The organism is Mesorhizobium loti CJ3sym (assembly GCF_000472785.1).
In the GTDB taxonomy this organism is placed as follows: domain Bacteria; phylum Pseudomonadota; class Alphaproteobacteria; order Rhizobiales; family Rhizobiaceae; genus Mesorhizobium; species Mesorhizobium loti_E.
Window position 1 is genome coordinate 1 of sequence record NZ_AXAL01000003.1, and the last position, 112,271, is coordinate 112,271.

The window sequence follows — 112,271 nt, forward strand, 5'->3', positions numbered from 1 at the left end:
TTGAGAATGACCAGCGGGATCAGTTTTTCGGGAAAATGATAGGGGCCGTAATTGTTCGAACAGTTGGAGAGCACCACCGGCAGGCCGTAGGTCTCGTGCCAGGCGCGCACCAGATGGTCCGAGGCCGCCTTAGAGGCGGAATAGGGCGAGGACGGTGCGTAAGGCGTTTCCTCGACGAACATGCCGCCGTCGAAAGGCAGGTCGCCGAACACCTCGTCGGTGGAGACATGATGGAAGCGGAAGCGGCTTTTCCTGTCGTCGGAAAGGCCGCGCCAATATTCGAGCGCCGCATTGAGGATGCGGTAGGTGCCGACGATGTTGGTCTCGATGAAAGCGCCGGGCCCGTCGATCGAGCGGTCGACATGACTCTCGGCGGCGAGGTTCATGACGATGTCGATGTCGTGGCGGCGCAGAAGATCCAGCACCGCCCTCTCGTCGCAGATATCAGCCTGGGCGAAGCTGTAATTATGCGCGTTCTCGATTTGCCGCAGCGAGGCAAGGTTGCCGGCATAGGTCAGCTTGTCGAGATTGGTCACACGGTAGGCCGGATTGGCGCACAGATGCCGGCATACCGCCGAGCCGATGAATCCAGCACCGCCCGTCACCAGAAAATTCATGCCGCTCTCCTCATGCCCATCAGGCAAACACTTCGGCATCGGCGAGAAATGGCGCCCTGAGATCCTTGTCCGAAAGCTGGAACCCGCCAGGCAGCGAAGGCCATTCAATGCCGATTGCGGGATCGTCGAAGCGGATCGACCGGTCGTGCTCTGGTGAATAAGTATCGGTCACCTTATACAAGACCTCTGTGTCGGGCACGAGCGTTACAAAGCCATGTGCAAAGCCCTTCGGCACCAGGATCTGGTTGCCCTTTTCGGCAGACACCTCAAGGGCAACCCATTTTCCAAAGGACTTCGAATTACGGCGAATGTCGATCGCGACGTCCAGGATGCTGCCATGAATGACCCGCAGCAATTTGTCCTGGGCCCGTGGCGCAAGCTGGTAGTGAAGCCCGCGCAAGACGCCGGCGGCAGCGGAATAGGAGTGGTTGTCCTGCACGAAAAGCAGGTCGATGCCCGCCTGTGCAAATCGCCCGGCATTGTAAGTTTCCATGAAGAAACCGCGAGCATCGCCATGCCGCTTCGGAACGATTTCCAGCACGCCTTCGAGGCCGAGGGACCTGATCTCCAACGCTCAGCCCTCCGACAGATCGGCGACGCGCCGCCGCAGATAGGCGGCATATTCATTCTTGCCCAACCGGGTTGCGCGTTGCAGCACTTGCTCGGCCGTCAACCAGCCCTGCTCGAACGCGATCTCCTCTGGGCAAGCGACCTTGATGCCCTGCCGATGTTCGATCGTGCGCACGAAGGAAGAGGCTTCGTGAAGGCTGTCATGTGTGCCGGTGTCGAGCCAGGCATAACCGCGGCCCAAACGGTGCACGTGCAGTTGGCCGCGCTGGAGGTAGACGTTGTTGACCGCCGTGATCTCTAGCTCGCCGCGCTCGGACGGCCGGATGGTCGGGGCTATGTCGACGACTTCATTATCGTAAAAGTAGAGACCCGTGACCGCCCAGTTGGACTTCGGCTTCTGCGGCTTTTCCTCGATCGTCAACGCCGTTCCGCTGCCCTTGTCGAAGGAGACCACGCCATAGCGTTGGGGATCCTCGACATGGTAGGCGAACACCGAAGCGCCCTTCTCTCGCGACGCCGCGTTGCGGCAAAGCTGCGACAACCCGTCGCCGAAATAGATATTATCACCCAGAATCATCGACACGCTGTCCTTGCCGATGAAATCGCGGCCGATGATAAAGGCTTCCGCAAGCCCGTTGGGCTGGGGTTGCTCGGCATACGACAGATCCAGTCCGAACTCCGATCCGTCGCCAAGCAACTGGTGAAAGATTGGCAGATCACGAGGCGTTGAAATGACCAGAATTTCTCGGATTCCCGCGAGCATCAACACGCTCAGCGGATAATAAATCATCGGCTTGTCGTATATCGGGAGGATTTGCTTAGAGACCGCTAATGTAAGTGGATAGAGACGCGTTCCACTGCCTCCAGCAAGGATAATTCCTTTCAAGAAGCTCTCCTTGACATGCCAAAGCCCCCCGGCCCTGAGTGCCTGTGCTTAGGTTCCATGCAATGGCTTGTCAATCGCGGCTCGGCAAACGAGTTGACGGCATCCAGCGAGGTCCGTCGACTGACCTCCTGCGCCCTGACCGAACCCGCTCGCCTCGCCGATACCCGAACAGGAACAAGCAGGTTGTCATCCTCGTGATGGCCGATCCTGGCCGACTCACCCTTTTGGCCAAGTCTATCAGCGAAACCGGTATGAAAGATAATAGCGTTCAGATAGGCGAACGTCATCGCAAGTGCCGCGGTTCGCAAGGGATAGTCGACAAGTGAATGAACGAGCAGAAACGACACCGAAAGAAAGGCGGCTTTCTGTAGCGGTTGCCCGCGAATCCTGACAGATGATGCCAAGAGCATTGCCATATAGGCGGCCATCAACAGAACAACTGCCACGCCACCCTCAAGTACAAGCTCCAGATAATCGTTGTGAGCGTGATTTACGTACGATTTGAAAATCATGCTGCCTTTTTCGTAAATCTGATAAACCTTCTGAAAACCGCCGAAGCCAACGCCAACTGCCCAATTCTGCTCGATCCCGTCGATCGTGGTGCGGGCAAATTCCGCTCTCCCGAAAGCCGGATCGACCACTTTCGCATCGATCTTTGTCCACGCGCCTATCGTATAGGCCGAAAGACCTATGAAGGCCGCGAGGATGCCATATCCGCCCACCCGGGAGCGTGCCGCCAGGAAGACAACGGATATCATGGTGATCGCCAGCCCGATCAGGATACCGGCACGCGAGCCTGCCGCGAGCAGCAGCAGCAGCACCGTCACCAGCCCAAGCGAACCGGAAAGGAGGTGCCCACGGAACAAGCTGTAATAGACCACGAAAGGGATGGAGACGAACAGCAAGGCCGAGAAATGGTTCTGATTGGCAAACAGGCCGGCATTAATCGTGAACGGCAGCAATCCCTCAATGGCAACGACATCGGAGAGCGAATACTGGATCGCCGCAGCCAAGCCGTTGCAGATGACACCCATGAAAAAGAACGGGAGAAGACCGTAAACCTGCTCTGCGCGCAGGCGCATGACGCCGAGGAAAAATGCCGCGGCAGCAATGAAATACAACAGACACTCGATCGTGCGTCCGACGCCGACACTGGCGAAGCGCAACCGGGTTTCGCCTTCCAGCCATGGATTTGCGAGCAGCACATCGGGTCGCAATCCGTCCAGCAGGGTCGCGGGCAGCGGGATGATTTGAAAACAGAACACGGCGAGGACGAGCGCAAGCAGCCACAGGACGGTGCGAGGAATTGCCTGTTCCGATGCACGCGAGAGAACGACCGCGGCCGAGACAATTGCCGCAATTTCAATCAGTGTCTCGGTGTAGAGGCCGCTTGCGGTGCCGCCACCGATGAGCAGGGAAAGAAAGAGGACCGACCCAAGCAGATATTTGTCCCACTCCGTGGGTCGCCGAGACCGCTCTCTCATGACGACACTCTTTCGATGCTCAATCTGTGCATGACCAACGTTCCGACGTATCGAAACCGCCAACTCTCGGCAATTGCGGCCGTTTCCAGCCTCAGCACCTGGAGCGGGCACGCAACCGGCCCGACCGTGAAGTCCAGGCTGAGGCTTCGCCGGTTGAACGTTCCTTCCGGAATGTTGAAGCGTGCTATTTCGCCTGAAGGGTCGGCGCACCTGAGGGACCAGAACAAATCCTTTGGCAGTTTGAGATTTGTCGCCGACGCGCTCAGGGAAATCCTGTAAGAGCCAGGAGGCAGCTCGATATATTGCTGAAGTGCCGCGTTCTTGATGGGTGTGTTCAGAAATCGGATCGTCGCCCCGCGGTCGCTTTCACCCGCCTCCTGCGATCCGGCGAAAGTGATCTCCAGACCCGACCGATCGTGTATCACCCAATCGAACGGCTTGCCGCTGTGGATCGGTTCGAAGCCGCCGTTGAAAATGTAACCGCCGAGTTTGCGTTCCTGATCGGACAGGCTGAAAAGAAACAGTCGATAGGCCGGACCATATTGCTTCTGCCTGACGTAGCCGTTGATCACAGCAGACAATTCGTTCGACGTCGGCGGCGTGGCTGATCCCGCAAGATCAAGCAGCAATTGGTTTGCAGCCGCCAAGCCTTGGGGATTCTGGCCAAGCGTCGAGAAAAGCTTGCCTCGCCATGGCGCTTCCGCCCGGACAGCGGCCAGCACGGCCCGATATCCGTCCGCATTGGAAAGGATGGCTGGCCAGCCGGCGGCAATGACTGAAAACTGATCAGGCCACCGGCGCAGCAAGATATCGATCTCGCCCACGGCCTTCACCAGGTCGCCCGTCTCGACGGAGCGATCAATGGATCTCTGCAACGCGTGTATCTCGGTCTTGGACAGCAATCGAGCCCGATCGAAGAGTTCGAACGCCTCGCCCTTCTCGCCCTGTCGGTACTTGATCTCGCCGATCAGGCTGTAGAGGCGCGCATCCGCGACATTGAAACGAAGCGCATTTCGAGCCTTGGCAGCCAACCCATCAAGATCGGCATCGTTCTTTGTTCCGTTCAGTTCGTCCGTGATCTCACCGATCAAGGCCTCGACGTTCAACGGATCGAGCGTGAGAGAGACGGCTGGCAGTCCACCTTCAAGAAGCCGACTTAGCCCAATCGACGAAGCCGTTAGCACCAGAGCGAAGGCGACGAACCAAACGCTTGAGCGCAGGAGATTTTGCATGCGCGGGCTGGCCTGCTCCGTCATCAACTTTGCCCTCGATTTTCGGGGTACTCGTGCCGTAGTCGTAGTACTGGTAGTTCATATATTTGTAGGCGTAGTTGTAGTCGAACTTGTTCACTGAGAACTTAGACATTGCCGCCCCAATCACGTTTGCCCCTGCCGCCCGCAGACGTTTCAACGCCGTCTTGGCAGATTTGCGCGTTACCTGGTTGGTGGAAATTACCATCAGCGTGCCTTCGGCAAGCCGGCTGAGGATGGGTGCATCCGAAAGGCCGACGACTGGCGGGGCATCGATGATGACCAGATCGAAGCGTTTGCCGAGATTGGTCAAGATCAGTGCCATCTTTGGCGAAGAGAGCAGGTCCGCCGGATTGGGCGGAATCGTCCCCGACGTCAAAACGGTGACATTGGGGCATTTCGTTGCTCTGAAGATGCCAGCCAGATCTTCCTTGCGAACGGTGTTTGTCAGGAGATTGCTCAATCCTATCGCGTTGTCGAGACCGAACAGCCGATGCAGATTCGGTTTGCGCAGGTCACCGTCAACAAGCAGAACCCTCGCGCCGAGAGCGGCAAAATCCTGACCAAGCTTGAACGAAGTGGTCGACTTGCCTTCGGAAGGCTCGGAACTGGTCACCAGCAGCGAACGCGGCGCCCCTTCCGCACCGGAGAATTGCAGCGAAGTCCGCAGCGAACGATAGGCCTCCGAAAGTCCGGATTTTTGATCGGCGATGCTGGCTATGAGTTCCCGGTCATCGACGAGCGGCAAGACGCCAAGCATGGCCAGCCCAAGCTCTTTCTCGACCTGCTCCGGGTTGGTGAAGGTGTTGTTCAGCAATTCGACGATGTAGATGATCAACGCGCTCATGGCCATGAAAAGCGCCAGTGCGATCGCGAGATTGATGGTAAGGCGAGGCGAATAAGGGCTCATGGGCTGTGTCGCGAAATCGACGATCGCAGCGGTTTGCGTCTTCAGCTCCGAACTCACACCGACTTCATTCAGTTTGGCAATGAGGCTGTCATATTGCGACCGGTTGGAATCGACCTCGCGCTTGAGGATGGTGTATTTGATGTTCTTGTCGTTGAAGAGAGCCTGTTGCTTTTCCAGTTCCGCGAGCTTGGCCTTGAGGTCGGCTTCCTTGTTCTGCGCTTCCTGGTACTTCAGCCGCAGCGAATCGGTGATCGCCAGCACGCCATTGTTGTAGACGCGCTGGAGTTCCTTGATCTGCGATTGCAGTTGCTGCATTTCCGGGAAACCAGGCTTCAGGATACCCAGCTTCTGCTGATACTGGCTGGTCAGATCCGCCAGCTTTTCACTGAGCTTCTGCAGGCCTACGCTCTCCAGGACCGGACCGAGACTGGCACCGCGTCCCTTGTCTATCTGGTCCACCACGCGGCCGGCATCGAGACGATCCTGGATAGCGGTTGCCAGCGCCGTGTTGATGGCTTCGATGTTGGATCCGATCAGCGATTTGTCGTCGCCGGTGACGGTGATGCCGGCATCTTTTGCATAGGTGACCAGCTCTTCCTCGGATTTCTGAAGCTTTTGCTTGACCTGCAAAACCTGCTCCTGGATGAACTGCCTCGCCAGATCGGACGTTTCGCTGGTCTGATCGAGACGTTGATCGATGAAGCTCTGCGCAACCTGATTGGCCACATCGCTCGCATATTTCGGCTTCTGGTCAACGAAGGTGATCGACAACAGGCTGGTGTTCGTCACCAGATTGACCGTCAGGTCGTCCAGAACTCGCTTGATGGCTATTGCCTCGCGCTCTTCGGGTGTTTTCTCCTCGATCGAGGGCGATTTGGAAATTCCGAATGCGCGGTAGAAGATGTTGCTGAGCGAAAAACTCGACGTGGGAAACAGGAAGTCCGGCTTGTCGGCAAGTCCCAGTTGAAACACCACGCGTTGCGCCAAGGCCCTGCTCTTCAGTTTCTCACGAGCGGTCAGGAAGGCACGGACGTCGCTGTTTTCGGACACCACTTCGATGTCCTGGAAGACCTTGGCCGAAGGGACCAGAACTTCCAGCTGCGTCGTCGCCTGATATTTCGGTGTCTGCATCATCGTCACGATGACGCCGGCGACGAGACCCGCCACCGCCATCATGACGATAAGCCAGCGGTATTGGACAACGTAGAAAAGCAGTTTGAGCGGATTGAAGCCCTCGTCCTTGGCAGCATAGTCTCGACCGTAAGGACTATAGTTCTGCGCCCCATCGTAATAAACGTCGGCGGACAGGGCCTGGCCGTATCCGGGGCCGGCGATTTGAGGCTGCCTGTTGCGATCGAGCATGACGCGAGGTGTTCCTGGGTTTGTCCGTAAGCAGACCGGCGAAGGCCTGCCCTACGGAATGACCGCAATGCGAGCCGCGCTCGAGGCGAGGCCCAGGGCATCCTTGAGGTTGTTCATCGCGATTTTCGACTTCGAAGCAAAAACGACGATCACATCGCCGCCGTAAATGCGCGGGTTGCGATTCTTGCCGGCGCGGATTTCCTCGACATTGTAGTTGGCCACCAGCTTGCTCTGGCCAAAATTGCGATAGACGAAGACCTTGCCGGCATCGCCGACGGGGTTGAACCCTCCGGCGAGCGCGATCGCATCGAGCAGCGATGCGCTGCTCGATACCGGGTAGATGCCGGCCCGGTTGACCTCGCCGTCGACGGTGATGCGCTGGCCGATCGATTCCTTGACGAAGATCGTCACATCCGGCGACTGCAGGTACTTGGCCCCATAGGCGGTCTCGATTTCCGTCTCGAGCTGGCGAACGGTCTTGCCGGCCGCGGTCATCGTGCCGATGAGCGGAAGCGATATCTGCCCGCTGGCGTCGATCTGAACGGTCCTGTTCAGATTGTCGACCTGGAAGACGCTGACTTCGAGCACGTCGTTGGCGGACAGCAACTGCTCGCTGCCATTTTGTGTGTTTTGCGGTGCCGGCAGATCTTTCACCACCTGCAATGCGCCGCCAGAAGTGGCTGTTGGAGAAGACGTTGGCTGCAGCGCGTCGACAGAACTCGTGGAGGATGTCGAAGAACTGCTTGCGCAACCAGAGAGCGCAAATAACGCAGCCAATAGCGGTATGGCTGCATTGTTTCTCGTCAGGTCGAAAATGCCCATCACAGAGACCCGCTCTTGAACAGCCGGCCCAATCCGCCGAAATGGCCAGCACTGCTGGCGCCCGATTTCTTCGCGCTCACCTTTCCAATGGGCGCGACGAGCTGATTCTGCAATATCGCACCGGGGCGTTTCACCGCCATATTGTAGGCTTCATCTTCCCCGCAACGGTTCGCGATGGCGACAACAGCCTGCGAAAGCCCCGGCCGGCGCCGGGTCGCGCCATGGGTATCGGAGGCGATGATATCCACCCTGCCCTCGTCGAGCAGCTTTTCCGAGTAGTAGAGGGCCGTGCGGCCAAACGCTCCTATGACTGAATCCGCCGTCAACTGGATTAGACAGCCCAGAGCATTCAATCGCTCAATGACGTCGTAGTTCGACTTGATCCAGGTCAACCGTTCGGGATGGGTCAGGATGGGAACGTAGCCGGCGTTTGTCAGACGGGAGGCGAGATCCTCAAGCCGTGGCGGCAAGATGTGATGCGGCGGCTCGAACAGGAAATAGCGCGATCGATTCAAGGTCGGCACCTTGCCAAGCTTCAACCGGTCGGGAAGATCGGGCGTGACGTGAACATCGGCGCCGACGTAAAGAGCCAGCGGTATGCCGGCGTGACGAAGCTCCTGCTCCAGGGCCTGAACCGCCTGCTCAATGCTTGCCGTGTCGTTTTGGTAGACGCCCGGCATGACGTGCGGCGTGCACACCATATGCGTCGTCCCGTCGGCCACCGCCAGCCGCGCCATCTCAAGCGATTCAGCCACACTGGAAGAACCATCGTCGAGGCCGGGCAGGATATGAGAATGCAGGTCGATCATCTGTGCTTCTGGCTGCGTGGAGGCCAACCGATTTTGCCCCGACAAAATACAGATGCGTCACCCGCATGATGGCGAATGACGCACCTCACAAGCTTACACAAAACAGCTGACGTCAGGCCCTCGACTAGCGGCTGACGGCGTCGTCATCATCCTGCAGGCCGATAATAAGTGCTGCAGCACCACCACCAACCGCGCCGGCGCCCAGCAGAACCGGCAAAACGCCGGGCTCGGAACTGGCGGGCACGACCACTGCCTGCGGCGTATCGAATGACACGCACATGCCACCTTGGACAGGATCGACCTTCACCGTCATATTTGCCGGAATGTCGAGCGCGCAATCGGCGCCGACAGCTAGCGAAGCCGACGCCTGCACCCCTGTCATGATACGTGCGCCCGGATAGACCGGCGCCTCCGCGCCCACTCCGGCGTAGCCGCCGGCCTGCGACATCTGAACATCACCCTGGACCCGCGTTAGTCGACCGACCGCCTGGCCGGATGCCGGCAGGGCCGCGAGGCAAGAACAGGCCTGCGTTTGCTGGGCGAAAGCACTCGATGCGGCAAACAAGGTGCCGCCAGCGGCGAATGTTACAAAAGCAAAAACCACCCCAACGCGATAACGAACCGCCATTTCCGCCCCTTCGAAATCAGCGATCCGCCGCCCAGAATCGCTCACGCACTATTTCAACCAGCAATAAGGCGATACGGTTAACGAACTTAGCACGCCCCCCACTCAGCCGTTACTCGCCTTCCGGCGGCAGGTCACCGCAGTTACCCACGCCGTCAGCGGCTGACGGCGTTGTCGTTGTCCTGTGTCGCGGCAAGCACGCCAGTCGCCAGAAGCGCGCCCGCGAAAAGTCTTTCCGGCGGACCGAACCCGCCGACAGCGCCGCCTGACGGCTGAATGGCCGCGGTCTGCTCCGAACCCACCAGCTTGAGGCAGATATTGCCTTCGATGCGCGAGACATCCAGGCTCGAATTCGCCGGCACATCCACATTGCAGCCGCCCACGGCCACGGACGCCGACCCCTTGGCGCCGACGACCACGCGACTGCCGAAATCAAGCGCATTTCCCGCTTTGGCCGGACCATAGCCAGCCGCCTGCGATACCATCACATCGCCATCGGCGGAACGAATGGACCCGATCGGATTTGCGGCACCGTGATAGGCGGTGGCGCAAATGCACGATGCATCCTGAGCAAAGGCTGAAACCGGACCTAAACTCACTGAAGCAACAAACCCGACCAAAGCGGTTCTGATGAAGAGATTCATCCGTCTCGCCCCTTTCCTTACCCCACCTTCCGACATGTCAAATCACAAGATGGCGACATTAGCGCCTAGCAGTTTTTGACCACAATTTCAACCCGTTTCGCACTGGCGAGAGGATTTTGACTTGCAATGCAGCCATCACGACACATTACTTTCGCAACCGCGCATGAGAAGTTCTGACAGGCAGCGCGAGTTTCTTGATTATCTAGAAAGAAATTGAGATTTCCTTGCGCCGTGATTGTAGCCGACCAAGCTTGATCGAGGCTGAACACCCCTTGAGCAACGACTCGCGATCGGCAATGCGGTCAAGACAAGCTTAGTATCTGATTGGACATGCCCTGATTGGCGGCGGCTCAAAGGTCCGGAGCGATCAAACTTAGGGACGGGAAATAGGTCCGGTATCGGGCAATGTCACGGGTGAGGAGCGGAATGCCAACGACCGCGGCATGAGCGCCGATGAAGAAGTCAGGCAATACGCCGGTCCTCGCCCCACCTGATCGGCGATATTGTGTAAATACCTTTCCAGCCAGAAAGAGGGCTGCTCTTGGCATCGCGACCATTTCAAGACCGGCAGCTTCTAGAAACGCGTCAAGGTCCTCGATACGGGCGTAGCGAGCAGCAAGCTCGGCATAGACCGCGTCGTTGATCAGCAACGGCCCGTTGAGACTCGCCGCCTCAAGCTGTGCAATCGACCAATCCGCCCAGTTCGGATCGTCCGTGACAAGGTCGAGCAGAACGTTGGCGTCGACGAACGTCACCCCTCGCCACGCGTCATCGCCATGATCGCGTCGGTCGTAAGGCCCTCGCCGGCATGACCACGCAACCTGGCAAAGCGGCTCACAGGCTGTTTTTTGTCGGCACGAGCCAGCACTACACTGCCATCGGCAACGCGTCGGAAATCGACCTTGCTCCCCGGGACGATCCCCAGAAGATCACGGACCGGTTTGGGGATGGTCACCTGTCCTTTTGCGGTAACGGTGGTACTCATCCTTCGCTCCTAGTAATACCATGATCATAGAAGGTATTACCTTGAAGACCGAATTTCAATCCCGAGCCGCCGAAAAACCAGGTTGACCCGATTTATCGCCTTGTTAGGGGAGCGAGTTTCTCTATCTGGCGCATGTATCTTTCAACGACGATCGTTTCCGAGAACTGCCGTTCGACCTTTTTCCTGCTCTCAATTCCCATCCTGTCCCTGGAAGCGCCGTTCATGGCAGCGAATTCGATCATGCTGCCGGCCAGATCATCGGCATCCCTGACCTTGCAAAGGAAGCCGTTGACGGCGTGATGCACCACTTCCTTGCAGCCGGGGACATTGGTCGAGATCAAGGGCCTGCCCATCGCGGCCGCCTCGAGCAGCGAACGCGGCGTTCCCTCCCTGTAGGAGGGCAGCACGACACAGTCGGCGGCGTCGAGGAAGGGGCGAACGTCGTCGGTGGTACCGAGATACTCGACCAATCCTTCTTCGACCCATTGCTCGACCTGCGCGCGACTGACCGCGGTGCGGTTTTCGACATCGAGAAAGCCAAGGAGCTGGAACCGCGCGGCGGGCACCTTGAGACGGACCAGGCGGGCCGCCTCGATGAACTCTCCAACCCCCTTGTCCCAGAGAAGCCGGGCCACAAGCAGAAAGACGATGGGGCCGGACCGCGGGCTCTTGCGCGACGATGGGGAAAAACGCACGAGATCGACGCCGGAGCCGGGCAGCAGCGCGGTCTGTTCCTTGCGCACCAGACGCCCGTCGACGAACAGCATCCTGTCGTCGTCGTTTTGAAAGAAGACCACCTTCGAACGCGCCAGCGCCAGCCGGTACAAGGCCTTGGCAATTCTCTGGAGCAGGCCGCCACGGACGAAAACAGTGCCGAGCCCCGAAATATTGTTAATGACCGGAATGCCGTTCAGGTTTGCCGCCAGCGACCCGAACACATTGGGCTTGATGGTGAAGCCGACGAACACCAGCGGCTTCGCGCGACGCAGGATGCGCCAGTAGCGCCACAGAAGTGCAAGGTCACGAACCGGCGAGGTACCGGAATTGTCCATCTCGATGTCGACGTAGCGGCAACCCATGTCCGTGATCGCGGATGAATACTCATCCCTGGGCGCGACGACGACGACATCATAACCGCGTGCCCGCAACGCCTCGATCAGGCCCTTGCGGAAATTGACGACATTCCAGGATGTATTGATCGAGATGACTATCTTTTTTTCTGCCTCAGACACCGTTCCCCACCCCGCCAGATACCGATCTGCTCACCGTCGCCTGCGCGATTGTGCCGTGTCAGGTACAAAAGCCTCGAACAGTCGTAAGATCTCCTCGTCACTGGCGACGGAAGAAATGCGCGCGAAGCATGCGTCTCTTGCAAGCCGCAGATCCTCGGGCCGAGCAACAAGCCCCGCGATTGCGCGTGCGATATCCTGCGGATCATCGGGATCGAAGTCGAAGGCGGGTCCCTCGGGCATATAGTGCCGCGTGCCGCTGTCGCGCGACATCAGCACGGCACACCCTGCCCAGGCAGCCTCGATGGGAGATACCGCTGCGGGCTCCGTGCGCGACGGCAATATCAGGAGATCATGACTGGCATAGACCGAGGTCATCCCGTCATGAGCTACATTGTTTTGAAACTGAAGCCTGTCCGCCAGTCCAAGCGCTTGAGCCTCGTGCCGCAAAGCCTGACAAAAAGCCGTGTCGGCCTTCGTTGCCTCCTCGCCGCAGAACGTCACGGAGAATGGGCTGGATGCTGAAATCGTTGCCAGGGCTCGCAGAAGCAAACTGTGCCCCTTTCGGTCCCGGTACTTTGCCACCATCAGAATTCGAGGTGGCCAATGCAATGGCCTGTCTTCCAGCTCTCCGATCTGAGCTGGCTCGAAAGGACTGCCAAATGGCAGGGGAATGGCGCTGCCTGCGCCGACCGGATCGAGGTTCGATGAGAGCCGTGACGTAAAGTGCGGAATCCCCAGCCGTTGAAAGACGGCTCTTCGAAGCCATGTGCCGCTCCATGCCGGAGGCCTGGCATCCTCCTGGTCGTAGATGACGAGCTGGCGCCCCTGCAGGATCGTGCACAAGGCGGCGATCCTGCAGAACCAGCGCGTCACCCCGCGGACGATCACCACGTCGGGATTCTCGGCCCGCAGACGCCTCCAGTAAAAGACGAGGCCGGGAAACGAAAAGGGCGCGTTCGGAACACCGCTCTGATATCGGCGCATGATTCTCCGCGACAGTGCGGACGGCGCCACGATATTGGGAGAAAGGAGAATATGGTTCTCCGTAGGCCCCGTTTCGACCACGTCGACTGAAACGTGATGCCCGGCCGAAGTCAGTATGCGCACCCAAGGCACGGCATTGGTATGATATCTCGGCAGGCAAAACAGGTATCTCAAACGATCAGCCCTAGATATTTTCGGCGGCGCGGATTCGTCTTTTCAGCAACAATTGCGAAACCACCATCATGGCGGTGTAGATCAGCGCCGCTACGATTAGGCCGGCCCAGGCAATGCCCAACATTCCGAGCCAGCCTGATAGAGCGAACGAAAGCGGCAGGTAGACGATGGTCGCCAACGCCATGATCTTGAGCAGCGGTTTTGCTCCGGCCACAACCTGGATCAGCGGATTGAAATGCGTTCCGGCCAGACCGAAGCACTCGGCCGCAAACAGAACCGCGAAGAGCAGCGAAGCATCGGCATAGGCCGAACCGGCAGCCAGAACAACGATGACTTTTTGCAGCAGGATCCCGACACCTGCCATGCCAGCAGCGGCACATGCCGAAACCACGGTGACGCGGGTGTTCAACCGGTATACGCGGGAAGGTGCTTCTTCGTTGGACAGTTTCGCGATTTCGGGAAAGATCACTTGGTTCAAGGGACCGGTCAGCCGGGACACCATCGTCGCCAGACGCGAGGCGACAGAATAGGAGCCCGCGGCAACCTCCCCCAAAAGACCGGCAACCAGGAACAAAGCGATATGCCGCCTCGCGCTCACCAGAGTCGAGAGCAAGCTGGTGCCGGTGGCCATGGCAAGGAACGTCCAAAAGAAACGCCGTTTGGAGCGGGAACGAAGCGGGTTGAACAATGTAATGTTCTCGCGCCCCGCATAGACCAGCAGGCGAACGAACAGCGTCAGATTGTAGAGGGCGCCGATCGCCGCCAAGACGATCACATAGGCGATCAGGGGCGCATCGACCGCCCAAAGGACGAGCGAGGCAACAACCACGGCAGCCCCCTGGGCGAGTTGATTGCCGACGATGACGTCGTATCGCCCATTCAGGCGAAGCACCCCCTTGGGCGTGCCCGAAAGGCTTGCCAGCAAGGTGACGCTGTAGATCATCGCCAGAAGACGATTCTGGTGCGATACACCGATCGCCTCTCCAAACAGCAGAATTCCGCCGATCGCCACGGCGGTGGCAAGCACGGCAGCCGAAACATCGAGCGCGATCCCGCAAGATGCCGCCGGCCCGAGGCGCGAGCGCGACCTGGCGGACAATCTGATGACAGGCTGCCAACTCTCAAACGTGCACAGGCCGGAGATGAACGTGACATAGGCCTGGATCACCGCGAGGGTGCCAAAATCTGCCGGGCCGAGCGAACGTGCGTTGAGCGCCAACGCAACGATCGAGCACAGCGCAGCCACCGCACTTGAGGATGTCGCCAGGGTAACGTCCCGAGCGACACGCCGTGCGCGCAACCAGCCAGAAGGTTTGGCGATCGCCGTCATGTCCTCAGCCATGGTCACGGCGCGGACCTCGCACCCCCTGAGGCCCCATTGCTATCGCGGGGACTTGCGGGAAGCATTTTCGATGGATGTAGACCACACCGAAGATGAAGAGCGACACAAGGATGACTCGCTTGGCGGAAATGAACGCGCCGAGAAGTTCCTTGCGCTGGATGTAGAAGGTGAGGTGGATGATTGCCACGATCAGGCCGGCCTTGAGGGCCGCGCTGCGAACATTGCGGATTACCGCTTCAATGGCGACGCAGGTGAGCGAAAGAATGAGGACAAGCAGCGGAAATCCGGCATATCCGAAATTTGCATAGAACTCGGCCCAGATGTTTGCCGCGACACCGCCACTGTAGCCGGGGAAGAGAAGCGGCTGGACCTGCTCATTGTAAGTGCAGCCATCCTTGCCAAAGACCGAATCCGAAAATGGAATGAAAGAAAGCGGCACCAGCCAGAGATTCGAGCAAGGCAAGGTGTAGCCGTATTTCACGATAAGATCCAAATGCGCCAATGTCACAAACTGCTCCAGCCCAACAAGGGTCGAATCCGACAACTGGTTAAACTGGATTTTCTGACCAACGACCTCGAAATTTCCCACCTTCACAGCCGAGTAGATTGACTTGTATATCGCCAAGAAAAAGAAGGCTGACACTCCGCCGATAATATATCTTTTTTTTATAACCAAAAGAGAGATATTTCTGTAACGTATGTATAGGAAAGATAAAATTGCTATTGCGACCGCAGATCTGTGACCAATATAAAGCGTCAGGATCAATCCTAGGCAGCTCAGGATTATAACGAGCCTGGATTTCCTCCAGCCTGACAGCGCCCCGAACACCACACCGACAATGCAGGTATTGTAAAATATATATTGGAAACGCCCGGTGGATGATAAGACGTCTGCCTTCGAAGCGGAAAATAGGGCCGGATTCGCAACCGAGATCCCTCCGAAAACAACGATCATCGCGATTATTATCAGGGACTCTCCCTGGCTATCACTAGCGACCTCGAAATTTTGATTCCTCGGCACAAAGACAAGCATCGCAGCGACAATGCAGGATATAACGAGAGCGATGGCATACCCTGTGCCTACATCATAGGTGAAATCATATTTTCGTCCGCCAATGTCGACATATTGAAATCCGCCGGCAACAAATGGCGCAAAATAAACCAGGCTTGAGACAAGCAAAAGCATTTGCGGGGTCAGCGCAAATGGTGAAGCCAGATAATCTCTCCTGAAGTTCTGCACTTTAAACCCATTGCCCTGCTAAAAATACCGCCTCTCCTGCCAGGCAGCGACGCATTCGGCGCTAGCCATTGAAGGATAATCTCTCCCATAGCGCGCCATACGACTTTGCCATCCGTTCAAGTGAAAAATCCGAAGCGACGCGATCGCGGCATGCCTGCTGTCTGGCCGTCCAGGATCGCTGGTCGCGGATTTCGCAAGCCATGATGGCGATAGAACGAGAAAGCTCGTCGGAATCCTGACTTGGAACGACAGACCCGGTGTCGGCGACAAGCATGCCGATATCTCCAACATCCGTTGCCACGCAGGGCGTGCCACACGCCATCGCCTCCGCGACTACATTCGGGAAGGCTTCACGACTGGAGGCAAGCACATGGATGTCAAACGCATTCATGAGCCCGGCAACATCGTCGCTTGGACCAAGCAGCATCACCTTGTCGCGAACCCCAAAGCGATCCAGCAATCCGGCAAGCTCGGCATTTTCAGCCGTGATTCCCGGGCCAACAAGAATACACCTGAAAGGAAGCTCGGCGCGAGCCGACAGTTTCGCCAAGGCAGCGACAAGATTCTTGTGATCCTTGTCGGGATGCCAGCGGGCGACGCTTCCTATGACGAACTGGCCGTCATCTATCGACCAGCTTTGGCGCAGCAGCGTGCGCGCCTTCTCGTCCGGTTCGAAGACGGCCAGGTCATAACCGTTCGGTATTATCGTCCAATTCGAGCTCGAATAGCCTGCAGCAATATGGCGCCGTGATGCTTGTTTCGAACAACTCACAATCTGGGCGGGGATCGCACGGGATAGGAGCGCGCAGAGCCTGTCCACCGCCCTTGTACCCAAGGGGGCGACACGGGGATCCAGTCCGGAATTGTGCATCCCCCACAGAACCGGCTTGATACCGGCAAACCATGCCAAAACGCCTCCAACCAGATTCGCGTGGTACATCCAGCACTGGACTACATCTGGCCGATAGGTCGAAAAGACTCGCCGAAACGCTGCGAGCCCGCTGAGGCTCAACCGCCCCCTGGGCATCGACAGACATGTGAGGGGTACCCCGGCCTCCCGAAGCAGCGGCCCATATTTTCCCTCGCCAGATAGCGAGACCACACAGTGCGAATGGGCGTGCTCGGCCGTGCAGAGGCGAAACAGAGCCGCCTCTGCACCGCCATTCTCAAGTCCGGTGATGACATGCAGGACCTTAATGCGATCGCTCCTTCCCCATCGCCCTCGTGCGGTCTGGCCGCATCGCAAGCAGGTATGCGTCAGCTACCTTTTCGACACTGAAATCCTGTGCCCGACGTCTGACATCCGGATGGCTGGCGTCATCGAGGCCGGCCGATATCGCGGCCGCGAAGCCTTGCACGTCGCCTACCGCCACAAGGCGCCCCCATTTGCCGTTCTCCAGAATTTCCGCCGGCCCGCTTTCGCAGTTCGTGCTCACCACCGCCGCCCCGCAAGCCATCGCTTCGATGATCGTGTTGGGAAACCCTTCCCGGCGCGAGGAATGAAGAAACAGCGCGGCACGCCGCATCCATGGATACGGGTTTTTCGAAAAGCCGATCAGGGCGACCGAAGAGCTCAGGTCGAGTTCGTCGATCATCGTCTGCAGCGATGCGCGTTGCGGGCCTTCTCCGACAATCGCCAGTTTGACGGGCCTTTTCGTTGCGACCTGCGAAAAGCTGCTTATGAGGGTGGCGTGGTCTTTTGCGAAATCGAGGCGACCGACGGCTACCAGCAGAAGCCTGCCATCCTCATCCGCGAATGGATGAACCAAGGGCTCGGTCGACTGCGCCTCGATGTATTCGATGTCCAACGGATTGTAGATCGTTTCGACGGAACTTCTGTCGAGCCCTATACTGCTGATCAAATCGTCTGCAACACCATGTGAGACGGTTATGATCCTGTCGGCATAGCCGTAAGTCATGCGCATGAGAAACGGCAAAAATCTCTCGCGGATCAGCTTGGTATCCGCAAGGGTCCTGGACAGGTTGCTTCTCTCGGATATGACCGTACGCACCCTTCGGCGCGACAGGAAGGACGAGACTATTCCCAGGATATTCGCATGAGGCAGGGCTGACAGCATCACCTCAGGCTGCTCCGTTCTAAGGTACCGGATCAAACCGAATAGCGAGAACAGCATGCGAGAGGCATGCAGGTCCACTATCCTTACGGTGGCGGGAACCAGGGAGAGATATTCGCCCGTTGCACGTCCAATCACGAGATCGGTGGTCAGCCCGCGTCGGTCGAATTCCCGGGCCAGAGTAAGCATTGCCCGCTCGGTGCCGCCCGCTCGAAGCGAGGGGATGAAAACGGCAATCCGGCCATTTGGGCCACTCGACGATTTTCTGTCCTGGCGCATGGTCTTCACCCGGTTCGCCGCCTGTTTGGTCTGGTCGCCGCGAGGGTCACTGTTTTCGCCGAAAGACATAGGCATAGGTCTCAGCCGCATCCTTGCCGAAAAAGAGAGCCGCGACGCCAAGCCAGATGCGCCAGGCGAGGAAGGCCGGCACGAAAGAATAAAAGTATGAGCTCCTCCAGAACAGGCGGCGCTGGACAAGCTCCAGGCCATTTTGCGCCGCGATCCTCTCCACCTCGCTAGGCAGGCATTTGTCATAGAAGGCCGGGAACCCGTCATGGCCCTTGCCCTTGTCAGGGTAGATCGCAAAAAGCAGGCGCTGCTTGACCCTCTCGGGCAAAATCCGGTTCAACCTGGCGAAGACGGCATTGCGCGACGGCGAGAAAATGGCAACAACGCCGCCGGGTTTGACGCAACTGGAAATGCCGCGAAATGCGCCCTCGCCGTCGCGCACGTGTTCCAGTGTGGCCTGGCATATCACCAGATCGGCATCTCCCTTGCCTCTGAACAAGGTCAAATCTGCCTCGATCTGCTCGTCATAGACCTCGCCTGGAGCCTTCGAAAGTTCCTCGGCATCGAGGTCCACCCCGACCACAACCAGCCCCAGGCGGCGCTTCTGCGCCAGGCTGACAAGCGGCCGTGCCCCACCGCCGAGATCATAGACCAATGCATTGGCTGTCAGCAGCGCCGGCGCGATTTCCGCAGCGAAAGTGTGGTTGCCATCCGCGCGCAGCCGTAGCGGCAAAACTCTGTCCAGGCACTCAGAGAGTGCCACGTTTGTGCGAACGAACCCTCGCAGCAAGGACACTAGCCCACCATCGATTTTGCGTGCAAAGACGTGCCCCCTACCCCCGCCCGAAATACGCCTGGTACCACTCCACAAACCTCCCTACCCCCTCGGTCACGGAAGTGCCGGGGCGGTAGCCGACCGCCGCTTGCAGGGCCGAGGTGTCGGCGAAGGTGTCGGGAACATCGCCGGCCTGCAAAGGCAACAGCTCGATGATGGCCTTGCGGCCAAGCGCGTTTTCCAGCGCCTCGACATAGGCGGTCAGCTTCACCGGGTTGTTGTTGCCGATGTTGAAGATGCGCCAGGGCGCACTGCTCGTGGCCGGATCCGGATGGCCGGAATCCCAGGCAGGGTTGCCGGCCGCGGGACTGTCGCTGGCGCGGATCACACCTTCGGCGATGTCTTCGACGAAGGTGAAGTCGCGGCTGTGGTTGCCGTTGTTGAACAGCTTGATCGGCTCGCCAGCCAGGATGCTCCTGGTGAATAGGAACAGCGCCATGTCGGGGCGCCCCCAGGGGCCGTACACGGTGAAGAAGCGCAAGCCCGTGGTCGGCAGCCTGAACAGATGGCTGTAACTGTGCGCCATCAGTTCGTTGGCGCGCTTGGTCGCGGCGTAGAACTGCAGCGGATGGTCGGCCGGACGATGCTCGGAAAATGGCATGTCGGTGTTGGCGCCGTAAACGCTCGACGTGCTGGCATAGGTCAGGTGCCCCACACGGCCGTTGCGGCAGGCCTCGAGCATGTTGGTGAAAGCGACGATGTTGCTTTCGACATAGGCGTGCGGATTTTCCAGGCTGTAGCGTACCCCGGCCTGGGCGGCGAGATGGATCACCCGGTCAAAGGCATGGCTGGCGAAGCAGCCGTCCACGACGCTTCTGTCGGCGAGATTGCCGTGGATGAAATGATAGCCGGCATTGGTGCTGCGGCTTGCCTCGGCGAGCAGCCCCAGCCGCGCCTGCTTGATCTTGGGATCGTAATAGTCGTTGATGCTGTCGATGCCGACAACCTCGTCGCCGCGCTCCAGCAGCCGCCGGGCGACGTGATAACCTATGAAGCCGGCGGCGCCGGTGACCAGAACCTTCATCAGAAACGCCCGTCCGTAACATGCCTGGGGAACAGGCCCTTTATGTCGTAGATGACGCCCGGGGCCTTGCAAAGCGCCTGCAGGCCGGCAACCCCCAGCGAGCGGAACTGCCTGTGTCCGACGGCAACGATGACGCCGTCATAGCGTGTGGCCGGAATATGTTTCACGCTCGGCACGCCGAAGGCGCGCGCGCATTCCTGCGTGTCGACCCAGGGGTCCCATATGTCGATTTCGGCATTGTACTCCCTCAATTGCGCGACGATGTCGGCGACCTTGGAATTTCTCAGGTCCGGACAGTTTTCCTTGAAGGCCGCGCCCATGATCAGGATCCGGCTGCCGACGACAGGGATGCCCTTGCGCATCATCAGGCGGGCCGTCTGATCCGCCGCATGCTGGCCCATGGCGTCATTGATGCGGCGCCCGGCAAGAATCACCTCGGGATGATAACCGAGTTCCTGAGCCTTGTGGGTGAGATAATAGGGATCGACGCCGATGCAGTGCCCCCCGACAAGGCCAGGCGTGAAGCGCAGGAAATTCCACTTCGTGCCGGCGGCCTCCAGCACTTCGGTCGTATCGATACCAAGCTTGCCGAAGATCAGTGACAACTCGTTCATCAGCGCAATGTTGAGGTCGCGCTGCGTGTTCTCGATGACCTTGGCCGCCTCGGCCACCGCAATGCTCGACGCGCGGTGCGTGCCCGCCGGCACGATCGAGGCATAGAGCGCGTCGATGGCCTCCGCCGCTTCCGGCGTCGAGCCGCTGGTGACCTTGATGATCGTCTGCAGCCTGTGTTCGCGATCACCCGGATTGATGCGTTCCGGGCTATAACCGAGGAAGAAACCCTCGTTGAAGCGCAGACCGGAATGCTTCTCGATCAGCGGTGCGCATACTTCTTCGGTACAGCCGGGATAGACGGTCGATTCAAAGATCACCACCGCGCCAGGGGATATGACCTCGCCGACCGTCGTCGACGCCATGATCAGCGGCCTCAGATCCGGCCGGTTGGCCTTGTCGATCGGCGTCGGGACCGTGACGATGAAGACCCCGCAATCGCGCAGGTCGGCCTTGTCGGTGGTGAAGGTCAGCCGCGAAGCGGCAGCGATTTCCTCCCTGCTGGCTTCGAGCGTGTGATCGTCACCACGCCGCAACGCTTCGACCCGCGACTGGCTGATGTCGAAGCCGACCACATCCCTGGCGGCCCCAAAGGCCACGGCTAGCGGCAGGCCGACATAGCCAAGCCCGATAACAGCAATCTTCCTGGAGGCGAGATCCATTGAGTTCCCGTATTTGCAATCGACATCGGGTCTCGGCGTCAGCTATCGCGCGCCAAACCCGGTAAGCATTGTTTTTATTGTTTTAAGAACAATCAATACGTCTAGCCAAGGCGAGAAGTTCTTAATGTAGTAAAAATCATAGTGTAACTTCTCCATGACATCGCCGACCGCCGCGACATGCCCCTGATTCACTTGCGCCCACCCGCTGACGCCCGGCCTGACGATGTGCCTGTAGCGATAAAACGGCAACTCGGTCTCATACCATTGCGACAGCACGACAGCCTCGGGCCGTGGTCCGATCCAGCTCATTTCGCCGCGCAAGATGTTGATGGCCTGTGGCAGCTCGTCGAGCCTGAATTTGCGCAGGACACGCCCGACACGGGTGATACGGTCGTCATCACGCTTGGTGATCGCCTTCTCCTTGTCGCTGCCGGCGCCAAGGTGCTCCCGCATCGAGCGAAACTTGTAGACCGTGTAGATATGGCCCCGGTAACCCATGCGTTGCTGCCGAAACAGCACGGGACCGTCCGAGTCGAGCCGGATCAGCAGTGCGATCAACGCCAGGGCCGGAGAAAAGACCATAACGAGGACGAGTGCAAAAACCCAATCAGCGGCCTGCTTGATCTTGAGATAGGCTTGGTTTGGATTGAGCGATCCGAGTGTGTTTTCAGACAGATGCTCAATTTCGACGCGACCGGTCAGCGATTCGCTGATCTGCTTGACATGGTAGACCGGTGTGCCTGACAGGGCACGGTCGGCGATGTATCTCTCCCATTCGTCGCCAAGATCGGCGCGCAGATCGGCAACCACGCCGTTTGCCTTTTCGATGATGGTGCTGGTCGAGTTGATCCAGAACCAGTGCACGCCCTGCAACGCCCTGAGACGCTGGACATCCCCGCCAGGGATGATGACGAGCCGGTACGGCTCGAGGCGACGCGTCATGAGGCTGAGGCCAAAATACCAGAGCGTGGACTGCGTGAAGCTCGCCGCGGCCTGAAAGCGACTGTACTCGAAACGGAAAAAGAAGATGGTCAGGAAAACCGCCCCGTAGGACAAGGCGAAAGTCGGCAAGATGTAGCTTGCAGCCGCCACACCGGGGAAATTTCCGATGCGACGATAGGCAAGAAAACCGGCCAGATGCGCCATCACTGCGGCAATTACCGTCACCTGAAGATTGGCCGTGTAGATAGCGTCGGGCTTGAAGGCAATCCGAGCGATGGCCGGGGCAAAAATCGCGAACGTCAGGCCGCCGAGCAGTTGAAAGCGAATTCTGAACAGGAAGTGCCTGCTGCTTCCTGCAATAGCCGATGCTGCGACATTCAACTTCTTGCCCCTTCCCCCGAAGTTGCCGTGTCGGTCGTCGCCATACAAAGATACACTTGGCTTGGCTGCTCGCTCGTGGAGCGTAGACAGGCCTCTCGCCGTCGGCTGCTCGACTCAGTCGAGAATCAAGGGCTACGCCAGTGCGGTTTCGCCAGCAAGCCTATAATTTTAGGTGCAATATTTGGGCAGCTTCGATCTAGACTAGATCACTGTTCATTGAAACGGTGAGATGGTCTGGATCTTTGTTCTGACGCAGTGCCTGCGGGAAAGCCGTTTCACACTTTTCCTGGAATTGCTCCAGCGTTGTTCTGCGCAACCGTGGAAAGCCGGGCCGGCTTTCCACTTATCGACGCAATGTCCCGGACTGTGGGCACAGATCCAATGCCTTCACCTTCGGTTCACGGGCTGCTGCCGCACCGGCCGACCAATCACGACCTTGGGCGCAGGCACCGATTTGGCATTGGCTGATCTTTATTGATGGCTGCACAGAATGTTCTGGACCAGCCTGTTTTCAAAGCCTCAGGCGCGCTTCAGCAGCGACCAGACGGCCGGCACGAGGCTTGCTGCCAGCGCCACCTTGATCAGATCGCCGACGATGAACGGCACGACGCCGAACTGCCAGGACTTTTCCGGGCCAATGAGCAGCGCCAGCCAGGCGAAGCCCATCGCCATCATCACCACTTCGGCAACCAGCATCGCATTGAAAAGCTTGATCGGATGGCGATCCCAGCCGCGATCGGCGGCCCAGCCGACAATTGCCGCCATGACCACGAAGCCAGCGAGGTAGCCGCCGGTCGAGCCGAGCATGTAGGCGATGCCGACGCCCTTTTCCGGTGTGCCCTGGAAGACCGGAAAGCCCATCGCACCTTCCGCCATGTAGAGCAGCAAGGTGGCGACGCCGAGACGCATGCCGAAGGCGGCGGCGATCAAGAGGACGGCGAGCGTCTGCATGGAGATATCGACGGGGCCTAGCACAACCTTGGTCTTGGCCGACAGGGTGAGCAGCAGCGTTCCGGCGATCGCTAGCAAAAGCTGCGTTGCCAGTCGCGCCGCGCCTTCTTGCGGCAAAGCCAGAGAAACAAGCGGGCGCATCGTCGTTGCAGTTGCCATGGTCTTCCCCAATCCGATCTGTCGCGATCCAATAGTCGTGGTCTCAGCGTTTTCCTATATTGGCTTGCGTGCTATGCGGCAATCGGTTTTGCCGTTCCGGTCACAATGTGCCTGCATTGTTCCCGGGAACAATGTGCCGATATGGTTCGAAAAGACATGGATCGAAAAGACATGGCTCTCAAATTCGATACCAGCTTCGATCCGAACTACGGCCGGGGCGTGACCGTGGCACCAGACGTGCAGCGCGTCACGGTCCGGAATCCAAGCCCCTTCACCTTCCATGGCACCAACAGCTATGTCGTTGGGCGCGACACGCTGGCGGTGATCGATCCCGGGCCGGAGGACGAGGCGCATCTTCAGACCCTGCTCGACGTGATCGCCGGCAGGCCGGTCAGCCACATCTTCGTCAGCCACACGCATCGCGACCATTCCCCGCTGGCGGCCCGGCTGAAGGAGCGCACGGGCGCCCCTGTGCTGGCGGAGGGGCCGCACCGGCCGGCGAGGCCGTTGCACATCGGCGAGACCAACGCGCTCGACGCCAGCGCCGACACCGCTTTCGTTCCCGACATCGCGCTGCCTGATGGTGAGATGGTCGCAGGCGATGGCTGGGCGATACGCACGGTTCTCACCCCCGGCCACACAGCCAATCATGCGGTGTTCGCGCTGGAAGGAACCGGCATCCTGTTTTCGGCCGATCATGTGATGGCGTGGGCGACGTCCATCGTGGCACCTCCCGATGGTGCGATGGCCGACTACATGGCATCGCTGGACCGACTGATCGAGCGCGACGACCACCTGCTGCTGCCTGGCCATGGCGGACCGGTGACGAAGCCGCGCGCGTTCATGCGCGGGTTGAAGACGCATCGCAAGATGCGCGAGCGGGCCATATTGGAGCGGGTCAGAGCCGGCGACCGGACCGTCCCCGAAATGGTCAAGGCGATCTACAGGGATACCGATCCCCGGCTGCATGGTGCAGCCGGGCTGTCGGTGCTTGCCCATCTCGAGGACCTGGTGACGCGCGGCATGGTGTCGACAGACGCCGCGCCCGCCATCGACGGCATTTTCACGCCGGCTGGCTAATCTAGAGCAGTTCACGGTTTCACGGAAACTGCGCAGCGCTCCAACTCTTTGTTTTGACGCAATTCCCAAGGGAAAGCGCTATGCGCTTTTCCCGGGAAAACCGTTTCACACTGGAATTGCTCTCAGACCTCGCCACGACCTTGCGCTGCCCTCCCTCAGAACCGGCTCGACCGCTCTTCCGGTTGAGGCGACTTCAAACCGTGGCAAGAGCATTCCGGATTGACCGGAAGTCGTGCCGCGGTCTCCAGCGCGACCCGCGAGGCTGTCATGGAGAGGCTCGGCAACACGTCCTCCTGCAGCAATTTCTGGCGATTGCGGTCCATATAGTCGTTAAAGCCGGCCGTGACGAACGCCAAGGGCACGAAGCATGCACCGATCTCGCGCGACAAAGTCGCCTCAGGGGCAATCGAGTGGTTGAGCACATCCGCTCCCATGCTTCGAAACGCCAGGGCTTCGGCTGGGCTTGTCAGTCGCGGCCCATAGCAGTGGCCAGCGACCAATTGCTGTTCGATGCCATGAACACGGCATTCGGCTGGCCAATGACGGCGGGCGGTTTCGACCAGAACCGCCGCACATCTTGGACATACGATCTGCTTGCCCGAGCAGTCGAAGCTCTGGCGGCCGGGAAGCAGTGAAAACGGGGTCTGCGTCAGTTCGATGATATCGGCGTTGACCACCATATCACCGGGCTGGATCGCCTTGTTGACGGCGCCGATGGTCGAGCAGGACAGCACTTGCCTTACACCCGCGTTCATCAAGACCCAGAACGCGCGGCGATGGCAGGAATGGTCGATATGGTCGCGGGGATTGCCGTGAGAATACATGCACAAGGCACGTTTCGTCTTGCCTTCCGCGGTAATCGACGCATCGAACTCGAGCAGCTTCCAGTTGTCGGTGCGACCGAAAGGCGTTTCAAAACTCATGTCGCGCTGCAAGGTGCGCACACCCTCGAATTCGACATCTTCCGGGAAGGCAAGCCCCCAGTTTGCCGAGCCGGTGATGATGGCCAACCCTACCTGAGGAATGTCGGTTGATTGATCCGCCGGAGCATCGGCTGCGTGATGATTTGTAGGCATGTTTCCAGTCTCTGTCAGGATTTTTGGCGAAGGGTCACAATCAGGACTACGGCCACGACGATGACGGTCCATAATGTCGAGATCGCCGCAATGGTCGGATCGATCTGATCGCGCAGCGACAGGAACATGAGCTTCGGCAACGTGCTGTTTTGACCGCTGGCGACGAAGATCGAAATGACGGACTCGTCGAGCGACGTCAGGAAGGCCATCAACGTGGCCGACAACAGACTGATCTGAAGCTGCGGGACAATTATGCCGCCAATGGCTCTCGCCCAGTTTGCGCCGAGGCTGCGCGCTGCCTGCACCTGGTTCCAGTCAAAGCGGGCCAGAGCGGGCAACAACACAATGCAGGCGACCGGAATGGCCAGCACCACATGCCCAACCAGCACGCCGAACAGCGTCCCGACCAGATGTTGCGCCGCCAGCACAAAGAAAAGGCCGATCGCCAGCAGGATGCCCGGCACGATGGACGGAGTGAGCAGAATACCCTGAATGGTTGCGGCGGCCTTTCCGCCGAGCCGATTTATCGAGATGCAGGCCAGCAGCCCCAGGGGCACTGCGACTATCGCGGTCAATGTGCCAAGGATCAAGCTCGTCCTGAGTGCGGCCATCCATGTCGCCGAGCCGAAGAAAGCCTCGTACCAGCGCAACGAGTATGCGCGCGGTGGGAACTCGAGAAGATTGGACGACGAAAAGGAGAGCGGGACGACGACCAGCGTCGGCAGCATCAAAAACGCCATTACGAGCGCGCAAAAGCTCCACAGAAAAATGCGGGCCGGCCTGTTGTCTGGATAGGCTTCAAGCATGGACTGTACCGACATTGTTGCGCGCCATCAGCCGTCGCGCCGCCAGGAACATCACGCCGATCAGCGCCATGAGAATGAGCAGCAGAATACCCAGGACGCTCGCCGACCCCCAATCCTGAAAGGTCGACAGCGTGCGCTCGATCCGGATGGAGAGAGGATTTACCTTGCCGCCGCCAAGCACCGCGGGCGTGATGAAAAACCCTATGGTGTAGATGAAGACGATGATCGAACCCGAGAAGATGCCACCGGCAGAAAGCGGCAGAATGACCGTGCGGATCGTTTGCCCGAGAGTGGCGCCCATGCTCGCCGACGCGCGGACGAGGTTTGCGTCGATATCGCGCATCGCGGCATAAACGGGCAGCAGGAAGAGCGGCAGCATGTAGTGAACCATGCCGATGAGCGTTCCGGTGAAGTTGTAGACCAGCGGCAATGGCTCCGTTGTAAGGCCTGAGCCGGTCAAAGCCGCGTTGATCAAGCCATCGCGCCGCAACAGCACGAGCCAGCCATAGGTGCGCACCAGAATGGAAGTCCACAACGGCAGCATGACGAAGGCCATCAGCAAATTGGCCACCCTTGGCCTGGCGCTGGCCAGAGCAAGGGCCAGCGGGGTGCCGAGAAGAATGCAGAACGCCAGCGTCCCAAAGGACAGCTCAACGGTTGTCACGAGTGCCGACCATGTCAGTCCGCTCGAAAGCACCTTCTCGTAGTTGCCGACAGTATACTGACCTCCTGTGGTCAGGAAGGATTGCCTGATAATCCAGAGGATGGGCAGTATCGCTGCCAGTCCAACGATGAAGAGCGCCGGGAGCGACAGCGCAAGGAAGAACCGCCGCTCGCTTCGCGCATCTGCCGCGAGCGCAGGATCGGCGGCGATGGTCACGCTATCGCTCCCGGTATGGCGTGAACCTTCGCTGCTGGTGCATATACGGTCACCCGCTGACCGGCGGCGAGCTCGGTGCAGCCGCCGGCAAGCGCCGCCGGAATACAGGCAAGAACCTCTTGCCCGCCGTCAAGCGCCAGCGTCAGAAGCCAGTTCTCACCGCGAAACGCCTTGGCGCTCAGTATTCCTTCGAGCGCCACCCCGTCTCGCCCGACGAGTTCCGTATCAAGATGGAGGCTTTCCGCGCGGATCATCAGAGCTTCGCGTGACTCATCGGCGCCGTCCATTCTGCGCACCGAGCCGGGGGCCACAATGTTGGCCTCACCCATGAACTCCGCGACGAAGCGGGTCGATGGGCGATCATAAATCCGCTGTGGCGTATCGATCTGCTGAATGCGGCCGGAATTCATCACCGCGACCCGGTCGGACATGGTCAGAGCTTCGCGCTGGTCATGCGTCACATAGATCGTGGTGATCCCCAGATCATCGTGCAGACGCCGGATCTCGTACTGCATGGTTTCGCGCAGGTTCTTGTCGAGCGCCGACAGCGGCTCGTCCATCAACATCACGCGTGGCTCGAAGACGATCGCCCGCGCCAAGGCTACCCGCTGGCGCTGTCCCCCGGACAATGCGGCAATGTTGCGCTCCGCCAGACCCTCCAGCTTCACACGGGCCAAGGTATCAAGCGCCCGCTGCCGGGCCTCCGCTTTCGGCACCTTGCGCAGCACCAACGGATACTCGACATTTGCCAGAACGTTCATGTGGGGAAACAGGGCGTAGTTCTGGAACACTATGCCGATGTCGCGCTTGTTGGGGGCCAGGCGGGTAATGTCGCGATCCCCCAGCAGGAGTTTACCTCGATCGGGCCGGACAAAACCGGCCAAAGCCATGAGCAGCGTGGTCTTGCCCGACCCGGACGGCCCCAGCAGCGTGAGGAATTCGCCAGCCTGAATGTCAAGCGAGACATCATCCAGCGCGACGTAAGACCCAAAGGTCTTGCGCACGCTGTCGATGGTGATCGGGAGCGACTTCATGATGGGCTCCAGCTTTAGAGCTGACGAATTCGAGACTCAGCGGTTCGTCATTTCATCGAAGGCCCTTTGAGCGGCCTCGCCGTTCTTGAGCCACCAGTCGGCATTCGAGAACACCGAAGTGCCAGCATTTTCAGGCGCGGTCGCCAGGGTCTTCAGGCGGTCCTGAGGAATAAGGCCACCCTCATAGCCGGCAGGATTGACCGGGCCATAGGCGATGAAGTCGGTCAGCTTCGCCACGCGCGCGGGCTGTGTCATCGCCGCGATGAGCTTCATGGCTGCTTCCTTGTTCGGCGCTCCCTTCGGCACCGCCAGGCAGTCCGTGCCGATGACCGAACCCTTAAACGTATAGTCAACCGTGCCGCCATCGGCTTTCACGGTCTGCGCCCGGCCATTCCAAGTCACGACCAGATCCGCCTCGCCGTCTTTCAGCAACTGCGCGGACTGCGCTCCCGAGGTCCACCAGACCGAGACATTCGGTTTGATCGCTTCGAGCCGCTTGATGGCGCGGGCCAGGCCTTCCGGTGTGCTGAGCACGGAATAGACGTCGGCCGGCGCCACGCCATCGGAGAGCAGCGCGATCTCGATCAAGTCTTGCGCGTTAGCGCGCAGGGCGCGACGGCCCGGGAATTTGGCGACGTCCCAGAACTCCGCCCAGGTCTTTGGCGGATTCTCACCATAGGTCTTGGTGTTCCACGACATGACAGTGCCATAGGAGTCGAACGGATAGCAGTAGTCCGACTTCGCGCCGGCCGGCACGGATTTTGGATCGATGATCTTGTAATCGAGCGGCTCCAGCAGCGACTGTGCGGCCGCCTGCGCGCCTTCGGGCGAGCCGAGATGGATGATGTCTGTCGAGACTGCGCCTGAGGTGACCTGCATCTTGAGAGCTGCCAGGCCGTCGCTTTGCGTCTCCTCGCGGACATCATAGCCGAGCTCTTTTGCAGCGGGGGCCCACATGGCCTCCTTTATGGCATTGCCATAGTCGCCGCCCGCGGTGGTGATGGTGACTGTCTGGGCATAGACGGGCAAAGCAACTGAGACGGCGATCGCTGCCAGGGAAATACGTAGTAAACGGGACATGGTTTCTCCTCCTCCGGATTCATCAAAATGCCAACAAAATCAGCTTTTTTGTTAATCGTAACGTTACGATTGCCGAAAACAGCCCGCGAGTCAAGCGGGTGCCAGGCAGGTTCGTTTGCTTCGACGAGCCTGGGTTTGACCCTCGGATCGAATCCGGTAACGTTGCGATGCCCAGCAAGATCAGCCGGCGCTTTCGCAAATGAAGTCGGGCGACATGGCCAATCTAAAACAGATCGCGGCGGAACTTTCCCTTTCGGTCACCACGGTGTCCCGCGCTCTGAAGGATGGGCCGGAAGTGCTGCCCTCCACCATAGCCCGCGTCAAGGAGGCGGCGAAGCGGCTCGGCTATGTCCCGAACCATCATGGTCGCGCGCTGAAAACCGGACGAACCCTGACGTTGACGGCAGTGCTGCCGATGGAGACACGCGACTACCTGTCCGATCTGGCGAAACTTCCCTTGATTGAAGGCATGACGCTGGCGGCGCGGCAAGCGGGTTATAGTCTGTCCATCTATTCAACCACGCCCGACGACGACCCGGTCGAAAGTGTGCAGCGCCTGCTTCAGGCGCATAGCGCGGACGGCCTGATCATCACGCGCATGGTCTCGGGCGATCCGCGCGTCAAGTTGCTGCTGGATCAGGGCATACCGTTCGTCGCGTTTGGAAGAACCGACCTGGACATCGCCTATCCCTATGTCGATATCGACAATGAACAGATCGCATATGAGGCGACCCGGCGGCTCATGGACAAGGGCTGTCGACGCATTGCTCTACAACTTCTCGTGCAGAAGGACCAGGCGAGCGCCACGCGTCTCGCCGGCTATAGAAGGGCGATGGCCGAGGCCGGTATCCGGATCGACCCATCGCTTATCGGTGACGGCACGTTCACAATGGAATCGAGCGCGACCTGGTTCGATCGCCTGCTGGCGTCGTCAGATCCTCCGACGGGCTTGGCATGCGCAAACGAACTGGGTCTTCTGGGCGCCTTGCACGCTCTCGGCAGACGGGGTCTGGTGCCGGGCCGCGACGTTCACATCGTCACCCGTGACAATACGCGTCTGGCGCGTTTCCTGCCGGCGAACATCGACGTTCATTCCGTGGACATGGCAGACGTCGGGCACAAACTCGTCGAGGTCCTCGAGAGCCGGATCGCCAATCCGCTTGGTCCGGTCGCGACAATCTTGCTGCAAGGCAGGTTCGAGCCGGCCGAATAGTCCGCTCGCAGGCTGAAGCCACATTTGTGCGGCACTGCGCAAATCCGCCTGGCTGCAAGATGTTCTGGGATTCACTCGGCCGGAGCCGCGCCGACCTGGCCGGCGACTTCCTGGTCCAGTTCGGCGAGAAACTCGGTGATGCGCGCGGCGTTGTCGCCGAGATCGAAGCGGCCGTATCGCGAAGCCGACCGCATATCGACGATGACGGCGTCGCCATTGTCCGTCACGCGGATCGCCACATCGGCGGGAAGGCCGAGCACAAAGCCCTTGGCGACAGCGGTGATGGTCACGTCGCTTTGCCCGGCGAGATCGGGATAAGGCTCGGAAAGATCCCAGCCGCGCCGGTCGAGCACGGTTTCGACGGCATTGACGATGGTCTCGAATGGCAGATCATAGCTGCGTGCGGTGACCAGCGGAAAGCTGTCGGCCTGAAGCCGCTGTTCGCCCGGCGTCGACACAGACAGCACATTCATATCCTTCGTCCGGTCACTCACGTCGAGCGCGGGCGGATTGTCGAAATCGGTCGTGATGTCCCTTAGCGGCGGATAGATTGTCGCCCAGTAGGCGGCAACGCCGTAGGGGACCAGCACCAGCAGTGCCAGCAAGGCGCCGACAGTCAGGTCGCGGCCACCGCGGTCGCCAAATTTCCAGAGCCTCGAAAAGGCAAAGGCGGCGAACAGCAGCGCCAGTGCCGCGAGCAGCGCAACAATGCCCAGCACCCAGAGGAAAACCGGTGTTTCGACGAGATCGAAATGATGACCGACAAAGACAGTCAGCAACAGCACCGCTGAAAATGCCGCCGTGCGCCGCGACCAGCCGGCGGCCTTCGACGTTTGCCGTTCGGGAATGCTAACCATTGTTCTCTGCGCTGCCCCAACCCGGACGGAGGTTTAGTGCCTTTTCGCGGCGGCTTGAAGCCGAAACACGCAACATCCTGTCAATCCGTCGGCAAGCGATAATCCTTGAACTGCTGGCGCAAGGTGATCTTCTGGATCTTGCCGGTGGCGGTATGCGGTATTTCGCCAACGAAAGTGACATCGTCGGGCATCCACCACTTGGCCACCTTGCCGTCCATGAAGTCGAGAATATCAGCCTTGGTCGGTTCCTTGCCCGGTTTGGCGACGATGACCAGCAAGGGCCGCTCGCCCCATTTCGAATGGTGGATGCCGATGGCTGCCGCCTCCGCGACATCGGGGTGGCCGACGGCCAGATTCTCGAGGTCGATGGTCGAAATCCATTCGCCACCGGACTTGATGACGTCCTTGGCCCGATCAGTAATCTGCATGTAGCCACCGGCGTCGATATGGGCGACGTCGCCGGTGTCGAACCAGCCGTCCTTATCGAATTGTTCCGCGCCGGCACCACCATAGTAGGCGCGGGCAACAGCGGGGCCGCGCACTTTCAGCCGGCCAAAAGTCTTGCCATCCCAGGGTTGCGCATTGTTCTCGTCATCGGTCACCTTCATTTCGACGCCGAACGGTGGATAGCCCTGCTTCTGCTTGACATCGAGGCGGGCCTCGCCCTGGAGATCGTCGTATTCGGGCTTCAAGGTGCACAGCGTGCCCAGCGGCGACATTTCGGTCATGCCCCAGGCATGGATGACCTGGACATCGTAATTGTCCTGGAATTTCGTCATGATCGCGCGCGGGCAGGACGAGCCGCCGATGACGACCTTGTTCAGATAGGGAAGTTTCTTGCCGGTCTCCTCCAGATATTGCAGCAGCATCATCCAGACGGTCGGCACGGCAGCGCTGAAGGTCACCTTCTCGGTGTCGAGCAATTCATAGATCGAGGCGCCATCCATCTTGCAGCCGGGCATGACCAGCTTGGCGCCGATCATCGGGCCGCTCTGGCCAAGGCCCCAGGCATTGGCGTGGAACATCGGAACCACCGGCAGGATGGTGTCGCGTGACGACAGGCCCATCGCGTCCGGCATGGCGGCGATCATGGCATGCAGCACGTTCGAGCGGTGGCTGTAGACGACGCCCTTGGGATCTCCTGTCGTGCCCGATGTGTAGCACATGCCGGCAGCGGTGCCTTCGTCGAAGGTCCTCCAGGCGAAATCGCCATCGACCTCGTCAAGCCAGTCCTCATAGGCGACGGCATTGGGCAAGGTCGTTTGCGGCATGTGCGCCTTGTCGGTCAGCACAATCACCTTTTTCAGCGATTTGACGGCACCGGCGATCTTTTCGAGCAGCGGCACGAAGGTCAGGTCGACTAAGACGGCCTTGTCCTCGGCATGGTTCATGATCCAGACGATCTGTTCGGGAAACAGGCGCGGGTTGAGCGTGTGATAGATCGCGCCGATGCCCATAATGCCGTACCAGGCCTCGATATGGCGCGCGGTGTTCCAGGCCAGCGTGGCGATGCGGTCGCCCAACCCATAGCCGTCTCGCTCCAGCCGCTGAGCGACCTTGAGAGAACGACGGTGGATGTCGGCATAGGTGGTGCGCACGATCGGCCCCTCGATCGAGCGCGACACGATCTCGCGCACGCCATGCTGCCGTTCAGCGTTGTCGATGAGCTTGTGGCACAGCAGCGGCCATTCCTGCATCAGCCCCAGCATCTCGTTCCTCCTCCCTCGCGCATTTTGCGTCGTTGCTTTGGCTCATTGTGAAGCGAACCGGCGGATTGTCCAGTCATCCGCTTGCGCGGCAAATGGATTTCAGAGTCCCTGCCGCGACGGCAAGCGGTTGAGTTTTGGAATGTTTTGGATTCTGGGCTGCTGGGCACTCGTGCCATCGAGATGACAGGAGGTTCAAAACCATGATGGTGGGGGCGGCGTCGTCTTGATCGAAAATGCCGTGAAAATCCGCCACAATCCGGCCATCCTCGGCGTTAAGGTTCGTTAACGGGCAAAGGGGTGCGATTGGCGACTGAAAGAGGTTCGCATGGACGTGCAGCTCGACGACAAAGCCCTTGAGAGCACACTTGCCGAAGGCCTGGCCGATCTGGTGCCGGACGAAAAGACGGTTTCCGAAGACGAATTTGTTGAAGTTGTCGGCGGCGCGCTGGAAGCGGTCGGCGGCACGCTGCTGTTCAAGATGTGCGTCCACAACGAAGGGGAAGGCCAGCATGTCGCGGCCGCATCCGTCGGCGCTGGCGGCAATCGCCAGTTCCTGCTGCTCACCTTGCCGACCGGCGGCGGCTCGCTGAAAGTCGAGACCGTTTCAAGAAGCAGCAACCCCGTGGCGGGCATCGCAGCCGCCTATGCCGGACTGATGGACGCATTCAAAACCGCCGCCTGAGCCTCGGCTGACATTCGAAAACCCTGTAGCGCCGCGCCCAGCGATTGGCGCCTGTTTTTGTGATGCGAACAGACCTTGCGCAACAGCTGTGTCCGCCACACCTTAAGGGGCAAGGCAAGGAGGAACCAGCATGGACAAGATCGCCAACCCGGCACCCGGCTTCCAGCGCAACCCCGACAAGATAATCACCATCGAGCCCTATATCGGCACCGTCACCGTGCGCGCCGGCAATACGGTCGTCGCGTCGTCGACTAACGCCAAGGTGCTTACCGAAACCCCTTATCCCGCCGCCTTCTACATTCCGTTCGCCGACATCGATTTCGACAGGCTGAGCAGCACCGAACACTCGAGCCATTGCCCCTACAAGGGCGACGCCAGCTATTGGAGCGTGCTGCCGGCCGGCGAAGCCGGCAAGGACGCGATGTGGGCCTATCGGCAGCCTTTCGACGAAGTGACAGAGATTGGCGACCACGGCGCGTTCTACGCCAGCAAGGTCATCATTGAAGCCAAGCCGGGCTGAAAAGCGGCAGACTGCCAGTCAGTCGGTCGTGCCGTGATTGCCGAAACCATCGACATCGTCGAGCCGCACAAAGGTCATGCCCTTGGCTTTCAACGCCAGCAGGCCCTGCACCACGCCCTCACCGGCGGCGTGGGTCGGCTGGTTGATATGTGAGATGATCACGTCACCATCCTTGGCCGCGGCGATACGCCTGGCTGTTTCCTTGGCGCCGAGCAGCGAGCCGCCATCGCCATTGATCGAAAAGCCGGCAATCTTGAAACCGAGCTTGCGGATCATCGCGATCGCCGAGGGGCTGTATTCGGCGGTTGCGCCGCGAAACCATTTCGGCGCCGGCTCACCGGTCCTGGCAAGAGCTGCGGCACCCGACTCGACTTCCGCCAGCACGGCCTCGGGGCTGCCGGCGCTCTTTATGCCGTAGATCTTCTGCGGCGTGTCGACCGCCGGGACATGGCGCCCGCCGTGATTTTCCAGTTCGAACAGATCGGGATGGGCACGCATGATGGCGACGGCCTCTGCGTTGCGCTTCAGCCAGATGCCGGTGACGAAAATGGTGGCCGGTATCTTGTTTTCCACCAGCGCCGAGAGAATGCGTGTGTCGGTCTTTCCGCCGCAGGCGTCGAGCGTGAGGGCCACGTGGCCGGCTCCGCTTGCCACGGGCTTGATGTGCAGCGTGGGCTCGACCAGCGGCGCGGCATGGGCGCTGGATATGACCGCCAACGACATGGCGATCATGCAGAGATGTCTTTGCAGCAGACGCATCAAACCAAATTCCTGACTAGCGATTCCAAACACTGGCGATTTCAAGCTGGTATCCCAAGATCCGCATGAAGGCGGAAATCGGGACGATGGATAGCAGAAAAGTGCCTGGCGCGGCAATTTGACCGCCCGCCTCGCGAGCAATCCATTCGACAGTCAGACGATCGATCCCGCTCAGACAGTGCGTTCCCGTTTCATCTCGCTGCGCGCAAGGAGCTCGCGCACCGCTTCGACGACAGGCTTCACCTCAAGCCGCCACACGCAGCACGCCTTGCTGGGGTCCTTCGGGCGGCAAAGGTCGCTGGCAATGCAGTCACATGGCATCGACGGCCGCAGCGCGATGCTCGGCACGCCGACAGGCCCCCAGCGCGACGGATTCGTCAGACCGAAAAGCCCGACAACCGGCGTGCCCGCGGCGGCGGCTATGTGCATCGGGCCACTCTCGTTGCCGAGAAACAGCCGGGCCTGTTTCAGGACAGCCAGCAGGGTCTCGAGCGACAGCGTCCCGACAAGGTCGACGACCGGCGTCGCCGTCCTGGCGATGATCTGCGCCGCGGTCTCGCGTTCGTCCGGCCCTCCGACCAGCACGACTCCCAATCCGGTCTCGCCTGCAATTTCGTCGATCGCCTCGGCAAACCGTTCCGGCTGCCATTGGCGGCCCTTGAAGCTCGCGCCCGCATGTACGGCGATGAAAGCGTTTGGGTGAAGACGGTGCTTGCCTAGCAGCGCCAGGGCTTTCACGGTCTCGGATGGCAGCGGCTGAATGCTTGGTACCGTCACGCGCAGATCGATGCCAAGCGCTTCAAGAGGCGAAAGATAGCGATAGACAAAATGCTGGCCGCCAAACCCCTGTGGTTTTGCAAACAGATTGGCGGGCTGCCGCTCCAGCAGCTTCAGAGGCCTTTCGGGAGGATTGTAGCCGATGCGGGTCTTTGCGTTGACGAGCCCGCTGATGAGGCGCGAGGTCTTTGAATCGGTCAGGTCGATCGTCAGATCGAAGCGGAAGCCACGCAGTTCCCGCACGATGACATAGAGTTCTTTTCCGCGCTCCAGCGGGGTGCCCCGCATGCGGGCGCGCATGAACGTGACCACCTCGGAAGCAATGCCATGCGCCACCACGAAGCTCTTGAAATTCGCTTCGCAGAGGAACACGATCCTGGCGCCGGGGAATTCGAGCTGCAGGTTCCTGGCGAGCGTCGAGGCGAGGACGATATCGCCGATGAACTTCGTTTGAACGATCAGGATCGAGCGGAATGGCGCGGGTGAGATCTGCAACATGTGATTCCGGGAACGATTGGCGGGCAGTCCGCAAATTGGGCAGGAACAATGTCGAGATTATGCAATGCCTTCAGCACGTTCGCGTGAGCTTTCATACAAAATCGTAAATTTTGGCTCTGTCTGATGCTCTATCCTTTGCCTGCTTTCGCCACCAGCACCGCCGCCTGCGCTGCCGCCAGCCTGGCGATCGGCACCCGGTAGGGTGAGCACGACACGTAGTCGAGGCCGACCTCCTCGCAGAATCGGATCGAAGCGGGATCGCCGCCATGTTCGCCGCAGATGCCGAGCTTGATGTCGGGCCGCGTCGCCTTGCCCTTTTGCGCAGCCATGCGCACCAGTTCGCCGACGCCGTCAATGTCGAGCGACACGAATGGATCCTGCTCGATGATGCCCTTTTGGCGGTAGGTCTCCAGGAATGAGGCCGCATCGTCGCGCGAGATGCCGAAGGTGGTCTGGGTGAGATCGTTGGTGCCGAAGGAGAAGAACTCGGCCGATTCGGCGATGACATGGGCACGGATCGCCGCGCGCGGCAATTCGATCATCGTGCCGGTGAGGTAATCGATCTTGACGCCGGTCTCCTCCATGACGCTCTTGGCGACCGCATCGATCCGCGCCTTCACGTAATCGAGTTCCTTCACCAGGCCAACCAGCGGCACCATGATCTCGGGCACTACCAGCGCGCCGGCCTTCTTGCCGGCCTCGACGGCGGCCTCGAAAATGGCGCGCGCCTGCATCTCGGCGATCTCGGGATAGGAGACGGCCAGCCGGCAGCCGCGATGGCCGAGCATCGGGTTGAATTCGTGCAGGGCCTCGGTGCGCTGCCTGAGTTTGTCGGGCGACACATTCATGACGGCCGCGACCTCGGCGATTTCGGCTTCGGTCTTGGGCAGGAATTCATGCAGCGGCGGATCGAGCAGGCGGATCGTCACTGGCAGGCCGGCCATGATCTCGAACAGTTCGAGAAAGTCCGAGCGCTGCATGGGCAGAAGCTTGGCAAGGGCGGCGCGCCGCTCCTTCTCGGTGTCGGCCAGGATCATCTCGCGCATGGCGACGATGCGCTCACCGTCGAAGAACATGTGCTCGGTGCGGCAGAGCCCGATGCCCTCGGCGCCGAAAGAGCGCGCCATGCGGGCATCGAGCGGCGTTTCAGCGTTGGTGCGCACCTTCATGCGGCGCACCGCGTCGGCCCACTCCATGATGGCGGCGAAATCGCCGGACAGTTCCGGCTGAAGCATCGACACGGCGCCCTTCAGCACCTGGCCATTGCTGCCATCGATGGTGATGATGTCGCCCTTGCGGAACGTCTGTCCCATCGAGAGGAGCGTGCCGGCCTTGTAGTCGACGCGCAGCGAGCCGGCGCCCGACACGCAAGGCTTGCCCATGCCGCGCGCCACCACTGCGGCATGGCTGGTCATGCCGCCGCGCGTGGTCAGGATGCCTTCGGCGGCATGCATACCGTGGATATCCTCGGGGCTGGTCTCGATGCGCACCAGGATCGCCTTGCGGCCTTGCGTCTTCAGATCCTCGGCATCGCCGGACGAAAAGACGATCTCGCCGGTTGCAGCTCCGGGCGACGCCGGCAGGCCGATGCCGATGACGTCGCGCGCGGCCTTCGGATCGATGGTCGGGTGCAGCAATTGGTCGAGCGAGGCCGGGTCGATGCGGGCGACAGCTTCCTCTTTCGTGATCAAGCCGTCCCTCGCCATCTCGACGGCGATCTTCAGCGCCGCCTTGGCGGTGCGCTTGCCGGACCGGGTCTGCAGCATCCACAATTTGCCGCGCTCGATGGTGAATTCGAGGTCCTGCATGTCGCGGTAGTGCTTTTCCAGGCTGTCGGAAATGGTGACGAAGGACTGGAAGGCGTCCGGCATCAGCTTCTGCAGCGATGGCTTGTCGGAGCCGGCCGCGATGCGGGCCGCCTCGGTGATGTTCTGCGGCGTGCGGATGCCGGCCACGACATCCTCGCCCTGCGCGTTGACCAGGAACTCGCCATAGAGCTGCTTTTCGCCGGTTGACGGGTTGCGGGTGAAGGCCACGCCGGTGGCCGAGGTCTCGCCCATATTGCCGAACACCATGGCCTGGACGTTGACCGCCGTACCCCAGCTCTCGGGGATGTCGTGGAGACGCCGGTAGGTGATGGCGCGGTTGTTCATCCAGCTCGAGAAGACGGCGCCGATGGCGCCCCAGAGCTGCTCGTTCGGATCCTGCGGGAACGGCTTGCCGAGCTCTTCCTCGACCTTGGCCTTGTAGAGCGCGATCACGCCTTGCCATTCAATGGCGGTCAGCTCGGTGTCGAGTTCGTGGCCGAGCCCACCCTTCTGATCTTCGAGGATTTCCTCGAACACCTCGTGGTCGAGGCCCATGACGACATCGGAATACATCTGGATGAAGCGGCGGTAGCTGTCATAGGCAAACCGCGCATCGCCGGAATCGGTGGCCAGCGCCTCCACGGTCTCGTCGTTCAGGCCGAGATTGAGCACGGTGTCCATCATGCCCGGCATCGAGGCACGTGCGCCCGAACGCACCGACACCAGCAGCAGCTTCGACGGATCGCCGAACCGGCGCCCAGTCAGCTTGCCGATATGATCCAGCGCTTTCACCACATCGGCTTTCAATGCAGCTGGATAGGTGTTGCCGTCGGCGTAGTAGGCGTTGCAGACCTCGGTGGTGATGGTGAAACCCGGCGGCACCGGAAGGCCCAGGCTGCACATTTCGGCCAGATTTGCGCCTTTGCCGCCCAGCAGATTCCTGTCGCTGGCCCGGCCTTCCGCCGCACCATCGCCAAAGGTGAAAACCCATTTGGTCATGCTTTGCTCTCCGGTTGCAGGAGATTGGAAAGATTGGCGAAACGGAAAGTTCCGCTCGTGTCCGACTTTGGAGCGATATGATGCTGCAGTGCGAAAGGCAAGCGCCGCCCAAAGCCGTATGGTCGCTACAATCGATTAAGCAAAAGCCGCGTCAAAAAGACTTGCCACCTCACAGGCGGAAGACTAGAACATAAAGGGAACAAAGAGGTACTCCATGCGGCTGTCCGGAAGACTCGACTATCTGGAAATGCCGGCCACTGGCGGAACGCTGGACCGGCTGAAGGCTTTCTACAGTACCGCCTTTGCCTGGTCGTTCACAGACTATGGGCCGACCTATTCGGCCTTCGCAGAAGGGCTGGACGGCGGCTTCCAGGCCGATGCCGCTGAGGCGCCGGGAAAGCCGCTGCCCGTGCTCTATAGCGAAAATCTGGAGGAGACCCTTGGCGCCGTCGAAAGTGCCGGAGGCACGATCGTCAAGCCGATCTTCCCGTTCCCCGGCGGCCGGCGCTTCCACTTCGTCGACCCGGCCGGAAATGAGTTGGCGGTCTGGGGCAAATAGGCCGCCTGGACATGATCTGGCGGCGTTTTGTGGATTGCTCGTTTTGAGCGTTCTCGCTGTCGCTCACAGGATTGTACTTTTCGGCTGCTCTGCTAATAACGCGCCGCACAAGCGACTCTGACGGCAATTGGGGCGTCGCCAAGTGGTAAGGCATCGGTTTTTGGTACCGACATTCCCAGGTTCGAATCCTGGCGCCCCAGCCATTCATCTCTCGGGATGGGCATCCTTGTTCGATTATACCTGAACCACCGAACCCCTGCCGGCATTCTCCGACAACCTTGAGAATCGCGTTCTGCAAGGCCCGCAGCAGCAAGACCGGGCCAGGATTGCGGCCCGCGGGTCTCCTTGTGGTCATGGGCTGGGTTCGTTGCTTTTCGAACAGCCCGATGCAATCGTGGCAACAGCGGACGCTGATATTGCCACGTGGGCCCGACCCAGATCTCCAAGCCCGCTTCCGGTGATGGGTGCATGGACGCAAGATTGTTGGAGCAGAATGAAATTTTACTCAGCCGCCGAACGGATAGCTTTTATTGTCACGCTCATTGCCGTTCTTGTGCTCGCGCTGCTGCCGGTACCCCGCCTCAAGGAATTCGGGATCGACATCGGCTTCCACTACGACAAGCTGAACCACGCCAGCGCCTTCGCCGTCCTGGCTTTCCTGGGCAGTCTTGGCTGGCCACGCCACAAGGCAAGTGTCATCGTCTTCCTGGCATTGGTAGGAGCTGCCATCGAGGCTCTCCAAGGTACATCCCTGATACAGCGGGACCTCGACGTGTTCGACTGGGTTGCAGACTGTGTCGGCATGGCTTGCGGCCTGCTGGCGGCGGTCTGCGCGAACTGGGCCATGCGGCGTGCAGACTGAAGAAAGCAGAATAACCTCCTGACAGTCCAAGGGATATGATGGCCTTTAAAATCGGGCTTCCCGGCGGCGCGCTGAAAGTGAAGCAACAACATGAATTGCGCCGCCGGGAGCAGAGGCGCGAGGTGCCGGTCTGGCAGGTCGGCAAGTATTTCGTGATCTGGTGGCCGGCCACGATTTCGGACGGGCCATCCAAGCCCCCGAACGCGGAGTGGAACGACTTGCGCTGACCCTTTCTGCGATCTGGAAATCTGCGTATACTTGTGCCGTCATGGCACTGCGAATCAGATTGCCCGGCGGCACGCTGAAGGTGAAGATCTACCGCGAACTTCGTGATCGCGAGCGGGATCATCGAGTGCCTGTGCTGAAGGTCGGCTCGCTCTATTTCGTCTGGGCTTCGGCCAAACACCATTCCCACAGACACGACCAGAAAACCTGAATGGTCCACCGATGAATGCCGGATCGCGCGTCAGCTCGCCTCGCGCATCGCCTCTGCCGCCTGCAAATCGACCGACACGAGCTGGCTGACGCCCTGCTCGGCCATGGTGACGCCGAACAACCTGTCCATGCGCGCCATGGTGATCGGGTTGTGCGTGATGATGACGAAACGCGTCTCGGTGGTCTTGGCCATCTCGTCCATGAGATTGCAGAAGCGTTCGACATTGTGATCGTCGAGCGGCGCGTCGACTTCGTCGAGCACGCAGATCGGCGCCGGATTGGTCAGGAAGACGGCGAAGATCAGCGACATCGCCGTCAACGCCTGCTCGCCGCCGGACAGCAGCGTCATGGTCTGCGGCTTCTTGCCCGGCGGGCGGGCGAGGATTTCAAGCCCGGCCTCGAGCGGATCCTCGGATTCGATCAGCTGCAATTCCGCCGTGCCGCCGCCGAACAGATGCGAGAACAACCGCTGGAAATGGCCGTTGACCACGTCAAAGGCGGCCAGCAGCCGCTCACGGCCTTCGCGGTTGAGGCTCTGGATCGCTTGCCTGAGCTTGCGGATCGCCTCGATGATGTCCTCACGCTCGGAAACGATCGTCTCCAGCCGGTCGGACAGCTCCTTCTGCTCTTCCTCGGCGCGCAGATTGACGGCGCCGAGCCGTTCGCGCTCGATTTTCAGCCGGTCGAGCTGGCGTTCGATCTCCGGCATTTCCGGCATTGGATCGTCGGCTTCCAAGCCGGTGTGGCGGATGACCAGATGCGGCGGCGTGTTCAGCGTTTCCTGGATACGCGCTTCGACTTCCAGCCGGCGCTCGTCGGCGGCCGTCAGCCGTTCCTCGGCGCGTACGCGGGTCTCGCGCGCCTCGGCCAGCGACTGGATGGAGCCGGTGGCCAGCTTGTCCAGCTCGGCTTGCCTGGTCTCCGCTTCCTGCAGGCGATCGGCCGCCGCCTTGCGCAAGGTCTCGGCCTCGGTGAGCTGCGACAGCAAAGCGCGCCGCTTGGCGTCGATTTCGTCGGGAGCGTCGGCAAGCCGTTCGCGCTCGGCCTCGGCCTCGGCCTTGCGTTCGCCAAGCGATGCAATCTGCGTCGAGGCGTTTTCGGCACGCTGCAGCCAGCTGCTGCGCTCAGCGTTAATGGCATCGAGCCGGCGCGTGCGCGCCTCGGCTTCGCGCCGCAACCCCTCATGAACGGCACGTGCATCTGCGAGCGTGGCACGGTCGCGCGAAACATTTGCCGAGGACTGTTCGAGCTGCAGTTGCAGGTCACCCAGATCAGGTGCGTCCTGCAGCAGCATTTCGGCCTCGACGAAAGCCGCAGAGGTTTCTTCATGGCTGTCGACGATGCGGGCGCGGGCCTCGTCCAAAGCGGCACGCCGGCTCGATAGTTCACCGCCGGCTTTTTCGGCCTCGGCCAGCGCATTGCGGGCAGCGTCGAGCCTATGCTGGGCGTCGCGTCCGGCCTGGCGTGTGTTGCGTTCGGCTTCGCTTGCCTGGCGAAGCGCCTGTTCAGCCTGCGCCAATGCCGCCTCGGCCTGGCGCAGGATGAGGGTCGCCTGCACCGCCTCGGCATCGAGTTCGGCCAGCCTGTTCTTCTGCGCCAGCCGCTGCGCCGCGGCCGTCGGTGCATCGGCGCTGGCGGTGAGGCCGTCCCAGCGCCAGAGCGCGCCCTCGCGACTGACCAGCCGCTGGCCTGGCGCAAGCAGCGCCTGCAACCGGCGGCCGTCGGAGGCCTCGATGATGCCGATCTGCGCCAGGCGGCGGGCAAGCTGCGCCGGGGCGCGAACCACGCTGGCCAGGCTCCTGATCCCTTCCGGCAGAGCCGCGTCACCAAGCTGGATTTCGCTTTCGCCCCAATGCACCGGCGCGCTGCGGTCGAGCGGCACGTCGAGATCTTCGCCAAGGGCAGCACCCAGCGCCGTCTCGAAGCCGCGTTCGACGCTGATCTGTTCCAGTACAGACGGGAAGAGATCGCCGCTGGCTGCATTCAGGATCTTGGCCAGCGTCCGTGCTTCCGTCTCGATACCCGCCAATTCAGCCCTGGCGTCCTGAAGCGGCGGCCGGGCAGTGCTTTCGGCGGTGCGGGCATCGATGACCGACTGTTCAGCCTCCAATCCGGCAGTTTCGGATTCCTCCAGCAGCGCCATCGCCTGTTCGACCAGCACCCGCTTTTCGGCCGGATCCGGCAGGCCGGCGACCTTGGACAGGATATCCGACAGTTCGCGGTCGACATCGGCGAGTTGGCGGCCAAAGCGGTCGCGGCGCTCGGCGGTGTCGCGCAACGTCCGCTCGATCTGGTTGCGCGAGGCGGCGGCCTCGGCTCGCTCGGCGGTCAGCGCGGCGAGCTTGGCTTCGCTCTGCGAGAGTGTTGCCGCCGCCTGTTCGAAGGCAGCCCGGGTGGTTGCCTCGCGCTCGGCGGCGCCAGCATTTTCCGAATTCAGCGTCGCTTCTTCGGTGCGCAGGCGCTCAAGGATGTCCGCATTGTCGCGCACCATGCGTTCTTCGCGGGCAATGTCGCCGTCGAGCTGCTGCAGCCGGCGCTCGAGCTCGGCTTGACGGGCGCGGATGCGGCCGGCTTCCTCCTCGATCTGCGACTTGGCGATCGACAGGCGCTGGAAGGCGGCGGCGGCGGCGGCTTCAGCGTCGCGCAGGTCCGGCATGCGGTGCGCGCCGATGCCTTGTTCCCTCGCGGCAGCCATCTGCGCGGCAGCACGGTCGCCGACAAGTGCTGTGGCAACCGCCAGCGCAGAACGCGCCTCGCCTTCCTGCGTCTTGGCCAGCGTCCAGCGCAGATGCAGCAGCGTTGCCTCCGCCTTGCGGATATCGGCCGACAGGTTCTTGAAGCGGGACGCCTGGCGCGCCTGTCGCTTCAGGCTTTCGATCTGGCTTTCCAGCTCGCCGACGACATCATCCAACCGCTCGAGATTCTGCTCGGCTGCCTTCAGCCTCAACTCCGCCTCGTGGCGGCGGGTGTGCAGGCCGGAAATGCCGGCCGCCTCTTCCAGAAGGGCGCGGCGCGCCTGCGGCTTGGCCTGGATCAATTCGCCGATACGGCCTTGGCCCACCATCGATGGCGAACGCGCGCCGGTCGACTGATCGGCAAACAGAAGCTGCACGTCCTTGGCGCGCGCTTCCTTGCCGTTGATGCGGTAGAGCGAGCCGGCCTCGCGTTCGATGCGGCGCGACACCTGCAATTCATCGGCATCGTTGAAGGCAGCGGGCGCCGAGCGGTCTGTGTTGTCGAGGAAAAGCGTGACTTCAGCGGTGTTGCGTGCGGGCCGCGTTCCCGAGCCGGAAAAGATCACGTCGTCCATGCCGGACGCGCGCATGTTCTTGTAGGAGCTTTCGCCCATCACCCAGCGCAGCGCCTCGACAAGGTTCGACTTGCCGCAGCCATTCGGCCCGACAATACCGGTCAGGCCGCGTTCGATAACGAACTCGCCGGGCTCGACGAAAGACTTGAAACCAAGGAGGCGGAGGCGCGAAAACTTCATTCACGCGCCCCATACAGGCGAGCGCCGAAACGCTGCCGCTTCAGCGCTGACCTGATGTCAGAGCAGAGGGTCGATGATGGCCGACATTTCCTCAATCGACATCGCCCCTTTGTAGGTCTTACCGTTGATGAAGAAGGTCGGTGTCGAGTCAACCTTGAATTCATCGGCGCCGCGCTTCTGGACCGATCTCACATCGTCCAGAAGTTTCTGGTCCGTCAAGCAGGCTTCGAAGGACTCCTGTGTAAAACCGGCGAGCTTAGAGATTTGCAGCAGCGCATCCTTGGTGTTCGACACGCCAACCCAGTTCGCCTGCTGCCTAAACAGCACGTCGACCATCGGGAAATAGTTATCCTTGGCGCAGCGCGCCAGCATGAAACCGGCTTCCGCGCTCGGGTCGAACGGGAATTCGCGCAGGATGTAGCGCGCCTTGCCGGTGTCGATGTACTTCGTCTTCAGATCCGGGAAGGTGGTTTCGGCGAAATGCGCGCAATGCGGGCAGGTCATCGAAGCGTATTCGACGATGGTGACCTTGGCGTCATCCTTGCCAAGCTGCTTCTCGGGCAGTGCGCCCGGCTTCAGCAGTTGGGCCATGTCGACGGGCCCCTGAGACTCGGGGACCTGAACGGCAGCCGGCGTGGCTGGCTTTACGGGCGTGGCCGGGTTCGCGGGCTTTACATCCGCCGCCTTGGCCTCTTCACCTGAATCGCTGCAGGCGGCGAGCAGGGCGACCGCCGGAATGGCGGCCAGCGAAGACAGGACGTTTCTGCGAGACAGACTTTGGCCAAACGGGGAACGGCTCATACGAATCACCTAACAAGGTTGGATTTTGCAATGCAAAGGCACGGAAAGGCGAGAGTTGGCGCGAATTAAGGCATCTCGATCCCCAATCCAATCGCGAAACCTGACAAAGCGATCACGAATGCGAGATGTTGACGACAAATCCATGACTGTCTTCAAGGGGTTTTTGACTTCCTTTCACCCAAAATGGTTGCGCCAAGCCTTTCCAGCGAGGCGCGCAACCCTTCATCCTCGATCAGTTCGACCGTGCCAGACAATTTCGTCTTCTCCGCCACCGTCAAGGGCCTGAAGGTCGGTTTAGGCCGTCCTTTGTCTGCCGTCACCGGTTTTTGTACGATCCTGATGCGGCCTATTGCCGTAAAGCCGAGGAAAGCGTTGACCCGGTTGATGATCTCGCCAGTCTCATGCTGCAGGTGAAGTGCGGCCATGCCTTCGCAGGCGACAACCAGCACCGCCGGTTCGAACGGATCGTCCTCATGCATGCGGCGCGGCCACTGGATCTTTTCAGGCCGCGAGCGGCTGGCCAGGCGCGGTCCGGCGATTTCTTCCCAGGACTGGACGAGACCAATCGAAATGCCAGCCCGCTTGCGCAGCACCGGATCGAGGATTGCGGTGGCGAGATCGCTCACCGGGACGGGATTGCCGTAGGGCGTTCTCCCTGCCATGTACGTTCTCCAGCCACGACCCCAGCAGATACCGGCCAGGCCAATACACGATCAATGGCACCAGCAGACCAGACCCGCAAGGCCGCATCCCGAGATAGCGGCTCAGCCACGTCGAACGATACCGCGTCGCGCCTGCTCGTCTGGTACGACGCCCACCACCGCGAACTGCCGTGGCGGGTGAGCCCGCGCGACCATGCGCGCGGCGTGCAGCCCGATCCCTACCGCATCTGGCTGTCCGAAGTCATGCTACAGCAGACCACGGTCGAGGCGGTGAAATCCTACTTCCGCGCCTTTGTCGAGAAATGGCCCGATGTCGAGGCGCTCGCCGCGGCGCCGACCGAGGACGTGATGAAAGCCTGGGCAGGGCTCGGTTACTACTCCCGCGCACGCAATCTCAAGGCCTGCGCCGATCTGGTGGCGGCGCGTGGCGGTCGGTTTCCGGACACCGAGGCTGCCCTGAGAGACCTGCCCGGCATTGGCGCCTACACCTCGGCGGCCATCACGGCGATCGCCTTCGACCGCCCCGCCGCCGTCGTCGACGGCAATGTCGAACGCGTCATATCGAGGCTGTTTTCGATCGCAACGCCGCTGAGCGAAGCCAAGCCCGAGATACGCGCCCGTGTCGAACGCATGGTGCCACCAACCAGGCCGGGCGACTTCGCCCAGGCAATGATGGATCTTGGCGCCACGATCTGCACCCCGCGCCGACCGCGCTGCATGCTGTGCCCGCTGCGCGAAGACTGCAGCGCCGTCGTTTCAGGTGATCCCGAACATTTCCCGGTGCGGCTGCCAAAGGCCGACAAGCCGCAGCGGCGCGGTGCTGCTTTCGTGGCCGTGCGTGATGACGGCGCCATCCTTCTGCGCAAACGGCCCGAGAAAGGTTTGCTCGGCGGCATGACCGAGGTGCCGACCACGGGCTGGACGGCGCGGGCGGATGGAGCCACGACGCCGGCAGCGGCGCCCTTTCCCGGCGACTGGCGGCGCGCCGGGACAATCACGCATGTCTTCACCCATTTCGCGCTCGAACTCGACGTCTTTCACGCCCACATCAAAGGTGATGCGCCGGAGGGCCATTTCTGGTCGCCTGCCGGTGAGATTTCCGGGGAGGCGCTGCCAACTGTCATGAAAAAAGCAATCGAGGCTGCGATACCCGGCGCGACGAAAAAACCGTCACTACACAGTGCAAAGAGGCTCCATGACTGAAATCCGCCACATCGTTTTCGACATCGGCCGCGTGCTGATCCACTACGATCCCAACATTCCGTTCAGCCGCCTCATTCCCGATGCCGAGGAGAGAAAGTGGTTCTTCGACAATGTCTGCACGCATGACTGGAACATCGAGCAGGACCGCGGCCGGAGCTGGGAAGAGGCAGAGGCGCTGTTGATCGCCGATCATCCCGATCACGCGGAAAACATCCGCAATTTCCGCCGCCACTGGAACGACATGGTGCCACATGCCTATGACGACAGCGTTGCTATCATGCTCGGCCTGATCGAAAGCGGCCACGACGTGACCATGCTGACCAACTTCGCCGCCGACACGCTTGCCGAAGCGAGGCTGCGCTTCGACTTTCTCAGCCGCCCGCGTGGCGTCACTGTGTCGGCCGACATCCGCCAGATCAAGCCCGACCGCGCCATCTACAACCATCACGTCGCCGCGTTCGGCCTCGAACCATCGGCCACATTGTTCATCGACGACAGTCAGAAGAATGTCGACGGCGCCAAGGCCGCCGGCTGGCAGGCGGTGCTGTTCACGGATGCAAAAACGCTCAAGGCAGACCTTGAGCGCTTCGGAATCAAAGCGTGATCTGAATCACTTCCGGCGATCCGCTCATATTTTGAATCAACGCGAAAGCAGCAATTGGCAGGGGTTCAGGCCCCTGCCCTTTCCATGCCCAACCGGGCAATGCGGCGCAATTCGTCGATCGGGGTGAGTCCGCCGCTGCGCTCATAGTGCCAGAAGGTCCAGCCGTTGCAGGCGTCCAGCCCCTGCACTTCGGCGCCGATCTTGTGGATCGAGCCGGCGCTGTCGCCGATCGCCACCGTACCGTCGGCTCGTACCTTGGCCGCCCAGCGCTTCTTGGCGTCATAGAGCGTGGCACCCGGCGTCACCAACCCGGTGTCGATCAGGCTGACGAAGGCGACGCGCGGCTCGGCGCGCTTGCCGGTGAGCACGGTGAGATCGGCGCTTTCCAGCGGCCGCACCGCGTCGATGCGCTCGTTGGCGGCGTCGATATAGGCCTGCTCGCGCTCGATGCCGACGAAATGGCGGCCAAGGCGCTTGGCAACGGCACCAGTCGTGCCGGAGCCGAAGAAGGGGTCAAGCACGATGTCGCCGGGCTTGGTCGAGGCCATCATGATGCGGGCAAGCAGCGCTTCCGGCTTCTGCGTCGGGTGCAGCTTGTCGCCATTGTCGTTCTTCAGCCGCTCGCCGCCGGTGCAGATCGGAAACAGCCAGTCGGAGCGCATCTGAATATCGTCGTTCGAGGCTTTCATGGCTTCGTAATTGAAGGTGTAGCCCTTGCCCTTCTGGTCACGCGTGGCCCAGATCATGGTCTCATGCGCGTTCTGGAAGCGACGACCACGGAAATTCGGCATAGGGTTGGTCTTGCGCCAGACCACATCGTTGAGGATCCAGAAGCCCAGGTCCTGCATCTTGGCGCCGACCCTGAAGATGTTGTGATAGGAGCCGATGACCCAGATGGTGCCGTTGGGCTTCAGCACCCGGCGAGCCGCCAGCAGCCAGGCGCGGGTGAAGGCATCATAGGCTTCAAAACTCTCGAACTGATCCCAGTCGTCGTCGACCGCGTCGACCTTGGACTGGTCGGGGCGGTGCAGATCGCCGTCGAGTTGCAGATTGTAGGGTGGGTCGGCGAAGATGACGTCGATCGACTTTTCCGGCAGGCGGTCGAGGGCCGCGACGCAGTCGCCTTTCAGGATGGTATCCAGCCATTCGGATTGCTGGGGGGCATGGGAAAGGTCGTCGAGAAGACGCACGGCAGACATTTTTACACCCAAGGCACGCGTTACTGTTTACTCTCCGTTATGGTTACCGATCAGCGTAAATATTCAGTGAAGGCCCGAGAAATGGCCTGCCTGGTTTGCGAAGGCCGGGCCGGTGGTGTATGCCGCGCCGCTTGAGCCCATAGCGGCATTCCTCCATCCTCCTTGTTCCGGATCACCATGCCCCAGCCAGACCTTGTCATCTTCGATTGCGACGGCGTGCTCGTCGATTCCGAAATCATCGCCGCACGGGTCGAGGCAGAGCTGATAACCTTGGCCGGATACGAAATCTCGGCGGAGGAGGTTGCCGAGACCTATGCCGGACTGACCTTCAAGGACATCCTGATGCGGATCGAGGAGAAGTCCAAGATTCCGTTCCAGGCGTCGCTGATCGACCGCGCCGAAGAGCTGGTCGACCGCAAATTGCGTAGCGATGTCCGTGCCATCGAGGGCGTGCGCGAAGCGGTGGCCTCCGTCACGACGCAACGCTGCATCTGCTCCAACTCACGCTCGGAGCGGATAGAATTCATGCTGGAGAAGGTCCATCTGCTGCCGTTTTTCGCCGGCCGTATCTTCTCGGCCCTGGAGATACCGAGCAAAAAGACCAAGCCTGCCCCGGACGTGTTCCTGCTCGCGGCGGAAAAACTCAATGCTAAGCCGGCGAACACTTTCGTCATCGAGGATTCGGTGCACGGCGTCGCGGGCGCAAGGGCGGCCGGCATGCGCGTCATCGGCTTCACCGGCGCCAGCCACAGCTATCCCGGCCATGCCGATGCGCTGACAGAGGCAGGCGCCGAAACGGTTATTCGCCGCTGGTCGGAGCTGAAAAGCGTGATCGCGGCGCTGTCGGAGTGGTCGGCCGACGCCTGAGCAACGTGCGTCTGGACGCACGCTGCTCCTAAAACACCGAGGTTAGTTTGTCGCCGCGGCCTTCTTGCGGTGGGTCTTCTTCGGCTTGTCCGTCGTCGCTTTCGGCGTGGTTTCGTCATAGCCGGCATAGGCCTGATAGTCCGACGCTGTCGGTGCCGGCACGACGATGTTGGAGTCGGTGAAGACGAACTGTGTGGCGACCGAGGGATCGGTCACCTGGACCTGATACTGGTGAATCTGCGAGTAGAGCACGTCGGTGCCGTGCATCACCGCTGTGCGGATCGGCATGGTAATGGTGCCGGGCGTGAACTTCGGTCCGGGCACGATCTTGCCGGCGACCGCGATCTTCATCGTTAGCTGCCCGTCGGCGCGGCTGCAGTCGCGGGTCACATCGCTGATCGATGCCTGGTAGATGATGTTCACCGACCCATCGGGCGCGGCTGCGGCGGCGGCAGCGTCGGCCGCGGCGGCGGCTTGTGCATCCGCGGCCTGCTGTTCGGCTTCGGCCTTGTTCCTCGGCTTGTGCATGGGCTTCGACTTCGCCTTGGGCTTCTGGACTTCCTTGGCCATAGTGTTGAAGAATGCCGTGCCGTCGCGGACCGTCACCCTGGGGCAATAGGCATTCAGCTGGCTGGCCAGTACCTTGGGATCCTGCGGAGGTGGCGGCGCGGTCGGATCCTTCTTGCCGCCCAAGCCGAGGTTCAGGATGCCATTGTCGCCCGATTGGCAGCCGGCGGCGGCGAGCATAAAGCCCGTGAGCGCAAGACCCGCCAAAAAGCGACCACTTGATGTACGAAACGCCATGAAACTCCCACTTCCCTCTCGCAAAGCTGGTGACGTATATCAACGGCGCGGCAAAAATGCGACTGAGCCAGCGCAGAAATTAACCACCTTGTGGTGAACGGAAAAGCCAACCGAACGGATTTGTGACATGCACTATGTGAGTACCCGCGGAGAAGCACCCGCGCTTGGATTTTCCGATGCCGTGCTGGCGGGGCTGGCGCGCGACGGCGGGCTTTACGTGCCGCGCGAATGGCCGCAGTTTTCAACTTCCGAGATTCGCGCCATGCGCGGCCTTGCCTATCCCGATCTCGCCATCCGCGTGCTGTCGCCGTTCCTGGGCGGCGAGATCGCAGCGCCGGTCTTCGAACGCCTGGTGCGCGAAGCCTATGCCACGTTCCGCCACGAGGCCGTCTGCCCGCTGGTCCAGACCGGTCCCAACATGTTTGTCCTCGAACTGTTCCATGGGCCGACACTGGCCTTCAAGGACGTGGCGATGCAGTTGCTCGCCCGGCTGATGGACCATGTGCTCGCCGAACGCGACCAGCACGCCACCATCGTCGGCGCGACGTCGGGCGATACTGGTGGCGCGGCTATCGACGCCTTTGCCGGACGCAGCCGCACCGACATCTTCATCCTGTTCCCGCATGGCCGCGTTTCGCCGGTGCAGCAGCGGCAGATGACGACGTCGAAGGCTGAAAACGTTCATGCGCTGGCGATCGAGGGCAATTTCGACGACTGCCAGGGCCTGCTCAAGGACATGTTCAACGACCATGCCTTCCGTGACCGGGTGGCGTTGTCGGGGGTCAATTCCATCAACTGGGCCCGCATCATGGCCCAGATCGTCTATTATTTCTCCTCGGCATTGTCGCTCGGCGCGCCGGACCGGCCTGTGTCCTTCACCGTTCCGACGGGCAATTTCGGCGATATCTTCGCCGGCTACGCCGCCAAGAAGATGGGCCTGCCGATCGAACGGCTGGTCATCGCCACCAACGATAACGACATATTGGCGCGCACCTTCGCGTCAGGCGAATACCGCACCAAGGGTGTATTCGCGACCACCTCGCCGTCGATGGACATCCAGGTGTCGTCGAACTTCGAGCGCCTGCTGTTCGAGGCCTCCAACCGTGACGCGGCGACGGTCCGGCGCTACATGGATGGCCTGAAGCAATCCGGCGCCTTCACCATCAAAGCCCGGGAAATCAATGGGATGCGGTCGGAATTCGACGCCGGCCGCGCCGATATGGACGAGGTCGCCGCCACCATCCGCTCGACGCTCGCGGGCAGCAACTACCTGCTTGATCCGCATACCGCAGCGGCCATGCATGTCGCGGCCGGCAAAGCATCTGGCGCTGTTCCCATGGTGGTGCTGGGCACGGCGCACCCGGCAAAATTCCCGGCCGCCGTCGAGGCCGCCTGCGGGGTCTCGCCAGCCCTGCCCGCATGGCTAGGCGGATTGATGACATTTGAGGAAAAATACACGGTACTTCCATCTGACCTGAAAATGGTGGAAGATTACGTCAGCCGCCGCGCGCGGGCGGCGCGTTAGGGAGTACGAGCCATATGGGTGTTGAGGTAAGCCGTCTGTCGAACGGCCTGACAGTCGCCACCGAAACCCTTCCAAGTATCGAATCGGTTGCCTTGGGTGCCTGGGTCAAGTCCGGCGCCCGCAATGAACGTGACGACGAGCATGGCATGGCCCATCTGCTCGAGCACATGGCGTTCAAGGGTACGAAGCGGCGAACGGCGTTCGAGATCGCCTCGGAAATCGAGGATGTCGGTGGCGAGATCAATGCCGCCACCAGCGTCGAGACCACCTCCTACTATGCCAGGGTGTTGTCCGACGACGTCCCGTTGGCGGTGGATATTCTCGCCGACATTCTGCAGGAATCCGAATTCGACCCGCAGGAACTCGAGCGCGAGCAGCATGTGATCCTGCAGGAGATCGGCGCCGCGCACGATACACCAGATGATATCGTCTTCGACCGTTTCACCGAGACGGCCTTTCGCCACCAGACCATCGGCCGCTCGATCCTGGGCACGCCCGAGACGGTCAAATCCTTCACTTCGAAACAGTTGCACGATTTCATCGAACGCCAATATGGCGCCGAGCGGATGGTCATCGTGGCTGCCGGCGACATCAAGCACGACAATTTCGTGCGCGAGGTCGAGAAACAACTCGGCGGCTTCCGCAGCAAGGCGGACAGCACCATCCCGCAATACGCGCAATATGTCGGCGGTGATTTCCGCGAGGACCGCGACCTGATGGACGCGCAGATCGTGCTGGGCTTCGAAGGCCGCGCCTATCATGTGCGCGACTTCTACGCCTCGCAGGTTCTGTCTATGATCCTCGGCGGCGGCATGTCATCGCGCCTGTTCCAGGAAGTCCGCGAGAAGCGCGGCCTGTGTTACTCGGTCTACGCCTTCCACTGGGGCTTTTCCGACACCGGCATCTTCGGCGTCCATGCCGCGACCGGCCAGAGTGATATCGCCGAGCTGGTTCCCGTCATCATCGATGAATTGCAGAAGGCCGGCGAGAATATCCTGCAGGAAGAACTCGACCGGGCGCGCGCCCAGTACCGCGCCGGGCTGATCATGTCCGCCGAAAGCCCGGCCAGCCGCGCCTCGCAGATCGCGCGGCAGCTGCTTTTGTTCGGCCGGCCGATCGCCAAGGAGGAATTGATGGAGCGCCTGTCGGCGCTGACGATCGAGCGTCTGACCGACCTGTCGGCGCGGATGTTCTCGACCAAGCCGACGCTTACCGCTGTCGGGCCTGTGGGTACGCTGGCACCATATGAGGCGATCCTCGATTCGCTTCCGGGCACGCAGACCACGGCCCGCAGGCTCGCCGTCTAAGTCCCCAGACCGTCGTGTTCGCGCTCCCTTTCTTTCGCCGTGACCTGCCGGCGCTGAAGGGCAACATCGTCACGTTGCGCGTGCCTTTCACCAATGACTACCGCGAGTGGTCGGCGGTGCGCGGCGAAAGCCGCGCCTTCCTGGAGCCGTGGGAGCCACGCTGGACCCCCGATGAGCTCGACCGCACGGCATGGCGGCTACGCATCAGCCGCTACCGCGAAGATTATGCGCAGGGAACCGCTATCGCCTTCTTCATCTTCGAGAAGTCGAGCGGCAAATTGGCGGGCGGCATCACGCTCGGCAACATACGCCACGGTGTCTCGCAAAGCAGCCATGTCGGCTACTGGATCGGCGAGCGTTTCGGCGGCCGCGGCCTGATGACCGACGCCGTAAAGGTCGTGGCCCGCTTCGCTTTCGATACGCTGAGGTTGCACCGGATCGAAGCGGCCTGTATTCCCGACAACATCAGGTCGATCCGCGTGCTTGAAAAAGCCGGATTCCGGCGCGAAGGACTCTTAAGATCCTATCTCAGGATCAACGGCATCTGGCAGGACCACTACCTCTACGCCCGGATCGCGGACGATCCGCTCGGCGGCGCAGGAACGAAGGACTGATTTTTGACGAATTTCCTGCGAAACGGGCCGCTTTTCGCCTTTGTCCTCGCGGCAATCGTGACGCTGTGCGCGGCTTCGTCGGCCTTTGCCGTTGAGCCGATCAAGATTGCCCGCGACGACATCGCGCTCGACCTTTCGGGCGCCGTCGAGATCTATCGAAACCAGGGGGATAATTTCCAGGTATCGACCGCACCCGGGCCGGACGGCATCGTGCGGCGCATCGAGGTCGAGGCGAAGGACGCGCGATCGACCGGCGACTGGGCGGTGTTCGCACTCGCCAACACCACCGACCAGCAGCTCGACCGGCTCATCGTCGCGCCGCATTTTCGCCTGGTGAATTCCGGCATTTTCTGGCCCGATCTCGGCTCGACCCGCCTGGCAGCGATCACGCCCAGCGAAGGCTTCGCGCTCGACCGCCAGACCAGCCCCGATGCCGACGTGTTCCGGGTGACGCTGAACCCGGGCACGGTGATCACCTTCATCGCCGAGCTTGCCTCGCCGAAGCTGCCGCAGGTCTATCTCTGGGATCCCGAATCCTACAAGGACTCGGTCAATTCCTACACGCTGTTTCGCGGCATCGTCATCGGCATTGCCGGCCTTTTGGCGCTGTTCCTGACCATCCTTTTCGTGGTCAAGGGGACGTCGATGTTCCCGGCGACCGCCGCTCTTGCCTGGGCCGTGCTTGCCTATATCTGCGTCGATTTCGGCTTCCTCAACAAGGTCATCGAGATCTCGCCCGGCAATGAGCAGATGTGGCGAGCGGGAACGGAGGTGGCGCTTGCGGCGACCTTCGTGGTGTTCCTGTTCGCCTATCTCAACCTCAACCGATGGCACGGCCATTTCAGCTATGGCGCGCTGGTCTGGATCCTCGGGCTGGTGCTGATTGCAGGCGTCGCCATTGTCGATCCGGCGGTGGCCGCCGGTATCGCCCGCATTTCGTTTGCCGCCACCGCGCTGACCGGGCTCGGCCTGATCATCTTCCTTGGCATACGCGGCTATGACCGCGCCATCATGCTGGTGCCCAGTTGGGTCATGGTGCTGTTGTGGCTATGCGGGTCGTGGATGGCGATCACCGGCATGCTCGACAACGACATCGCCCAGCCGGCGCTCGGCGGCGGGCTGATCCTGATCATCCTGTTGATCGGCTTCACCGTCATGCAGCACGCCTTTGCCGGCGGTGCGCTGCATCAAGGCCTGTTCTCCGACCTTGAACGGCAGGCGCTGGCGGTAGCCGGGTCGGGCGACACGGTGTGGGACTGGGACGTGCTGCGCGACCGCGTGGTGACCAAGCCCGATGTCAGCATCCAACTGGGCCTGGCGCCCAACAGCCTTGGGGGCGCAGCGCGCAACTGGCTGCCGGTGCTGCACGCCGACGACCGCGATACCTTCCGCACCACGCTCGACGTGGTGTTGGAACATCGGCGCGGCCGGGTGTCGCAGAATTTCCGCCTGCGCGGTGCTGACGGGCACTATCACTGGTTTTCGCTGCGCGCACGCCCGGTCATCGGATCCGACGGTGAGGTCATCCGCTGCGTCGGCACCATGGTCGACGTCACTGAGCAGAAGAAGTCCGAGGAGCGGCTGCTGCACGACGCCGTGCACGACAATCTGACCGGGCTGCCGAACCGCGAACTTTTGATGAACCGGCTTGAGGCGATCATCTCGATCGCCCGCACCGAAGAGAAGGTGCGCCCGACCGTATTCGTCATCGACATCGACCGCTTCAAGCAGGTCAATGACGGGCTCGGCATCTCTGCCGGCGATACCATCCTGCTCACCATAGCGCGCCGCTTGCACCGCTTGCTCAAGCCGAAGGATTCGCTGTCTCGCTTTGCTGGCGACCAATTCGCGCTGATGCTGCTCTCCGAACAGGATCCAGCTCGCATCGCCGGCGTGGCCGATGCCATCAAGCACGCGATCAACAACCCGATCACCTTTGCCAAGCGCGAGATCGTGCTGACCGCGTCGATAGGCCTGATCACCTGGAATTCGCCGCAGATGTCGGCCGAGGACATGGTCAAGGACGCCGAGCTCGCCATGCACCAGGCCAAGCGTTTTGGGGGCGACAGGATCGAGCCGTTCCGCCCGGCTTTCCGCACCGTTGGTACCGACCGGCTGCAGTTTGAATCCGACCTGCGGCGCGCCATCGAGCGGCGCGAATTCACGCTTGCCTATCAGCCGATCGTTCGGCTGGAGGACGGCAGCGTTGCCGGCTTCGAAGCCTTGCTGCGCTGGGACCATCCGCGCCGCGGCATGATCCCGCCGGCCGATTTCATCCCGGTCGCCGAAAGCTGCGGGCTGATCGTGCAGCTTGGACTGTTTGCCATGCAGCAAGCAGCCGAGGATCTCGCCGGCTGGCAAAAGCAGATCGGCGACGCGCCGCTGTCGGTCTCGGTCAATCTATCCAGCCGCCAGCTCATCCGCCGCGACCTGGTCAGCGACGTCCGCTCAGTCATAGCGCGGGCCAATTTGAAACCGCGCTGCTTCCGGCTCGAACTCACCGAATCCCTGGTCATGGACAATCCGGAACAGACCGCCCATGTGCTGACCAAGCTGAAGCAGCTCGGCATCGGACTGTCGCTGGACGATTTCGGCACCGGCTATTCATCGCTCGCCTATCTGACGAGGTTTCCGTTCGACACGATCAAGATCGATAAGAGTTTTGTCGACGACAGCACACCCAAGCGCGCCGTGCTGCTCAAATCCATGGTCAACATGGCGCATGAACTCGGCCTGTCGGTGGTCGCCGAGGGCATATCGGACGAACGCGATGCCCTGGAACTGCGCCAGATGGGTTGCGAATATGTGCAAAGCTTCATGTTCGGCGCGCCGATGCCCGCCGATCAGGTACTGAAGACGTTGAAGGAGCAGTATCCGCTGACGCAGGCTTAGAGGCCGTTTGGAAACTCTACTCCTGCGGCCATCTGATCGCGGTTTCTGCGCTTCCGGTGCTCACGTACCAAAAGTACGCTCCGCTCCGGTTCTCGAAATCACCATCATATGACTCGCATGAGCGAGTTTCGAAACGGCCTCTGCGTCGGCCTGATGGGTCAGGCGTGTCCGGCCGCCAGGCTCAAATGGGCGAGATCGATGCCGATCGAGGCAAGAATCCGATCGTATTTGCGCTCGATGTCGGCGTCGAACAGAAGTTCGGGACTGGCCGGGCAGGTCAGCCAGCCATTCTCGGCGATCTCGGTTTCAAGCTGGCCGGCGCCCCAACCGGAGTAACCGAGCGCCATCAGCGCGCGGCGGGGGCCACGGCCCGACGATATGGCGCGCAATATGTCGACGGTTGCAGTCAGGCAGATGTCGTCGGAAACAGTCAGTGACGATTCCACGCGGTAGTCGCCAGAATGCAGGACGAAGCCCCGGCTGCGGTCGACGGGCCCGCCATTGCGCACGACGAAGTCGCGCGCCTGCGCCGGCAGGCGGATCGCCTCCTGCTCGTTCATGATGCCGAGCTGCACCAACAGGTCCGGAAACAGCATCTGCTGTGTCTGGTTGATGATCAGGCCCATCGCGCCTTCATCGCTGTGGGCGCAGATGTAAATGACCGAGCGCGTAAAACGGTCGTCCTTCATGCCCGGCATGGCAATCAGGAACTGATCGTCGAGAAAGCCGCGTCCGGCGGCTGTCTTCTTGTGGCGCAACAAATCCATGGTTGGGAGGGTAACGCGTTTCCCGGGCGTCGAAAAGATGCACGGCAGCGGATTCGACCAAAGCCCATGGCGCCAGTTCGGCACTTGTTTGTCCGCAAGGGTCACGCAAATATGATATCGGCAGCGCTATGAAATCATTGCGAAGCCACGAACGGACGATCAAATCACCGCCATGCAAAGCTTGAAAATCCTGTTGCTCGGCGCCGCACTCGGATCGGCAACCATCCTTCCCGCCCATGCCTCATCGTCCGCCTGGTACAACAGTGAAGGCGGTAAGGTCCGGCTGGTGACAACAGGCAAGCCCGATGCTGCCGGCCGCATCCAGGGCGTCCTCGACATCGCCCTGAAGCCCGGCTGGAAGACCTATTGGCGCGATCCGGGCGACGCCGGTGTGCCGCCGCAGCTCGACATTTCACCCAGCACCAACATCGCCGCTGCAGCGCTCTCTTTTCCAGCGCCCCAACGCCACGATGACGGTTATGGCAAATGGGCAGGTTACAATTATCCGGTTTCGCTGCCCGTGACGTTCACGCTGGCGACGCCGAACCAGCCGGCTGTCATCGATGCCGACATCTTTCTCGGCATTTGCGAAACGATCTGCATTCCCGTGCAGACAAGGCTGACCGTCGACCCCACTTCCGACCCGGACAATGCCGACGACGCAGCGTTGGTAAAGGCTGCTTTCACGGCGCTGCCGGCGCCGGCAAAGCCCGATTTCGGCATCAATGTCCTGCCGGGCGACCATGAGACGCTGGTTGTCGAGGCGAGTTTTCCAGGCGCCGCCGAAGCGGCGGATTTCTTTGTCGCCGGCGAGCAGGACTACATGTTCGGTGCTCCGGTTCGCAGCGAAAAGGACGGCAAGCTGATCTTCACCGTGCCTATCCTCGACCGCCCGTCGACGACGCCCACGGATGGCGGACTTCACTATACGCTGACCAGTTCATCAGGCGCGGTCGAAGGGCTTTTGCCTTTCCCTTGATCCAGTCGGTCCGAACGGTTGCAGGACGTCGCCGAGTTCGCTACGCAAGTACGCATCCTTCCCATTCCCCAAGTGAGGAACTCATGACCATTTCCGTTGGCGACAAGCTGCCCGAGGCGACCTTCAAGACGATGACCGCCGATGGCGCCAAGGCGATCACCTCGGCCGAGATTTTCTCGGGCAAGAAGGTGGTTCTGTTCGGCGTTCCCGGCGCCTTCACGCCGACCTGCAGCAACAACCATTTGCCCGGCTATCTCGAAAACCACGACGCCATCCTGGCGCGCGGCATCGACACCATAGCCGTCGTTTCGGTCAACGACGTCCATGTCATGGGCGCCTGGGCGCGCTTCACCGGCGGTGAAGGCAAGATCCTGTTCCTCGCCGATGGCAATGGCGATTTCGCCAAGGCGGTCGGCCTCGATGTCGATCTCTCGGCCGGTGGCCTGGGGCAGCGCTCAAAGCGTTTTTCGATGATCGTCGACAATGGCAATGTAACCACGCTCAATATCGAAGGCAGCCCGGGCCAGGCCGTCGAGTCGAGCGCCGCCAAGATTCTCGAGCAGATCTGACCTCGATGTTCGATGTCCTCTGGCGCGCCATCGCGGTCGGTATCGGCGCCACCGTGCTGATGGACCTCTGGGCCCTCTTCCTGCACAAGGCGTTCGGCCAGCCACGGCCGAACTGGGGACCGGTCGGGCGCTGGGTCTGGCATCTCCGCGACAAGGTCTTTCACGACGATATCGGCGATGCGGTGCCCTATGCCCATGAATTGGCGCTGGGCTGGGCGTTTCACTATTTCGTCGGCATCGTCTACGGCATCATTCTGGTCCTGGTGGCCGGAGCGGGATGGCTGGCCGCGCCGACCTTCCTGCCGGCCTTCATCCTCGGCATCGTTACCGTCGGTGCCGGCTGGTTCCTGCTGGCGCCCGGCCTGGGCGCCGGATGGGCAGCCTCGAAGCGGCCCAATCCCATGCAGATCAGGGCACTCAACCTGGTTTCGCACACGGTGTTCGCGCTCGGGCTTTGGGGTACGGCGCTGCTGATCCGTTAGACTATCTAGAACAAACGGTTCAAATCCCGCCGCCCGTCCACCACACGGACAATTTCAACCCACTCAACAGGCCCCTCATCGGCGTCCGGAATCGTTTCGTAGAGCAGTACAAACGGCGCCTCGACCAGCATTCGTGCGGAAGGCCTGATGTCCGGTCGCCTGACACCCATGCGTGGTTGGTCTGCCAGCTGCAGAGCCCGCGCTTCCAACTGATCATAATAGCGATCGGCCGCCCGCGTGTTTTCGCTGGCTATCATGATGTAGATGTCGATGAGGTCAGCCTTGGCTGCGGGTGACCAGACTAGCCTAACGGCCATTCGGCGGCGCTTCCGTCAGCTTTCGCCGAGCTTCCTTTCGCAACGCCTCGAAATCTACAGGCTCCGGTCTCCCGCTTGCCTTGCCTTCATCCCACAGCTGCCTCAGCCGGCGGATATCCTCATACCGCAGTTCGCGCTTGGCCAGCCAATCCCGCACCGCCTCACGCACAATCTCGCTTGCGGTTGCATACTCGCCCGCTTCCACAGCCTCTCGCATCATGGCAGCCTGTTGCGGGGTCACAGCCACGCTCATTTTTTCAACGTTTGCCACGCGGCGTCCTTATAGTTTTGCTCTATAGTAGGAAATATTACTCCCATCCTTAGTCCTTGAGCAATCACAAATTTGCCGGGATAGTCCGTCCTATCCCTATGTTTATGCTCGCCGGTCAAGGCAGCCTGTCGACCGGTCGCCACCCATGGAGGACGTGGCGCGAGCCAATGTCGTAAGCGAAATAGTTGCCACCGCCTGCCGGCTGATCCGCTTCGCGGCTGATCTCCCGCCCGCTCAGTGACAGCAGCAGGAGCGTTCCAACGCCTCCATGGCCAACAAGAGCAATGTCGCCGCCATCATTGCCGCCGAGCACGGCCTCGACCTCGCTCACGATGCGCTGCTGCGCATCGATCGCCCGCTCCCAGCCGCGAATGCTTTTGTGCGGATTGGCGAAGAACTGGTCGGCGACCGCCTCGAACTCCGGCGGCGGCAGGAAGCCCGTCGCGGAGCGGTCATTCTCATGAATTTTGTCCCTCACTTCGACTGCAAGGCGGAGATGCTTTGCGAGAATCTCGGCGGTGTCTATCGCCTTGCGTTCAGCCGATGAAAAGATGCGCCGGATCGGCCCGACCCATGGTTGATCGAGCATGGCAAAGGCTCTCGCTCGGCCGACGTCGGACAGCCCCCATTCCGGCACGGGAATCGCGGCATCCATCTGAACCTGGGGATGGGTGATGTAGTAGGCGATCGGCATGACAGATGTCTCTCGCCAGTCGAGGGCCGCGAAGCAGGACTTCAATAGCTCTGGGTCGAACGACGCGCCTTGGTGGCAAGCGGCTGCTTTGCTTGGAGATCCGGCTTTGGTGCTGAAACCGCCGGCTTGAAAGAGCCTTTCTTGAACGGCGCCATGCCTTCCCGTGCCAATTCGTCGGCGCGTTCGTTCTCGGCATGGCCGGCATGGCCCTTGACCCAGTTCCAGGTGACCTTGTGGCGCTTGTTGGCTTCATCGAGTGCCTGCCACAGCTCGCCGTTCTTGACCGGCTTCTTGTCGGCGGTCTTCCAGCCGTTCTTCTTCCAGCCATGGATCCATTTGGAAATGCCGTCCATGACATATTTGCTGTCGGTATGAAGCTCGACGGTGCAGGGTTCCTTCAGCGCATTCAGCGCGGAAATGGCCGCCAGCAACTCCATGCGGTTGTTGGTTGTCTCGGCCTCGCCGCCGGAAAGCTCCCTGGTGGTGCCGTTGAAGCGCAGGATGGCACCCCAGCCGCCAGGGCCGGGATTGCCCGAGCAGGCGCCGTCGGTGAAGATTTCAACCTGTTTGCTCATGCTAACCCATATTCCGAAGCAGATTTGATCGCCCGATGAAACCGGATCCGCCTGATGTATTCGGTCGGATCACGCTTCATGACCAGGCCGCCATCGGGAACGGTGAGCCAGTCATAGAGCCGGGTCAACATGAAGCGCAGCGCCGAGCCGCGCGCCAGCATCGGCAGTGCCGCCTTTTCCTGATCGCTCAGCGGACGCACGCTCTGATAGCTCTCAAGCAACGCCTTGCCCTTGGTGAGGTTGAAGGAAAAGTCCTTCTCGAAACACCAGGCGTTGAGGCAGGTGGCGACGTCGTAGGCATAGAGGTCGTCACAGGCAAAATAGAAGTCGATCAGGCCGGAGAGCTTTTCGCCTAGGAAGAAGACATTGTCCGGAAAAAGATCGGCATGGATGATGCCTGCTGGCAGGCCCTTCGGCCAGTTACGCTCAAGGTCCACAAAATCGGCGTCGACCTCAGCCGCCAGCCCAGGCTCGACCTCGTCGGCGCGGTCGCGGGATGCATCCCAAAGCTTGCGCCAGCCGTCGATGGCGAGCGCGTTGGGACGGGTCATCGAAAAGTCGGCGCCAGCCAGATGCAGGGCGGCCAAAGCCTTGCCGACCTCGGCACAATGCGTTGCCGTCGGCCGCCGCAGCGAGAGCCCTTCAAGGAAGGTGATGATGACCGCGGGACGGCCGGCCAGCGTGCCGATGACGCTGCCGTCATGCGCGGTCACCGGCAGCGGGCAGGACACGCCCTTGTTGGCGAGATGGCCCATCAAGCCGAGGAAAAACGGCAGGTCCGCCTTCTCGACGCGCTTCTCATAGAGCGTCAGAATGTAGGCGCCGCTGGACGTATGCAGCAGGAAATTCGAATTCTCGGTGCCTTCGGCGATGCCCTTGTAGGACAGGAGATCGCCGACCGGGTAGTGCTTCAGGAAAGCGCCGAGTTCGCCCTCCGCAACGTCGGTATAGACGGCCATGTGCCTTACGCGGCTCCGTTGACGAAGGCCATGTCGGCCGGCGTCAGTTCGACATCGCGCAATACCCGCATGACCGGAAAATCCTCTGTTTCGGTGGCCGTGATGGCCAGGTCGATGGTGACATCGAAGCGCTGGCGAAACGCGTCGATGATCTCGTCGACGATGATCTCCGGCGCCGATGCCCCTGCCGACAGGCCGAGCGTCGAAATGTTGCCGATGTCATTCCACGGAATCTCGGCGGCGCGCTGTACGAGAAGCGACATCTTGGCACCTGCGCGCTCCGCCACTTCGACAAGACGCCGCGAGTTGGAGGAATTGGGGGCACCGACGATCAGATAGAGATCAGCGCCCGGGGCGGTATCCTTGACCGCTTCCTGGCGGTTGGTGGTGGCGTAGCAGATCGATTCCGCCGCCGGCGCCTGCAGGGCAGGAAAGCGGTCCTTCAGCGCGCGGATGATGCCGGCGGTGTCCTCGACCGACAGCGTGGTCTGGGTGACGAAGCCGAGCGCTTGTGGGTCGGCGGGCTCGAGCGTGGCGGCGTCGGCTTCGGTCTCGACCAGCGTGACCGCGCCTTCCGGCAATTGGCCCATTGTGCCGATCACCTCGGGATGTCCGGCATGGCCGATCAACAGCACATGGCGGCCGAGCCGCTGATGGCGCATCGCCTGCTTGTGGACCTTGGAGACCAGCGGACAGGTGGCGTCGAGATAGAACAGGTTGCGCGCCTGAGCATCCGCCGGCACCGATTTCGGCACGCCATGCGCCGAGAAGACAACCGGCGACTGCCGGTGTTCGGCCGGAATTTCGGAAAGCTCCTCGATGAAGACCGCGCCAAGGCTTTGCAGTCCCTCGACGACATAGCGGTTGTGCACGATCTCATGGCGGACATAGACCGGCGCGCCATATTTCTTCAGAGCCAGCACGACGATCTGGATGGCACGGTCGACGCCGGCGCAGAAGCCGCGCGGCTGGCAGAGCCGGATCGTCAGCGGAGGCTTGGTCATTGTCTGAAGCATTAAATCCTGGCCGGTTCGTCAGCGCCGAAATGAGGTGCCTACCCCTGTTCTGTCAAGGGCCGGCTCTGTGAAGGATGCTGCTAGCGGTCATTCCCTTTTCGCGGGACAGCGAAGCCGCAGGATGAGCACCGCGGCGAGCGCCGCGGCGAGCCCATACCAGGTGACGGCATATTGCAGATGGCTGTTCGGCAGGTCGATGATGGTGACGCCTCCGACCGGCAGACCGCCGGGATTGGGCGTCTTGTCGGCATCGATGAAGATCGGAACCAGCGTGAACCTGGCCGGCAGCCCGGCGCTCGCCGCCATGACGTCGCGGTCCTTCCAGTAGAAGATGTTCTTGGCCACGTCATTGTCGGGAAGCATCATCGACGGCTTTGCCGGCAGCGGATTGCGAGCGAGCCCGGTGATCGTCACCCTACCCGTCACCTGCCCTTTCGAGCGCTTGGCGGCATCCTTGAGGTCATAGGGTATGAAGCCGCGATTGATCAGGACGAAACGGCCATCGTCCAGTGCCAGCGGCGTGTAGACGTTGAAGCCGGCCTCGCCTTCCCAGGTCGAATAGAAATGCCGTTCGCCGGAATGCAGGAAGGTGCCGGAGACCGTGACCGGCGTGTAGTCGACGTCTCCCGAGGCGGCGAACTCTTTCTCGACCTCTGCCAGCGGCAGCGGCGCCGAATGGGTGCGCTGGTCGATGGTCTGCAGAAGACCTTCCTTCCAGTGCAGGCGCTGGACCTGCCAGGTGCCGAGCGCCAGCAGGATGACCAGCAGCACAAGACCAAGGCCGAGCAGCAATGCTGTCCTTGGCCGCGAACCGCCACCAGTTTTGATGGACGCCTCGCTCATTCGCCGTGGTCCAGCCGGCCTTCGGCCGCCTTGTTGGCATATTGCAGGGTGAGCAACACGCCCTTGATCAGCCGCAACGCCGTCAGGCACAGCACCACGGCCAGCGGGACCCAGACCAGCAGATGCAGCCAGAGCGGCGGGCTCAGCGTCACGTCAACCCAGAGCGCCAGGCCGACGATGATGAAGCCGATGATCAGAATGACGAAGACCGCCGGTCCATCGCCTGCATCGGCGTAGGAATAGTCGAGGCCGCAATTGGTGCAGCGTTTGCCAACGGTGAGGAAGCCGGAAAACAGCCGCCCCTCGCCGCAACGCGGGCAACGGCCATGCAGCCCAGCCGAAATCGGATCGATCGGAGGCCAGATCGCCTTGTCTTCACTCATGGTTACTGCTCGATCTCGATCGGTGTCCCATCGGCCACCATTGCCCAGATTTCGTCCATGTCGGAGTCCGTAACGGCAATGCAGCCATCGGTCCAGTCGACCAATTGAAGCAGCCAGCCCCACCGGCCGAAACCATTGGGCTGGCCGTGGATCATGATCATGCCGCCCGCGTCGACATGGCGCGCCTTCGCGGCGGCGAGATCGCCGGCATTGGGATAGGAGATGTGGATGGATCTGTGCGCGATGCTGTTGGGATTGCGCCAATCGAGCATATAGCGCCCCTCGGGCGTGCGCTGATCGCCCTCTTGGTGCTTGCCGCCGACGGGATCCCCGCCGAGCGCAATGCTGTAGGTCCGCAGGACCTTGCCGTCGCCGATCAGCTCCAGCCGGCGTTCCGCCTTGTGAACGCGCACCAGATCCACTTTCTCAGCCGCAAGGGTCGGGTATGCCAGGAGGATGAATGCGCAAATCGCCCAGGAAATCGTCAGCCGCATCAGCAATCGATCGGCGATCATTGCGCCGAAAAGAAGAAGGCGGCCACGTCGCCGCGGCCGCCCTCCCGAAATCGAAATACTACGGGCCGGATCAGTGGCCTTCGATCACCGCGCCGACCGATCCCCAGACATAGATCGAGGCGAACAGGAATAGCCAGACCACGTCGACGAAGTGCCAGTACCAGGCGGCCGCCTCGAAGCCGAAATGCTGCTTTGGGGTGAAGTCACCCTTCATCGCCCGGATCAGGCAGACCAGCAGGAAGATGGTGCCGATGATGACATGGAAGCCGTGGAAGCCTGTCGCCATGAAGAAGGTGGCGCCGTAGATGGAATCCTTGAAGCCGAACGGAGCGTGCATGTACTCGTAGGCCTGCACCATGGTGAACAGCATGCCGAGGCCCACCGTCAGCACCAGGCCGTTGATCAGGCCCTTGCGATCGCCATGGATGAGCGAATGGTGTGCCCAGGTGACCGTGGTTCCCGACAGCAGCAGGATGATGGTGTTGTAGAGCGGCAAATGGAAGGGATCGAGAACTTCCATGCCCTTCGGCGGCCAGACACCACCGGTAAATGTGGCGCGCGCGTAGTTCTGTGCCTCGCCGGCAAAAAGGCTGGCATCGAAATAGGCCCAGAACCAGGCAACAAAGAACATCACCTCCGAGGCGATGAACATGATCATGCCATAGCGCAGGTGCAGCGACACGACCCGTGTGTGATGGCCCTCATGCGCTTCCTTGATCGTGTCCGACCACCAGGCGAACATGGTGTAGAGCACGATCACCACGCCGATGAAGAACAGCCACGGATTGGCGATATTGAAGCCGAAGATCGGAAAAGTGCCGCCCTTCAGGTATTCCATCAGGGCGACACCGCCAAAGGCCATGACGAGCGCGCCTATCGAGCCCAGGAAAGGCCATGGGCTTGGGTCGACGAGATGGTAGTCATGCTGTGGTTTTGCGTGCGCGTCTGCCATATCAACCCCCGAGATTTGCTTCGGTATTGGAAATTGTCTTGCTGTCACCCTGGATCGGCTCCGATGAGGCGACCGGCTTAGTCTTCTCCACCGGGAACATCGTATAGGACAGGGTGATCGTCTTCACGTCCTTCAGCTCCGGCACATTCACGATATCGGGATCCACATAGAACAGGACCGGCATGTCCAGCGTCTCGCCGGGCTTCAGCGAGGTGTCGGTGAAGCAGAAGCACTCGACCTTGTTGAAGTAGGGGCCTGCCAGTTCCGGCTGCACGTTGAAGGTGGCGCGGCCGGTGACGGGGCGATCGAACTTGTTGGTCGCCTGGTAATGCGCCTGCACCGTCTCGCCGATCTTCATCGTCATCGAGCGCTGGACCGGCTGGAACTCCCACGGCACGCCGGCAATATTGGCGTCGAAGCGCACCGTGATCTCACGGTCCAGCACGCGGCCGGCATATTGCTTCTCGGCACGTTGCGTCGTGCCGCCATAACCGGTTGCCTGGCAGAACATCTTGTAGAGCGGCACGGCCGCATAGGCCATGCCGATCATGCCGGTGAAGAAGGCAAGACAGACCGCCGCGACGATGACATTGCTGTTCTTGCCGGCCGGCTTTTTGGACATCTCGACGCTCATCACATCGTGCCCAGATTGTGGCCGAACTTGACGATCGTGGCGATGTAGAAAATGACGACCAGCACCGCCAACGCCACCCCTATGGCGATGGACCGGCTGCGCTGGGCCTTCTTCTGACGATCGGTTAGCGTGACCGTCTCAAGCTTTTCCTCGACCATTATCATGCCCCACCCATGGCAAGTGCACGTTCGACGACGCTGTCGGCCAGGTAGGCAGCGAAGATGGCGAAGAGATACAGCAGCGAATAAGCAAATAGCGCCTTGGCCGGCTTCATGACGCGATCATCGTCGGCCATGCCCAGCACTTTCCACGCATACCAGACAAAGCCAACCCCAAGCAGCACGGCGGCCACGCCGTAGACCGGCGTTGTGTAGCCGAGCACCCAAGGCAGCACACCGACCGGGGCCAAGACCAGCGCATAGGCGAAGATCTGGCGGCGGGTCGACGCCTGGCCAGCAACATTCGGCATCATCGGGATACCGGCTCGGGCATAATCCTCGGATTTGAACAGTGCCAGTGCCCAGAAATGCGGTGGCGTCCAAAGGAAGATGATCAGGAACAGGACGATGCTCTCGAGGCTGACCGAGCCGGTTACCGCGGCCCAGCCGATGACCGGCGGGATGGCACCGGCCGCGCCACCAATAACGATGTTCTGCGGCGTCCAGCGCTTCAGCCACATCGTGTAGACGACGGCATAGAAGAAGATGGTGAAGGCCAGCAACGTCGCGGAGAGCCAGTTGACCAGCACGCCGAGCGTCATCACTGACAGGACGGAAAGCACCAGGCCGAAGGTCAGCGCCTCGTGCGGCTGGATACGGCCGGACGGAACTGGACGGCTGGCCGTCCTGGTCATCACCGCGTCGATGTCGGCGTCGTACCACATGTTGAGCGCGCCCGAGGCGCCGGCGCCAATGGCAATAGCCAGGATGGCGATCACCGCCAGCAGCGGATTGATCGTCACGGGTGCCGCGACCAGTCCGACGAAGGCGGTAAACACCACCAGCGACATGACGCGCGGCTTCAGCAGGGCGAAGAAATCGCCCGCGGTCGCTTCCGACATGCGGAAGCCCGCTTCGTCAATACTGGTTTCGTCGACTAGGGCCATGCGTACTCAAGTCCATAATTCCGTTTGTCCAAAACCGCCGGCGAACCGGCGGTTTTGATTTCGTACAGGCTGCCGCCTTACTTGATCTTCGGCAGCTGCTCCCACTGGTGGAAAGGCGGCGGCGAAGGCAGCTGCCATTCCAGCGTCGTTGCGCCCTCGCCCCACGGATTGGCGCCGGCGATCCGCTTCTTCCGGAAGGCTTCGAACACGCAGTAAAGGAAGATCAACACGCCGACGGCCGAGATGTAGGAGCCGATGGACGACACGTAGTTCCAGCCGGCAAACGCGTCCGGATAGTCGATCGTGCGGCGCGGCATGCCGGCGAGGCCGAGGAAATGCTGCGGGAAGAAGATCAGATTGACGCCGACGAAGGTGACCCAGAAGTGGGTGTTGGCGATAACAGGCGAGTACATATAGCCGGTCATCTTGGGGAACCAGTAGTACCAGCCGGCGAAGATCGCGAACACCGCGCCCAGCGACAGCACATAGTGGAAGTGGGCGATGACGAAATAGGTGTCGTGCAGCGAGCGGTCGAGGCCGGCATTGGCTAGCTGAACGCCCGTGACGCCGCCGATGGTGAACAGGAAGATGAAGCCCAGTGCCCACAGCATCGGCGTCTTGAACGAGATCGATCCGCCCCACATCGTCGCGATCCACGAGAAGATCTTCACGCCCGTCGGCACCGCGATGACCATGGTGGCGAAAACGAAGTAGCGCTGCGTGTCGAGCGACAGGCCGGTCGTATACATGTGGTGCGCCCAGACGATGAAGCCGACGGCGCCGATCGCGACCATGGCGTAGGCCATGCCGAGATAGCCGAACACCGGCTTCTTCGAGAAGGTCGAGATGACATGGCTGATGATGCCGAAGCCCGGCAGGATCAGAATGTAGACTTCCGGGTGACCGAAGAACCAGAACAGGTGCTGGAACAGGATCGGGTCGCCGCCGCCGTCCGGAGCAAAGAAGGTGGTGCCGAAATTCCGGTCGGTGAGCAGCATGGTGATGCCGCCGGCCAGAACTGGCAACGACAGGAGCAGCAGGAAGGCGGTGACCAGCACCGACCAGGCAAACAGCGGCATCTTGTGCAGCGTCATGCCGGGGGCGCGCATGTTGAAGATGGTGGTGATGAAGTTGATGGCGCCGAGGATCGACGACGCACCGGCAATGTGGATCGACAGGATGGCCAGATCCATCGCCGGTCCGGGCTGGCCCGAGGTCGACAGCGGCGGATAGAGCGTCCAGCCGCCACCCACGCCGTAGGCGCCCGGCGCACTCGGCATGAACATCGAGGTGAGCAGCAGGATGAAGGCCGGCGGCAGCAGCCAGAACGAGATGTTGTTCATGCGCGGGAACGCCATATCAGGGGCGCCGATCATGATCGGCACCATCCAGTTGGCAAAACCACCGATCAGCGCCGGCATGACCATAAAGAAGATCATGATCAGCGCATGCGCGGTGGCAAAGGCATTGTACATGCTCTTGCCGCCGTCGATCGCGGCATCACCGTTCATGCCGTAGACCATCTGCGCCAGGCCGCTGAAGATCTGGATGCCGGGCTCCTGCAGTTCCATGCGGATGGCAACGGACAGCGCACCGCCGATGATACCGGCCATGATCGCAAAGATCAGGTAGAGCGTGCCGATATCCTTGTGGTTGGTCGAATAGACCCAGCGCACCCAGCCGTGATACGGCTTGTGGTCGTGCCCGTCGTGAGCTGCAGCGTCTGCCATGTTCCGCTCCGTTCCCTAAATCTTGCTAACCCGCGACATCAATTGCCGGCGGCCGCTACCTTGTTCTGGCCGTCGACTTCGGCCATGAGCGTCTTGTTGGCGCCTGGCAGATCGGTCTTGGCCGCAGCCAGCCAGGTCTTGAACTGCGTGTCGGATACGACACGAATGGCGATCGGCATGAAGGCGTGGTCCTTGCCGCAGAGCTGAGAGCACTGACCGTAATAGAGGCCTTCCTTCTCCGCCTTGAACCAGGTTTCGTTGGTGCGCCCCGGAACGGCGTCCATCTTGATGCCAAAGGACGGCATGGCAAAGGAATGGATCACGTCGGTCGCGGTGACGAGCACGCGCGTCATCGTGTTGACCGGCACCACCAGCTCGTTGTCAACCGCGAGCAGGCGTGGATAGACTTTGCGGTCTTCCTTGCCGGCCTTGGCGCGATCACCATCCTGCAGGATGGCCGAATTGAAGGTGAGCGTGTTGTCCGTCTGGTACTCGTAATCCCAGTTCCACTGGTTGCCGGTCGCCTTGACGGTGAGCTTTGGCTCTTCCCCGGGCGTATACTGCGCGGTCAGGAGCTTGAACGAAGGAATGGCGATGAAAAGCAGGATGACAACAGGTCCCACCGTCCAGATCACTTCGATCGCCGTGTTGTGGCTGGTTTTGGCGGGCACCGGATTGGCGCTCGCCCGAAACCGGAAGATGCAATAGGCGAGAAGAAACAGCACCAACAACGTGATCGGGACGACAAACCACATCGTGTAGTTCCCGAAGCTCTCGATCTGCCGCATCATCTCGGTCGCCGGTGCCTGGAAGGTCGTCTCCCACGGCACGGGCTGATCAGCATGGGCGGATGTGCCGGCGAAAAACGCGGTGGCAGCCCCAGCACTGGCTAGAAACTTGGCGTTTGCTAGGAATTTTCTCATCGCCCTCTTCGTCTCCCAGTTTCTCGCGACCGTGCCCGCGAGAATACGAACAATGCCGGGACGGGAATCCCGACAGTCTCAAGGTGGTTCAAACCATACTCTTTTTCCCTCCGCAAGAAAGGAGCGGAGGAAACTGTGCGGCATTTTTGCGCGCAAGCTGACATGGCTCTTCCGGGGCGGTGGCGACGGCGGCGAATTGCGCATCTCCGGCAGGCTACCCGCCTCACGCCGGTGGGGTGCGCGAAGCGTCGTAATTCAGGCGAATTTCGCGGGGAAAAGCGCTGTGTTGCCTGTTTCGGGACAGTTCGGCCGCGGCCTCGTCCTTTACTTGGCATTGGCGCGGCTTAAAGTGCCGTGATTCGCAATGGAGCCGTCATGAACTCTTGGCTTTCTAGACTGAGGCATGTGAGACTGGGGCTTTCGAGCACCTTGGCGAAAGCCATCTTTGTCATTGCCCTGTCGGCGGCCGGTCTGTTGGTCGCCAGTCAGGCCAATGCCGCACAGCCGAGCGGCACGGTGCGCTCGACGCACGGCGCCTGGTCGATCATCTGCGACACGCCCGCCGGTGCAACCTCTGAACAATGCGTGATGATGCAGAATGTCGTCGCCGAGGATCGCCCGGAGATGGGGCTGTCGGTCGTCGTGCTGCGGACCGCCGACAACAAGGCCGAGATCCTGCGCGTGCTGGCGCCGCTAGGCGTGCTCCTGCCCAACGGGCTTGGCCTCAATGTGGACGGCAAGGACATCGGCCGCGCCTATTTCGTGCGCTGCTTCCAGGACGGTTGCTACGCCGAGGTCATTCTCGAAAAACCGCTGCTCGACACGCTCAAGACCGGCACATCGGCAACGTTCATCGTCTTCCAGACGCCGGAAGAAGGCATCGGCATTCCCGTCGACCTCAAGGGCTTCGCCGACGGTTTTGCCGCCCTGCCCTAACGTCAGGACGCTTGCGGAAAACTCAATCCTGGCGCACAATTCCCGCAGGATGCGGGTTTTTTGGCGGTGGGGATCATCATGCGCTCGTTTTCTTTGCTTCTATCCGCGGGTCTGATTTCGACCGGCGCGATTTCTGTTGCGTGGGCTGACAATGCCGAAGTCATCACGGCACCTGATCCCAACGCAATCCTCGACATTGCCAAGGGTTATGGCTCGGCCAAGCTGGACAAGGACGACGGTGGTGACCCCATGGTCTCCGGCCGGCTCGAAGGCATGAAATATGTCATCTACTTCTATGGCTGCGAAAACCACGAGAAGTGCAAATCCATCCAGTTTTCCTCGGGCTACACCGATGCCTTCACGGCCGATCAGGCCAATGAGTGGAACAAGAAATTTCGCTGGGTCAAGGCGTTTTCCGGCGACGGATCCAACTTCAAGATGGATGTCAGCTTCATCGGCGGCATCACCAAGGCCAATCTCGAGGAAGATTTCTCGAACTGGGATTCGATGACCAACAACATCAAGGACTTCATCAACCAGAAGTGACGCCGACGGCCTGTCGGCGATCGCATTTGTTCTCACATCGCAGCGGGACGATTGTCTCGGCGCGGCTTCGCGCCTACATCGTGGGAAACAAGCTTCTTCCCACGAATGGATGCGCCATGAACAGCCTGATCGGCCAATTCGACATTTCAGACGATCGCATCAAGCAGATCGTAACTGAGACCATCAACGGTGCCGACGACGGCGAGCTGTTTCTCGAATACAGCGAGAGCGAGGCGCTGATGTTCGACAATGGCCGGCTGAAGACCGCCAATTTCAACACCGACCAGGGTTTTGGCCTGCGTGCGGTTGCGGGCGAAGCCAGCGGCTACGCTCATTCGAGCGACCTGTCCGAGGCTTCGCTGCTGCGCGCGGCCGCCGCTGTCTCGACCGTCAAGGGTGGCTATTCCGGCACGCTTGCCGCCGCACCTGCTCGTACCAATACCCATCTCTACGGCGATGAGAACCCTATCCCCTCGCCCTCCTTCGAGGCCAAGGCAAAGCTGCTGCAGGAAATCGACGCCTGGCTGCGTGCGCAGGATCCGCGCGTGCGCCAGGTGACCGCCTCGCTCGCCGCTTCCTGGCAGCATGTCGAGATCGTGCGCGCCGATGGCCAGGTGGTGCGCGATATCCGGCCGCTGGTCCGCATCAACGTCTCGGTGGTGGTCGGCGATGGCGACCGCCAGGAAAGCGGCTCCTACGGCATGGGTGGACGTAAGGCGTTTGGCGAGTTCCTGATCGAGGACGCCTGGCAGCACGCCGCCAAGGAAGCGCTCCGGCAGGCGCTGGTTAACCTGGAAGCCATTCCGGCACCGGCAGGCACGTTCGACATCGTGCTGTCCAGCGGCTGGCCGGGCGTGATGCTGCACGAAGCCGTCGGCCATGGGCTGGAAGGCGATTTCAACCGCAAGAAGACCTCCGCCTTCGCCGGCCTGCTCGGCCAGCAGGTTGCCGCAAAGGGCGTTACCGTCGTCGATGACGGCACGATCCCCGAGCGGCGCGGTTCACTCACCGTCGACGACGAGGGTACACCTTCGGCCCGCAACGTGCTGATCGAGGACGGCAAACTGGTCGGCTACATGCAGGACCGGCAGAACGCCCGGCTGATGGGGATGAAAGCGACCGGTAACGGCCGGCGCGAAGGCTACGCGCACCAACCGATGCCGCGCATGACAAACACCTACATGACTTCAGGCGACATGGAGCCGGACGAGATCATCGCCTCGGTCAAGAACGGCATCTACGCCGTCTCTTTCGGTGGCGGCCAGGTCGATATCACTTCGGGCAAGTTCGTGTTCGGCTGCACCGAGGCCTACATGATCGAGAACGGCAAGGTGACGCAGCCGATCAAGGGTGCGATGCTGATCGGCAATGGGCCGGATGCCATGCACCGCGTCTCGATGGTCGGCAACGACATGAAGCTCGACAATGGCATCGGCATGTGCGGCAAGGCCGGACAAGGCGTGCCGGTCGGCGTCGGCCAGCCGCATCTCAGGATGAACCAGATGACGGTCGGCGGCACCCGGGTTTGAGGATGCAATCCGGCAGGCTTGAATGTCTTCCGCGACAAGACTATCTTACCATTGTCTTACACGAAGGCGTGGCGCGATGGCTGCAACAGAAAAACTTGTAACGACCGTCTCCACCAAGGGACAGGTAATCCTGCCCAGCGCGATCCGAAAACAGAGGGATTGGGGCGCGGGCACGCGCTTGGAGGTCGAAGACACTCCCGATGGAGTCCTTTTGAAATTGGCGCCGGCCTTTGCCCCGACACGACCAGAAGATGTCTTTGGCGTCCTGCCGCGCAGCGGCACCCCGAAGACGCTGGAGGAAATGGACGCCGCCGTCCTTGCTGAAGCACGGCGACGCGATGCTCGCAATTGATACCAACGTTGTCGTCAGGTATTTGACGAACGACCATCCCGAGCAGTCCCCGCGAGCACGGCGGCTTATCGATGGTCAGCCTGTCTTTGTTTCTGTCACGGTAATCCTGGAGGCAGAGTGGGTGCTGCGCAGCGCCTACGGTCACAGCCAGGCCGTGATCGCCAGCACACTGCGGATGTTCGGCGGGTTACCCACGGTAGAGCTGGAAGATGCCGCGATTGTCTCCTCTGCGCTGGATCTGTCGGAGGCAGGAATGGATTTCGCAGATGCGCTGCATCTGAGAAAATCAGCGCATTGCGCCGGCTTGGCAACCTTTGACCGTAGTTTCCTCAAGGCTGCGAGGGCGGCCGGATATGACGGCGTGCAGGAAGCCTGACGAGGAAGCGCGGTCTGGACGCTCTGACGCTCGAACTTCGCCTGATGCGCCAGCTGATCCTTGTTTTTCGGCTTGAATCTCCGCCATACCTTGAAGTGAACACAATCGACGTTAGGAAATCATTGAGTCTTTAACTGCCTGGGCCGCTTTTGCGCACGGACGCAGCACCAGTTCCTCGTTGTGGTGGTGGTTTTGGCAATGCGGCACTCCCTGACTTCGTCTCTCCTGCTTGGCTTTGTTTCGTTGATTGGTGCGACATCGCTGCCAGCAAGTCCGGCGGCAGCGCAGTCGACATGGTTCAAGTCACAATCGGCGCAATCTTCCACGGATGGAGCGCGCTCCGCCGCCGTAGGTGGAAGCACCAGCGTGCCCTACGGCTGGCTGGATTTCTGCCATCGCCGGCCAAAAGAGTGCAAGGTGCCCGTTCTGCCAGCCGCGAGTGTCAAACTAACCGCGCAGAACCTACGCATCCTCAAGCGTATAAATCAGACGGCCAACAATTCCATCAAACCCGTCAGCAATTTCGATCACTGGGGCACGATGGAGGACCACTGGGATTACCCGGTTGACGGCAAGGGCGACTGCAAGATCTACGCGCTCTACAAGCGCAAGCTTCTCAAGGAAGCTGGATTCCCCCGGCAGGCACTGTTGATGACCGTGGTGCGCGACCTCGACAATGAGGGCCACACCATCCTGACGGTGAAAACCGACAAAGGCGATCTCGTCCTCGACAATCTGGTCAACGAAATCAGGCCCTGGAACGCGACCGGCTACTACTTCCTGAAACGCCAGTCGCAGCAGAACCCGAATGTCTGGGTGTCGATCAACCAGCGCGGTGGTAGGCCGAAGACCCTCTCGAATGTTGCCAAGCTCGTAGACTGAGGGCTTGCCAGAACCGTAGCGGCTCCAGGCACCGCGAGCGTTCGGTGGCTGTCGATATGGCGGATGCCGTAACTGTCTCTTCTGCGCTCGATCCGAGCCCAAGTCGAAGCTGACACAGACAGAAATCCGGTTCACGCTTTTCCCGGAATTGCCGCCAGCCACGCGGTGCAGGCTGGCAGCAGTATCTTCGGCGTGGAGCCGATGATCAGGTGGCTTTGCCGCCGTTCTTCTTGCAGTCTGCCCGGAACTTCTCACGTGCCTTGCCGTGCAGCTTCTGGGCATCGGCAAGTGCTGAACATTGCTTCGAAATCGCGGTTTTCTCCGGCGTCATGGCGGTCGTCTTTGCCTTCTTCGCGGGGGCGGCAGTGGTCGTGGCCGGCGCGGTCGTGGTGGCTGCTGTCGTCGCTGCCGCGGCAGCTCCCGTCATAATAAACCCGGCTACGGCAATAGACGTCAGAACGCTTGCAATTCTCATTGTGGTCACTCCCTTGAGCACCCCGCCCAACGTTGACTGGTAACAGCGTGCCAAGGCAGCGCGCAATCTTGGCCGTGCCCAACCACGCAGTTGTGATGTCATCGTGTATCGCCGTGCCAGGCCGCGTTCGCAGCCCGACACGCGCTATTTCTTGCAGGCAGGCTCGCTGGGGTGTCCGCAAGGTGGCTTCTTGCCGACTTCCCGCTGCGGCTTTTGCTGTAGCTGAGGCTGCCGCTGTATGTGCGCCTGCGCCTGGAACTGCGGCCTCTGCGGTTTTGAAAGCACCTGCACCTTCGGCTTGTCTTGCAATTTCAGCTGACGATGCGGATTGCTGTTCGAGACCTTGTCGCCCGCCGGCCCGCCATTGGCCGGCGGCTTGTGGAATTTGAGCCCCTTGCCTTGTCCGTTGGCTGCCCCATTCGTCGTGTCCGAGCCACCAACGCCCTGACCATGGAGCTTTTTCAATTTTCCGTTGGCGGCGACTTGGCCATTGAGCACTGAGGGATTGTTGGTCTTCAGTTTCAACTGGCTATTCTGCCCATTGCCGGAAGGTGCCGTGGCGCCAGCCGGGAGCTTGTGCAACTTTCCGCTCTTGTCCTGCCCATTGGTCACTGGGGCTGCGCCATTGGCGGTCGTCGCGGCATCCGCAAGGCCCTGCTTGCGCAGGCGCTTGCCGGATTTGTCGTTGGCCACGTTCTGGCCATTGAGGACCGGCTTGCCGTTGACCAGCGGCAGCGTCTTGCCGTCGGCGCCGGGCAGAGCGTGGCCGGCCAGCTTGTCTGCCGGCAGCGTTTTCGACAGTGGCGCGCCGCCGTTCTGCTGTCCCGTTTTGACCAGTTTCGATGGCAGGCCGCCCGGATTGACCTTGGCGAGCGTGGCCTCCTTCTTCTGCAGGAAAGCCGGCAGCGCCACCTTGGTCGCCAATGCCGCCGCACCGATGCCCACCGCACCTGCGGTCAGCTTCTGGCCGGTGGTGAGGCCGTTCTCGTTGATCGTCGTGTTGTTGACGATGGTGGTGTTGTGGATGTTGTTGAAGATGACGTTGTTCGGCGGCGGGAAGATGTCATGCGGCGGGTTCACCCAAACCGGCACGGGCACGAACACCGGCGTCGGCAGAAGGAAGACGCCGATCGGCGGCGGCGGTGGCGGCAGTTCGATGAAGTCGCGCGGCCGCGGTTGCAGGAAGATCACCGCCACCGGTGGCGGCGGATCGAAGCCGAATTCGGGGTCGTCGAAATAGAGCACAGGCCGGTCGACATAGACGATTTCTTCCGGCGGCGGCGGCGGCACATCGTAGGCATAGACGGCAAAACCCTGCGGCGGCTCCAGGGCGGCGTCGAAATGCTCGAGCCTGCGGCGGGCATCCCAGGCGTGGGGGCCATCGGGATAGCGATCGAGATAGGACCAATAGGCCTCGGGCGTGTCCCTGAGCCAGGTCTGGCGCCAGGTGATCGCCTCGCGCCGCGCCGCCAGAATGGCGCGCACGCGCCTGGCCATCGGATCGTGGGGATAGGCGACGATGAAATCTTCGTAGCCGCGCATCGTATCGCGATCGAGGGCGGCGATGTAGGCGTCATGCGCATCGAAGTCGCGGATTTCCTTGGTCCGGTTTGTCCGCACCTCGGCGGCTGAAACCTGCGGCGCCGGAGCATCCGGGCCACGGTCGAAGAAGACGAAGGGATCGGTGATCTTGGAGGCGTTCCAAGGCACCTCCGCGCCATTAGTCACTTCGTTGACTCGCAGCCGCGTGCGATCGAACACATCGCCAAGCTGCAGGCCACCATCCCTGATCATCTCGGCGAGCGCCTGCGCATAGGCGCCATACGAGCCTTTGCCTTCAGGTGCGACTGTGCCCGGGGCGGCATTGAAGGCGACCAGCATGTTCGGGTCGGGATCGACGAGTGCGAGGCCGCCGGCAAGCGGCTGGTTCGACTTCGCGAAGGAGTTTGGCCGCGCCGCGTCGAGCACGAAGATGTTGACCTTGTTCGGCAAGGCCGCGAGCGGCTTGGTGAGATCGGAAACCCGCACGGCCGCCATCGGCACGTCAGCGGCATTGGCGATCTGGGCATCGACCGGCACGAAATAGTTCTCGCCCTCGAACTGCAAGCCCTGGCCGGCCAGATAGACAAACACGATCGCGTCGGGACCGGCTGCTGTGACCTTGGCGAGGAAATCGCGGTAGGCGCCGCGCAGCGATTCCTGGTCGACATCGCGCGCGCCGACCACGTCGAACCCCGCCGCCTGCAATGTCTGCGCAATCAGGCCGGCGTCGTTGGCCGGTGTCGCCAGCGCCCCCGCCGGATAGGCAGCGTTGCCGATGACGAAGGCAAGGCGTTTTTCGCCTTGCGCCAGCGCCCCGGCCGTCGAGCCGAACGCGAAAATGGAGAAAGCAAGGAACAAAGCGAGGAATTTCGAGACCGTCCGCATTGCGATCATCCGTCAGGTGAGAGTGCCGATGCTTCCGCCCAAGAGCCCGGACTAGGCCGGTGCAAAAAGGCGGCTTTGCGGCGCCTTTCGGTCGAGACCGGCCGGATTGCCCGGTCTCAACGAAACGTGATCGTTGGCCGGCTCAGCCGCGCCTTCTCCTGGGTTTTTCCAGCAGAGCGACCGCCTCGACATGGGGCGACCACAGGAACTGGTCGACCGGCGTCACGCTTTTCACGGTGTAACCACCGTCGATGAGGATGCGCAGGTCACGAGCCAGCGTCACCGGGTTGCAGGATACGGCGGCAACGAAGGGAACATCCGAGCGGGCAATCTGCTTCGACTGGTCCTCGGCGCCCGCGCGAGGCGGGTCGAACACCAGGCCGTCGAAGGCATTCAGCTCCTTGAAGGTCAACGGACGGCGGAACAGATCGCGGCGTTCGCCTGTCACCTTCTTCAGCCCTGTTGCGAAGCGTGCGCCACGGTCGAGCGCCGAGAGCGCTGGCGCGTCGCCTTCCACGGCATGGACTTCCGACTTCGCGGCCAATCGCAGGGCAAAGCTGCCGCAGCCGGCGAAAAGGTCGGCGACCTTCTTGGCGCGCTTGAGATGTCCACCGACGATCTCGGCCATTGTCTGTTCGGCTGCCTCGGTCGCCTGCATGAAGGCGCCGGGTGGCAAGGCGACCGCGACGCTGCCGAACGTGACCACCGGCTTCCTCGGCTCGATGACGATCTCGTCATCGATGGACAATCTGGCAAAGCCTTGCGCAAGGACAAAATTGGAGGCGATGCGGCGCTGGTGTTCGCCGAGCTTGCCGGAGTCGTACACCGCGACATCGAGCCCCGACCCGGTCACCGTGACCGCCATCCGGAACGATTTCGTGGTGGCGCATATCAAATCGGCGAGCGCCCTCAGCCGGTCGAGCGCGGCGACAATCTCGGGCAGCGAGATCGGGCATTCGGATATGGAAATGATCTCCGGCGACAGATGGCTGTTGAAGCCTAGCTGCATGCCCATATCGGTGCGCCGGGCGGCGAGCACGACACGGCGGCGCGTGTGCGGCGCGCAGACGACCAGTGCGCCGATCTCGCAATCGATGCCCTTCAAGGCGTGCACCACCTTGTCGCGCTTCCACTGGCGATAGGCTTCGGCCTCGAAATGCTGGAGGGCGCAGCCGCCGCATTCGGTGAAATGGCGGCAGGCAGGCTCAATGCGAAGTGGCGAGGCCTCCAGCACCGCCATCAGCGTGGCGCGGTCGCGTTCACGAGCGGCCGTGACAGTCTCCCCCGGCAGCGTGAACGGGATAAAAAGATCGCCGCTTTCGGTCTCGGCAATGCCGTCGCCCTGAGCGCCAAGCTTTTTGATGGTGAAGCGCGTGCTCATCGGTCCTTGATCCCACCGAGAAGAAACTCGCGATTGCCGTCGCCGCCTTCGATCGGCGACAGATGCAGGCCGAGCGAGCGCCAGCCGGGAACGTCGTCCAGCCAATCCTGCAGCAGGCCGGCGACACCGGCGGCGGCGAACGGGTCTTTCAACAGACCACCCTTGCCGATCGCCTCGCGGCCGGCCTCGAATTGCGGCTTGACCAGAAAGATCGCGCCGGCACCGGGCTTCGCAATGGCGAGCGCCGGCGGCAGCGCCAGTTTCAGCGAGATGAAGCTGACGTCGGAGACAATGAAATCCGGAGCACGGCCGGCGAGATCGACGATGGTCAGGTCGCGGGCGTTCAGCCCCTCGATGACTGTCACGCGGGGGTCACCGCCGATATCAGGATGAATCTGGGCATGACCGACATCGATGGCGGTGACATGGGCAGCGCCGCGTTCCAGCAGCACCTGGGTGAACCCGCCGGTCGACGCGCCGATGTCGAGCGCCTCGCGACCGGCTGGATCGAGACCGAAATGGTCGAGGCCGCCGATCAGCTTGAGCGCCGCGCGCGAGACATAGCCTTGCGCCGGATCATCGACGGCAACAAGGCATTGCGGCGAAACGTTCTGACCGGGCTTGCGGGCAAGGACGCCATCAACCGTCACCGTGCCGCGCTCGACCGCGTCGCGGGCACGCGAGCGGCTGGCAAACAGGCCGCGCTGGACGAGCAGGTCGTCGAGCCGCTGGCGTGTGCTGGCTGGCAGAGGCGAGTTCATCGGCCTTCATGGCGAAAGCCGGCCGCGAAGGCAAGGATAATGGGCGGGACCGCGGAACATCCACACCGGGCTGACGCCTCCGCAACTTGCGATCACCGTTGTAGGCCGGCACAATGGCGAGGACGAGCGCCATCCACACTTGGACCCGAAGGAGGCCGGATGCTGACGGGAGCCTGCCACTGCGGCGCGACGCACTGGACCTTGGAGGGCGATCCCGGGCCAATCACGGCTTGCAACTGCACGCTGTGCCGTCGCTATGGGACGCTCTGGGCTTACGACTTTGTCGATGAGCGTATCCGCGTCGTTGGACAGGTAAGCAGCTACACCCGTGTCGGAAAAGACGAGCCTTCGCTCGGGATTCTTTTCTGTCCGACCTGTGCCTGCGTGCTGGCCTGGCGTGGCTTGCGCGCCGGTGCCTCCGGCCGAACACGAATCGCCGTCAATGTGCGCCTGGCGCCGCCCGAAACCGTTGCCGATCTGCCGATCGACCATTTCGATGGCCTCGATACCTTCGACGACCTGCCGCGCGATGGCCGCTGCGTGCGTGATATGTGGTTCTAAAAGATGGTGCGGGACACCTGACGCTCGACGGCTGGAGACAAACCGTCGTCCCTATCCCCCGAGGCTTGCACAGCCGGATGCTCGGTCGCAACGGCAGACACCGGAGCAACATCTGGCAGAACCACAAGCTGCGGCACCTGCTTGTAGGAAAAGCCACCACGGATATCGCCCATCTTGCTGGCGACGATGCCCTGCGCCGCCTTTTCAAGATTGCGATCATAGCGCGTCTCGGCAGCGGCGGGTGCTGCAATGGCGGCTGAAAGTGCCACGCCACACAGAAGCGTTCTCATCGTTGTTGTCTCCCTGCCTGGTCACGATCTAGCAGGATGCCGTTGAAAAACGGCCAAGAGACACGGTAAGCAAAGCGCCAAACGGCAGCGTTAACAATGCGTTACAAAATCAAGCCGGCAAACTTGATCAAGCACTTGAGATTTTGATTCAGGCGCGCTGGGCGCGGACTGTATGCCCGAGTGCAACGAATACGGTGCGCACGATACCGGCGGCATCGAGACCGGCATCGGCATACATCTTTTCCGGCTTGGCGTGGTCGCTGAAGACATCAGGCAGGACCAGCGGACGCACCTTCAGGCCACTTTCCAGCAATCCTTCATGAGCGAGGAACTGCAGCACATGGCTGGCGAAGCCGCCGATGGCGCCCTCTTCCACCGTCACCAGAACCTCGTGCGAGCGGGCCAGCCGCCGGATCAGACCCTCGTCGAGCGGCTTGGCGAAGCGGGCATCGGCGACCGTGGTGGAAAGTCCGGCCGCGCCGAGTTCCTCGGCGGCAACAAGGCAATCCTGCAAGCGCGTGCCGAAGGACAGCAGCGCTACCTTGCTGCCTTCCCTGATGATGCGGCCCTTGCCGATGTCGAGCACCGAGCCGCGCTCCGGCATGTCGACGCCGACGCCATTGCCGCGCGGATAGCGAAAGGCGATCGGGCCGTCATCATAGCTCGCGGCAGTGCGCACCATGTGGCGCAGCTCCGCCTCGTCCGCCGCCGCCATGACGACAAAGCCCGGCAGGCTTGCCAGGAAAGTGGTGTCGAAGGCGCCGCAATGGGTGGCGCCATCGGCGCCGACGAAACCGGCGCGATCGATGGGAAAGCGCACCGGCAGTTTCTGGATCGCGACATCGTGGACGACCTGGTCGTAGGCGCGCTGCAGGAAGGTCGAGTAGATCGCCGCGAACGGCTTGTAGCCTTCCGTCGCCAGGCCTGCGGCGAAGGTCACCGCATGCTGTTCGGCAATGCCGACATCGAAGGTCCTGGATGGAAACACTTCGCCGAACAGGTCGAGCCCGGTGCCGCCCGGCATGGCGGCGGTGACGGCGACGATGCGGTCGTCCTCACGAGCCTCCTGGATCAGGCTTTCGGCAAACACCTTGGTATAGGCCGGCGCGTTGGCCGGCGCCTTGGCCTGTGCGCCGGTGATGACGTCAAACTTGTTGACGCCGTGATACTTGTCGGCGGCTGCTTCCGCCGGCGCATAACCCTTGCCCTTCTGGGTGACGACATGGATCAGCACCGGGCCTTCGCCATTGTCTCGGACGTTTTTCAGGACCGGGATCAGATGTTCCAGATTGTGACCATCGATCGGACCGATGTGATAGAAACCGAGCTCCTCGAACAAAGTGCCGCCGGTGACGTAGCCGCGCGCATGCTCGACCGCCCTGGTGATCGCGCGATCGGCCCGCCGGCCGAGATAGGATGTCAGTTTCTTGCCGAAATCGCGCAGGCCGGCATAGGCCTTGCCCGAGGCGAGGCGCGCCAGATAAGCACTCATGGCGCCGGTCGGCGGGGCGATCGACATGTCGTTGTCGTTGAGGATGACGATGAGGCGCGCATCGAGCGCACCGGCATTGTTCATCGCCTCGTAAGCCATGCCGGCCGACATGGCGCCGTCGCCGATGACGGCGATGACATTGTTGCGGCCGCCTGCGAGGTCGCGGGCAGCAGCCATGCCGAGGCCGGCCGAGATTGAGGTCGAGGAGTGGGCGGCGCCGAACGGATCGTATTCGCTTTCGGCGCGGCGGGTGAAGCCGGACAGGCCGCCTTCCTGGCGCAGTGTGCGGATGCGGTCGCGGCGGCCGGTCAGGATCTTGTGTGGATAGGCCTGGTGGCCGACATCCCAGATCAGCCGGTCATCCGGGGTGTTGAAAACATAGTGCAGCGCCACCGTCAGTTCGACCACGCCTAGGCCAGCACCCAGATGGCCACCGGTGCGGGACACGGCGTCGACCAGTTCGGCGCGCAGCTCGAACGCCAGTTGCGGCAATTCGCTCTCGTCAAGCGCGCGCAGATCCGCCGGAATGCGGACTTTGTCGAGAAGCGGCGTATGCGGCGTTGCGTTCACGGGTGCTCAGGCTTTCTGTTTATCGGCGGGATAGGCCGCCGACCGGCGAAAGTAAATGCGTGTCGGTGACGCGGGCCTGCTCCCAAAATGACAACGCGTCGAAACAGCTTATGTCCGCGCTTTCAAGTCCTTGTTTTCGTGCATAACGTGGTCCCGAAACCGGGCCGCTTTTGGGCGATATTCTTTAGTTTTCCGGCAGCGGGATGAACTCTTCCTCATCTCCAGGAACGATATCGAAGCGGCCCGTCTTCCATTCCTGTTTGGCCTGTTCGATGCGTTCCTTCGACGAGGAGACGAAATTCCACCAGATGTAGCGCTTCGAGCCGAGCGAGGCACCGCCGAAGAGCATGAAATGCGCACCGGTTTGCGACGATATGACGATCTCGTCGCCGGGCCGGAACACCAGCAGCCGTTCGGCCGGAAAGACGTCGCCCGAAATCGCGACCTCGCCTTCCAGCGTGTAGATGGCGCGCTCTTCGGCATCGGCCGGAATTTTCACGCTGGCGCCCGGAGCCAGTCTGAGGTCGGCGTAGAGCGTCTCGGTATCGGCCCGCACCGGCGAGCGCAGTCCCTGGAAATCGCCGATGACGACGCGGCCGCTGATGCCTTCAGCGTCGATCTCGGGAAGCAGCAAGGCAGCCGTGTTCTCGAACACCGGGGCGACTTCCTCCTTGCCGTCCGGCAAGGCAAGCCATGTCTGCAGGCCGGAGATCGACATCGGCGCGCCGCGCAGCTCCTCGGGCGTCCGCTCGGAATGGACGATACCACGGCCGGCGGTCATCAAATTCACGTCGCCAGGCTGGATCACCATTTCGGTGCCCAGCGAGTCGCGATGCCTGATCTTGCCGTCGAACAGATAAGTCACCGTCGACAGGCCGATATGCGGATGCGGGCGGACATCCATCGCCTGGCCGCCGCGCAGGATCGCCGGGCCCATGCGGTCGAAGAAGATGAACGGCCCGACCAGCCGCCTCTTGGCGGTCGGCAAGGCGCGGCGCACCTCAAAGCCGCCAATGTCCTTGGCGTTCGGGATGACCATCAGCTCGATCTGGTCGCTGGCGAAGGCATCGCCGGCTTCAGGGTCTTTCCCGGGGAAGAAACTCACGAGACCTCCTTGTCAGCGGACAATGCCCGCTTGCACGCATCAGGCAAAGCGGATCGCCGCCTTTGCCCGCAGCTTGGCCGCCACCTCCTCGCGATTGCGCGGATGCTGGTGGGTTTCGAGCGAACCGAGCAGTTCGCGCGCCGATGCCGCAATGGCTTCGACGGCGTGGTCGAACGCATGCTGGTTCTGTTTCGACGGCCTGGTCGCCCCGCTCAGCTTGCGGACGAACTGAAGGGCCGCGTCGCGGACTTCGTCATTGGTTGCCGGCGGATCAAAATTGAACAGGGTCTTGATGTTTCTGCACATCGCTTCCGTATCTCCTCTCGTCCTGGAGCCGTTTCAATCGGGATGAACTCTATCCTCAATCATGATCATGTTCAAAAGTCGGTGATACGGCTCCGTGCCTCAATCCGCGTCGAGTGGCTCCGTTCCAACCGGCTTGCCGTCGCGCGACAGCCTGATCTTCTCGACCTTGTCCTCGGCGGCTTTCAGCAGCCGGTCGCAATGCGCCTTCAGCGCCTCGCCGCGCTCATAGATCTTGATCGACTGGTCGAGCGGCACGTCGCCACGCTCCAAATCATCGACGATCTTCTCCAGCGCGTCGAGTGCCTGCTCGAAGCTCATCGCCTTGACGTCTTCGTTGGTCTCAGCAGCCATCATTCATCCTTTCATCAGTCGCCCGACATGGGCGGCGACCGAAAATGCCAGTCCCTGCAGATCGTAGCCGCCCTCGAGCAGGCTAACGAGCCGGTTGCCACTGTGGCGCGCAGCACGCTGCATCAGCTGCCCGGTCGCCCAGTCGAAATCGTCCTCGGTCAGATTGATCTCAGCCAGCGGATCGCGGTGGTGCGCATCGAAGCCGGCCGAAATGATGATCAGATCGGGCGCGAAATTGTCGAGCGCCGGCAGCACGCGCGACAGGAAGGCATCGCGAAACACCTCGCTGCCGGTCTGCGGGGCCAAGGGTGCGTTGACGATGTTGCCGGCTCCGGTCTCGCTCTTCGCGCCGGTGCCGGGATAGAGCGGCATCTGGTGCGTCGAGCAATAGAGAACCGACGGATCGTCCCAGAAGATATCCTGCGTGCCATTGCCGTGGTGCACATCCCAGTCGACAACGGCAACACGCTCGACGCCATGCTTCTTCTGCGCATAGCGCGCCGCGATCGCCGCCGTGTTGAAGAAGCAGAACCCCATCGCCGTCGTCTTTTCGGCATGGTGTCCGGGTGGCCGGGCGGCGACAAAGACATTATCGGCACGGCCGGAAAAAACATCGTCGACGGCGGCGTTGGCGGCACCGATCGCGGTGATCACTGCTTGCCAGCTCTTCGGGCTGGCCGTGGTGTCGGCGTCGATACGGGCGATGCCCTCGTCAGGAATGGCGGCGCGCACGCGGGCGACGAAATCGGCGGGATGGGCGTAGAGGATGGTGGCCTCATCGCCCTCCGGCGCCTTGACGCGATCGAGTGCGGCAAAGGCTTCGTCGTCGAGCGCACGCTCAATGGCGCGCAAGCGGTCCGGCCGCTCGGGATGGCCGGGCGGCGTGAGGTGTTCGAGGAAGATCGGGTGCGTGTAGAGACGGGTTGTCATGCTCCCTATCTAGTGCCCCGGCGCCGCGATGGCCATGCGTTGCGGCTTGATGGCTGGGGAAAATCACGCCTGCGTCCATTGGTGTCGCCGCGGGGATTGGCGCCGCCAGCGCTTCAGCGTAAGGTCACTGATACTGCCTGGTGCTCGCCGGTCTGTTTGTTTAGCCGCATTCTGCGACGCCAAGTGATTTCACTTGGCTGCAAATGCTCTGGCGGGAGAATCGGGAACACGGTTCAATTCCGTGGCGTGCCCAACGCTGTGAGGGGGACCGCGCCGGTAAATGCCACTGTCGATGACGGGAAGGCACCGGACGCGGGTTGATCCCGAGCCAGAAGACCGGCCTGGCAGGCATCGTCATCCGCATGGTCAGGCGGGTGGCCTCAGAGCAACGTGCGTCCACTTGGACGCACAAAGTGCGCTCTGACGATGTCAAACTATTGCAATCGCAAGGGGACACGCGATGCCGGAACACATGACCGCTCCTATGGGCGACGGATTCGACCAGACAGCGCGCGACGCGGTCTACCGCGCCATGTTCACGCGGCGCGACGTGCGCAGCCATTTCCTGCCCACAGCGCTCGACGATGAGGTGCTGGCGCGGCTTTTGCTCGCGGCCCATCACGCGCCATCGGTCGGCTTCATGCAGCCGTGGAATTTCATCGTCATCCGCGACGCCGCCAGACGGGAGAAGGTGCGTGACCTGTTCCTGGCCGCGCGCGAACAGGAACTACCAGCCATCGAGGAAGAGCGGCAGGCGCTCTACCGGAAGCTCAAGCTGGAAGGCATCTGCGAAAGCGCGCTCAACATCTGCATCACCTGCGACCGCGAGCGCTCGAAGGGTTCGCCGCTCGGACGCTGGCACAATCCGGAGATGGATCTCTACAGCACGGTCTGCGCGGTGCAGAATTTCTGGCTGGCCGCGCGGGCCGAGGGCATCGGCGTCGGCTGGGTCAGCATCATCGAGCCGCAAGCGTTGAAAAGCCTGTTGGCCATTCCTGATCACGTGACGCCGATTGCCTATCTTTGCGTTGGCCGTGTCTCCGAGTTCGCGCCCAAACCAGACCTTGAAACGCATGGCTGGGGCCGGCGGCTGCCGCTGCCCGAACTGATCATGAGCGAGATTTTTTGTGGGCAAGGTGAGACACCACTCAAGTCAGCGGTGGCACATCTCAACACCGTTGCTGTTGCGCCGGCGCCCTGCGCTGATCAGCGCGTCGCGCCCGCGGTGCCCCAGCGCGAGCCGCCGAACGAGGCAAGCGCCTTGTCCTTGAGTTCCCTGAACTTCGACGACGCCTCTGCCAGCCGGGCGTCCCAAGCCGGATCTGGCACCTGGCCCTCAATGGTCTTGAAATAGACCTGCATCAGGCAGGCGATGGCGAAGGGCTCGATGAAGGCAGCCTTGAAGGCCCAGGCAAAGACGATGGCCAGCACGAAGGCCCAGCCGGCAAGCTGCCCAGGCATCATGAAAAGAATGGCTGCGGCCGGGGCCAGCATCAGTAGGAAGATCACGAACGACACGCCCCACATGATGACCGCCAGCCAGACGGCGTTCTTGACCATGACCTTGCCGTTCTGGGCATAGAGCACGACGCCTTGGCGCGCCGTCTCAAACGGCGAGGATGAGTTGATGCGGATGTTGTAGCCGAGGATGATCTCGTCGACATAGGTCAGCGACAGGCGGATCACCGTGTTGATGAAAGAGACCAGGCCGCTCAGGCCCGGAATGGGCAGGAAAGCGGCGATGCCGCCAAGCAGGCCGGTGATGGCACGGATGGCGCCCTTGACCAGCTGGTCGACGACAAAGAGGATGTTGGCCTCGGCGAAACGCTCCGTCACGACTTGCTTGGCATAGGCTATCTGGTTCTGGCCGTCAGGAACATCCCGGCCGTCGATCAGATGGACCATGACGGCGATGTGGCCGGCCTTGACGACGTAGAGAATGTATTCGCGGATCCAGTAGACGGCTATCGAGACGACAGCGAAACCGACCACGCCGCCCCACAGGGCAAAGGACAATGGGCCATCTGGATCTGTGGAGATATGGCCGACGCCATAGCCGACCGAGGCGCCGGTGCCGGTCGCCATGATGTAGGCCAGCGTGATGCCGAAATAGACGATCATGCGAAAGACAATGAACGGCCATGTCCGCATCATGATGGACACCGACCGGCCGATCTCGAAATCCCACATGCGCCGAATCTCCCCTCAGAGATGGAGGCCGAGGATGAACCCAGACCAGCGATTGTCAACATCGGCAAATGCCGGGGATCGGTCTGGAATCTGTGTTTGCTGTCAGTCGGTGCGGCCCCCGTTTTTTTTCAACAGCCCTTCGAGCAGTTGCTTGAACGCCGCCACCACCATCTTCGACGTCGCTTCGGGGTCGTTCGAATTGGCGATCCGTTGCGATGCCTGGCTGCTCGCCCCGTTGATCAGCCGTGCGGCGGTCTCGGGATCGAGGCCTGGGACAACCACCCCTTCCCCCTGCAGCACGGCCAAATGATCCGCCATTGAACCGACACAGGCATTGGCGTTCGACCATTGTGCCGGATCGCCCAGCACGGCCGGACCATCGCGGAACATGATGCGCTGGATTTCCGGCTCCAGTGCCATCTCGATATAGGTCGTGCATTCGTCTACGAAACGTTGCCAGCGGGTCGGCGCTCTCGACGCGACCTCGTTCACCCGAGCCGCCATCTCGGCGTCGATCTCGGCGATAACCGCCTCCAACAGCCCCTTCTTGTCACCAAAATGGTGGTAGAGTGCGCCGCGTGTCAGCCTGGCCGATGCTGTGAAATCATCCATAGACGCTTCGGCGTAGCCGATCGTGCCGAAGGCCCGGCGGGCCGCGGCGATCAGCTTGGCGCGCGTCTCGGCGATCATCTCCTTGCGGGGTCTGTGCATGCGTCTGGCCCCATCCGCATACGCTCCGTATGCCAATTGACATACGTCGCGTATGGTCTATCTAATCCTCATACGCTTCGTATGTAATTGTCGGATCGCCTTTTGTCGAGGAATTACAATGCAAAACCCCTATGCTGAAATCTTTCGTGCCCCGGGAGCCACGGGCTTCGCGGTCGCAGGCTTCATCGCCCGCCTGCCGATCGCCATGGCGCCGATCGGCATCGTTGCCATGCTGTCGCAGACGCGCGGCGAATACTGGCTGGCGGGTGCGGTCGCGGCGACGTTCGCTCTGGGCAACGCATTCGTTTCGCCGCAAACGTCGAGGCTGGTGGACCGCCTTGGCCAGACGCGGGTTGCGGTCCCCACCACCCCCCTCACATTCATCGCCTTTGCGGTGCTGATTGTTGCGGCCAATCAGGACTGGCCGGTATGGACGCTGTTCGTGTCGGCGCTGGCGGCAGCCGCCATGCCCAGCATGCCGGCGATGGTTCGCGCGCGCTGGACCGAGCTTTTTCGCGGACGCCCGCAAATGAACACTGCCTTCGCCTTCGAGTCGGTCGCGGACGAACTGGTCTATATCGTCGGCGCATCGCTTTCGGTGGGACTGAGCGCCGCGCTGTTTCCGGAAGCCGGCGTCCTAGCAAGCACGCTGTTTCTTGCCATTGGCTGGGCCGCGTTCCTCCTGCAGCGTTCGACCGAACCACAAGTTCGGCCGGCTGGTCATGGCTCCAGCGGCTCGGCAATCCGTCTGCGGCCCGTGCAGATCATCACCTTCGCCATAATCTTCGTTGGCGCGACCTTCGCAACGACAGAGGTCAGCACGGTAGCGCTCACCAAGGAGCTCGGCCAACCCGGTGCCGCCAGCTTCGTCATCGGCGTCTATGCGCTGGGATCGTTCATGCTCGGCATAGTGGTCGGCGCGCTCAACCTGAAGGCGCCGCTGCAGCGGCAGCTCGCCATTGCAGTCGCCGTCCTGGCGCTCAGCACATTGCTGCCGCTCGCCGCCGGCTCGGTGCCACTGCTCGCACTGACCGTGTTCCTTAGCGGCGTGGCGATCTCGCCGACCTTCATCACCGCTTTCGGCCTGATCGAACGGCATGTGCCGGAAGCAATGCTGACCGAGGGTATCACCTGGGTGACCACAGGCATCGGCATCGGCATGGCGCTGGGCGCGTTTGTCGCCGGCGCGGTGGTGGATGCGTTCGGCGCCCAGAACGGGTTCTGGGTTTCGGTCGCATCAGGCACAATTGCCCTGATCACCGTGCTGCTTGGCCAGCGCAGCCTTGCCACTCATAAATGCGAGATGGAGGGATGCGAAGCCGCTGCTGTCCCCGCGGAATAGTGCGTTCGGTCCCTGTCGGGGCCGTGCACTCCGCTCTATGCGGCGGGACCTGAAATACGGATCCAGCGCGGCCGCGCTAGCGCAAAAAGCATCGTTGGCGCGCCGTGCAACATCACCTCTTGCTCGAAGGCGAAGCCGGATTTCTCCAGCACCCGCCGCGATGCCGGATTGGCGGCACGGACGAGGCCGATGACCCGGTCGGCATGCAGAGGACCGAACGCGGCATGCAGCGCCGCCGTGACCAGTTCCGTGGCATAGCCATGGCCCCAGCTCTCCGGATGAAGATGGTAGGACAGGTTCAGGCCGTCGAAATTCGCCGATAGCGTGACGCCACCGAAGCCGACCAGCTTTCCATCGGCCTCGACCGCCCAGCGACCAAAGCCATGCTTGTCCCAATGGCCGATGTCGCGGCCAAGCCTGGCGGCACTCTGCTGAGGCGTGTCCGCAACAGGATCGGGGCGATGAGCGACAAGTTCATGACGCGAGAAGAGATCGACCAGGAAATCCAGATCAGCCTCCGCCGGCCGGCGCAGCAAAAGCCGTCCACTGCGCTGGCTCAAAGGCAATGACGCGTTCATGCCGTCATCTTCCGGCAAAGGGATGGATAGACCCTTCAGAGAATCTCGGTCTTGGCGATATGGATGCCAAAACCTTCGAGGCCGACATAGTGGCGCTCGCGCGAGGCGATCAGGTTGATCGAGGAAATGCCGAGATCTTTCAGGATCTGCGCGCCGAGGCCGATTTCGCGCCATTCATTCTCGCGGCGGCGGGCCTCGTCATGATCCTCGCGGTCGCCGCTCAGCGGGCGCTTGCGCTCCTGATGCGCGACGCCGACCGATCCTTCTCTGAGATAGACGATGACGCCGCGCTTGCGCTCGCCCATTGCCTTCATGATGCCGTCGAGCCGATGGCTGGTGCCGAAAACGTCGGTCACCACATCCTCGGAATGCAGCCGTACCGGCACGTCCTCACCATCGCGGATATCGCCGAACACGACGGCGACGTGATGCATGGTGTCCCACGGCAGCGTGTAGGTGAAGACCTGTGCCTTGCCGCCGAGCGTGTCGATCTCGGAACAGGCGACGCGTTCGACCAGCGTTTCCTTGCGCTGGCGGTAGGCGATGAGGTCGGCGACCGATACTTGCTTGAGGCCGTGCTCCTCCGCAAAGGCCGCGACCTGCGGGCCGCGCTTGACGGTGCCGTCATCATTGACCAGTTCGGAAATGACACCGATCGGCGGCAGGCCGGCGAGCTTGCAAAGATCCACCGCCGCTTCGGTATGGCCTGAACGCATCAGGACACCGCCTTCGCGCGCGATCAGCGGGAAGATGTGACCAGGGCGGACGAAATCGGAGGCGCCGACATTGCCGTTGGCGAGGTTGCGCACAGTCAACGTACGGTCGTCGGCCGAGATGCCTGTTGTCGTGCCATGCTTGAAATCGACGCTGACGGTGAAGGCGGTGGTGTGCGCGGAATCATTGTCGGCGACCATCGGCTGCAGGTTGAGCCGCTTGGCTTCCTCGCGCGGCATCGGCGTGCAGACGATGCCGGAGGTGTTGCGGATGATGAAGGCCATTTTCTCGGGCGTGCAGTGGACAGCGGCGACGATCAGGTCGCCCTCGTTCTCGCGCCCATCATCATCCATGACGACGACGATCTCGCCGCGTTCGAAAGCGCGGATGGCTTCGACAATCTTCTTCTGGTCGTAAGGCATGGCAACTCGCTTCGCTCGCAGGGCAGTAGGGGAATAGGGCAGTAAGGCACTAGGGAAAAGGAAAAAATTGGCAGTCTCAGGGGCTGTTGTAGCATACTGCCCTACTACCCTATTCCCCTCCCTTTCCCGTCTGTCCGCGATGCCGCAGGTAATGATCGGCAATGGCGCAGGCAACCATCGCCTCGCCGATAGGCACGGCGCGGATGCCGACGCAGGGGTCGTGCCGGCCCTTGGTCATGATCTCGACGTCGTGGCCATCCTTGTCGATTGACTTTCGCGGCGTCAGGATCGACGAGGTCGGCTTGACGGCGAAGCGGGCGATAATCGCCTGGCCGGTCGAGATGCCACCAAGGATGCCGCCGGCATTGTTGGACAGGAACACCGGCTTGCCGTCATTGCCGACGCGCATCTCGTCGGCATTCTGCTCGCCGGTGATCTGGGCGGCCTCGAAACCATTGCCGATCTCGACGCCCTTGACCGCGTTGATCGACATCAGGCCGGAAGCAATGTCCTGGTCGAGCTTGGCATAGATCGGCGCGCCGAGGCCTGGCGGAACGCCATCGGCGACGATCTCGATGACGGCACCGACAGATGAGCCTGCCTTGCGGATGCCGTCGAGATATTTGGTGAAGACGGGAACGGACGCCGGATCGGGCGTGAAGAACGGATTTTCCGCATCGCCGATGAAATTCCAGTTCCAGTTGGCGCGATCTATTCGTTTTTCGCCCATCGACACCAGCGCGCCACGCACCACCATGCCCGGCACCACCTTGCGCGCCAGGGCACCGGCTGCCACCCGCGCGGCGGTCTCGCGAGCCGAGGAGCGGCCGCCGCCGCGATAGTCGCGTATGCCGTATTTGACGTCATAGGTGTAGTCGGCATGGCCCGGCCGGTACTGACGGGCGATCTCGCCATAGTCCTTGGAACGCTGGTCGACATTTTCGATCAGCATCGAGACGGGCGTGCCGGTGGTGATCATCGTTTCGCCGTCCTCGTCAAACACGAAGCCCGACAGCACCTTTACCTCGTCGGGCTCGCGGCGCTGGGTGACGAAGCGCGACTGGCCCGGCCGGCGCTTGTCGAGTTCGGTCTGGATTTCGTCACGCGTGAAGCGGATGCCGGGCGGGCAGCCGTCGACCACGCAGCCAAGTGCTGCGCCGTGGCTTTCGCCCCAGGTGGTGACGCGGAAAAGATGGCCGAACGTGTTGTGAGACATGGAAAAGCGCCCTGCCCGGCAGCGGAGCCGGGTGAAGCCTGCCTTCTATTGGCGTTTTTTGCAGTGGTCAAACTGTCATCCCTGCCGTTTAAGTTTTGACACATTCGGCTGGTTTCTGCTTTCTTCCATTCGCCGTTGAGGATCCGCCGCCACAGTGCCGGCGCAATGACCAAAGAGGACGACTATGCGTACCCTGATTGGCGCTGTTGCCGCCACGCTGCTCTATACCACCGCTGCTTTCGCCGGCCAGACCGAAGGCCTGATCAAGAAGATCGACAAGGATGCACTGACGCTGACGCTGGACGACGGCAAATCCTACAAGCTGAACGCCGAGACCGATCTCGACGCACTGAAGCCGGGCATGGATATCGTCATCGCTTACGACGTGACCAATGGCGAGAACGTCGTCACCGACATGCAATTGCCGGGGGACAGCGACACCAACTAGGCGCGGCCGTCACCAGGCGGCCTATAGCCACTTCAGGCTCTTGCCTTCGAGCTTGAGCACGCGATCCTGGGGTACATCCAGGTTCGCGGCTTCCTCTTCCGCCATGTCCAGGACAAAGCGAAACAGGGTGCGGATGACGCCGCCATGGGTTACGCAAATTGTCCTGCGCTGCATCTCATCGAAGCAAGGTTTTACCCGTTCAAGCAGCATCTGGTAGCTTTCCGCACCATCGCCGGGCGGCTGAAAGTTCCATTTGTCGAGCGCGCGCGACCGACTTGCTCCGGGTGACTGCGTCTCGAGCTCGGCAAAGGTAAAACTCTGCCAGTCACCGAAATTGACTTCTATAAGCCTGATATCCGTTCGAAAGCGAAGCGGATTGAGTTTCATGGCGGCGCGGATGCGCTCCATTGTCTCGCGCGTCCGCCGCATCGGGCTGGCGACGAAGTCGAAATCCCCGGGATTGTGGACCAGTTCGGCGAGACGCTGTCCGTTTCCAGTCGCCTGTTCGCGGCCAAGGACATTGAGATCGGTGTCGGCCTGGCCCTGAAGCCGGAACTCGGCGTTCCACGCGGTCTGGCCGTGGCGCACGATATAAACCAGCGGGTACATCAGGTCTTCCGGGGTCGGGCCTGGGCCTGGACGAAGGATGGCTAAGGGAAACTATTCCTTGACCGTCGAAATATCAGGCGCGTCGACCGCCTTCATGCCGACAACGTGATAGCCGGAATCGACATGATGCACTTCGCCGGTGACGCCACGCGACAGGTCGGACAAGAAATAGACGGCGGAATCGCCGACCTCCTCCTGGGTGACCGTCTGCTTCAGCGGCGAATTGTATTCGTTCCATTTCAGGATGTAGCGGAAATCGCCGATGCCGGAGGCGGCCAGCGTCTTGATCGGGCCGGCCGAAATCGCATTGACGCGGATCTTCTTGCCACCAAGATCGACGGCCAGGTAGCGCACGCTGGCCTCGAGCGCCGCCTTGGCGACGCCCATGACGTTGTAGTGTGGCATCACCTTCTCGGCGCCGTAGTAGGTCAGCGTCAAAAGCGAACCGCCATCGGTCATCAGCGCCTCGGCGCGCTTGGCAATGGTGGTGAAGGAATAGACCGAAATGTCCATGGTGCGCAGGAAGTTGTCGCGCGTCGTCTCGACATAGCGGCCGGTCAGCTCGTCCTTGTCGGAAAAAGCGATGGCATGGACGAGGAAGTCGAGCTTGCCCCCCCAATGCTTGGCGACATTGGCGAAAACCTCGTCGAGGCTCGCCGGATCGGTGACGTCGCAATGGCCGGCGACAAAGGCGCCCAGTTCCGCCGCCAGCGGCTCGACGCGCTTCTTGAACGCCTCGCCCTGATAGGTCAGCGCGATTTCGGCACCGTGGTCAACACAGGCCTTGGCGATGCCGTAGGCAATCGATCTGTTGTTCGCGACGCCAAGAATAAGGCCGCGCTTGCCGGCCATTAGGCCCTGTCCACCCGCCATGTCAGCGCTCTCCGCAAGGTTTCTGCTTTTGTAAAGTGCCTATCGCACAGGCACAAAGCCCCTTCAAGCGCTCAAACCGGACAGTTCGGGGGACAAGAGCCGTCAATCAACCTTTTTGGCACGCAGCAGGGCCTCGAGTGCTGAATCCCCGCCTTCCGGCAGCATGATGCGCACATGGGCATAGAGATCGCCATGGCCGCCAGCTTTCTCCGGCAGACCCCTGCCCTTCAGCCGCAGCACCTTGTCGGAACTCGACCAGGCCGGAACGTTGACGGCAAGCTTGCCGGTCGGAGTCTCGACCGGCACCTTGGCGCCCAGCACGGCATCCGCCAGCGCCACCGGCAGGTCGGCATGCAGGTCTCGGCCCTCGATGCGGTAGCGCGGATGCCGGCGGATATGGATCTTGACCAGCGCGTCGCCGGGCTGGCCCGGCCCCTGCTCGCCCTGGCCCTTCAGCCGGATGGTCAGGCCATCCTCGACAAAGGCCGGCAGTTTGACCGCCACCTTGCGGCCATCCGGGAACATCGCCGTCACCTTTTCGGCGGTCGCCGCTTCCTCGATGGTGACGTCGAGCGTTACGTTCAGATCGGCAGCCGTCGCGGGCTGACGGCGATCGCCAGCGCCTGCACCGCGCGCGCCGGAAAAGGCATCGCCGAAAATCTGGCTGAAAATATCGCTGTTGCCGTCGAACGGATCGCCACTGGGGCGGCCGGAGCGGAATTCGAATCGCGAACCGCCGGCCCCTTGCTGGCGGCGAAACCCGCCGAAGGGATCACCGCCACCGGCGGCGCCCTCAAAACCCTGGAAACGCGGCTTGCCGTCAGCGTCGATCTCGCCGCGATCGAAGGCGGCGCGGTTCTTCTCGTCGCCGACGACCTCATAGGCCTGGTTGGCCGCGGCAAAACGGTCCTTCGCCTTGGGATCATCCGGATTCTGGTCGGGATGATGTTTCTTGGCGAGTTTCCGGTATGCCGATTTTATGTCCTTGGCCGATGCGTTCTTTGCAACGCCCAGCACCTCATACGGGTCGCGCATGCGTCCTGCCCTGGAAATGAGTTGAGTCCATACTTGCCTCCTATATGCGCTTGCATAGGAAGAAATTCCAGTAGCGGACGGCCATATTGAGAAGGGGAAAATCAGAGCCCAATCCGGAAGTCGGCGGCTGAGGATTGGCGAGGGATTTTTGTCGACCCGGAAGGAGCCGATCGCAGCCGATATCGGGATATCGGCAAGATTGGCGACGCGCCGGTCGGCGAAAAGACCTGCCAAGCCGACCCGATCGATTTTCGGATCAGGCTCAGAGCGCCTTGAAGCCCTGCATGCGCCAGCCGCCGGCATTGGCAAGGCAGAGTTCGCCCTCGAACATGGCGACGCCGTCAAAGCTCTCTCGCGAGGCCTTGAAGCGGCGGCAGGTCTGGCCCCTGTCCTTCAACTCCGCCAGTTCGGTGATGGAGCCGCGTGAGCCGGTGCCGGCATTCGCCCACGGCACGGCCTGGCCGCCGAGCTGTTCGATATCGGCGGAGGATACTGCGTTGCCGATCGTCGTCTGGTCGGAGTCGCGATCCGAATCTGAAGGGGCTGCCGAAGCCTGCGTGCTGCTGGTCAGGATCGAGCGGTCGACTTCGGCTTTTTCCAGGCTGAAGCCACCCGCGCCGCAACCTAGAAGCGGCAGGGCAATGGACACGATCGCGGCTTTCGCGCTGGCCGAAGCGATAAGGCCCCATTGCCTGCTGTCAAAAGCTTGCGCGATACGCGACAATCGGCAACCTCCCTGATTTCGTGACAATTTGAGAAAAACTATGAGTGACACCGAGTTAACAACCAGTGACTTTACCGAAGCGGCCGAGCCGTTTCGTCTCTTTGCCGCATGGCTGGAGGACGCCACCAAGAGCGAAACGAACGATCCCAACGGGGTGGCGCTGGCAACCGTCGATGCCGAAGGCATGCCGGATGTGCGGATGGTGCTGCTCAAGGGATTCGATGAGGGCGGCTTTGTTTTCTACACGAATTTCGAGAGCGCCAAGGGTCAGGAAATTCTGGGCAGCATGAAGGCGGCGATGTGTTTCCACTGGAAATCACTGCGCCGGCAAGTGCGCATTCGCGGTCCGGTGGAGATTGTGAGCGACGCGGAAGCGGATGCGTATTACGCAACGCGCCCGCGCGGCAGCCGCATCGGCGCCTGGGCCTCGAAACAGTCGCGGCCGCTGGAAAGCCGCTTCGCGCTGGAGAAGGCGGTGGCCGAATACACCGCGCGCCATGCGATCGGCGAGATCCCGCGACCGAAGCACTGGTCGGGCTTCCGCATCGTGCCGCGGACGATCGAGTTCTGGCACGATCGTCCGTTCCGGCTGCATGATCGGGTGGTCTTTTCCCGCAACGCGAAAGGCGGTTGGGACAAGACGCGGCTTTATCCCTGAGCGTGAGATCTAACTTTTCTTCCGGGTCATGAACGCGGTGAGCGCCGCGCGCGCCTCGTCCGACTTCAGCCGCTCGCGAAAATACTCACTTTCCTCGCCGATGCGGGCCACGAGGTCGTCGCGTGAGCCACGCATAAGGTCACGCGCGATCTTCAACGCCTGCGGCGGTTTGGCCGCGATCTGGCCCGCGGCCGCCAGGACCGAGGCCTCTAACGCCCCTTCCTCGACCACTTCGTAGATCAGGCCGGCCGCCTTCGCGCGCTCGGCGGAGAAGCCTTCGCCAAGGCCGAGCAGGGCGAAAGCACCTTGCTGGCCCAGGATGCGCGGCGCCAACAGGCTCGATCCCGCCTCCGGCACCAGGCCGAGATCGACGAAAGGCGTCCTGAACACGGTGCGCGGCGTGGCGAAGGTCAGGTCGCAATGCAGGTTGATCGTGGTGCCGATGCCGACCGCGATGCCGTCGACGCCGGAGACTATGGGCTTTTCGACCCGGGCCAGCGCCATCAGGAAATCCCAGACTTCCGTGCCGCCATCGCCGCCCGTGGCGACAACCATGAAGTCGGCAAGGTCGTTGCCGGAGGAGAAGGCGCCGGGGACGCCGAGGAACACATGGACGCGGATCGCCGGATCGGCGTCGCCTTCGGCAAGGGACGCTGACATTTTCGCATACATGGCGCGCGTCAGCGCGTTCTTCTTGTCCGGACGGTTCAGGCGGATGATCTGGATCGCGCCCTGGCGCTCGACGAGGATATGGTCTGTCACGGTCTTTTTTCCCTGGTGAGCGCTGTAGAATTCAGGCTGATATCAACGTCTTGCCGGCGGCAGCGAGGCTTTCGGCACCATCGACAACGCGCCCCTTCAAGGCACTCGCCTCGCCCAGCAGGTTTTCGGCGAAGAAGCGGCAAAGGGCGATGCGGCCCTGATCGGCGAGACCGCCCCGCGCCAGATAGGCGCCGCCGGCGGCAAGCGAAATCAGCCTGAGATAGGGCGTGGCCCCCGCCAGCGTCTCCTCCGTCCGGCCGTCAACCGACAGTTTTTGCAGGAAGCGTGTCGCCTGTGTCAGGTCGTCAAGTGCAGCATCGAGAACATCGGCGGTGCGGCCGAAACCTTGCAGGTTGGAGGTGCGCACGGCGTTGGCGACCGCGGCCAATTCGCCGATGAAGCCATGCACATGTTCGCCGCCGCCAAGCGGCAGCTTGCGCGTCACCAGATCGATCGCCTGGATGCCATTGGTGCCCTCATAGATCGGCGCGATGCGGGCATCGCGATAGAAGGCTGCCGCTCCCGTTTCCTCGATAAAGCCCATGCCGCCATGCACCTGGAGTCCAAGCGAAGCCACTTCGACGCCGACATCGGTCGAAAACGCCTTGGCCAGCGGAGTCAACAGATTGGCCCGGTCGCGCCAATGCGCGGCCTGGTCACCATCCGAGACCCGCGCCATGTCGATGGCGTGGGCACAGGAATAGCTGATCGCCCGCGCGGTCTGCGTCAGCGCCTTCATGGTCAGGAGATTGCGCTGCACATCAGGGTGATGGACGATCGGCGCCATGCCGGCGCCAGCGTAGTCCGCCGCCTTGCCCTGGCGGCGGTCATTGGCATAGGCGATGGCCTTCTGCGTCGCGGCCTCCGCGACCGCGACCCCCTGCATGCCGACGCAAAGCCGCGCATTGTTCATCATGGTGAACATGCAGGCGAGACCCTTGTTCTCTTCGCCGATCAGCCAGCCGATGGCGCCTGGCTTGGCGCCCTGGAATCCGTCACCATAGATCATGGTGCAGGTCGGCGAGGCATGGATGCCGAGCTTGTGCTCGAGGCCGGAACAGAAGACGTCGTTGCGGGCGCCAAGCGCGCCGTCGTCACCAACCAGGAATTTCGGCACCAGGAACAGCGAGATGCCACGCGTGCCGGCGGGTGCATCGGGCAGCCGTGCCAGCACCAGATGGATGATGTTGTCGGTGAAATCGTGCTCGCCATAGGTGATGAAGATCTTCTGGCCGAAGATGCGGTAGGTGCCGTCGCCAGCCGGCTCGGCGCGGGCGCGCAAGGCAGCAAGATCGGAGCCGGCTTGCGGCTCGGTCAGGTTCATCGTGCCCATCCACTCGCCGGAGACAAGCTTTTCCAGATACTTCGCCTTGAGTTCTTTGGAGGCGTGCTTGTCGAGCGCTTCAACCGCGCCCATGGTCAGCGTCGGGCCGATACCGAAGGCCATGGCCGCCGAATTCCACATTTCGAGTGCGGCGACGCCCAGCATCGCCGGCAGCGCCTGGCCGCCATATTCTTCGGGTCCGGAGAGCGCGTTCCAGCCGCCATCGATCCAGCGGCGATAGAGTTCCTTCCAGCCGGGCGGCGTGGCGACGGCAGCGCCCTTCAGCACCGCACCGTGTTCGTCGCCGATCTTGTAGAGCGGCGCCACCTCCTCGGTGGCGAAACGGCCGGCCTCGCCAAGGACGGCGTCGACCAGATCCTCGCCGAGATCGCCAAACGTGCCGGCATCGAGGGCGGATTTCATGCCGGCCACGTGCTTGAGCGTGAATGCAATATCCTCGACCGGTGCCCGATACATGCCGCGTTTCTCCTCAGCTTCCGCCTACCGACCGTATGGCTGGCGGAGCCACAAAACCATCCGCCTTTCGGCGATCTCCCGTCTTCTTTTTACGTAAACGTCAAATTTTGTCACGCGGATTTTGCAATCGCGCCGGCCTGTATTAAATTCGCTCGACGCCGCGTCAGCCGACCGGCGACAGACCAGAACAAGCTGACCGGAACCAACCCATGCTCGCCAGACCTGACGCCTATCGCTGCATCGAATGCGGCTTGCCCTACCGGGCAACGGGGTTCTGGCATCATGGCGGCCAGTTGGAACACGGTGCGGCCTACTGGTCGGATCGCGGCATATTGTGCTCGCCGCAATGCTCCCTCGCCCACCACCGCAAGCGCGCCGCCGAAGGCACGCTGCAGCAAGAGCCTGCGCCAGACCCATTCGAATTCCAGCCATTAACCCGGCGCTGACATCACCGACACAGCTCAAGAGAAGCACTTCCTTAACCATAGCGGTTCAGCATTTGCCTTTGATCAACGGGGATTCCCTGTTTTGAAAAGGACGACGCGCCTTCTTCACCGCACAGCGCTTCTCGCTTTTGCGGCGACTATTGCGCTGTCGACGGCGGCAAAGGCTTCGGATTTTTCCGAGCCGTGGAAGAACGCTGACCGCGCCCTGGTCGTCGACGCCTACGAATACAATTCCATCGACTGGGCTCAGATCGCCACCGACAAGCGCGTCGTCGCCTTCATCAACAAGGCGTCCGACGGCATGCCGCCGCCCTATTTCTGTTTCGGCAGCGACACCGAGGTAAAGCTCTGCAAGGCGTTGTGGAAGCGCCATGCGGTGACGCGCGAACTGTTTCAGACGCGCCGGGTCGTGGCCAAGGCGCTCGGCATGAAATGGGGCGCCTATCATCTTGCCCGCCCCGGCAATCCGGTCGAGCAGGCCAATAATTTCCTCGATTTTGCCGACCCCGCGCCGGACGATCTCATGGCTCTCGACATCGAGGGCAACGATCCCTCGCAATGGATGTCGCTCGACGATGCCGAGGAGTTCGTGCGCCAGGTGCATCGGCGCGTCGGCCGTTTCCCGGTGCTCTACACCAACGGCAAGACCGCCCAATACATCGCCGACAACCGTTACAAATACCGGCTTCTGTCGCGGCTGCCGCTTTGGTACGCGCGCTACAAGTCCGACATCGACGTGCATTTTCCGATGGGTAACTGGCAGGGCTATGCGCTCTGGCAGTTCTCGGCGCAGGCCAATTGCGGCCGCTTCCGCTGCCCCTACAGGGTTGCCGGCACACCCGACGATATCGACGTCAATGTCGCGCCGAGCGATGCCGCCACGCTGCGCCAGCAATGGCCCTTTGGCGGGCTGATCGACGTGCCATCAGACTATCTCGCCAGCGTGCCGGTGCCCGTCTCACGGGAAGCGGCACTCGCCGGCAAGGCGACCATCATCTATGCCGATGTGGCAACGCCGCCGACCTTCGAGGAAATGGTCGCGGTACTCGGTTCGCGCTGGTCAAAATTCAGCGGCGGCTTCCGCATGCCGGTCGTAAAGACGGTACCGCAGCGACCAAGCTTCGGTATTGTCCAATATGTCGCCTGGAAGCGGACCGAGCAGCGTTCCCCCGAACAACTCGACGCCGCCTTTGCCGCCGCCGACCCGGTCAGCACCGCTTCGACCGAAAGCGATCGCGGTCAGCAGTAGGCTGCCGGTTGCAATTTCAGTTTGCTTGCTCGCGCGCCACGGCCTGCCAACCGATGTCGCGGCGGCAGAAGCCGTCCGGCCAGTCGATCCGGTCGACCGCTGCATAGGCTCGGCTTTGCGCCTCGCCGACCGTGGCGCCTGTCGCCGTGACATTGAGGACACGGCCGCCATTGGCGACCAGCGCGCCGCCATTGATGGCGGTGCCGGCATGGAAAATCTGGACACCGTCGCCAGCCGCACCTTCGACGCCGCGGATGACCGATCCCTTTTCCGGCGTGCCGGGATAGCCCCTCGCCGCCATCACCACGGTGAGCGCCGCCTCGTCGCGCCACCGTATGGACGTGTGCGCCAGTTGACCGTCCACGGCGGCGTTGAGCAGGACCAGCAGATCATCCTTGAGCCGCATCATCAGCACCTGGCATTCCGGATCGCCAAAACGGGTGTTGTATTCGATCAGCTTCGGCCCCATATCCGTGATCATCAGCCCGGCGAACAGAATGCCGGCGAAGGGCGCACCAAGCTCGGCCATGCCGCGCATCGTCGGCTCGATGATTTCGCGCATGGTGCGCTCGATCATTTCCGGCGTCATCACCGGGGCCGGCGAATAGGCGCCCATGCCGCCGGTGTTGGGGCCGACATCGCCATCACCGACGCGCTTGTGATCCTGTGCCGTGCCGAAGGGAAGCGCTGTGGTGCCATCACAGAGGCAGAAGAAGCTTGCCTCCTCACCGGTCATGAATTCCTCGATCACCACTTCCGCGCCGGCAGCGCCGAAGGAGCCCTCGAAACAGGCATCGACGGCTGCCCGCGCCTCGTCCAGCGTCATGGCGACGGTGACGCCCTTGCCGGCGGCGAGCCCATCGGCCTTGATGACGATCGGCGCGCCGGTCTTTTCGACATAGGCCTTGGCGGCGGCCAGATCGCCGAAACGGCCATAGGCGGCGGTCGGGATGTTGTATCGGGCGCAGAGGTCCTTGGTGAAACCCTTCGACCCTTCCAGCCGCGCGGCGGCCTTGGAAGGCCCGAAGACGCGGATGTTTTCGGCACGCAAATCATCCGCGATGCCGGCAACCAGCGGCCCTTCCGGGCCGACCACGACGAGGTCGATTTTCTTCTCCCGGCAGAAAGAGGCCACGGCGACGTGATCGGTGATATCGAGCTTCACCAGCTCGGCCTCGGTGCCGATACCTGGGTTACCGGGGGCCGCGTAGATTTTGGTCAGCAGCGGCGAGGCGGCAATCTTCCAGGCCAGCGCATGTTCGCGGCCGCCGGAGCCGAGAAGAAGAACGTTCATGGCCACCTCTTGATGCTGTCCCTTGCAGAGAACCCGCTATTGCTCTCTCTGGACGGTGGGTCAAGGCATCAAGGTGTTTTGATCGAAATTGCGCACGGGAACGTTCACCCCAGCCGAATATGGGCGCCGAATACCGGCGCCCATATTCTGGCCCGTATTTAGGCGGGAAACACCACCGGGAACCAGTCCTCACGCAATTTCTGGCCCGGCTGCATGCCGTGGCCATGATAGGGCGGCGAGGTGCGGCCCGGCCGCTCGACATAATGGGCATCGTCGCCGACCCAGCGCAGCGACAGCGCCCGGCGCCGTGCCGCTGTCGGGTTGCCGCGCGCGCCATGCGCGGTGCGGAAGTCGAACAGGATGGCGTCACCCGGCTCCATCTCCCATTCAAGCACCTTCATCGACGGGTCCTTGTCCGGGTCCGGTACCGGCAGATAATCGCCCTCGCCGGCGTAGAAATTGCTGTCGTCGAGCCAGCGCACCGGCAGGATCATCTTGTCCCATTTGTGCGAGCCGGCAATGAGCCGCAGCGTCGCCTCCTTCACCGGGTCGATGGGGATCCAGAAGCTCACCGTCTGCTGGCCATCGACGAAATAATAGGGGATGTCCTGATGCCAGGGGGTCGGCTTCTGCGTGCCGGGTTCCTTGACCAGCACGTGATCATGGAAGAACTGCGCGGTGCGTGACTGCATCACCGCTGCCGCAATTTGGGCAGCCGGCGATTCGCGCACCACCTTGACGAATTCCGGGATGCGCTCCCAGTTGCAGTAATCGTCGAAGAAACTGCCCTTGCCATTGGCGATGTCCGATGCCGTGGCGCTGCGGTCCTGCATGTTGCGCTCGATGCCGGCGGCAATCGTATCGACCCAGCCCTTGAAGGCGCCGCGGATGCAGACCGCGCCATCACGCTGGTAGTCGGCGATCGTATCCGCGTCGATGATATCGGTGTCGATTGTACGGGCGGCGATTTGGGAAGCCATGGTGTCCTCCTTTCAGGATCGATCGGACTATCGCAAGCCTCATTCATTCAGTAAAATAATAACTTCTCATCTGACACATAGAATGAAACTATGAGCCTTACCCTCACCCAGTTGCGCTATCTGGTCGCTGTCGCCCGCCACGGCAGCGTAACCGGTGCAGCCAGGATACTGAACATTTCGCAGCCATCGATTTCCGTGGCGATCGACGCCATCGAAAAGGATTTCGGCCAAAAACTCTTCGTGCGCCAGCGCGGAAGCGGTGTTTCGCTGACCTCCTTCGGCCGTGTCGTCGTGGCGAAGGCAAAACAGGTTCTTGCCGAGACCGATGAGCTAATGAGTCTCGGCTCGGGCAAATCGGCTATCGGCGGCGAGCTGGTGCTTGGATGTTTCGAGGATTTGGCGCCCTACTTCGCGCCGGGTCTCATCCGCGCTTTCTCCGAGCGCCATCCAAGCGTCGATGTCATCGTTCGTGACGAGACATTCGAGACGCTCGGACGACGCCTGGTGGACGCAGCCATCGATCTCGGCCTCAGCTACGATCTCGGCCTGCCCACGCATTTCGCCCGCATCCTGCTGCACGAGCTGCGACCGCATGCGCTGTTGCCGGCAGGCCACGCACTGGCGGACCGCCCCGAGGTGAGCCTCGCGGATCTGGCCGCCTACCCACTGATTACCACGGATCAGCCGCAGAGCTGGCAGCATATGCTCGACCTGTTCCGCAGCCGCGGCCTCTCGCCGGTGGCCGACAGGGCGACAAGCTCGTTCGAACTCCAGCGCAGCATGGTGGCGAATGGTTTTGGCGTCGCGGTCAGCTACACCCGGCCGCACGGCGACCGCAGCTATGACGGCCTGCCCCTGATCTGCAAGCCGCTGTCGGATCCATTGCCGATGCAGCGGATCATCCTCACCTATGACACGCATCAGCGAGTGTCGAACGCGGCACTCGCATTTGTCGAGACAGCGAAAACCTGGTTTTCCACGCGCGCCATCTTCGCTTCGTGACGCGTGGACGGACGCCAACTTCGCCGCTTGCCGCTTGACGGTTTCCATCGCTGCTGCCACTCCATAGGCATGGAACCCATCCAGTCGAGAGCCGCCCAAGGCCGTGTTGCCGATGCGCCGAATGGCCATTGGGTCTACCGCGTGCTGCCGCACTGGGTTTGGCCCTATGCGCAGCTTGCGCGATGGGACAGGCCAATCGGCTGGCAATTGCTGTTGTGGCCATGCTGGTGGTCGGCCGCACTCGCCGCGAGCGCCTATCCGCGCCCCGGCGACCCGCTGCTCTCGCTGCTGCCGGCGCCATGGTATCTCGTGCTGTTCCTGGTCGGCGCCATCGCCATGCGCGGTGCCGGCTGCACCTACAATGACATCGTTGACGAGGGCATCGACAACCAGGTCGAACGCACCCGCTCGCGCCCGCTGCCGTCAGGCCAAACCACGCGCCGGCGGGCCTGGCTGTTCCTTGTCCTGCAGGCTCTGATCGGCCTTGCCGTGCTCATACAGTTCAACAGCTTCGCCATTCTGCTCGGCATCTGTTCGCTGGTGATCGTCGCCGTCTATCCATTCATGAAGCGGATAACCAACTGGCCGCAATTGTTTCTCGGCCTTGCCTTTTCCTGGGGCGCGCTGATGGGCTGGGCGGTCGAGTTCGGCGATCTCGATGGCCCTGCCATCATGCTTTATATCGGCTCGATTCTGTGGGTGATCGGCTACGACACGATCTATGCGCATCAGGACAAGGAAGACGACGCCATTGTAGGCGTGCGCTCGACGGCACGGCTGTTCGGCGACAACACCAAGGCGTGGCTGGCAGGGCTTTATGGCGGCACGCTGATCTGCTTTGCCATCGCCTTCGCGTCGGCGCAGGCACCGGTGGTGGCGCTCGCGGGATTAATCGCCGCCGGCGCCCATATGGCCCGGCAGATCACTGTTCTGGATATCAACGATCCGGACCAATGCCTGCGGCTGTTCCGGTCGAACAACCAGGTCGGCTGGCTGATCTTCCTTGGCCTGATCGGCGGCGCTGTCTGGGTGGCGCTAAAGCCGCTGGTGTAGCAGCTTTTTTGCACGCCTTCGGCCCTTCGCAGGCTCAGGGCGTTCGAAGCTCGAAAAGCCAAGCAATCGGCTTTTCGCCCGCTATCGCGGACCGCTTCTCAATCCCTTGAAATGATCTCCTGGCCGTCGATGACCAGCCTGAGACCAAGGTTGCCGGCCCTGCGACGGGCGAGGAAGCGCGGGCGGCGCGTGGTCGAGACACGGCCCTTGCGGCGATCCTGCGGCGGCAGCGTCTTGATGGCGGCGCCGAGCGATTCTTCGAGTGTGCGGGCGACGCCGTCCGATTCGATCAGCAGCATCGGCAGGCGGTAGGCATCGGCCCAGGCGCGCCAATCGGCGGCAACGTCCTCGAGGTCGTCGGCCACCAGTAGCGGCACCGACAACATCGGATCGTTGTGCAGGAGTTCCAGGGTCACGGTGACGTTGCCCTCCGGATCCTCCATGGCGCGGGCGGCAACGCCGCGGAACGCATTGGCGGGCAGAGCGATGATCGCCGGCACGCCGCTCATCTCGAGCAGGCGGCGGATGACAGCGCCGCGCTGATCAATGGTGAAGGTCACGTCGCCATAGTCGTCGCGCGTGGCGTAGCTCACCACTTGCGGCAGGCGGAATGGGTCGAGGCGCATGTTGCGTCCCGCCCAGACTGGCTTCAGTCCGGTGTTCATAGAGTGCCTTCCTGTCTGTCTCCTGAGAGCCGGTGTCCGGTTCTCTCCGGGCCGGTTTTTCCAGCCTCGCTTGTGGGGAGACAGTAGCGCCGGCTCCTTACCGCCGCGCTTAAGAAAGTCGGTTAAATTTTGCTGATCTCAGGGATGGTTATCGGAATGCCACCAACCACAAGATGTTGAAAGGATCAGATAACCTTACCGGGATTCATGATGCCGGCGGGGTCGAAGGCAGCCTTCACCCTGCGCATCAGATCAATGGCCATCGGCGGCGCGGTGGCGATCAGTTCGTCGCGCTTCAACTGGCCGATACCATGCTCGGCCGAGATCGAACCGTGCAGGCTGCGCACCACGTCATGCACCGCCTTGTTCATGGGATGGTAGAGGGCGAGAAACGCTTCGTCGTCGCCATCGACGGGCCGTGAGATGTTATAGTGGAGGTTGCCGTCACCCATATGGCCGAAGCAGACCACGCGGGCACCGGCACTCACCGACGCCACCGCGCCGGCGGCCTCTTCGATGAAGCGTGGTATCGATGCGATCGGCACCGAGATGTCGTGCTTGATCGAGGCGCCTTCAGGTTTCTGCGCTTCAGGCAGCAGCTCGCGGAAATTCCAGAAGGCATCGCCTTGCCCGATGCTCGCTGCGATGACGGCATCGCCGACGAATTCCTGCTCGAGGCCCGCCGAGAGCACATCCTCGATCAGCGCCCGCGAATCTTCCAGCGAACGTCCCGATGAAATCTGCATCAGCACATACCAGGGCCAATCCTCCAGCAGCGGCCGCGTTACGCCCTGGGCATGCGCAAGCGTGAAATCGTAGGGACGCTTGCCGATCAGTTCGAAAGCGGTGAGCGCGGCTCCGGCGCGATCCATGGCCAGTGAGAACAGGGAAAGGGCTGCCTCCGGCGACGACAGGCCGACAAACGCGACCTCGCGGCCCTTCGGCTTCGGGAACAGTTTGAGCACGGCGGCGGTGATGATGCCGAGTGTGCCTTCGGCGCCGACGAACAGGTTCTTCAGATCGTAGCCGGTGTTGTCCTTCTTCAGCTTGCGCAGATCGTCGAAGATCTCGCCTGTCGGCAGCACCACTTCGACGCCGAGGCAGAGTTCGCGCGCATTGCCATAGGCCAACACGCCGGTGCCGCCGGCATTGGAGGAGAGGTTGCCGCCGATCTGGCAGGAGCCTTGCGCGGCGAGCGACAGCGGAAACAGCCGGTCGGCGGCGTCAGCTGCCTCCTGCAGCGTCTGCAGGATGACGCCGGCCTCGACCGTCACCGTGTTCGACAGGACATCGATCTCGCGGATGCGGTTCAGCCGCGACAGCGACAGGATGATCTCGCGGCCGGATCTGTCCGGCACCTGGGCGCCGACAAGCCCGGTGTTGCCGCTTTGCGGCACGATCGGCGTTCCCGTTTCGGTCGCCAGCCGCATGATCCGGCTGACCTCGTCGACACTGCCCGGCCGCAGCACCAGCGACGTCGCGCCGTGCCAGAGCCCACGTCGCTCGATGAGGTAGGGCGCGATGTCCTGCTCGTCGCGCAGCGCGTATTTGTCACCGACGATCGCCGCGAAGCGGGCGATGAGAGCGTGGGCGAGTTTCGCTGAAATTTCGGTCATGGGGAAAACTATGGCGTGGGCTGTGTGTTGTCACGAGGGGCGGCGGCACGCGAGAGCCGATCGTTGATGGCTTCACCAAGACCGTCGAAGGGAATCCTCTCGACCGCGATGGCGCGCGCACCGCTGCGATCTAGTTCCTGCATGTAGGCGAAAAGATTGCTCGCCGCTTCGCGCAGGTCACCAGACAAGGACAGGTTGAGGAAGGCGGCTGCATGGCGCCAGCCTTCGGCCCGTTGATCGCCAAAGGCAAGCAGTGCTTCGTCTTTGCCGACCGCGCCGGCATTGAGCCGAACATCGGCCTCCGGCGCATAGTGCGAGGCTAACATGCCCGGCGCCTCAATGCCGGCTGTATGGCCGCGCAACAGTTTTACGCCGATGACCGCTTCGATCTCTTCGGCGGCGACGCCGCCTGGCCGCAGCAGTCGCAACCTCTCCCCTTCTGCCTTGACGATGGTCGATTCCACCCCGACCGGCGTTGCGCCGCCATCGACGACCAGCTTGATGCGTGCGCCAAGATCGTTCGCCACCGCTTGCGCCGTCGTCGCGCTGATCCTGCCGGATGAATTGGCGCTGGGTGCTGCCAGCGGCCGGCCGAGTTTAGCGATGAGATCGCCGCCAAAGCCCCTCGGCATGCGCAAGGCAATCGTATCGAGCCCGGCTGTGACCAGCGGATGAATGCCGTTGCCAGGCCGCTGCGGCAGCACCAGCGTAAGCGGACCCGGCCAGAACGCCTGTGCCAGTTTCCTCGACAGTGGGTCGAACACAGCGATGCGCTCGGCCATCGCCATGTCGGCGACATGGGCGATCAGCGGATTGAAGCGCGGCCGTCCCTTGGCCTCGAAGATGCCCGCCACGCCGATGCCGTTGGTGGCGTCGCCGGCAAGCCCGTAGACGGTCTCCGTCGGGATGGCGACAACGTCGCCGCCCCGGAGCAGAGCCAGCGCCCGCTCCATCGCTTCGCCGACGGCAAGTATCTCAGCCACTCTCGTCACCTCGCAGATGCCGGCTGCGTAATACGATGGCGGCTGTTGGGCAAGCCGGCTGTTGGCAACAGAGGGCCTTGGCGATTTATCAATTCCTAAAATGCTATGTTTCAGCGAAAGCCGGCATCAATTCCGGTCCGCTACCATGGGGTTGGGCAAAGGGGAGTGGTCATCGTGTCTGTGCGTATTTTGCTGGGGATCACCCTGGTGGCGTTGAGCGGCGGAGCTCAGGCCTCGTCGCTGGTCTTTCCCGGCGCGCCGGCCTCGACGCCCTCCGTCCTTACCCTGAAGGCCGCTGACCCCGCCCGAGCGAGCGATGTGCAGTCGGTTGTCGCAGCAGGCGAGCCCGACGTCACCTATGAAAAAGTCTCTGCAATCCCGAACCCACCCGAAGCGCAGCACGGTTTCTCGCAAGAGCTGATGATCATTCGTGGCGGCGTCGTCGGCGGCGCCTTCTCGACACCGGCGCAAGGCAAGGCGCCTGCAGCGGCCACCACCCCCGCTCCTACGCCCGCCAAGGCAACCGCCTCGGCCGCTCCGGCACCGAGCGCGCAGAAGAAGCCCACCGCGCCGGCAGCAGCGCCGCTCCCTGCTTCCGGGGTCGGCAAGGTCAAGTAGACGATCGTTGACAGCCTGACGGCGCCCTGTGCACCATTGCCGCGCGAGCTTGTGCTGAAATATCTGGCCGCTCGACGCCGCCGCCTGAATTTGGTCAAGCGATTCAGGCAAAGGGGCGGCTCTGGCAGGCTGGATTCGTCTTTCAAAGGGGGTTGATCATGAGAATATCCAAGACCGTTACCGTGGCCGGGCTTCTGCTGGTGTCGCTGCTGGGCGCCAGTGCAGCGCAAGCCGACGACATGCTGGGGTCCTACGTCGCGCGTATGTCCGAGCGCGATCATCAGGCGAGCGACGGTTACGCGCTGGACAGCGCCGCGCAGATTGTGCGGCAAGACCGCGCCAACTGGCACAAATTCCATCGTCGCGACCGAGACGATCAGGGCGATGAGTGGTTTGAGAGCAATGACCAGCGCGCCGATCTGCAGCGCATGCTGGAGCGTCCGGGTGCGATGAGTGCCTCGACCAAGCGCGCCATCGTCAATGGCGAGCCGCTGATCCAGGTCGATGTCTATGAAAACAGCGTGCGCGTCAGCATCCTGGAAGACTGACAAAGTCAGCTTCCTGGCTAACTGACAAGTCAGTATCCTGGAAGATGGACAAAAAAGGGCGACCCTGATGCGCCGCCCTTTTTCTCGACAGAACCGGATTGAAATCTCAGGCGGCTTCTTCCTTGTCGTCTTCTTCTGAATCGTCGTCTTCGGCTTCTTCTTCGCCCTCGTCGCCTTCGGCCTTCACGGCATGGTCGGCGTCGTCTTCGTCAGACGCTTCGCCGTCTTCTTCGTCGCCTTCTTCTTCGTCGCCGTCCTCATCGTCAGAGTGATCGGCGGCTTCGACCGTAGCAGCGGCGTCGTGATCGGTTTCGGAAGCGGTTTCAATCGCCTCGGCGGCGGCCGAGGTTTCTTCAGTCACTTCGATTTCGTGATCGGAATTCATGGAAGCCTCCGTTGGGTTGGGGAACATGTCCCTTTTGCCACGGAGAGATCATCGTCATATGACTGTAAGCCGGCGCGAACGGCCGGCTCGAAGATATTTTTCTTGGGCTCTCAGCCGGCGATTTTCGAGAAATCGGCGACCTGACCGGTGGCCGCACGGATGCGCGCCAGCAGCGCCAGACGGTTGGCACGTACAGACAAGTCCTCATCATTCACGAGAACATGCTCAAAGAATGAATCAACGGGTTCGCGCAACGCACTAAGTGCCAGCATGGCGGCAGAAAAGTCTTCGTTCTGAATCGCTTCGCCGGCTTGCTTCTCGGCCTGATTCACCGCCGCAAACAGCGACTTCTCGCTAACCTCGCGAAGCAGCGCCGGCTCAACGGTTTCGGCGACCGCCGTTTTCTTCTTCTCCTCGGCAGCCAGGATGTTGGCCGCACGCTTGGTGCCGGCGAGCAGATTCTTGCCGTCCTCCGTGTCGAGGAAGGAGCCGAGTGCCTCGACGCGGCGCACGATCTGCAAGAGGTCGTCGGACTGCGGTGTGATGACGGCATCGATGAGATCGTAGCGGGCGCCCTGATCGCGGAGGTAGACCTTCAGTCGGTCGTGGAAGAACGACAGCAGGTCGGCAATGAATGGCGATAGCGAGGCCTCCAGTTCCATCAGACGCTGGCCATCGAAGAACTCGCGCTCCTGATCGGCGGAACCAAAGGTTTCTGCACTTGCCTTGGCCAATCCGCCTTTCAACAAGTTGGAAATCAAGCCCGCTTCCGACAGCAGCCGGCTTGCGCCCTTGTAGTCGCCAATGCGGGAATCGAGCATCGCGACCACGCCGCGGCTCTCGGCCCCTTCACCTTTTTGGTCATATGCCGCAAGGGCTGACGAGACGGCGGCCGCAA

116 protein-coding genes, 1 tRNA gene, 1 pseudogene and 1 riboswitch (1 of these 119 running past the window's edge) are annotated in these 112,271 nt (G+C 61.7%); of the genes and pseudogenes, 36 read left to right on the forward strand and 82 right to left on the reverse strand.

All coding sequences use genetic code 11. The features are described from left to right. The 23 genes from A3A9_RS0106910 to A3A9_RS0107025 form a co-directional block, all read right to left on the reverse strand. Positions 1 to 617, reverse strand: a 617-nt coding sequence (locus A3A9_RS0106910; protein ID WP_027058118.1) for a dTDP-glucose 4,6-dehydratase, incomplete at its 3' end; no start/stop codon positions are given. A 19-nt stretch (positions 618 to 636) separates the two neighbouring features. After that, positions 637 to 1,188: a dTDP-4-dehydrorhamnose 3,5-epimerase gene (gene rfbC, locus A3A9_RS0106915; protein WP_027058119.1), complete on the reverse strand. Its 552-nt coding sequence runs from the start codon at positions 1,186 to 1,188 to the stop codon at positions 637 to 639. A gap of 3 nt (positions 1,189 to 1,191) precedes the next feature. Continuing rightward, the gene (gene rfbA / locus A3A9_RS0106920) at positions 1,192 to 2,073 is read right to left on the reverse strand and encodes a glucose-1-phosphate thymidylyltransferase RfbA (protein ID WP_027058120.1); all 882 of its coding nucleotides are present in this window, start codon (positions 2,071 to 2,073) and stop codon (positions 1,192 to 1,194) included. Continuing rightward, positions 2,070 to 3,557, reverse strand: a complete 1,488-nt coding sequence (locus A3A9_RS38420) for an O-antigen ligase family protein (RefSeq protein WP_082221920.1) — start codon at positions 3,555 to 3,557, stop codon at positions 2,070 to 2,072. The genes rfbA and A3A9_RS38420 overlap by 4 nt, the downstream gene beginning before the upstream one ends. Beyond that, positions 3,554 to 4,813 carry a tetratricopeptide repeat protein gene (locus A3A9_RS0106930; RefSeq protein ID WP_033838403.1) on the reverse strand — a complete coding sequence of 420 codons (1,260 nt, stop codon included), beginning with the start codon at positions 4,811 to 4,813 and terminating at the stop codon, positions 3,554 to 3,556. Before A3A9_RS0106930 ends, A3A9_RS38420 begins: the two co-directional genes overlap by 4 nt. Next, positions 4,701 to 7,079 (reverse strand): GumC family protein, encoded by a 2,379-nt coding sequence (locus A3A9_RS0106935; protein WP_027058122.1) that lies wholly within the window; start codon positions 7,077 to 7,079, stop codon positions 4,701 to 4,703. Before A3A9_RS0106935 ends, A3A9_RS0106930 begins: the two co-directional genes overlap by 113 nt. Before the next feature lie 51 nt (positions 7,080 to 7,130). Continuing rightward, on the reverse strand, positions 7,131 to 7,736 hold the full coding sequence (locus A3A9_RS0106940; RefSeq protein WP_245278988.1) for a polysaccharide biosynthesis/export family protein: 606 nt from the start codon (positions 7,734 to 7,736) through the stop codon (positions 7,131 to 7,133). 164 nt (positions 7,737 to 7,900) lie between these two features. Continuing rightward, positions 7,901 to 8,710 carry a tyrosine-protein phosphatase gene (locus tag A3A9_RS0106945; protein WP_027058124.1) on the reverse strand — a complete coding sequence of 270 codons (810 nt, stop codon included), beginning with the start codon at positions 8,708 to 8,710 and terminating at the stop codon, positions 7,901 to 7,903. Positions 8,711 to 8,834: 124 nt separating this feature from the next. Next, entirely contained in the window at positions 8,835 to 9,383 is a 549-nt protein-coding gene (locus tag A3A9_RS41725) for a hypothetical protein (protein ID WP_152536084.1), read from the reverse strand. Positions 9,384 to 9,490: 107 nt separating this feature from the next. Beyond that, on the reverse strand, positions 9,491 to 10,015 hold the full coding sequence (locus tag A3A9_RS0106955) for a hypothetical protein (RefSeq protein ID WP_245278989.1): 525 nt from the start codon (positions 10,013 to 10,015) through the stop codon (positions 9,491 to 9,493). A gap of 314 nt (positions 10,016 to 10,329) precedes the next feature. After that, positions 10,330 to 10,734: a type II toxin-antitoxin system VapC family toxin gene (locus A3A9_RS0106960; RefSeq protein WP_027058127.1), complete on the reverse strand. Its 405-nt coding sequence runs from the start codon at positions 10,732 to 10,734 to the stop codon at positions 10,330 to 10,332. After that, positions 10,731 to 10,964, reverse strand: a complete 234-nt coding sequence (locus A3A9_RS0106965; RefSeq protein ID WP_027058128.1) for an AbrB/MazE/SpoVT family DNA-binding domain-containing protein — start codon at positions 10,962 to 10,964, stop codon at positions 10,731 to 10,733. The genes A3A9_RS0106960 and A3A9_RS0106965 overlap by 4 nt, the downstream gene beginning before the upstream one ends. A gap of 92 nt (positions 10,965 to 11,056) precedes the next feature. Beyond that, the gene (locus A3A9_RS0106970; protein ID WP_027058129.1) at positions 11,057 to 12,196 is read right to left on the reverse strand and encodes a glycosyltransferase family 4 protein; all 1,140 of its coding nucleotides are present in this window, start codon (positions 12,194 to 12,196) and stop codon (positions 11,057 to 11,059) included. A gap of 30 nt (positions 12,197 to 12,226) precedes the next feature. Continuing rightward, positions 12,227 to 13,180: a glycosyltransferase family 4 protein gene (locus A3A9_RS0106975; protein ID WP_027058130.1), complete on the reverse strand. Its 954-nt coding sequence runs from the start codon at positions 13,178 to 13,180 to the stop codon at positions 12,227 to 12,229. Positions 13,181 to 13,364: 184 nt separating this feature from the next. Beyond that, positions 13,365 to 14,696 (reverse strand): oligosaccharide flippase family protein, encoded by a 1,332-nt coding sequence (locus tag A3A9_RS0106980; RefSeq protein WP_027058131.1) that lies wholly within the window; start codon positions 14,694 to 14,696, stop codon positions 13,365 to 13,367. Beyond that, a complete protein-coding gene (locus tag A3A9_RS38430) occupies positions 14,689 to 15,936 on the reverse strand; it encodes an oligosaccharide repeat unit polymerase (protein WP_152536086.1) in 1,248 nt (415 codons plus the stop codon). The genes A3A9_RS0106980 and A3A9_RS38430 overlap by 8 nt, the downstream gene beginning before the upstream one ends. 61 nt (positions 15,937 to 15,997) lie before the next feature. After that, a complete protein-coding gene (locus A3A9_RS0106995; protein ID WP_202596355.1) occupies positions 15,998 to 17,182 on the reverse strand; it encodes a glycosyltransferase in 1,185 nt (394 codons plus the stop codon). Next, entirely contained in the window at positions 17,130 to 18,359 is a 1,230-nt protein-coding gene (locus A3A9_RS0107000; RefSeq protein WP_202596356.1) for a glycosyltransferase, read from the reverse strand. Before A3A9_RS0107000 ends, A3A9_RS0106995 begins: the two co-directional genes overlap by 53 nt. Continuing rightward, positions 18,337 to 19,032 carry a class I SAM-dependent methyltransferase gene (locus tag A3A9_RS0107005; RefSeq protein ID WP_027058135.1) on the reverse strand — a complete coding sequence of 232 codons (696 nt, stop codon included), beginning with the start codon at positions 19,030 to 19,032 and terminating at the stop codon, positions 18,337 to 18,339. The genes A3A9_RS0107000 and A3A9_RS0107005 overlap by 23 nt, the downstream gene beginning before the upstream one ends. Positions 19,033 to 19,132: 100 nt before the next feature. Continuing rightward, positions 19,133 to 20,158 carry an NAD-dependent epimerase gene (locus A3A9_RS0107010; protein ID WP_027058136.1) on the reverse strand — a complete coding sequence of 342 codons (1,026 nt, stop codon included), beginning with the start codon at positions 20,156 to 20,158 and terminating at the stop codon, positions 19,133 to 19,135. Then, a complete protein-coding gene (locus A3A9_RS0107015; protein ID WP_027058137.1) occupies positions 20,158 to 21,432 on the reverse strand; it encodes a nucleotide sugar dehydrogenase in 1,275 nt (424 codons plus the stop codon). The genes A3A9_RS0107010 and A3A9_RS0107015 overlap by 1 nt, the downstream gene beginning before the upstream one ends. 42 nt (positions 21,433 to 21,474) lie before the next feature. Then, positions 21,475 to 22,755, reverse strand: a complete 1,281-nt coding sequence (locus A3A9_RS0107020; protein ID WP_051370816.1) for a sugar transferase — start codon at positions 22,753 to 22,755, stop codon at positions 21,475 to 21,477. Between the two features lie 519 nt (positions 22,756 to 23,274). After that, positions 23,275 to 23,865 (reverse strand): biotin transporter BioY, encoded by a 591-nt coding sequence (locus A3A9_RS0107025; protein WP_027058139.1) that lies wholly within the window; start codon positions 23,863 to 23,865, stop codon positions 23,275 to 23,277. A 171-nt stretch (positions 23,866 to 24,036) separates the two neighbouring features. Here A3A9_RS0107025 and A3A9_RS0107030 point away from each other — a divergent pair, with 171 nt between their 5' ends. Then, the gene (locus tag A3A9_RS0107030; RefSeq protein ID WP_027058140.1) at positions 24,037 to 24,945 is read left to right on the forward strand and encodes an MBL fold metallo-hydrolase; all 909 of its coding nucleotides are present in this window, start codon (positions 24,037 to 24,039) and stop codon (positions 24,943 to 24,945) included. A 155-nt stretch (positions 24,946 to 25,100) separates the two neighbouring features. Here A3A9_RS0107030 and A3A9_RS0107035 read toward each other — a convergent pair whose 3' ends face one another. From A3A9_RS0107035 to A3A9_RS0107055, 5 genes are read right to left on the reverse strand one after another with little or no spacing between them, the layout of a single operon-like run. Beyond that, a complete protein-coding gene (locus A3A9_RS0107035; RefSeq protein WP_027058141.1) occupies positions 25,101 to 26,021 on the reverse strand; it encodes a 5'-methylthioadenosine phosphorylase in 921 nt (306 codons plus the stop codon). Between the two features lie 14 nt (positions 26,022 to 26,035). Continuing rightward, complete coding sequence (locus A3A9_RS0107040; protein ID WP_027058142.1) at positions 26,036 to 26,827, reverse strand: ABC transporter permease; 792 nt, start codon at positions 26,825 to 26,827, stop codon at positions 26,036 to 26,038. After that, positions 26,820 to 27,707: an ABC transporter permease gene (locus A3A9_RS0107045; RefSeq protein ID WP_027058143.1), complete on the reverse strand. Its 888-nt coding sequence runs from the start codon at positions 27,705 to 27,707 to the stop codon at positions 26,820 to 26,822. Before A3A9_RS0107045 ends, A3A9_RS0107040 begins: the two co-directional genes overlap by 8 nt. Beyond that, positions 27,704 to 28,741, reverse strand: a complete 1,038-nt coding sequence (locus A3A9_RS0107050; protein WP_033838406.1) for an ABC transporter ATP-binding protein — start codon at positions 28,739 to 28,741, stop codon at positions 27,704 to 27,706. Before A3A9_RS0107050 ends, A3A9_RS0107045 begins: the two co-directional genes overlap by 4 nt. A 36-nt stretch (positions 28,742 to 28,777) precedes the next feature. Continuing rightward, on the reverse strand, positions 28,778 to 29,821 hold the full coding sequence (locus tag A3A9_RS0107055) for an ABC transporter substrate-binding protein (protein ID WP_027058145.1): 1,044 nt from the start codon (positions 29,819 to 29,821) through the stop codon (positions 28,778 to 28,780). 199 nt (positions 29,822 to 30,020) lie between these two features. Here A3A9_RS0107055 and A3A9_RS0107060 point away from each other — a divergent pair, with 199 nt between their 5' ends. Then, complete coding sequence (locus A3A9_RS0107060; RefSeq protein ID WP_245278990.1) at positions 30,021 to 31,034, forward strand: LacI family DNA-binding transcriptional regulator; 1,014 nt, start codon at positions 30,021 to 30,023, stop codon at positions 31,032 to 31,034. Between the two features lie 71 nt (positions 31,035 to 31,105). Here the strand turns inward: A3A9_RS0107060 and A3A9_RS0107065 are convergent, their stop codons facing one another. Both A3A9_RS0107065 and A3A9_RS0107070 read right to left on the reverse strand, forming a co-directional pair. Next, positions 31,106 to 31,891, reverse strand: coding sequence for a DUF1499 domain-containing protein (locus A3A9_RS0107065; protein ID WP_027058147.1), 786 nt, complete (start codon positions 31,889 to 31,891; stop codon positions 31,106 to 31,108). Between the two features lie 80 nt (positions 31,892 to 31,971). Then, positions 31,972 to 33,600 carry a fatty-acid--CoA ligase gene (locus A3A9_RS0107070; protein ID WP_027058148.1) on the reverse strand — a complete coding sequence of 543 codons (1,629 nt, stop codon included), beginning with the start codon at positions 33,598 to 33,600 and terminating at the stop codon, positions 31,972 to 31,974. A 325-nt stretch (positions 33,601 to 33,925) separates the two neighbouring features. Between A3A9_RS0107070 and A3A9_RS0107075 the strand changes: the two genes are divergently transcribed. After that, a complete protein-coding gene (locus A3A9_RS0107075) occupies positions 33,926 to 34,282 on the forward strand; it encodes a hypothetical protein (RefSeq protein WP_027058149.1) in 357 nt (118 codons plus the stop codon). Positions 34,283 to 34,412: 130 nt separating this feature from the next. Beyond that, positions 34,413 to 34,802: a DUF427 domain-containing protein gene (locus tag A3A9_RS0107080; RefSeq protein WP_027058150.1), complete on the forward strand. Its 390-nt coding sequence runs from the start codon at positions 34,413 to 34,415 to the stop codon at positions 34,800 to 34,802. An 18-nt stretch (positions 34,803 to 34,820) separates the two neighbouring features. On the opposite strand, the gene A3A9_RS0107085 is transcribed toward A3A9_RS0107080, so the two are convergent. The 3 genes from A3A9_RS0107085 to ppdK form a co-directional block, all read right to left on the reverse strand. Then, a complete protein-coding gene (locus tag A3A9_RS0107085; protein WP_027058151.1) occupies positions 34,821 to 35,561 on the reverse strand; it encodes a polysaccharide deacetylase family protein in 741 nt (246 codons plus the stop codon). A gap of 171 nt (positions 35,562 to 35,732) precedes the next feature. Next, complete coding sequence (locus A3A9_RS0107090) at positions 35,733 to 36,836, reverse strand: glycosyltransferase family 9 protein (protein ID WP_027058152.1); 1,104 nt, start codon at positions 36,834 to 36,836, stop codon at positions 35,733 to 35,735. Positions 36,837 to 36,964: 128 nt separating this feature from the next. Beyond that, positions 36,965 to 39,643 (reverse strand): pyruvate, phosphate dikinase, encoded by a 2,679-nt coding sequence (gene ppdK / locus A3A9_RS0107095; protein ID WP_027058153.1) that lies wholly within the window; start codon positions 39,641 to 39,643, stop codon positions 36,965 to 36,967. Between the two features lie 214 nt (positions 39,644 to 39,857). Here ppdK and A3A9_RS0107100 point away from each other — a divergent pair, with 214 nt between their 5' ends. The 5 genes from A3A9_RS0107100 to A3A9_RS45115 all read left to right on the forward strand — a co-directional run bounded on the left by A3A9_RS0107100 (position 39,858) and on the right by A3A9_RS45115 (position 41,500). Then, on the forward strand, positions 39,858 to 40,202 hold the full coding sequence (locus A3A9_RS0107100; RefSeq protein ID WP_027058154.1) for a VOC family protein: 345 nt from the start codon (positions 39,858 to 39,860) through the stop codon (positions 40,200 to 40,202). A gap of 128 nt (positions 40,203 to 40,330) precedes the next feature. Beyond that, positions 40,331 to 40,405: transfer RNA gene (locus tag A3A9_RS0107105), tRNA-Gln, on the forward strand. A 290-nt stretch (positions 40,406 to 40,695) separates the two neighbouring features. Continuing rightward, positions 40,696 to 41,064 carry a VanZ family protein gene (locus A3A9_RS38435; RefSeq protein ID WP_033838407.1) on the forward strand — a complete coding sequence of 123 codons (369 nt, stop codon included), beginning with the start codon at positions 40,696 to 40,698 and terminating at the stop codon, positions 41,062 to 41,064. 38 nt (positions 41,065 to 41,102) lie between these two features. After that, entirely contained in the window at positions 41,103 to 41,291 is a 189-nt protein-coding gene (locus A3A9_RS0107115) for a hypothetical protein (protein WP_027058155.1), read from the forward strand. A gap of 41 nt (positions 41,292 to 41,332) precedes the next feature. Beyond that, positions 41,333 to 41,500, forward strand: a complete 168-nt coding sequence (locus tag A3A9_RS45115; RefSeq protein ID WP_202596357.1) for a hypothetical protein — start codon at positions 41,333 to 41,335, stop codon at positions 41,498 to 41,500. Between the two features lie 30 nt (positions 41,501 to 41,530). Here A3A9_RS45115 and smc read toward each other — a convergent pair whose 3' ends face one another. From smc to A3A9_RS0107135, 3 genes are all read right to left on the reverse strand, one after another. Beyond that, entirely contained in the window at positions 41,531 to 44,989 is a 3,459-nt protein-coding gene (gene smc / locus A3A9_RS0107125; RefSeq protein WP_027058156.1) for a chromosome segregation protein SMC, read from the reverse strand. A 57-nt stretch (positions 44,990 to 45,046) separates the two neighbouring features. Then, entirely contained in the window at positions 45,047 to 45,790 is a 744-nt protein-coding gene (locus tag A3A9_RS0107130) for a DsbA family protein (RefSeq protein ID WP_027058157.1), read from the reverse strand. Between the two features lie 152 nt (positions 45,791 to 45,942). Then, a complete protein-coding gene (locus A3A9_RS0107135) occupies positions 45,943 to 46,452 on the reverse strand; it encodes a DUF721 domain-containing protein (protein WP_027058158.1) in 510 nt (169 codons plus the stop codon). Positions 46,453 to 46,506: 54 nt separating this feature from the next. On the opposite strand from A3A9_RS0107135, the gene mutY reads away from it, so the two are divergent. Beyond that, a complete protein-coding gene (mutY, locus tag A3A9_RS0107140; protein WP_027058159.1) occupies positions 46,507 to 47,655 on the forward strand; it encodes an A/G-specific adenine glycosylase in 1,149 nt (382 codons plus the stop codon). Continuing rightward, a complete protein-coding gene (locus A3A9_RS0107145) occupies positions 47,648 to 48,259 on the forward strand; it encodes an HAD family hydrolase (RefSeq protein WP_027058160.1) in 612 nt (203 codons plus the stop codon). The genes mutY and A3A9_RS0107145 overlap by 8 nt, the downstream gene beginning before the upstream one ends. Positions 48,260 to 48,324: 65 nt before the next feature. On the opposite strand, the gene A3A9_RS0107150 is transcribed toward A3A9_RS0107145, so the two are convergent. Continuing rightward, on the reverse strand, positions 48,325 to 49,458 hold the full coding sequence (locus A3A9_RS0107150; RefSeq protein WP_027058161.1) for a site-specific DNA-methyltransferase: 1,134 nt from the start codon (positions 49,456 to 49,458) through the stop codon (positions 48,325 to 48,327). 177 nt (positions 49,459 to 49,635) lie between these two features. Between A3A9_RS0107150 and A3A9_RS0107155 the strand changes: the two genes are divergently transcribed. Beyond that, the gene (locus A3A9_RS0107155) at positions 49,636 to 50,325 is read left to right on the forward strand and encodes an HAD family hydrolase (protein WP_027058162.1); all 690 of its coding nucleotides are present in this window, start codon (positions 49,636 to 49,638) and stop codon (positions 50,323 to 50,325) included. A gap of 42 nt (positions 50,326 to 50,367) precedes the next feature. On the opposite strand, the gene A3A9_RS0107160 is transcribed toward A3A9_RS0107155, so the two are convergent. Next, a complete protein-coding gene (locus tag A3A9_RS0107160) occupies positions 50,368 to 51,129 on the reverse strand; it encodes a hypothetical protein (protein ID WP_027058163.1) in 762 nt (253 codons plus the stop codon). 127 nt (positions 51,130 to 51,256) lie between these two features. Here A3A9_RS0107160 and thrC point away from each other — a divergent pair, with 127 nt between their 5' ends. From thrC to A3A9_RS0107180, 4 genes are read left to right on the forward strand one after another with little or no spacing between them, the layout of a single operon-like run. Beyond that, entirely contained in the window at positions 51,257 to 52,654 is a 1,398-nt protein-coding gene (thrC, locus tag A3A9_RS0107165; protein ID WP_027058164.1) for a threonine synthase, read from the forward strand. A 14-nt stretch (positions 52,655 to 52,668) separates the two neighbouring features. Then, positions 52,669 to 53,961 (forward strand): M16 family metallopeptidase, encoded by a 1,293-nt coding sequence (locus A3A9_RS0107170; RefSeq protein ID WP_027058165.1) that lies wholly within the window; start codon positions 52,669 to 52,671, stop codon positions 53,959 to 53,961. Positions 53,962 to 53,975: 14 nt separating this feature from the next. Continuing rightward, positions 53,976 to 54,575, forward strand: coding sequence for a GNAT family N-acetyltransferase (locus A3A9_RS0107175; RefSeq protein WP_027058166.1), 600 nt, complete (start codon positions 53,976 to 53,978; stop codon positions 54,573 to 54,575). A 3-nt stretch (positions 54,576 to 54,578) separates the two neighbouring features. Beyond that, positions 54,579 to 57,467, forward strand: coding sequence for an EAL domain-containing protein (locus A3A9_RS0107180; protein WP_027058167.1), 2,889 nt, complete (start codon positions 54,579 to 54,581; stop codon positions 57,465 to 57,467). A 158-nt stretch (positions 57,468 to 57,625) separates the two neighbouring features. Here the strand turns inward: A3A9_RS0107180 and A3A9_RS0107185 are convergent, their stop codons facing one another. Then, the gene (locus A3A9_RS0107185) at positions 57,626 to 58,234 is read right to left on the reverse strand and encodes a YqgE/AlgH family protein (RefSeq protein WP_027058168.1); all 609 of its coding nucleotides are present in this window, start codon (positions 58,232 to 58,234) and stop codon (positions 57,626 to 57,628) included. Between the two features lie 172 nt (positions 58,235 to 58,406). Between A3A9_RS0107185 and A3A9_RS0107190 the strand changes: the two genes are divergently transcribed. The 3 genes from A3A9_RS0107190 to A3A9_RS0107200 all read left to right on the forward strand — a co-directional run bounded on the left by A3A9_RS0107190 (position 58,407) and on the right by A3A9_RS0107200 (position 60,264). Further along, entirely contained in the window at positions 58,407 to 59,213 is an 807-nt protein-coding gene (locus tag A3A9_RS0107190; RefSeq protein WP_027058169.1) for a protein-disulfide reductase DsbD domain-containing protein, read from the forward strand. A gap of 83 nt (positions 59,214 to 59,296) precedes the next feature. After that, a complete protein-coding gene (locus tag A3A9_RS0107195; protein ID WP_027058170.1) occupies positions 59,297 to 59,782 on the forward strand; it encodes a peroxiredoxin in 486 nt (161 codons plus the stop codon). Positions 59,783 to 59,787: 5 nt separating this feature from the next. Further along, the gene (locus A3A9_RS0107200; protein ID WP_027058171.1) at positions 59,788 to 60,264 is read left to right on the forward strand and encodes a DUF2938 domain-containing protein; all 477 of its coding nucleotides are present in this window, start codon (positions 59,788 to 59,790) and stop codon (positions 60,262 to 60,264) included. Positions 60,265 to 60,269: 5 nt separating this feature from the next. Here the strand turns inward: A3A9_RS0107200 and A3A9_RS0107205 are convergent, their stop codons facing one another. From A3A9_RS0107205 to coxB, 15 genes are all read right to left on the reverse strand, one after another. After that, positions 60,270 to 60,581: a type II toxin-antitoxin system RelE/ParE family toxin gene (locus A3A9_RS0107205; protein WP_027058172.1), complete on the reverse strand. Its 312-nt coding sequence runs from the start codon at positions 60,579 to 60,581 to the stop codon at positions 60,270 to 60,272. Continuing rightward, positions 60,571 to 60,852 (reverse strand): type II toxin-antitoxin system ParD family antitoxin, encoded by a 282-nt coding sequence (locus A3A9_RS0107210; protein WP_027058173.1) that lies wholly within the window; start codon positions 60,850 to 60,852, stop codon positions 60,571 to 60,573. Before A3A9_RS0107210 ends, A3A9_RS0107205 begins: the two co-directional genes overlap by 11 nt. Before the next feature lie 115 nt (positions 60,853 to 60,967). After that, on the reverse strand, positions 60,968 to 61,546 hold the full coding sequence (locus A3A9_RS0107215; protein ID WP_027058174.1) for a histidine phosphatase family protein: 579 nt from the start codon (positions 61,544 to 61,546) through the stop codon (positions 60,968 to 60,970). Between the two features lie 41 nt (positions 61,547 to 61,587). Further along, positions 61,588 to 62,121, reverse strand: a complete 534-nt coding sequence (gene rnhA / locus A3A9_RS0107220; protein ID WP_027058175.1) for a ribonuclease HI — start codon at positions 62,119 to 62,121, stop codon at positions 61,588 to 61,590. After that, positions 62,118 to 63,080: a homoserine kinase gene (locus A3A9_RS0107225; RefSeq protein ID WP_027058176.1), complete on the reverse strand. Its 963-nt coding sequence runs from the start codon at positions 63,078 to 63,080 to the stop codon at positions 62,118 to 62,120. The genes rnhA and A3A9_RS0107225 overlap by 4 nt, the downstream gene beginning before the upstream one ends. 5 nt (positions 63,081 to 63,085) lie before the next feature. Beyond that, on the reverse strand, positions 63,086 to 64,096 hold the full coding sequence (gene ispH / locus A3A9_RS0107230; RefSeq protein WP_027058177.1) for a 4-hydroxy-3-methylbut-2-enyl diphosphate reductase: 1,011 nt from the start codon (positions 64,094 to 64,096) through the stop codon (positions 63,086 to 63,088). Positions 64,097 to 64,183: 87 nt separating this feature from the next. Next, the gene (locus A3A9_RS0107235) at positions 64,184 to 64,939 is read right to left on the reverse strand and encodes an SURF1 family protein (RefSeq protein WP_027058178.1); all 756 of its coding nucleotides are present in this window, start codon (positions 64,937 to 64,939) and stop codon (positions 64,184 to 64,186) included. Next, positions 64,936 to 65,322 carry a DUF983 domain-containing protein gene (locus A3A9_RS0107240; protein ID WP_027058179.1) on the reverse strand — a complete coding sequence of 129 codons (387 nt, stop codon included), beginning with the start codon at positions 65,320 to 65,322 and terminating at the stop codon, positions 64,936 to 64,938. The genes A3A9_RS0107235 and A3A9_RS0107240 overlap by 4 nt, the downstream gene beginning before the upstream one ends. Before the next feature lie 2 nt (positions 65,323 to 65,324). Continuing rightward, entirely contained in the window at positions 65,325 to 65,816 is a 492-nt protein-coding gene (locus A3A9_RS0107245) for a L,D-transpeptidase family protein (RefSeq protein WP_033838422.1), read from the reverse strand. Between the two features lie 91 nt (positions 65,817 to 65,907). Continuing rightward, positions 65,908 to 66,789 carry a cytochrome c oxidase subunit 3 gene (locus tag A3A9_RS0107250; RefSeq protein ID WP_027058181.1) on the reverse strand — a complete coding sequence of 294 codons (882 nt, stop codon included), beginning with the start codon at positions 66,787 to 66,789 and terminating at the stop codon, positions 65,908 to 65,910. 1 nt (position 66,790) lies between these two features. Next, positions 66,791 to 67,423 carry a cytochrome c oxidase assembly protein gene (locus tag A3A9_RS0107255; protein WP_027058182.1) on the reverse strand — a complete coding sequence of 211 codons (633 nt, stop codon included), beginning with the start codon at positions 67,421 to 67,423 and terminating at the stop codon, positions 66,791 to 66,793. Beyond that, entirely contained in the window at positions 67,423 to 67,581 is a 159-nt protein-coding gene (locus tag A3A9_RS45120; RefSeq protein WP_082221928.1) for a hypothetical protein, read from the reverse strand. The genes A3A9_RS0107255 and A3A9_RS45120 overlap by 1 nt, the downstream gene beginning before the upstream one ends. A gap of 2 nt (positions 67,582 to 67,583) precedes the next feature. After that, positions 67,584 to 68,528: a heme o synthase gene (locus A3A9_RS0107265; protein ID WP_027058184.1), complete on the reverse strand. Its 945-nt coding sequence runs from the start codon at positions 68,526 to 68,528 to the stop codon at positions 67,584 to 67,586. A 77-nt stretch (positions 68,529 to 68,605) separates the two neighbouring features. Then, entirely contained in the window at positions 68,606 to 70,258 is a 1,653-nt protein-coding gene (gene ctaD, locus A3A9_RS0107270; protein WP_027034230.1) for a cytochrome c oxidase subunit I, read from the reverse strand. Between the two features lie 38 nt (positions 70,259 to 70,296). After that, positions 70,297 to 71,181, reverse strand: coding sequence for a cytochrome c oxidase subunit II (gene coxB / locus A3A9_RS0107275; protein ID WP_027058185.1), 885 nt, complete (start codon positions 71,179 to 71,181; stop codon positions 70,297 to 70,299). A 375-nt stretch (positions 71,182 to 71,556) separates the two neighbouring features. Here coxB and A3A9_RS0107280 point away from each other — a divergent pair, with 375 nt between their 5' ends. The 6 genes from A3A9_RS0107280 (at position 71,557) to A3A9_RS38440 (ending at position 75,802) form a co-directional block, all read left to right on the forward strand. Then, positions 71,557 to 72,117, forward strand: a complete 561-nt coding sequence (locus tag A3A9_RS0107280; protein ID WP_027058186.1) for an invasion associated locus B family protein — start codon at positions 71,557 to 71,559, stop codon at positions 72,115 to 72,117. Positions 72,118 to 72,195: 78 nt separating this feature from the next. Further along, entirely contained in the window at positions 72,196 to 72,663 is a 468-nt protein-coding gene (locus A3A9_RS0107285) for a YbjN domain-containing protein (protein ID WP_033838423.1), read from the forward strand. Positions 72,664 to 72,779: 116 nt separating this feature from the next. Then, a complete protein-coding gene (tldD, locus tag A3A9_RS0107290; protein WP_027034226.1) occupies positions 72,780 to 74,192 on the forward strand; it encodes a metalloprotease TldD in 1,413 nt (470 codons plus the stop codon). A gap of 76 nt (positions 74,193 to 74,268) precedes the next feature. Then, positions 74,269 to 74,544: an AbrB/MazE/SpoVT family DNA-binding domain-containing protein gene (locus A3A9_RS0107295; RefSeq protein WP_027058188.1), complete on the forward strand. Its 276-nt coding sequence runs from the start codon at positions 74,269 to 74,271 to the stop codon at positions 74,542 to 74,544. Continuing rightward, positions 74,531 to 74,920, forward strand: coding sequence for a type II toxin-antitoxin system VapC family toxin (locus tag A3A9_RS0107300; protein WP_027058189.1), 390 nt, complete (start codon positions 74,531 to 74,533; stop codon positions 74,918 to 74,920). Before A3A9_RS0107295 ends, A3A9_RS0107300 begins: the two co-directional genes overlap by 14 nt. A gap of 198 nt (positions 74,921 to 75,118) precedes the next feature. Beyond that, complete coding sequence (locus A3A9_RS38440) at positions 75,119 to 75,802, forward strand: transglutaminase-like cysteine peptidase (RefSeq protein ID WP_033838409.1); 684 nt, start codon at positions 75,119 to 75,121, stop codon at positions 75,800 to 75,802. A 205-nt stretch (positions 75,803 to 76,007) separates the two neighbouring features. Here the strand turns inward: A3A9_RS38440 and A3A9_RS0107310 are convergent, their stop codons facing one another. The 4 genes from A3A9_RS0107310 to A3A9_RS0107325 all read right to left on the reverse strand — a co-directional run bounded on the left by A3A9_RS0107310 (position 76,008) and on the right by A3A9_RS0107325 (position 80,846). Then, positions 76,008 to 76,379: a hypothetical protein gene (locus tag A3A9_RS0107310; RefSeq protein ID WP_245278991.1), complete on the reverse strand. Its 372-nt coding sequence runs from the start codon at positions 76,377 to 76,379 to the stop codon at positions 76,008 to 76,010. Positions 76,380 to 76,421: 42 nt separating this feature from the next. Beyond that, positions 76,422 to 78,713: a caspase family protein gene (locus A3A9_RS0107315; protein ID WP_027058191.1), complete on the reverse strand. Its 2,292-nt coding sequence runs from the start codon at positions 78,711 to 78,713 to the stop codon at positions 76,422 to 76,424. 133 nt (positions 78,714 to 78,846) lie between these two features. Beyond that, entirely contained in the window at positions 78,847 to 80,085 is a 1,239-nt protein-coding gene (locus tag A3A9_RS0107320; RefSeq protein ID WP_027058192.1) for a class I SAM-dependent RNA methyltransferase, read from the reverse strand. Then, positions 80,082 to 80,846, reverse strand: a complete 765-nt coding sequence (locus tag A3A9_RS0107325; protein WP_027058193.1) for a TlyA family RNA methyltransferase — start codon at positions 80,844 to 80,846, stop codon at positions 80,082 to 80,084. Before A3A9_RS0107325 ends, A3A9_RS0107320 begins: the two co-directional genes overlap by 4 nt. 159 nt (positions 80,847 to 81,005) lie before the next feature. Between A3A9_RS0107325 and A3A9_RS0107330 the strand changes: the two genes are divergently transcribed. After that, complete coding sequence (locus tag A3A9_RS0107330) at positions 81,006 to 81,407, forward strand: GFA family protein (protein ID WP_027058194.1); 402 nt, start codon at positions 81,006 to 81,008, stop codon at positions 81,405 to 81,407. On the opposite strand, the gene A3A9_RS0107335 is transcribed toward A3A9_RS0107330, so the two are convergent. The 6 genes from A3A9_RS0107335 to A3A9_RS0107360 form a co-directional block, all read right to left on the reverse strand. Next, complete coding sequence (locus A3A9_RS0107335) at positions 81,404 to 81,697, reverse strand: hypothetical protein (protein ID WP_027058195.1); 294 nt, start codon at positions 81,695 to 81,697, stop codon at positions 81,404 to 81,406. The genes A3A9_RS0107330 and A3A9_RS0107335 overlap by 4 nt on opposite strands. Positions 81,698 to 81,845: 148 nt before the next feature. Next, on the reverse strand, positions 81,846 to 83,759 hold the full coding sequence (dxs, locus tag A3A9_RS0107340) for a 1-deoxy-D-xylulose-5-phosphate synthase (protein ID WP_027058196.1): 1,914 nt from the start codon (positions 83,757 to 83,759) through the stop codon (positions 81,846 to 81,848). Positions 83,760 to 83,943: 184 nt separating this feature from the next. Next, on the reverse strand, positions 83,944 to 84,864 hold the full coding sequence (locus tag A3A9_RS0107345) for a pirin family protein (protein WP_027058197.1): 921 nt from the start codon (positions 84,862 to 84,864) through the stop codon (positions 83,944 to 83,946). A gap of 39 nt (positions 84,865 to 84,903) precedes the next feature. Then, positions 84,904 to 85,170 carry a DUF2277 domain-containing protein gene (locus tag A3A9_RS0107350; protein ID WP_027058198.1) on the reverse strand — a complete coding sequence of 89 codons (267 nt, stop codon included), beginning with the start codon at positions 85,168 to 85,170 and terminating at the stop codon, positions 84,904 to 84,906. Between the two features lie 99 nt (positions 85,171 to 85,269). Further along, on the reverse strand, positions 85,270 to 85,521 hold the full coding sequence (locus tag A3A9_RS0107355) for an exodeoxyribonuclease VII small subunit (protein WP_027034215.1): 252 nt from the start codon (positions 85,519 to 85,521) through the stop codon (positions 85,270 to 85,272). Positions 85,522 to 85,524: 3 nt separating this feature from the next. Further along, entirely contained in the window at positions 85,525 to 86,451 is a 927-nt protein-coding gene (locus A3A9_RS0107360) for a histone deacetylase family protein (protein WP_027058199.1), read from the reverse strand. A gap of 177 nt (positions 86,452 to 86,628) precedes the next feature. After that, positions 86,629 to 86,810, forward strand: a riboswitch (cobalamin riboswitch). 101 nt (positions 86,811 to 86,911) lie between these two features. Here A3A9_RS0107360 and bluB point away from each other — a divergent pair. Then, positions 86,912 to 87,571, forward strand: a pseudogene (gene bluB, locus A3A9_RS45675) (5,6-dimethylbenzimidazole synthase); the annotation flags it as partial. 86 nt (positions 87,572 to 87,657) lie between these two features. Here bluB and A3A9_RS0107370 read toward each other — a convergent pair. Both A3A9_RS0107370 and A3A9_RS0107375 read right to left on the reverse strand, forming a co-directional pair. Then, entirely contained in the window at positions 87,658 to 88,641 is a 984-nt protein-coding gene (locus A3A9_RS0107370; protein WP_027058201.1) for a hypothetical protein, read from the reverse strand. A 102-nt stretch (positions 88,642 to 88,743) separates the two neighbouring features. Next, positions 88,744 to 89,352 (reverse strand): TetR/AcrR family transcriptional regulator, encoded by a 609-nt coding sequence (locus A3A9_RS0107375; RefSeq protein WP_027058202.1) that lies wholly within the window; start codon positions 89,350 to 89,352, stop codon positions 88,744 to 88,746. Between the two features lie 118 nt (positions 89,353 to 89,470). On the opposite strand from A3A9_RS0107375, the gene A3A9_RS0107380 reads away from it, so the two are divergent. Further along, positions 89,471 to 90,694, forward strand: a complete 1,224-nt coding sequence (locus A3A9_RS0107380; protein WP_027058203.1) for an MFS transporter — start codon at positions 89,471 to 89,473, stop codon at positions 90,692 to 90,694. A 35-nt stretch (positions 90,695 to 90,729) separates the two neighbouring features. On the opposite strand, the gene A3A9_RS0107385 is transcribed toward A3A9_RS0107380, so the two are convergent. From A3A9_RS0107385 to aroC, 3 genes are all read right to left on the reverse strand, one after another. Continuing rightward, positions 90,730 to 91,272, reverse strand: coding sequence for a GNAT family N-acetyltransferase (locus tag A3A9_RS0107385; protein WP_027058204.1), 543 nt, complete (start codon positions 91,270 to 91,272; stop codon positions 90,730 to 90,732). Between the two features lie 35 nt (positions 91,273 to 91,307). After that, entirely contained in the window at positions 91,308 to 92,408 is a 1,101-nt protein-coding gene (gene ribB, locus A3A9_RS0107390; protein ID WP_027058205.1) for a 3,4-dihydroxy-2-butanone-4-phosphate synthase, read from the reverse strand. Positions 92,409 to 92,517: 109 nt separating this feature from the next. Next, a complete protein-coding gene (aroC, locus tag A3A9_RS0107395; protein ID WP_027058206.1) occupies positions 92,518 to 93,624 on the reverse strand; it encodes a chorismate synthase in 1,107 nt (368 codons plus the stop codon). Between the two features lie 184 nt (positions 93,625 to 93,808). On the opposite strand from aroC, the gene A3A9_RS0107400 reads away from it, so the two are divergent. Next, entirely contained in the window at positions 93,809 to 94,072 is a 264-nt protein-coding gene (locus A3A9_RS0107400) for a DUF1344 domain-containing protein (RefSeq protein ID WP_027058207.1), read from the forward strand. A 21-nt stretch (positions 94,073 to 94,093) separates the two neighbouring features. Here A3A9_RS0107400 and A3A9_RS0107405 read toward each other — a convergent pair whose 3' ends face one another. From A3A9_RS0107405 to A3A9_RS0107420, 4 genes are all read right to left on the reverse strand, one after another. Beyond that, positions 94,094 to 94,681 (reverse strand): histidine phosphatase family protein, encoded by a 588-nt coding sequence (locus A3A9_RS0107405; protein WP_027058208.1) that lies wholly within the window; start codon positions 94,679 to 94,681, stop codon positions 94,094 to 94,096. A 51-nt stretch (positions 94,682 to 94,732) separates the two neighbouring features. After that, positions 94,733 to 95,554 carry an enoyl-ACP reductase FabI gene (gene fabI / locus A3A9_RS0107410; RefSeq protein ID WP_023727494.1) on the reverse strand — a complete coding sequence of 274 codons (822 nt, stop codon included), beginning with the start codon at positions 95,552 to 95,554 and terminating at the stop codon, positions 94,733 to 94,735. Between the two features lie 102 nt (positions 95,555 to 95,656). Then, entirely contained in the window at positions 95,657 to 96,589 is a 933-nt protein-coding gene (locus tag A3A9_RS0107415; RefSeq protein ID WP_027058209.1) for a DnaJ C-terminal domain-containing protein, read from the reverse strand. A gap of 262 nt (positions 96,590 to 96,851) precedes the next feature. Further along, positions 96,852 to 97,313 (reverse strand): RT0821/Lpp0805 family surface protein, encoded by a 462-nt coding sequence (locus A3A9_RS0107420; protein WP_027058210.1) that lies wholly within the window; start codon positions 97,311 to 97,313, stop codon positions 96,852 to 96,854. A gap of 40 nt (positions 97,314 to 97,353) precedes the next feature. Between A3A9_RS0107420 and pdxH the strand changes: the two genes are divergently transcribed. After that, positions 97,354 to 97,971, forward strand: a complete 618-nt coding sequence (pdxH, locus tag A3A9_RS0107425) for a pyridoxamine 5'-phosphate oxidase (protein ID WP_027058211.1) — start codon at positions 97,354 to 97,356, stop codon at positions 97,969 to 97,971. A 9-nt stretch (positions 97,972 to 97,980) separates the two neighbouring features. On the opposite strand, the gene A3A9_RS0107430 is transcribed toward pdxH, so the two are convergent. Next, a complete protein-coding gene (locus tag A3A9_RS0107430) occupies positions 97,981 to 98,733 on the reverse strand; it encodes a crotonase/enoyl-CoA hydratase family protein (protein WP_027058212.1) in 753 nt (250 codons plus the stop codon). 31 nt (positions 98,734 to 98,764) lie between these two features. Further along, positions 98,765 to 100,534, reverse strand: a complete 1,770-nt coding sequence (locus tag A3A9_RS0107435; protein WP_027058213.1) for an acyl-CoA dehydrogenase — start codon at positions 100,532 to 100,534, stop codon at positions 98,765 to 98,767. Between the two features lie 209 nt (positions 100,535 to 100,743). Between A3A9_RS0107435 and A3A9_RS42395 the strand changes: the two genes are divergently transcribed. Together A3A9_RS42395 and A3A9_RS0107440 are read left to right on the forward strand one after the other, a co-directional pair. Beyond that, on the forward strand, positions 100,744 to 100,980 hold the full coding sequence (locus A3A9_RS42395) for a hypothetical protein (protein ID WP_082221932.1): 237 nt from the start codon (positions 100,744 to 100,746) through the stop codon (positions 100,978 to 100,980). An 82-nt stretch (positions 100,981 to 101,062) separates the two neighbouring features. Next, positions 101,063 to 102,229, forward strand: coding sequence for a glycoside hydrolase family 25 protein (locus tag A3A9_RS0107440; RefSeq protein ID WP_152536087.1), 1,167 nt, complete (start codon positions 101,063 to 101,065; stop codon positions 102,227 to 102,229). 16 nt (positions 102,230 to 102,245) lie between these two features. Here A3A9_RS0107440 and purD read toward each other — a convergent pair whose 3' ends face one another. Continuing rightward, on the reverse strand, positions 102,246 to 103,523 hold the full coding sequence (purD, locus tag A3A9_RS0107445; RefSeq protein ID WP_027058215.1) for a phosphoribosylamine--glycine ligase: 1,278 nt from the start codon (positions 103,521 to 103,523) through the stop codon (positions 102,246 to 102,248). Between the two features lie 158 nt (positions 103,524 to 103,681). Then, positions 103,682 to 104,503, reverse strand: a complete 822-nt coding sequence (locus A3A9_RS0107450; RefSeq protein WP_027058216.1) for a phytanoyl-CoA dioxygenase family protein — start codon at positions 104,501 to 104,503, stop codon at positions 103,682 to 103,684. 90 nt (positions 104,504 to 104,593) lie between these two features. Between A3A9_RS0107450 and A3A9_RS0107455 the strand changes: the two genes are divergently transcribed. Together A3A9_RS0107455 and ubiA are read left to right on the forward strand one after the other, a co-directional pair. Then, complete coding sequence (locus tag A3A9_RS0107455) at positions 104,594 to 105,505, forward strand: LysR family transcriptional regulator (RefSeq protein ID WP_027058217.1); 912 nt, start codon at positions 104,594 to 104,596, stop codon at positions 105,503 to 105,505. A 69-nt stretch (positions 105,506 to 105,574) separates the two neighbouring features. Then, positions 105,575 to 106,558: a 4-hydroxybenzoate octaprenyltransferase gene (gene ubiA / locus A3A9_RS0107460; protein WP_027058218.1), complete on the forward strand. Its 984-nt coding sequence runs from the start codon at positions 105,575 to 105,577 to the stop codon at positions 106,556 to 106,558. Between the two features lie 98 nt (positions 106,559 to 106,656). Here ubiA and A3A9_RS0107465 read toward each other — a convergent pair whose 3' ends face one another. The 3 genes from A3A9_RS0107465 to A3A9_RS0107475 form a co-directional block, all read right to left on the reverse strand. After that, positions 106,657 to 107,223, reverse strand: coding sequence for a DUF6101 family protein (locus A3A9_RS0107465; RefSeq protein WP_027034193.1), 567 nt, complete (start codon positions 107,221 to 107,223; stop codon positions 106,657 to 106,659). A 185-nt stretch (positions 107,224 to 107,408) separates the two neighbouring features. Next, a complete protein-coding gene (locus A3A9_RS0107470) occupies positions 107,409 to 108,839 on the reverse strand; it encodes an FAD-binding oxidoreductase (protein ID WP_027058219.1) in 1,431 nt (476 codons plus the stop codon). Between the two features lie 8 nt (positions 108,840 to 108,847). Further along, positions 108,848 to 109,822, reverse strand: coding sequence for an L-threonylcarbamoyladenylate synthase (locus A3A9_RS0107475; RefSeq protein ID WP_027058220.1), 975 nt, complete (start codon positions 109,820 to 109,822; stop codon positions 108,848 to 108,850). A 174-nt stretch (positions 109,823 to 109,996) separates the two neighbouring features. Between A3A9_RS0107475 and A3A9_RS0107480 the strand changes: the two genes are divergently transcribed. Further along, positions 109,997 to 110,440, forward strand: coding sequence for a hypothetical protein (locus A3A9_RS0107480; protein WP_027058221.1), 444 nt, complete (start codon positions 109,997 to 109,999; stop codon positions 110,438 to 110,440). Positions 110,441 to 110,598: 158 nt separating this feature from the next. Continuing rightward, positions 110,599 to 110,988 (forward strand): hypothetical protein, encoded by a 390-nt coding sequence (locus A3A9_RS0107485; protein ID WP_027058222.1) that lies wholly within the window; start codon positions 110,599 to 110,601, stop codon positions 110,986 to 110,988. A 106-nt stretch (positions 110,989 to 111,094) separates the two neighbouring features. On the opposite strand, the gene A3A9_RS0107490 is transcribed toward A3A9_RS0107485, so the two are convergent. Then, a complete protein-coding gene (locus A3A9_RS0107490; protein ID WP_027058223.1) occupies positions 111,095 to 111,373 on the reverse strand; it encodes a hypothetical protein in 279 nt (92 codons plus the stop codon). A 110-nt stretch (positions 111,374 to 111,483) separates the two neighbouring features. Further along, positions 111,484 to 112,271 carry the 3' end of a glycine--tRNA ligase subunit beta gene (gene glyS / locus A3A9_RS0107495; RefSeq protein WP_027058224.1) on the reverse strand. It continues 1,591 nt past the right edge of the window, so 788 of the gene's 2,379 nt are visible here — the last part of the coding sequence; the start codon falls outside the window, past its right edge; its stop codon occupies positions 111,484 to 111,486.

Coding starts and splice junctions, on each gene's coding strand:
- A3A9_RS38420 (WP_082221920.1), bottom strand. CDS start 3,557: ATGAGAGAGCGGTCTCGGCGACCCACGGAGTGGGACAAATATCTGCTT.
- A3A9_RS0106930 (WP_033838403.1), bottom strand. CDS start 4,813: ATGACGGAGCAGGCCAGCCCGCGCATGCAAAATCTCCTGCGCTCAAGC.
- A3A9_RS0106935 (WP_027058122.1), bottom strand. CDS start 7,079: ATGCTCGATCGCAACAGGCAGCCTCAAATCGCCGGCCCCGGATACGGC.
- A3A9_RS0106945 (WP_027058124.1), bottom strand. CDS start 8,710: ATGATCGACCTGCATTCTCATATCCTGCCCGGCCTCGACGATGGTTCT.
- A3A9_RS0106955 (WP_245278989.1), bottom strand. CDS start 10,015: ATGTCGGAAGGTGGGGTAAGGAAAGGGGCGAGACGGATGAATCTCTTC.
- A3A9_RS0106965 (WP_027058128.1), bottom strand. CDS start 10,964: ATGAGTACCACCGTTACCGCAAAAGGACAGGTGACCATCCCCAAACCG.
- A3A9_RS0106975 (WP_027058130.1), bottom strand. CDS start 13,180: ATGCGCCGATATCAGAGCGGTGTTCCGAACGCGCCCTTTTCGTTTCCC.
- A3A9_RS0106980 (WP_027058131.1), bottom strand. CDS start 14,696: ATGGCTGAGGACATGACGGCGATCGCCAAACCTTCTGGCTGGTTGCGC.
- A3A9_RS0107000 (WP_202596356.1), bottom strand. CDS start 18,359: ATGTCTTTCGGCGAAAACAGTGACCCTCGCGGCGACCAGACCAAACAG.
- A3A9_RS0107010 (WP_027058136.1), bottom strand. CDS start 20,158: ATGAAGGTTCTGGTCACCGGCGCCGCCGGCTTCATAGGTTATCACGTC.
- A3A9_RS0107015 (WP_027058137.1), bottom strand. CDS start 21,432: ATGGATCTCGCCTCCAGGAAGATTGCTGTTATCGGGCTTGGCTATGTC.
- A3A9_RS0107025 (WP_027058139.1), bottom strand. CDS start 23,865: ATGGCAACTGCAACGACGATGCGCCCGCTTGTTTCTCTGGCTTTGCCG.
- A3A9_RS0107030 (WP_027058140.1), top strand. CDS start 24,037: ATGGCTCTCAAATTCGATACCAGCTTCGATCCGAACTACGGCCGGGGC.
- A3A9_RS0107035 (WP_027058141.1), bottom strand. CDS start 26,021: ATGCCTACAAATCATCACGCAGCCGATGCTCCGGCGGATCAATCAACC.
- A3A9_RS0107040 (WP_027058142.1), bottom strand. CDS start 26,827: ATGCTTGAAGCCTATCCAGACAACAGGCCGGCCCGCATTTTTCTGTGG.
- A3A9_RS0107050 (WP_033838406.1), bottom strand. CDS start 28,741: ATGAAGTCGCTCCCGATCACCATCGACAGCGTGCGCAAGACCTTTGGG.
- A3A9_RS0107055 (WP_027058145.1), bottom strand. CDS start 29,821: ATGTCCCGTTTACTACGTATTTCCCTGGCAGCGATCGCCGTCTCAGTT.
- A3A9_RS0107060 (WP_245278990.1), top strand. CDS start 30,021: ATGAAGTCGGGCGACATGGCCAATCTAAAACAGATCGCGGCGGAACTT.
- A3A9_RS0107065 (WP_027058147.1), bottom strand. CDS start 31,891: ATGGTTAGCATTCCCGAACGGCAAACGTCGAAGGCCGCCGGCTGGTCG.
- A3A9_RS0107070 (WP_027058148.1), bottom strand. CDS start 33,600: ATGCTGGGGCTGATGCAGGAATGGCCGCTGCTGTGCCACAAGCTCATC.
- A3A9_RS0107075 (WP_027058149.1), top strand. CDS start 33,926: ATGGACGTGCAGCTCGACGACAAAGCCCTTGAGAGCACACTTGCCGAA.
- A3A9_RS0107080 (WP_027058150.1), top strand. CDS start 34,413: ATGGACAAGATCGCCAACCCGGCACCCGGCTTCCAGCGCAACCCCGAC.
- A3A9_RS0107085 (WP_027058151.1), bottom strand. CDS start 35,561: ATGCGTCTGCTGCAAAGACATCTCTGCATGATCGCCATGTCGTTGGCG.
- A3A9_RS0107090 (WP_027058152.1), bottom strand. CDS start 36,836: ATGTTGCAGATCTCACCCGCGCCATTCCGCTCGATCCTGATCGTTCAA.
- ppdK (WP_027058153.1), bottom strand. CDS start 39,643: ATGACCAAATGGGTTTTCACCTTTGGCGATGGTGCGGCGGAAGGCCGG.
- A3A9_RS0107100 (WP_027058154.1), top strand. CDS start 39,858: ATGCGGCTGTCCGGAAGACTCGACTATCTGGAAATGCCGGCCACTGGC.
- A3A9_RS38435 (WP_033838407.1), top strand. CDS start 40,696: ATGAAATTTTACTCAGCCGCCGAACGGATAGCTTTTATTGTCACGCTC.
- A3A9_RS0107115 (WP_027058155.1), top strand. CDS start 41,103: ATGGCCTTTAAAATCGGGCTTCCCGGCGGCGCGCTGAAAGTGAAGCAA.
- A3A9_RS45115 (WP_202596357.1), top strand. CDS start 41,333: ATGGCACTGCGAATCAGATTGCCCGGCGGCACGCTGAAGGTGAAGATC.
- smc (WP_027058156.1), bottom strand. CDS start 44,989: ATGAAGTTTTCGCGCCTCCGCCTCCTTGGTTTCAAGTCTTTCGTCGAG.
- A3A9_RS0107130 (WP_027058157.1), bottom strand. CDS start 45,790: ATGAGCCGTTCCCCGTTTGGCCAAAGTCTGTCTCGCAGAAACGTCCTG.
- A3A9_RS0107135 (WP_027058158.1), bottom strand. CDS start 46,452: ATGGCAGGGAGAACGCCCTACGGCAATCCCGTCCCGGTGAGCGATCTC.
- mutY (WP_027058159.1), top strand. CDS start 46,507: ATGGCACCAGCAGACCAGACCCGCAAGGCCGCATCCCGAGATAGCGGC.
- A3A9_RS0107145 (WP_027058160.1), top strand. CDS start 47,648: ATGACTGAAATCCGCCACATCGTTTTCGACATCGGCCGCGTGCTGATC.
- A3A9_RS0107150 (WP_027058161.1), bottom strand. CDS start 49,458: ATGTCTGCCGTGCGTCTTCTCGACGACCTTTCCCATGCCCCCCAGCAA.
- A3A9_RS0107155 (WP_027058162.1), top strand. CDS start 49,636: ATGCCCCAGCCAGACCTTGTCATCTTCGATTGCGACGGCGTGCTCGTC.
- A3A9_RS0107160 (WP_027058163.1), bottom strand. CDS start 51,129: ATGGCGTTTCGTACATCAAGTGGTCGCTTTTTGGCGGGTCTTGCGCTC.
- thrC (WP_027058164.1), top strand. CDS start 51,257: ATGCACTATGTGAGTACCCGCGGAGAAGCACCCGCGCTTGGATTTTCC.
- A3A9_RS0107170 (WP_027058165.1), top strand. CDS start 52,669: ATGGGTGTTGAGGTAAGCCGTCTGTCGAACGGCCTGACAGTCGCCACC.
- A3A9_RS0107185 (WP_027058168.1), bottom strand. CDS start 58,234: ATGGATTTGTTGCGCCACAAGAAGACAGCCGCCGGACGCGGCTTTCTC.
- A3A9_RS0107190 (WP_027058169.1), top strand. CDS start 58,407: ATGCAAAGCTTGAAAATCCTGTTGCTCGGCGCCGCACTCGGATCGGCA.
- A3A9_RS0107195 (WP_027058170.1), top strand. CDS start 59,297: ATGACCATTTCCGTTGGCGACAAGCTGCCCGAGGCGACCTTCAAGACG.
- A3A9_RS0107200 (WP_027058171.1), top strand. CDS start 59,788: ATGTTCGATGTCCTCTGGCGCGCCATCGCGGTCGGTATCGGCGCCACC.
- A3A9_RS0107205 (WP_027058172.1), bottom strand. CDS start 60,581: ATGGCCGTTAGGCTAGTCTGGTCACCCGCAGCCAAGGCTGACCTCATC.
- A3A9_RS0107215 (WP_027058174.1), bottom strand. CDS start 61,546: ATGCCGATCGCCTACTACATCACCCATCCCCAGGTTCAGATGGATGCC.
- rnhA (WP_027058175.1), bottom strand. CDS start 62,121: ATGAGCAAACAGGTTGAAATCTTCACCGACGGCGCCTGCTCGGGCAAT.
- A3A9_RS0107225 (WP_027058176.1), bottom strand. CDS start 63,080: ATGGCCGTCTATACCGACGTTGCGGAGGGCGAACTCGGCGCTTTCCTG.
- ispH (WP_027058177.1), bottom strand. CDS start 64,096: ATGCTTCAGACAATGACCAAGCCTCCGCTGACGATCCGGCTCTGCCAG.
- A3A9_RS0107235 (WP_027058178.1), bottom strand. CDS start 64,939: ATGAGCGAGGCGTCCATCAAAACTGGTGGCGGTTCGCGGCCAAGGACA.
- A3A9_RS0107240 (WP_027058179.1), bottom strand. CDS start 65,322: ATGAGTGAAGACAAGGCGATCTGGCCTCCGATCGATCCGATTTCGGCT.
- A3A9_RS0107245 (WP_033838422.1), bottom strand. CDS start 65,816: ATGCGGCTGACGATTTCCTGGGCGATTTGCGCATTCATCCTCCTGGCA.
- A3A9_RS0107250 (WP_027058181.1), bottom strand. CDS start 66,789: ATGGCAGACGCGCACGCAAAACCACAGCATGACTACCATCTCGTCGAC.
- A3A9_RS0107255 (WP_027058182.1), bottom strand. CDS start 67,423: ATGAGCGTCGAGATGTCCAAAAAGCCGGCCGGCAAGAACAGCAATGTC.
- A3A9_RS45120 (WP_082221928.1), bottom strand. CDS start 67,581: ATGGTCGAGGAAAAGCTTGAGACGGTCACGCTAACCGATCGTCAGAAG.
- A3A9_RS0107265 (WP_027058184.1), bottom strand. CDS start 68,528: ATGGCCCTAGTCGACGAAACCAGTATTGACGAAGCGGGCTTCCGCATG.
- ctaD (WP_027034230.1), bottom strand. CDS start 70,258: ATGGCAGACGCTGCAGCTCACGACGGGCACGACCACAAGCCGTATCAC.
- coxB (WP_027058185.1), bottom strand. CDS start 71,181: ATGAGAAAATTCCTAGCAAACGCCAAGTTTCTAGCCAGTGCTGGGGCT.
- A3A9_RS0107280 (WP_027058186.1), top strand. CDS start 71,557: ATGAACTCTTGGCTTTCTAGACTGAGGCATGTGAGACTGGGGCTTTCG.
- A3A9_RS0107285 (WP_033838423.1), top strand. CDS start 72,196: ATGCGCTCGTTTTCTTTGCTTCTATCCGCGGGTCTGATTTCGACCGGC.
- tldD (WP_027034226.1), top strand. CDS start 72,780: ATGAACAGCCTGATCGGCCAATTCGACATTTCAGACGATCGCATCAAG.
- A3A9_RS0107295 (WP_027058188.1), top strand. CDS start 74,269: ATGGCTGCAACAGAAAAACTTGTAACGACCGTCTCCACCAAGGGACAG.
- A3A9_RS0107300 (WP_027058189.1), top strand. CDS start 74,531: ATGCTCGCAATTGATACCAACGTTGTCGTCAGGTATTTGACGAACGAC.
- A3A9_RS38440 (WP_033838409.1), top strand. CDS start 75,119: ATGCGGCACTCCCTGACTTCGTCTCTCCTGCTTGGCTTTGTTTCGTTG.
- A3A9_RS0107310 (WP_245278991.1), bottom strand. CDS start 76,379: ATGACATCACAACTGCGTGGTTGGGCACGGCCAAGATTGCGCGCTGCC.
- A3A9_RS0107315 (WP_027058191.1), bottom strand. CDS start 78,713: ATGATCGCAATGCGGACGGTCTCGAAATTCCTCGCTTTGTTCCTTGCT.
- A3A9_RS0107320 (WP_027058192.1), bottom strand. CDS start 80,085: ATGAGCACGCGCTTCACCATCAAAAAGCTTGGCGCTCAGGGCGACGGC.
- A3A9_RS0107325 (WP_027058193.1), bottom strand. CDS start 80,846: ATGAACTCGCCTCTGCCAGCCAGCACACGCCAGCGGCTCGACGACCTG.
- A3A9_RS0107330 (WP_027058194.1), top strand. CDS start 81,006: ATGCTGACGGGAGCCTGCCACTGCGGCGCGACGCACTGGACCTTGGAG.
- A3A9_RS0107335 (WP_027058195.1), bottom strand. CDS start 81,697: ATGAGAACGCTTCTGTGTGGCGTGGCACTTTCAGCCGCCATTGCAGCA.
- A3A9_RS0107350 (WP_027058198.1), bottom strand. CDS start 85,170: ATGTGCAGAAACATCAAGACCCTGTTCAATTTTGATCCGCCGGCAACC.
- A3A9_RS0107355 (WP_027034215.1), bottom strand. CDS start 85,521: ATGGCTGCTGAGACCAACGAAGACGTCAAGGCGATGAGCTTCGAGCAG.
- A3A9_RS0107360 (WP_027058199.1), bottom strand. CDS start 86,451: ATGACAACCCGTCTCTACACGCACCCGATCTTCCTCGAACACCTCACG.
- A3A9_RS0107370 (WP_027058201.1), bottom strand. CDS start 88,641: ATGTGGGATTTCGAGATCGGCCGGTCGGTGTCCATCATGATGCGGACA.
- A3A9_RS0107375 (WP_027058202.1), bottom strand. CDS start 89,352: ATGCACAGACCCCGCAAGGAGATGATCGCCGAGACGCGCGCCAAGCTG.
- A3A9_RS0107380 (WP_027058203.1), top strand. CDS start 89,471: ATGCAAAACCCCTATGCTGAAATCTTTCGTGCCCCGGGAGCCACGGGC.
- A3A9_RS0107385 (WP_027058204.1), bottom strand. CDS start 91,272: ATGAACGCGTCATTGCCTTTGAGCCAGCGCAGTGGACGGCTTTTGCTG.
- ribB (WP_027058205.1), bottom strand. CDS start 92,408: ATGCCTTACGACCAGAAGAAGATTGTCGAAGCCATCCGCGCTTTCGAA.
- aroC (WP_027058206.1), bottom strand. CDS start 93,624: ATGTCTCACAACACGTTCGGCCATCTTTTCCGCGTCACCACCTGGGGC.
- A3A9_RS0107400 (WP_027058207.1), top strand. CDS start 93,809: ATGCGTACCCTGATTGGCGCTGTTGCCGCCACGCTGCTCTATACCACC.
- A3A9_RS0107405 (WP_027058208.1), bottom strand. CDS start 94,681: ATGTACCCGCTGGTTTATATCGTGCGCCACGGCCAGACCGCGTGGAAC.
- fabI (WP_023727494.1), bottom strand. CDS start 95,554: ATGGCGGGTGGACAGGGCCTAATGGCCGGCAAGCGCGGCCTTATTCTT.
- A3A9_RS0107415 (WP_027058209.1), bottom strand. CDS start 96,589: ATGCGCGACCCGTATGAGGTGCTGGGCGTTGCAAAGAACGCATCGGCC.
- pdxH (WP_027058211.1), top strand. CDS start 97,354: ATGAGTGACACCGAGTTAACAACCAGTGACTTTACCGAAGCGGCCGAG.
- A3A9_RS0107435 (WP_027058213.1), bottom strand. CDS start 100,534: ATGTATCGGGCACCGGTCGAGGATATTGCATTCACGCTCAAGCACGTG.
- A3A9_RS42395 (WP_082221932.1), top strand. CDS start 100,744: ATGCTCGCCAGACCTGACGCCTATCGCTGCATCGAATGCGGCTTGCCC.
- purD (WP_027058215.1), bottom strand. CDS start 103,523: ATGAACGTTCTTCTTCTCGGCTCCGGCGGCCGCGAACATGCGCTGGCC.
- A3A9_RS0107450 (WP_027058216.1), bottom strand. CDS start 104,503: ATGGCTTCCCAAATCGCCGCCCGTACAATCGACACCGATATCATCGAC.
- A3A9_RS0107455 (WP_027058217.1), top strand. CDS start 104,594: ATGAGCCTTACCCTCACCCAGTTGCGCTATCTGGTCGCTGTCGCCCGC.
- ubiA (WP_027058218.1), top strand. CDS start 105,575: ATGGAACCCATCCAGTCGAGAGCCGCCCAAGGCCGTGTTGCCGATGCG.
- A3A9_RS0107465 (WP_027034193.1), bottom strand. CDS start 107,223: ATGAACACCGGACTGAAGCCAGTCTGGGCGGGACGCAACATGCGCCTC.
- A3A9_RS0107470 (WP_027058219.1), bottom strand. CDS start 108,839: ATGACCGAAATTTCAGCGAAACTCGCCCACGCTCTCATCGCCCGCTTC.
- A3A9_RS0107485 (WP_027058222.1), top strand. CDS start 110,599: ATGAGAATATCCAAGACCGTTACCGTGGCCGGGCTTCTGCTGGTGTCG.
- A3A9_RS0107490 (WP_027058223.1), bottom strand. CDS start 111,373: ATGAATTCCGATCACGAAATCGAAGTGACTGAAGAAACCTCGGCCGCC.